The organism is Streptococcus sanguinis (assembly GCF_020729725.1).
Taxonomy (GTDB): Bacteria; Bacillota; Bacilli; order Lactobacillales; family Streptococcaceae; genus Streptococcus; species Streptococcus sanguinis_V.
In genome coordinates this window covers 57,672-166,370 of sequence record NZ_JAJEPA010000015.1, presented here as the reverse complement: position 1 = coordinate 166,370, position 108,699 = coordinate 57,672, and the positions used below count along the sequence as shown (strand labels likewise).

Here is a 108,699-nt window from a genome sequence, read left to right as displayed (position 1 = left end):
CGTCGCCTTGGTGAGCCGTTACCTCACCAACTAGCTAATACAACGCAGGTCCATCTGGTAGTGATGCAATTGCATCTTTCAATTAATTATCATGCAATAATCAATTTTATGCGGTATTAGCTATCGTTTCCAATAGTTATCCCCCGCTACCAGGCAGGTTACCTACGCGTTACTCACCCGTTCGCAACTCATCCAAGAAGAGCAAGCTCCTCTCTTCAGCGTTCTACTTGCATGTATTAGGCACGCCGCCAGCGTTCGTCCTGAGCCAGGATCAAACTCTCATTAAAAAGTTTGAGTTTGCACTCATTACTGTCCACTGACAGATTTATTTTCGTTTTTTTGACAGGTTACATATCTCTATGTCACCCTGCACTTGGTTCGTCTTGTTCAGTTTTCAAAGGGCTTTGTCTTTCGCGACAACTATATTAGTATATCACCTATACCACCCAACTGTCAATACCTTTTTTGAAAAAAATTAAAAGTTTTCTAGAATTTTTTATTCATCAGAGGCTAGCCTCTATTAAAGAGTGGGAAGATAAGCTTCCTCACCTAGTTGACGAGCTAATAAACCAGCTCTCGCCAGCTGAAGCAAACTCTTTGTGAATTCATAAATATGCTCTCTTTCACTTGCAGACAACTCTTTTTTAGAAAACTTTCTTCTTAAAGCTTTGTAATCCCGGCCTTCCTCCTGAAAGAAGGGAGCGTCTTGTAAATAGGCTTTCACATTTTCCAAGTTTTCTAAAATACCAAGATGAAAAGCAGCAGAAGAAAAGGTTTTATCAAAAGGTTGGGTACAGACACTCCGAAACTCTACTGTCCCCCGTGTCGTCAAATCTTGATACTGGTAACTTCTGTGATTCTTGAAGTCTGCTTCCCTTGGAGTCAAGTTTGCTTTTTCACCTGAAAGGCTATAAGCTTCAATAGTTTTCTGGCTCAAGTATTCATTAGCAGCTATCGGATAGAAATAGTAGGATTGACCATTTCGTTCAGCAGTGAAAAGTGCTGATTTACTAAGATAAGTAAAAAAATCATCTTCAGTTTGAAAATCTTTCGAATTCACACCCGCATTTTCCTGTAAAATGCCATGCATTGATTGTTCCCAGAAAATATCCCGAGCTATTTTTGTATCCCAAGAAGAATCAGAAAACTCTGAATTGGCAAAGAGGTATGCCTTGGCAGCTTCAATTTGATTGAAGACATTGATAACAGTTAAATAATTTTCTCTTGAAACATCTAACTGCACCTGACTCCCACAAATAAAAGCACCATATTCTGGATAATTGTGCAGACCATCCATGTTCTTTCCCATAGCTAAATACTGCATCAGCATTTCATATCTTGGATACTTAACTGGACTATTATTATTTTCTGCCCAGAAAGGATGAATTCCTTTACCTTGAATTTCATGGTTTTCTTTGCGTAGAATTGCCTGAATAATGCTCAGATAGTTCTTAAAACGCTCTTCAACTTCTTGGATTCTGGAAGCCTTGGCAAAAGCAAATTCCAAAGTATTGTAAGAGACCTCAAAAAGAATTCTGTCTTCATTTTTAGTAGATTTCAGTTGAATGGGATTCCCGTCTCTGTCAAATCGTTCCGACTCAAAATCATACTCTTCCAACAGACGTTTCAAGAGATTTTTTGCAACATTTGTATCAGTCGCTCCGCCCTGGCTATTGACAATAGGAAATTCTAACTCAATGCCAATGTAGACAGTTGGATTTTCTTTGATATTCTTTAAATAGCGTTCTTTTAAAATTTGGATTGAATCCATCATTTCCATTTCCTATAAATTTTTGATAGTGTTAAAGTATTATAACAAAATTTCAGGTATTTTCCTAGCCTCATGCAAAAACGCCTGCTTACGAAATTGTTTTTGCCTTAAAAGCAATTTCGTAAACAAGCGTCTACCTATTATCAACTATATGATGAGTGTTCCCGCTAGGAAAGAATCCTAGCGGTAGACCAGAGCTAGACTAAGAATAGAGATTCTATTCCATCATCATAACACTCAACAAAGATTGATGATCTTAAACTAATTCGATGATTGCCATTGGCGCAGCATCTCCACGGCGCGGTTCAGTTTTCAGGATACGAGTATATCCACCGTTGCGCTCTGCATAGCGTGGTGCAATCTCAGAGAACAATTTTTGAAGAGCAGTAGTTGTAGTATACTTTTCTGTTGCTTCATCATAGTTTTCTGATGCGATTTCATTGCGTACAAAAGCTGCAGCTTGACGACGAGCGTGCAAGTCTCCACGTTTGCCCAATGTAATCATTTTTTCTACTGTTTTACGGATTTCTTTAGCACGAGCTTCAGTTGTCACGATTGATTCGTTGATCAGCAAATCAGTAGTCAAATCGCGAAGCATCGCTTTACGTTGCGAGCTAGTGCGTCCTAGTTTACGGTAAGCCATGTATTCCTCCTTTATTTATCGTTTTTTAACCCCAGACCGAGATCAGCAAGTTTAACTTTTACTTCTTCCAGACTCTTGCGTCCCAAGTTACGAACTTTCATCATTTCAGGCTCAGATTTTTCTGTCAAATCAAATACAGTATTGATACCTGCACGTTTCAAACAGTTGTATGAGCGAACTGACAAATCTAATTCTTCGATGGTCCGTTCCAAAATGCGGTCATCAGAAGTCTTTTCTGCTTCCTTCATAACGTCTGCAGCGATAGCTACTTCTGTCAGATTAGTGAAGAGATTCAAATGTTCCGTAAGGATGCGAGCTGAAAGTCCCAAAGCATCTTCTGGAATAATTGTTCCATTCGTTAAAATTTCAAGGGTTAGTTTGTCAAAACCATCGTTGCTACCAACACGAGCTGGCTCAACCTGGTAATTAACTTTTGTCACAGGCGTATAGATAGAATCCACCGCAAGTGTTCCCACTGGTGCATCATCTTTCTTATTTTCATCTGCAGGCACATAACCACGACCGCTATTGACAGTCATCGTTGCCTTAAAGCTTGCACCTTCTCCGATTGTAAAGAGATAATGATCAGGGTTTATAATTTCAATATCACTGTCTGTTAAAATGTCCCCGGCAGTTACTTCTGCTGGTCCTTCAACATCCAGTTCAATAATCTTTTCGTCTTGGACGTAAGATTTTACAGCAATCCCTTTGACGTTCAGAATAATTTGCATCACGTCTTCGCGGACACCAGAAATTGTATCAAACTCGTGTAGCACACCTTCAATATTAATTGAAGTAACAGCAGCACCTGGAAGTGAAGCCAAAAGCACACGGCGAAGAGAATTTCCCAGTGTTGTACCATAACCACGCTCAAGTGGCTCTACTACAAACTTGCCATAATCTTTATTTTCATCAATTTTTGTTATATTTGGTTTTTCAAACTCAATCATTTGCTATACTCCCTCTTAAACGAAAAGCAGTGTAACGGTTGGTGATTATACACGGCGACGTTTTGGAGGACGAGCACCATTGTGTGGTACAGGAGTCACATCACGAATAGCTGTTACTTCAAGACCAGCGGCAGCAAGAGCACGAATAGCAGACTCACGACCAGAACCTGGACCTTTTACAGTAACTTCAACTGATTTCAGACCGTGTTCCTGTGCAGATTTAGCAGCTGCTTCAGATGCCATTTGGGCAGCAAATGGTGTAGATTTACGAGAACCTTTAAATCCAAGAGCTCCAGCAGATGACCAAGCAATCGCGTTACCATGCACATCAGTAATCATAACAATAGTGTTATTAAATGTAGCGTGAATATGAGCAATACCGGATTCGATATTTTTCTTCACACGACGTTTACGTGTTGGTTTAGCCAAGACTTTTTACCTCCTTATATTATTTTTTCTTACCTGCAATCGCAACAGCTTTACCTTTACGAGTGCGGGCGTTATTTTTAGTGTTTTGTCCACGGACAGGAAGTCCACGACGGTGACGGATTCCACGGTATGAACCGATTTCCATCAAACGTTTGATGTTCAAGTTTACTTCACGACGAAGGTCACCTTCAACTTTAATCGCATCTACTTCACGACGGATAGCGTCTTCTTGTTCGATTGTAAGATCTTTTACACGGATGTCTTCTGAAACTCCAGCAGCTGCCAAGATTTTCTTAGAAGTTGGAAGTCCGATACCGTACACATAAGTCAGTGAAACGACTACACGTTTGTCATTTGGAATGTCAACTCCAGCAATACGAGCCATTTTTTCTCCTTTCTATCTTATCCTTGACGTTGTTTGTGTTTTGGATTTGCTGGGCAAATTACCATAACACGACCATTACGACGAATAACTTTGCAGTATTCGCAAATTGGTTTGACCGATGGTCTTACTTTCATTTTTTCCCTCCAAGTTTTTCGATTATTTAAAGCGGTATGTGATCCGTCCACGTGTCAAATCATAAGGACTCATTTCTACAGTCACACGGTCTCCCGCTAAAATACGAATATAGTTTTTACGAATTTTACCAGAAACTGTTGCTAAAATCTGATGTCCATTTTCAAGTTCAACCGTAAACATTGCATTAGGCATTGTATCAACTACCTTGCCTTCAACCTCAATCACATCGTCTTTTGCCACGCAAAAGTACCTCCATAAATTTCGATTTGATCCCTCTGAGCACAGAGGTAACAATTATAAGTCAGACTAATTCATTGTATCACTACTTGTCAAATATTGCAAGCAGGAAAAACGCTTTTATTTCAAATTTGTCAAGACTTTTTCGATAGCTGAGAAGACATCATTAATATCCTGATTTCCTTGAATATCATGGACCAGACCTTTGCTGCGATAGTGATCAATAATCGGCTGACCCTGAGCAATATTGACATCCAAACGACGTTTAACCGTCTCAGGCTTATCATCTTCACGCTGGTAATAATCCTCTTCCTTGTAGTCTGCTGGCGGATTGAAGACCTTGTGGAAGGTTTCGCCTGTTTCACGATGGATAATCCGACCGCTCAAACGCTCCAGCAAGCTGTTAGGATCCACTTCGATATTGATAACGCCGTCCAAAGCTAAATCAAGCTCTGCCAGAGTTTGATCCAAGGCATTTGCTTGCTCAATCGTGCGCGGATAGCCATCCAAGAGGAAGCCTGTTTGCTTAATATCATCCTGGCTCAAGCGCTCTTTGACAATGCCGTTTGTCACTTGGTCTGGAACCAACTCGCCCTTGTCAATATAGGACTTGGCTAAAACGCCCATCTCTGTTTGGTTAGCAATCGCCGCACGGAACATATCTCCAGTCGAAATATGCGCAACATTGAAGTTCTCAACGATTTTAGCAGCTTGAGTTCCTTTACCAGCACCTGGTAAGCCCATAATCAAAAGATTCATGATTGGTCTCCTTTTTTGTTTTTAAAGCAATCTATTAAACCGATTAATAAACTCGTTTAAAAACAAAATAGAAGGGGGTGAGTCTACTCTGTCCCCTTTTATTTTGTTTATTTTCGGTTCAAGAAAGGTTATCTGAACGGGCTTCTCATTAGAAAAGCTATTCAAAAAGTCCCTTACTCTGAAGTATCCATAAAGCCGACATACTTTCTCTTCAGCAGGTAGCCTTCTAGCTGTTTCATTCCCTCAATACCGGTTGAGATGATGATCAAGAGACTGGTTCCTCCAAGAGCAACGGCATCTGTCAATCCAAATACATCTTTAGCCAAAATAGGCAGGATAGAAATGAAACCTAGGAAGAGAGATCCCACTGTTGCCAAACGACGAAGCAGCTTAGACATGTAGTCTTCTGTTCCTTTACCTGGACGAACACCTGGAATGTAGGCTCCGCTCTTTTGCAGATTTTCTGCTGTCTTCTCTGGATTAATCTGTACAAAAGTATAGAAGAAGGTAAAGAGGACAATCAGGAAGGCATACATGAACATACCACTAATGGTCGTTGTTGCCAAAAGTGACTGAGCTGTCTTAACCCAATCTGCGTCATAGCCCAAGGCACTGACAACTTGGAAAATCGCTGCCGGTGCAGCTGTAATCGAGCTGGCAAAGATTACTGGAATAACCCCAGCCGGATTGACTTTCAGTGGCAGATAGGAGCTAGAAGGTGCACCCTTAGCTACTTTCGTATACTGAACTGGAATTTTATATTCAGCCTGCTGTACAAAGGTTGTAAAGTAAATGATAAGCAGGACTGCCACAATCAGAATTCCTACAAAAATGAAAGATGAAGTCAAGCGTTCACTAGGGATATTGACAAAGTAATCTTCATAGATACCTTTAATCATATCAGGGATTGCAGAGACGATACCGGCAAAGATAATCATGGAAACGCCGTTACCGTAACCCTTATCCGTAATCTGCTCTCCCAGCCAAGTCACAATCATAGAACCAGTTGCTAGAAAAATGTAAATCAAAACATAGGTCTGTACATTCGGATTTGTAATAAGATTTGCTCTTGAGAGAGCGCCAAAACCAGCGGTAATCCCAATTGCCTGCAAAAAAGCCAACATGAGGGCGATATAACGAGTCGCTTGATTCAGCTTCCTACGTCCTACTTCCCCTTGCTTGCCCCACTCTACAAACTTCGGAAGCAAGTCCATTTGGAGCAACTGAACAACGATAGATGCTGAGATGTATGGACTGACCCCCAGAGCAAAGACTGAGAAGTTGCGCATGGCATTACCAGAAACCAAGCTCAGCATATTCAAGAATGGCAAATCATTCAAGTTGCTCAAAGCTTTGGCATTAATCCCCGGAACCGTTATGGTTGTACCGATACGGAAAACTAAGATGATAAAAATCGTGAACAGAATCTTAGACCGTACCTGTTTGATTTTAAATGCGTCTTTTAATAGTTTGAAAAACATAGGTCACCTCGCTTAGATGACTTCCACTGAACCACCTTTAGCAGTGATAGCTTCTTCAGCTGATTTAGAGAATTTAGCTGCCTTAACAGTCAATTTCTTTGTCAATTCTCCGTTACCAAGAATCTTGATACCTGATTTTTCAGCTTTTACAATACCTGCTTCGATGAGAACAACTGGTGTTACTTCAGCGCCATCTTCAAAGGCGTTCAGTTGGTCAAGGTTAACAATCGCATATTCTTTGCGGTTGATGTTCAAGAAACCACGTTTTGGAAGACGACGGAACAATGGAGTTTGTCCACCTTCAAAACCAAGGCGAACGCCGCCACCGCTACGAGCTTTTTGACCTTTTTGACCACGGCCAGATGTTTTACCGTTACCAGATGAAGTACCACGACCAACACGGTTGCGGACTTTACGAGAACCTGCAGCAGGTTGTAATTCATGAAGTTTCATTATATTATTTCTCCTCTTTTGTAAAATGCTAGCGCTCATATAGGAGAAAAGGTGTCTCCTATATAAACTCGCCTATACATATATTTAGTTTTAGGGGCTGAGAAAATCCCATCCCCTAACGTATTTTAATTTAAAGTTGTTAAACCAGCAAAGCTTATTTAACTTCTTCAACAGTTACCAAATGTGATACTGCAGTAATCATACCGCGTACTGCTGGGTTATCTTCTTTGATAACTGAGCTGTTCAATTTGCCAAGTCCAAGTGCTACAACAGTTTTACGTTGTGACGGGATGCGTCCGATTGGAGACTTAGTCAAAGTAATTTTAATTTGAGCCATATTATCCCCTTTCTTATGCCAAGTCAGAAACTGAAATACCACGAAGGGCAGCAACTTCTTCAGCGCGTTTTAATTGTTTCAAACCTTCAACAGTTGCGCGAACGATGTTGATTGGTGTGTTAGAGCCAAGAGATTTAGATGTAACATCTGCTACACCTGCCAATTCGATGACGGCACGAACTGCACCACCAGCAGCAACTCCAGAACCCTCAACAGCTGGCTTAAGCAATACTTTAGCTCCGCCAAATTCTGAAAGAACTTCGTGAGGAATGGTTGTCCCAACCATTGGTACTTCAATCAAATTCTTCTTCGCATCTTCAACTGCTTTGCGGATTGCTTCTGGTACTTCTTGAGCTTTACCAGTACCGAAGCCAACACGACCATTGCGATCACCAACAACTACAAGAGCTGCAAAGCGAAGACGACGTCCACCTTTAACAACTTTTGTAACACGGTTGATGGCAACTAAACGTTCTTCAAGTTCAACTGCGTTGTCTTTAAATGCCATTTTCTAGTGTCCTCCTCTTAGAATTTCAATCCGTTTTCACGAGCTGCATCAGCCAAAGCTTTTACACGTCCGTGATAGAGATATCCACCGCGGTCGAAGACGACTTCAGAAATACCTTTAGCAACTGCACGTTCAGCAACGAGCTTACCAACAACAACGGCTTGTTCTGTTTTAGTTCCTTTTGAAACTTCTTTGTCAAGAGTTGAAGCGCTTGCGAGCGTTACACCCGCTACGTCATCAATCACTTGAGCGTAGATGCCTGTATTAGAACGGAATACGTTCAAACGTGGGCGATCAGCAGTTCCAGAGAGTTTTCCGCGAACGCGACGGTGGCGTTTCTGGCGGATTTTATTTTTATCTGGTTTCGTAATCACAATTTTCACCTCTTAATTTTAATCTTGTGCTTATGCACAACCTTGGGAAACAGCTTGTTTGGCCGAGAAAATCAGCCAGACAAGATTATTTACCAGTTTTACCTTCTTTACGGCGAACGAATTCACCAACGTAGCGGATACCTTTACCTTTGTATGGCTCTGGAGCACGCAGGCTACGTACGTAAGCTGCAGTTTGTCCAACTACTTCTTTTGAAATTCCGCTGACAACGATAGTTGTTGGGTTTGGAAGTTCAAAAGTGATGCCTTCTGGTGCTTCTACTTCGTCTGGATGAGATTTACCAACTGAAAGTACAAGCTTTTTACCTTGAAGTTGTGCACGGTAACCAACCCCACGCATTTCAAGTTCTTTCTTGAATCCTTCTGATACACCAACAACCATGTTGTTCAAAAGGGCACGAGTTGTTCCGTGGATTGTTTTCATTTCTTTTGAATCGTTTGGACGGTGAAGAGTTACTTCAGTTCCTTCCACACGGATTTCAATATCTTTTGAGAACTCACGAGTCAGTTCTCCTTTAGGTCCTTTTACAGTTACAACGTTATCTTTGTTGCTGATTTCAACACCAGCAGGCAACACGATAACTTTATTACCAATACGTGACATGTATATATTCTCCTGTTAGATTGTCAGGCCGCAAGCGACCAGTTTTCACGGGGCTTAAATCGATTTCTCGATTTAAAGGAACATTTAGGTTTCAATTTCAAAGTGAATCTAGGCATCGTCTCGCAGACATAACTTTGGGTTAGGCAAGAGACGATAACGAAGAGTCACAAAGAAATTGGGAGCTAAATATTACCAAACGTAAGCGATAACCTCTCCACCAACATTCTTTTGGCGTGCTTCTTTATCAGTCAGCAAGCCTTCAGATGTTGAAAGGATAGCAATTCCAAGTCCGTTCAGAACTTTTGGAAGATCGTCGCGTTTCTTGTAAACACGCAGACCTGGTTTTGAAACACGTTTCAAACCAGTGATAACTTTTTCACCATTTTGTCCGTATTTAAGGAATACACGGATGATGCCTTGTTTGTCATCTTCAATGATTTCAACGTTTTTTACAAAACCTTCACGCTTCAGGATTTCAGCAATCCCTTTTTTGATGTTTGATGCAGGCACTTCAAGCACTTCGTGGTTTGCTTGGTTAGCATTACGGATACGTGTCAGAAAGTCTGCAATTGGGTCAGTCATAACCATTTTATATTTCTCCTCTTACTAGTAGTTTGCAAGCTGCACTTGCTAGTTAATGATTGAGCTAGGCTCAGAATATGTTTCTAGGTTTCAATTCCTAAGTGAGTCTAGGCATCGGCTTGCAGGCATAACTAAAGTTAGGCAAAAACCGATAACGCGGAATCATAACGGAATTGGAAGCTAGAATTACCAAGATGCTTTGGTAACGCCAGGGATTTGTCCTTTGTATGCTAATTCACGGAAGCAAACACGGCAAAGTTTAAACTTGCGGTAAACGGAATGTGGACGGCCACATTTTTCACAACGAGTATAAGCTTGCGTAGAGAACTTAGCTGGGCGTTTGTTCTTAGCAATCATTGATTTTTTAGCCATTTGTTTTACCTCCTATATTATTTTGCAAAAGGCATTCCAAGGCCTGTAAGCAATTCGCGTGACTCTTCGTCAGTGTTAGCAGTTGTTACGATAACGATGTCAAGACCGCGAGTCTTATCAACGTCATCAAAGTTGATTTCTGGGAAGATCAATTGTTCTTTCACACCAAGTGTGTAGTTTCCGCGTCCATCAAAAGATTTTGTTGGAACACCGTGGAAGTCACGAACACGTGGAAGAGAAACTGAAACCAATTTATCCAAGAATTCATACATACGTTCGCCACGAAGGGTTACTTTAGCACCGATCGCTACACCTTCACGAAGACGGAAGCCGGCGATTGATTTTTTAGCTTTAGTGATAAGTGGTTTTTGACCTGAGATAAGAGCCAATTCTTCAGCAGCTTTTTCAAGGTTTTTAGCGTTTGATACAGCGTCACCGACACCCATGTTCAAAACGATTTTATCCACTTTTGGCACAGCCATAACAGATGAGTAGTTGAACTTTTCAGTCAAAGCAGGAACTACTTCTTTAAGATATTTTTCTTTTAAACGATTTGCCATTATACTTCTCCTTTCCTTCGTGATTAGTCAAGCACTTCGCCTGATTTTTTATTGTAACGAACTTTTTTGCCGTCTACAAACTTGTAGCCAACACGTCCTGCAACACCATTCTTGTCAAGTACTTGAACGTTTGACACATGGATTGGTGCTTCTTTTTCCACGATAGCACCTTGAGGGTTTTCGTTATTTGGCTTTTGGTGTTTCTTAACGATGTTTACACCTTCAACAACAACTTTGTTTACTTTTGGAAGAGCTGTAACAACAAGCGCTTCTACACCCTTGTCTTTACCAGCAATTACGCGAACTTTGTCGCCTTTTTTTACAAACATTTATTTCTCCTCTTAATTCTTACGCCCATAGGGGCACCCTGACTTTTGTCAGGGGACTGTGTTTGTTAATTTTGATTAAAGTACTTCTGGAGCCAATGATACGATCTTCATGAAGCCGCCGTCACGCAATTCGCGAGCAACTGGACCGAAGATACGAGTTCCGCGAGGAGTTTTGTCTTCACGGATGATGACTGCAGCGTTTTCGTCAAATTTGATGTATGAACCATCTTTACGACGAGCACCTGATTTAGTACGAACGATAACAGCTTTTACAACGTCACCTTTCTTAACCGCACCACCAGGAGTAGCTTGTTTTACAGACGCAACGATTACATCACCGATGTTAGCGAACTTACGTCCTGAGCCACCAAGAACTTTGATTGTCAAGATTTCGCGAGCGCCGCTGTTGTCGGCAACTTTCAAACGAGTTTCTGTTTGAATCATTTAAGTTTTCTCCTTTCTGGTTTGATTAGATGATAACCGCTTCTTCAACGACTTCTACAAGACGGAAGCGTTTTGTAGCTGAAAGCGGACGAGTTTCCATGATACGAACGATATCGCCTTCTTTGGCAACATTGTTTTCGTCATGTGCTTTGTACTTCTTAGAGTAGTTAATACGTTTACCATAGACTGGGTGGTTACGTTTAGTTTCAACTACAACTGTGATTGTTTTGTCCATTTTGTCAGAAACAACGCGTCCGACAAGAACTTTACGATTATTGCGTTCCATTGAAATTCTCCTTCCCTAGTCTATTATTTAACTTCTGATTGAACAGTTTTGATACGAGCGATTTGTTTTTTCACTTCTTTCAGGCGAGCTGTCTGCTCCAATTGGCCAGCAGCTGCTTGGAAACGAAGATCAAACAATTCTTTCTTCAATTCATTTTCACGCTTCGCGAGTTCTTCTTGAGAAAGACCACGAAGTTCTTTAACAAATTCTTTTACTTCATTAAGTTTCATGCCTTCTCCTTATTCTGCTTCACGTTTTACGAATTTACATTTAACTGGAAGTTTGTGGCTTGCAAGGCGAAGCGCTTCGCGAGCGATTTCTTCTGAAACGCCAGCAACTTCAAACATTACTTTGCCACGCTTAACTGGCGCAACCCAACCTTCTGGAGCACCTTTACCAGATCCCATCCGTACACCGATAGCTTTTGCAGTGTATGATTTGTGTGGGAAGATTTTAATCCAAACTTTACCACCACGCTTCATGTAACGAGTCATAGCGATACGGGCAGCTTCGATTTGGCGGTTAGTGATCCAGTGGCTAGTAGTTGCTTGAAGACCGTATTCTCCAAATGCTACTTCTTTTCCGCCTTTAGCTTCACCGCGCATTTTTCCACGGAATTCGCGACGGTGTTTAACACGTTTAGGTACTAACATTGGTTATTTACCTCCTTTAGTGTTTTTACGAGCTGGAAGGACCTCTCCACGGTAGATCCAGACTTTAACACCCAGTTTACCGTAAGTAGTATCAGCTTCTTCCCAAGCGTAATCGATATCCGCACGAAGAGTGTGAAGCGGAACAGTTCCCTCAGAGTAACCTTCGCTACGGGCGATATCTGCACCGTTCAAACGACCTGATACTTGAGTTTTGATTCCTTTAGCTCCTGCACGCATTGTACGTTGGATAGCTTGTTTTTGAGCACGACGGAAAGCAACACGCTGCTCAAGCTGGCGAGCAATTCCTTCACCAACCAGATGCGCATCCAAGTCAGGACGCTTGATTTCGATGATGTTGATGTGGACTTGTTTTCCAGTCAATTTGTTGAGTTTTGCACGGAGTGCATCAACGTTTGCTCCACCTTTACCGATAACCATACCTGGCTTAGCAGTGTGAAGAGAAACGTTTACTTTGTTTACTGCGCGCTCAATTTCAATAGTTGAAATCGCTGCGTCAGCCAATTCTTTTTGAACGAATTTACGGATTGCAAGATCTTCATGAAGGTAATCCGCGTATTCTTTTTCAGCATACCATTTGGCATCCCAATCACGGATGATGCCGACACGCATACCAATTGGATGTACTTTTTGACCCACGATGTTACCTCCTTATTTTTCTGCAACAACCACAGTAATGTGGCTTGTGCGTTTGTTTATTGGTGAAGCTGAACCTTTAGCGCGCGGACGGAAACGTTTCATAGTTGGTCCTTCGTTTGCGAAAGCTTCAGATACTACCAAGTTTGCTTTTTCCAAACCAAAGTTGTTTTCAGCATTAGCGATTGCAGAGTTCAAAACTTTTTCGATAATGCCAGCAGCTTTGTTTGGAGTGAATTTCAAGATTGCGATTGCGTCAGCGACGTTTTTACCACGAATATTGTCAAGAACCAGACGAGATTTACGAGGTGAAACACGCACTGTACGAGCCATTGCTTTAGCTGAAGTAATTTCTGCCATTTATGTTCTCCTTATTTTCTACGTGTTTTCTTGTCGTCTGCAGCGTGACCCTTGTAAGTACGAGTTGGCGCAAATTCACCAAGCTTGTGACCTACCATGTCTTCCTGGATGTAAACAGGCACGTGTTTACGTCCGTCATAAACTGCGATTGTGTAACCAATGAAACTTGGGAAGATCGTTGAACGACGTGACCAAGTTTTGATGACTTTTTTCTTTTCGTCGTTAGCTTGAGCTTCAACTTTCTTCATCAGATGCTCATCGACGAAAGGTCCTTTTTTAAGACTGCGTCCCATTTTATATTTTCTCCTTTAAATAAGTACCACAGCGGCCTGCGCTGACTAAGCAGCGCTACCGAGCTGGCGGATAGATTGTTTTAAATTATTTCTCGTTGCGACGACGAACGATAAGTTTGTCAGATTTCGCTTTTTTGTTACGAGTTTTAAGTCCAAGAGCAGGTTTGCCCCATGGAGTAGATGGCGCTTTACGACCAACTGGTGCTTTACCTTCACCACCACCGTGTGGGTGATCGTTAGGGTTCATTACAGAACCGCGAACTGTTGGGCGGATACCTTTCCAACGGCTACGTCCTGCTTTACCAAGATTTACAAGTCCATGTTGTTCGTTTCCGACAACACCAACTGTAGCGCGGCAAGTACCAAGAATCATACGAACTTCGCCTGATTGAAGACGAACAAGTGTGTACTTGCCTTCTTGACCCAATACTTGAGCAGAAGCTCCAGCAGCACGAACCAATTCTCCACCGCGGCCTGGCTTCAACTCAATGTTGTGAACCAAAGTACCAACTGGGATGTTAGCAAGCGGAAGAGCGTTTCCGACTTTGATATCTGCTTCAGGACCTGAAACGATACGTTGACCAACTTCAAGACCTTTAGGAGCGATGATATAAGCCTTCACACCGTCAGTGTAGTGAACCAAAGCGATGTTTGCTGAACGATTTGGATCATACTCGATTGTTTTTACAACTGCTTCAACAGCGTCTTTGTTACGCTTGAAGTCAATCAAACGATAGTGACGCTTGTGGCCGCCACCTTGGTGACGAACAGTGATGCGACCGTTGTTATTACGACCAGCCTTGCTCTTCAAAGAAACAAGCAAAGATTTTTCTGGAGTGCTGGTAGTGATTTCAGCGAAATCCAAAGAAGTCATATTACGGCGACCGTTTGTTGTTGGTTTATAAACACGAATTCCCACGATATTTCCTCCTTAGATTATTCTTCTTCTGCACCGAACAACTCGATTGCTTTAGAATCAGCTGTCAGTGTTACGATAGCTTTTTTAGTTTTGTTTGTAAAACCAGTGTAGCGTCCAACACGTTTTGCTTTTGGTTTTACATTGATAGTGTTAACGTTAGCAACCTTAACTCCTTCAAAAGCAGCTTCAACAGCTTGCTTGATCAAGAGCTTGTGAGCGCGAGTGTCCACTTCAAATACGTATTTGCCTGCTTCGTACTGAGCCATTGAGCCTTCAGTGATAACAGGTTTTTTGATTACGTCGTACAAATTCATTATGCAAGAACCTCCTCAATTTTAGAGATAGCTGCCTGAGTAACCAGAAGTTTATCGCTGTTTACGATGTCCAGAACGCTTGCAGTTGTTGCAGTTGCAACTTTCACGTTTGGAAGGTTGCGAGCTGAAAGTGCAGCGAATTCGTTTCCTTCTTCAAGGATAACAAGAACTTTTGTATCGATGCTCAGTGCAGCAAGCACTTTTGCAAACTCAGCAGTTTTTGGAGCTGTAAATGAAAGGCTGTCTACAGCTACGAATTTGTTTTCAGCAACTTTTTCAGAGTAAACTGATTTCAATGCCAATCTACGAACTTTACGTGGAAGTTTGTAAGCATATGAACGAGGAGTTGGACCGAATACGATACCACCGCCACGCCATTGTGGAGAGCGGATAGAACCTTGACGAGCACGTCCAGTTCCTTTTTGACGCCATGGTTTGCGTCCGCCGCCTGATACTGCAGAACGGTTTTTAACAGCGTGAGTTCCTTGACGAAGGCTAGCGCGTTGGCTAATGATAACATCAAAGACAACTGATTCATTTGGCTCAACACCAAAGACCGCATCGTTCAGAACTACTTCACCAGCTTCTTTACCAGTTTGGTCAAATAATTTTACGTTTGCCATTGTGACTGATTTCCCCTTTCTTTATTATTTACCAGCTTTAACTGCTGACTTGATAGTGATAAGAGATTTCTTAGCACCTGGTACGTTACCTTTAATCAGGATAACGTTCTTTTCTGGAACAACTTGTACGATTTCAAGATTTTGAATCGTTACACGGTTGCCACCCATACGTCCAGCCAAGCGTTTGTTTTTGAACACGCGGTTTGGCGCAACTGGTCCCATTGAACCAGGACGACGGTGGTAACGTGAACCGTGAGCCATTGGACCACGAGATTGGCCGTGGCGTTTAATAACACCTTGGAAACCTTTACCTTTTGAAGTTCCTGTTACATCAACAACATCACCAGCTTCGAATGTATCGACAGTGATTTCTGCTCCTACTTCCAAGCCTTCAATGTTTTTGAATTCACGAATGAAGCGCTTAGGAGCTGTGTTAGCTTTCGCTACATGGCCTTTGGCAGGTTTGTTGCTCAATACGTCACGAAGGTCATCAAAACCAACTTGAACTGCGTTGTAACCATCTGTTTCAACTGTTTTAACTTGAAGAACAACGTTTGGAGCTGCTTCAACAACAGTTACAGGGATTAATTCGCCAGCTTCAGTGAAGATTTGAGTCATTCCCACTTTTTTCCCTAAGATTCCTTTTGTCATGAGAAAATGTTTCCTTTTCTATAATTTTTTTCAAAAAGTTTTTAACGAGCGTTTTTCATGCTCCGGTTTAGATCAAACTTTAGATTAAAGTTTAATCTCTACGTTCACACCACTTGGAAGATCCAATTTCATCAAAGCGTCAACTGTTTTTTGAGTTGGGTTGATGATATCGATCAAGCGTTTGTGAGTACGCATTTCAAATTGTTCGCGAGAGTCTTTGTATTTGTGAGTCGCACGAATGATTGTGTAGAGGCTGCGCTCAGTTGGAAGTGGGATTGGACCCGCAACTTCAGCACCAGTACGAGTAGCAGTTTCTACGATTTTTGCAGCCGCTGTATCAAGTGTACGATGTTCGTAAGCTTTCAAACGGATGCGGATTTTTTTGTTTGCCATCTTTTTCTCCTTTTCGTCTATTTAAGATAATAGGCTAGCTCCACAAGAAAACCGACAGGTGATTGCGTGGCAATGCAACCGAGCGTGTCGCAACCTCTTGCATCAAAGCTACACACTGTATTTTTACAGCACCATAATATCTTAACACAAAGAACCAGTCATTGCAAGGGATTTGAGTAATTTTTTAAAGATTTTTAGGATAATTTTTTATGAAAGTGTTTTCTTTATTAATAACTATACCTTGTTCTTCAATTCAACTCGAAAAGTTCAGCTTATAATGGATGTAATCAGGGTTAAAATATAGAAAAAAGCTGCTTTGAAAGCAACTTTATAGATTTTATTCCAGATTGATTTCTCTTAGAATTTCTTCCAAGTTAAACTATCCAAATCTAAACGGTCAGCTTGGCTAAGACCAAATTGGCTTTCGCCAGCATCTGCAGTCTTTGTGAAATCAATTTGCTGAAGGATTTCGGGCTCCTGATTCTGATTAGATAGCTGATAGAGGGTTGCTTGACCGTTTCCGCTTCCAGAATGCCAGTGAGAGCTTAAGACACGGCCGTCTCGGTAAACAAAGAGAGTTACCCTAGAACCTCCGACACTAGCTGCATGTGACTCTCCCAACAAGGCTGGCTCCTGACCTTTGAGGTAATAAAGAGATACTAAGTGGTAAGGGTTTTCTCCAAACTTAGCTCCAACCAAGAGCTCCTTTTGCCCATCACCATTGAGGTCGTGAAAGCTATAGGCAAGGGCATCTGGCTGTGCTAATATATTATCTACCGTCCAGTATTCTAGAGGGAAGTGCAGCTGATTTCGAAGATTTTCTGTCGCTTGAGTATCAGAGCTATTGCTCGACAAAAGCAAACGATAGTCTTCAAAAACCTTTTGGTAAGATTCCTCATCAGACTTCACCGGTTTCTCTTGGCTGCTGGAAGAGCTTGCTTCACTAGAAGAACTGGCTTGACTAGATGATACAGATTGGCTTTGGCTAGCAGAAGTTTTAGGCTTTTCTACCGCCTTTTGCTGACTGCAACCTTGCAGAATCAAAACTAGAGCTGTTGCCAAAATAGCCTTTGTAGTTATTCTTTTCATGATATACTCCTTGATTTATATATATATATTCAATGTAATTAACTCAGAAAACGGATGATTTCTTTCAAAATAACAAACACTCTATCTATTTTACCATATAGACCCGGCCTTGAATAGAAAGAAAAGAAAAGAAAAATCTCACTGACGCACATCAGTGAGATTAGAAACGAAAATTTATCCTTGGCTATTTTGTTTTATAGTAAGGGGCTGTCCTTTTCGATGCGAAAACTGTTGCCTGACTGGCAGATGACAAGGTCTGCAGCCGCTAGATAGGGCTGATAAAAGTGCCTATATTGCTCTCGTCGAGCCAGATGCGTCTGCTCTATCCACTCTGGCCTGCGCTCTCGCACAGCCACATCCCGTGCCAAGCGTCGTTCTAACTCAGTCTGATCGTCCGTGTAAAAGCAAAGCGACAAATCAAACAAACTTTCAGGCAAAAAGGCAGCCGACATACCTTCTACTATCAGAATAGGCTTTTGGGCTGATAATCGCAAGCTAGGCGACCAAGCTGTGCCAATGGTCAGAATATCCAGACCAGACTGCAAGGCACAAATATCTCGCTCCAGACTCCCGAGTTCATGAACAGCTGGGAGGCAGGCTGTGACTTTTTGATGAGGAAAATCTTTGGAACTGAGCAAATCTCGATACTCTCCAGTAATTACATAAGGATCTGTTTCCAGCAGATTGGCTCGGTCCTCACCCAAGGCTAGCTGGAGTTTTCGAGCAAAAGTTGACTTCCCCGAAGCACCATGACCGTAAATACGCAGGGTGTGTTTCTGGTCGTCTGACAGATAAGCTGTCAATCTTTTCAGCAATTTCTCTTCATCAGACATGGCTTCTCCTTTCAAATGGAGATTCTTAGAAATTTCGGCTGGATTTATTGTAGCCGTAGCGCTCAATAAAGTCTTCACGGAATTCAAGCAAGTTGTCATCCATGATGGCTTGGCGGACTTTCTTCATAAGGTTCACCAAGAAGTAGAGGTTGTGATAGCTGGTCAGGCGGATGCCAAAGGTTTCGTCCGCTTTGAGCAAGTGGCGGATATAGGCCCGCGTGTAGTTGCTACATGTGTAGCAGTCGCAGTCATGGTCCAGCGGCGTGAAATCTTCCTCAAACTGAGCATTTTTAACGACTAAGCGTCCTTCGCTGGTCATACAGGTACCGTTTCGGGCAATGCGCGTCGGCAGAACGCAGTCAAACATATCCACACCACGAATAACACCATCGATTAAGCTATCTGGCGCACCTACTCCCATAAGATAGCGAGGCTTGTTTTCAGGCAGCATAGGCGTTGTGAAGTCCAGCACAGCATTCATCTCTTCATGAGACTCACCAACAGCCAAACCTCCAATAGAGTAGCCCGGAAAATCCATGCTGACCAAGTCTTGAGCAGACTGACGACGCAAATCTTCAAATCCAGCACCCTGAACAATCCCAAAGAGTCCTTGGTCGTGTGGACGGCTGTGGGCCTTGAGTCCACGCTCTGCCCAACGGCTAGTCCGCTCAATGGACTTCTTGACATAGTCATACGGCTGGTAGAACTGCGGGCATTCATCAAAGGACATCATAATGTCACTGCCCAGATTGTTCTGGATGGAGATGGCCTTTTCTGGTGACAGGAACATTTTGGAACCATTGAGGTGGTTTTTAAAGGTTACTCCTTCTTCTGTGATATTGCGGCTGTCAGCTAGAGAATAGACCTGAAAACCACCGCTATCCGTCAGAATTGGCTGATCCCAGTTCATGAACTTGTGCAAGCCACCTGCACGAGCAATCAGCTCATCGCCCGGCCGCAGCCAAAGGTGATAAGTATTGGACAAGATGATACCTGAACCCATTTGCTTGAGCTCTTCTGGTGACTGGGTCTTGACCGTCGCCTGGGTCCCAACCGGCATAAACATAGGCGTCGGAAAAGTCCCGTGAGGCGTGATAATTTCCCCCAAACGAGCACCTGTATGCTTTTCTTTTTTAATCAAACGATACTGAATCGGTGATGTTGACATGTTTCCTCCTGCTGGGAAAAACAGTCCCAGCGATTTTTCTTCTATATAATGAGCAACAATAGCTCACAAGATACCGTATGATTTTACCAAAAAAACCTCTATCTGTCACGGGGTATGATATAATGTAACAGACAAATCCAAATGGAGGAATTATGAATCTAAGTAACATCAGAGCTCAGGCTCGTACCGTCCGCAGTCAAACGAGGGGGATTTTTCTTTTGTTTGCGGCCCCAACCCTTGTCAGCATCCTCAGCATCTTACTTTCCCTTAAAGACAATCTAAGAGATTCCATTCCCAGCCTAACTTTTAGCCAGTCCATCTATCTTCTCATTAGCAAAAATCTTTTCCCGACAACAATTCAGTTTATCTTGACTTTGCTACTGCTTTCTGCCAGCTATACCATGATGAAGGTCCTTCGTAAGACAAAGGATGACGTTGGTTTTTCAGATATTGGCCAGCTTTTTACGAGCAAGACTTTCACACCTGTCTTCAAGACGGTTTTGCTCAAGCATCTGCTGATTTTTCTTTGGAATATTCCTATGTTCTGCGGGAGTCTTCTAGCAATCTTTAATGCCTATAAAATCCTCTCTATTACGGAAAAAATCCCAGCCCATACAGTAGTGACGGCTCAAAGTGCTGCAGGCCAGCAGATTCTTCAATACACCCCTGGTATGTTACTGGGAAGCCTCTTGATATTCACTGGCTTAGGTATTGCCATCCCTCAGTACTATGCCTATGCTCAAGCAGAGTTCATCCTCTATGACCAGCTTGAGGCTGGGAGTTACCAGGGAGCTTTCTATGCTATCCGTCAAAGCCGGAAGCTAATGAAAGGCTATAAAGGAAAGCTTTTTATGCTTAATCTGAGCTTCATCGGCTGGAATTTATTGGCCAGATTAACTTACGGCTTGCTGAATTTTATAGTTCTCCCTTATACAGCGACTGCTTACATTCTCTTTTACGAAGAATTAAAAAAAGAAAAAACAATCTCAAAAGAAAACAACCCACAGGCACAGGACTCGAAAAAACACTGTAATTGTCGAAATTCAAAACTTATTGACAAAAGAAATATCTGATAGGACTAGTGATGGTTATAGATTGATTCAGTTTAAAGATATTCTACATATTGTCGATTATTTAGGGATAGATACAAAAAGCACCTGATACACAATAGAAGAGATAAAATTAAATGAATATAATAAAAGAATAGAAGCAGTCCCGACTACAGAATGAAAATTTAAATAGTCGTAGTGTGTATGAGAAGTAAGAAAATTGTAAATTTTTTTATCTAATTCCGTTACTCTGGAAAATTCATTGACTAATTGAAGAATATCATTATCAGACCTTTGATTTTTCTTATAAAAATCAGAATATAAAGATTCATTATTTTCAATTTCTTTCTTTACATCATGAAGTAAATTAAAGTGAAACAGAAATTCTAGATTCTGAAGTTCCATAAGAATATTAAATTCTATATCAGTCCAGTTATGATTTTTATGTTTATCATTTTTGTTAGTATAATCGAAAACCCTATACCAATAATTATTATTTTGAGACTCTTTTAAAAAAATATAATCAAAAAAATCTGAATAAGATGATTTCAAACCACAAGCAAGATCAAAGCCGTTACCAAGGATAATAAGTTGTTCGCTAAACTCACTTTTTCTTTTTTTTATATATTCTGAATTTAGTGGTTCAATACTAAAATGATTCATTTAAGTCACTTTCTGATATACTGTATATTGAACTTTTCTAAGTTCTTCTTTTGCTTCTATTATACTCTATTATAACTAAAAGTCTATATGTAACTCCAAAATAGTATTCAGTTAAAAATTAATTTAGTTCGTTAAATAGAAAAATATAAAAAAGAAGAGAGAGTCATTTTGCATTCAGTAATTACCAAATTAGTACCAAAAATGAGAAAATAGAGCCAATTCAAGTTTTATAAGAAAAAAATAAAGCTGATACAATAAGATTTAATTTATTAAAAATAGTCTTATTTGGACTCCTTGTCCTAACCTTGTGAGTTGTTTTTTATTTAGTCTTGTCGAGGGCAGAGCAGATTTTGTCAAAGGCTGCCTCTAGTGAATCCTCATCTGTGAAAAAGACTTCCTCTTCCCAGCCTAAGAAATCCCGTTCTTTCCACCAGCGCTTCATGTCGGCTGGGGTAAATTCTTCTTGTTTAGCTCTGGTCTGATGACGGCGGACCGTTTCTTCAAAAGTCAAATCATAGTAATACGCTAGAGTCTGAGAACCAAATAAATTCCGCAGTAGCTCTAGCATCTGTCCGTATATGTCTGTCTCATAAAACCCTTCTACCAGAACCAGCAGATCATGTTCATAACCGAAGCGAGCCAGCGTTTCCGTCAGGTCAATAGACAAATTTCCCGGCTCAACCTTTTCCTTGAGCATGTCCCGTCTAATCGTATCCTGCGCAATCAAGAGAGTACCTCGACCGTAGTGAGCCTGTAGTTTCTTGGTTAGGCTAGACTTGCCAGAGCCGGAATTGCCACGAATGATGACTAACTTAGCCATCTTATTCGCCCAGAATCAAGCGGGTATGCTCGCGCTTAATGCAACGATCCATGACAATATCATCCCGACCGGCTTTCCGTAAAATCTGCTCAGCTTCTTCATTCTCCAAGCCCAACTGAGCCCAGAAAATCTTGGCATCTGCTTCCAGAAAATCACGCGCTACATCTGGCAAAAACTCACTGCGACGGTATACATCGACAATATCAACTGGGAAAGGAATATCTTTGAGACTAGCATAAACAGTTTCACCAAAAATCTGACTGCCCGCTGCCCGCGGATTGACTGGGATAATGCGATAGCCTCGCTCCTGCATCTCCTTGGACACACGGTTACTGGTCGTTTCTTCACGGTCAGACAGGCCAACAACAGCAATCACCTTGCTGTTTTCCAGATAATGCTTGACAATGGCATCACTGGGATTTTGAAAATGATAAGTCATAGGCTTCCTCCTTATTCATAATAAAGTTGGATATTTTTGTAGTATTCATGTTTTAACAGAATCTAGGCTAAACACTGTGTGAAAAAGACAAGCTTCCTCGCATTCATCGAACGCTAAGTCAGCTTTCTATTTTCACTTTGTGTTTTACGCCCTTGATATCTTATTTTGCCTCGTACCAAGTTTGGCCGGCATTTTCATCAGCCACTAGTGGAACGGCTAGCTCAATCGCGGCTTCCATGGTTTCTTTGACTAGCTGGCGGACGGCTGTTAGCTCGTCATTGGGCACTTCCAGCACGATTTCATCGTGTACCTGCAAGAGCATGCGCGACTTGAAATTCTTCTCTGTCAGAGCTCGATCCAGATTAATCATGGCGACTTTGAGAATGTCTGCGGCCGATCCTTGGATGGGGCTGTTAATGGCTGTGCGCTCCGCAAAATTTCGGATGTTAAAGTTGCGGGAATTGATGTCCGGCAAAGAGCGACGACGATGGTAAATGGTCTCTACATAGCCCTTATCACGCGCTTCACGAACGATGGTTTCCATATAATTCTTGATACCAGGGAAACGCTCAAAATAGGTCTCAATGTAGTCCTTAGCAGCCTTGCGGGAAATACCCAGATTATTGGCTAGGCCAAAGTCGGAAATTCCATAGACTACTCCGAAGTTGACAGCCTTGGCATTGCGGCGGTCATTAGGTGTCACATCCTCTGCCTTTTCAATACCAAAGACCCGCATGGCGGTAGCCGTGTGAATATCTTCTCCATGCTGAAAGGCAGCAATCAGATGCTCGTCCTGAGAAATGTGAGCCAGCACCCGCAACTCAATCTGGGAATAATCCGAGCTGAGTAGTACGCTGTCTGCCCACTCTGGCACAAAGGCCTTACGAATGAGTCGCCCCTGCTCCAAACGAACGGGGATATTCTGCAGGTTCGGGTCAACCGAGGACAGGCGGCCCGTCTGAGTCAAATCCTGAACATAGCGAGTATGAATCTTGCCGTCAGACGCTATCGCCTCCTGAAGTCCGATGATATAAGTAGACTGGAGCTTGCTGATTTGACGGTATTCCAGAATCTTAGACACAATCGGTGCTATCGGTGCTAAACGCTCCAGTACATCCACCGCTGTCGAGTAGCCCGTCTTGGTCTTTTTGGTGTACTCCAGCGGCAACCCCATATCCTCAAAGAGAATGGTTCCCAGCTGTTTCGGTGAGTTAATATTAAACTCCTGACCAGCCAGATCATAAATCTCCTGGGTCAGACTTTCCAGCGTCTTTTCATTTTCTGCCTGCATGCCCTGCAGGGTTTCCCGCTCAACCTTGATTCCTGCAATCTCCATCTTGGCTAGGACAAAGGCCAGCGGCTGCTCCATTTCAAACAACAAATCCAGTTGATCGTGGGAACGAAGTTGCTCTTGCATCGGCTCTTCAGTTTCCAACAGTACCTGAACCTTACGAGCCAGATGCTCAAAGAGCTGCTCTTGCTCTGGCAGAGCACGCTTGGCCCCCTTGCCATAAACCTCATCATCAGTTGGCAGGATTGTTTGGCCGTAGAGGCGAGCAATAGTCGCCAGCTCATTATCCTCGACCGTCGAAAGCAGATACTTGGCTAGGCGCGCATCAAAGGTTGCTGCTGGCAGTTCAATGCCGTAATGACTGAGCAGTACCTTGGCCCGCTTGAGGTCGTAGGTTTTCAGAGCTGTTTTTGTCAAGAACTCCTGAAAGAGAGGCTGCTGCAGTAAATCGCTGGAACCGACATAAATCTGACGGCTATCGCCCCAGGCAAGACCAACAATCTCTTCCTTATGGTAGTTGTCACCCAAGATTTCAAAATAGAAAAATTGCTCCGGTCCCAACATATCTGCTGTCACCTCAGTCACTTTGGTAAATTCAATTGGTTTGACTTCTACTGGCTCCTGACCAGTTCCTAGCTGAGCTTTGAGTTGCTTGAAGCCCATCTCGTCGTAGAACTTGCTCAGTGCCTCTACCTGCGGACCCTTATAAACCAAATCATCTAGCCCGATTTCAATCGGAGCCTGAGTATTGATAGTGGCTAGGGTTTTTGATAAGAAGGCCTTGTCCTTGTCATTAATTAGGTTTTCCTTCATCTTGGAAGCCTTGAGCTGGTCAATGTTTTCATAGAGATTTTCCAAAGAGCCATACTCCAAGAGGAGCTTGAGGCCAGTCTTCTCACCGATCTTAGTCACACCGGGGATATTGTCCGATTGATCGCCCATCAGCGCCTTGAGGTCAATAAACTGCTCTGGCGTGATACCCATCTTTTCCATGAGGTAGGCTGGTGTAAACTCCTCAAACTCGGCCACGCCTTTCTTGGAAATTTCCACCACGGTATTATCATCCGTCAGCTGAATCAAGTCTTTATCGCCGCTGACAATGGTCACATCGTAAGGCACTGTTGTTTTTTCAGCCATCTTGTCCAAGGTCCCGATGATGTCATCTGCCTCGTATTGGGCTAAATCGTAGAAGTGAATGCCTAAGTGCTGCAGCATTTCTCGGATAAAGGGCAGCTGCTCACGAAATTCATCTGGTGTCTTGGCCCGACCAGCCTTATAGTCGGCGTACATCTCAGTCCGGAAGGTCGTCTTACCAGCATCAAAAGCTACCAGGACATGGGTCGGCTGCACGCGCTCCAAGAGATGATTGAGCATGAGGTGAAAGCCATAAATAGCATTAGTATGCAGACCAGATGGACTCTTGAAACGGTCGATTTGATTATAAAGCGCAAAAAAAGCGCGAAAAGCAACGGACGAACCGTCGATTAATAATAACTTATTCTTATTTTCCATAGGTTTATTATAACACACATCAATCAACACCCCAAAGCCATAAAGTTAGCATTCTTCATATAAAATCTTATACAAAAATTTAAAAAATGTTAAAATATAAATATAGGTAGTGTTTTTTTATATCTAGTATCGTTTGAAGAGGCAGTAGATGAAAAATTTAGAAATAGGGAAACGTATTCGTGCATTACGGACTGAAAAAGGATTGAGTCGAGAAGCATTTTGTGGAGATGAAAAACATCTTACGGTTCGCCAGTTAGGGCGAATTGAAACAGGGAACAACCTACCTAGCTTGGCTAAATTAGATTATATAGCTGAAGTGTTAGGAGTTCCGATATCTCAGTTAATTGATGAACGATTGCTAATTGTTCCTAAAGAATATTTAAAATTAAAAACAAAATTGATTCGTCAATCTATTCATGGAGATGAAGAAAAAATCCACCAACGTGAAGCTATCTTTGAAGACATTCAAGAACGTTTTTATGATCAACTCCCTGAGGATGAACAAATAGCAGTTGAGGTTCTACAAGCTATTGATGATGTATATGTTTCTGAAAATGCCGAATTTGGAGAAGGTTTAATTGAGGAATATTTTGAACAAACAATGTTACGAACAGAATATTCGACAAATGATTTACTACTGTTGTACTTGTATTTTTTGTCTCTAGCTGTTAATTCAGAACGAGATGAAATAACTTTAAAAAAAGTTTGTCTAAATATTGTATCTCAAACAAATTACGAAGATGCCAGTTATACTCATCTATTGCAAAGGGTACTTATAGGATTAGTTCTTTATCAAATCGATATTGATTATCATGAATTTATTCCTGAAATATTGAGTATGTTAAGAGAAATTATGATTGAAATAGGAGACACTAGTTTAAAACCCACAGTTGATTATTTAGAAGCAAAGTATTACCTCTATGGTAAAGGAAATGAAGAAAAAGCCCTACAGTATTACGACAAAGCTATTATGGGAGCAGAGTTTTTAAATGATAATTTATTTAAAAACCAAGTTTTAGAGGAAAAAAATCTAGACTTCCCAAACATTTGATTTGTACATAATAGATATTATTTTCAATAACTGAAACAACAGGACATAAATGTCAGTAGACAAAGATGTCCTGTTGTTTTTTATTGTAGAGGATTACAATAGACAATGTAAGGAATAACAATAATACAGAGAAGGAGATAGTATGTTTTTATCGGCATTAGCTACTATTACAGCCACTATTTGGTTTTGGAGATAACATGGAAAATATTAACTATTATTTAGAAGAAAAAGAAGTTAAGTCAGATTATTTAATAATAAAAAACTGTCTAGGCAGTCGAAGGTTATGTAAAGTGACAATAGATGACAAACTATTTAAATTACTTTTGTTACTTCCAAATGAGGTTAAAGAAGTTAAAATTTCATCCAAATTAAAAAACAAAATAAAAGTAATTGATATAACAGAATAGAAAGGAGAAACTATGATTTTTATGCCAGTACCAATGTTGTGGTGGATGTGGTTCAGAAAATAAATTAGAAAGAGGTAATAAAATGATTAAGGTAGAAAGAGTTACAAAGCGATTTGGAGATAATATTGCTTTAAATCAAATTAGTTTTTCAATAAACGAAGGAGAAATTTTTGGATTCCTAGGTCCATCTGGCTCAGGAAAAACAACAATGATCAATATTCTGACAGGACAGCTACAAGCTAACAGCGGAAAGACAGAATTATTAGGGAAAGATTCTCAAAAATTACTTCCGTCAGATTTTGAAGAGTTAGGCTTAGTAGGTGACACAAGTGGTTATTACGAAAAATTAAGTTTGTACAATAACTTGTTGCTATTTGCAAGACTATACGGAGTTTCAAAATCTCGAATTGAAGAAATTCTAAAACAAGTTGGTCTGTATGATAGTAAAGACACTCCAGCTGAGAAGCTTTCTACAGGAATGCGTCAACGAATGCTTTTAGCTCGTGCTTTAATCAACTATCCTAAGGTATTATTTTTAGATGAGCCTACGAGTGGATTAGATCCTACTACATCAAAGAAAATGCATAAACTATTACAGGAATTGAAAGAAAAAGGAACAACAATCTTTTTAACCACTCATGATATGAATGAGGCAACTCTTTTATGCGATGATTTGGCTCTTTTGAATAAAGGTCATCTTGTTGAGCAGGGAAGCCCTAAAAATATCATCCAAAAATATAACACGGAAAAGAAAGTTGAACTTACTTATAGCGATACAAGTAGAGAAATAATCAACTTCGAGGCCTTGAAAGAAGAGAACTACCAAAAAATTATGATGATTCACTCATGTGAACCAACACTTGAAGATATTTTTATTAAATTGACAGGAGAAAAATTAGATGCTTAAACGAATTTTAGCCCTTATTTGGTTGAGGACACAAGTATTATTGAATAACAAAAACACTTTAGTTCAGGTAATATTCCCGTTCTTTCTAGTTCTGCTTTTCCAAAATTTCATGAATACTGATGGAACTCAAGGGAAAACATTGCTATATAGTAGTTTAACAATGGCCTTCTCATTCTCTTCAGGTTCAATGATTTCAAGTTCGATTGCAGAAGAAAAAGAGAAAAGAATTTTTAAAACTCTTGTTTTAAGTGGGGTTCGCCGTGGAGAATATCTTGTTTCTGTTCTATTTTATCCTGTAATCTTTGCCTCAGCAGCAATTATTGCCTTCCCTATAATGGTTGAATTTGATTTTGGAACAGATTACTCTATATATCTTGCTGTAGTTTCGTTAGTAGCCTTATGTACTATACTTCTGAATTTAGTTATTGGCTCTATATCAGAAACACAAACACAGGCTCAAGTTTATGGTTTAATTCCCATGTTAGCTTTATCATTCTTACCAATGTTTTCACAAGTTAGTTCAGAAATTAAGAATTTTATGGATACAACTTTCTTAGATATTTATGTTGATTTCTTTAATAAAGCTGATTTTAAATTAAATTTTGATAGTTTAATCGTATCTCTTTTATGGATTGTTGGATTATTTGGACTAAGTTATTGGGCTCTCAAAAATACAAAAAGACCAAAACTTCGAAAACTAACCATCAATAAATTTCCAAAACTAACACTTCTAAAAAGATAGAGGGTAGCAAATGATTGAATGATATCATTAATCTTGTTGCATAGTGTACTACAATAATATTTACCAATTCAAAACTGCTCCAAATTACTTTCTTTTTCATTATCTATAAGTGTTGCTCCTTATAATGAAAGTTATGCCTTAATAATAAATATAAAAAGCCTAAACAATTGAGAATATCTTTAAATAAAGCCGAAAGAATCACTAGTCTTCCCTAAAAGAAAATTCGACGGCCCTTGCTTCACCTAGTTCAATCGCAACATTCTCTACATCTTACCAATCCTCTGTGTTATAATAATAAAAACTGGAGGTAAAAGATGTTTCCAATCCGTATTACAACTCTTCTGACTGAAGAAGTTTATAAAAGATTTTCATGGGCCATTCTCATACGACGAAAAGGATTTGTATTATACATAATCATACTGATAATCGGGCTGTTCGCCTACGTGATGTTCAGTCCGTTAGAGAAAAAGATAATATCTATCATATTGGCTCCCCCTATTTGCGCCTCTATGTACTATTTTGGCATGAATTATCAGATAAAGAGGGCCTATCAAAAAAATCCTTTATTTCAGAACATGGAGGTCACTCTGATATTTGACAGAGAGTCTTTTGTAGCTCAGAATAAGCGCAGAGAATTTCACTATACCTATGATGATATTGTCAAAGTCATTATGACAAAGCAAGATTTTTATATCTTGATAGGGGAGAACACTGGTTTTGCAATTGAAAAAAAGAACTGCACACCCGAGGCTCTTGAGTTCTTGTTAGAACTTCACATTGAAAATATGTAAAAGAAAAAGCAGGCTAGACTGACAGTAGATCAGCTCTGGTCTGCTTTTTATCTTGTAAATAATTGCTTGATCTCCACCAACTTCTCGATTTTCTGATTGATTTCTGGTCGGTAGTCACAGAAGTTAATGCTCTGGATGCCACTGTTGAATGCGACATCCACATCCAGGGTCCGGTCGCCGATATAGTAGGTTTTCTGCTTATCCAGGCCATATTTCTCGAGTAGATAGTCAACCCCTTCTGGGTGGGGCTTGCGCTCAAAGCCGTTGGCTGTTGTGATGATTTCTGTAAAATAGTCATGAATACCCAAGTCTTGTAAAATTTGATGGGCATTGAGTCCCTTGTGGGTATAGACAAACTGGGCAATGCCCTGCTCTTCAGCCCAGGCCAGAATCTCTGCCGCTCCTTCCATCAAATGAACCTGAGCATTCTTCTCCTTTAGGCTTGCTCCACGGAAGACATTCATCTCAGCAGCGTCCAGCCCCTTCTCAGATGCCACTTCCTCCAAGAGCTTCTGGACAGAGTGCTTTAGGATATAGCTGTGAATACTTTCTCTGTCAAAGTCCAGACCATAGTGAGCATAGGTTTCTTCAATCCCTGCCAAAATAGCATCGTAGGAGTCTAGCAATGTGCCGTCCAAATCCCAAATAAAAGCTGTTGTCATGTGATTTTCCTCATTTTTCTGTCAAATAAAACCTTTAAAAATAGCCAGCGGAAGCCATTGTCCAAGAGCGTCCCAGCCCAGACCCCCGGAAGGCCCAAGCCAAAGGTCACACCCAACAAATAGCCTGAGATGATGCGAATCAGCCACATACCAATTGTCGTGGCATAAAAGGGCAGTCTAGCATTGCCCAGTCCCTGCCAGACAGCTGTGTAAATCACGGTTCCCACTGCCATGGGAGTCCCCAGTAGGGAGAAGAGGATGACTAGAAGACTGGCTGTGATAGCTCCGCTATTATCCGTATAGAGCAAGGTCAGTGGCCGACCAAAAGCAAAAATCCCTAGAGCCACGGGTAGCATACAAGCAAAAGACAACCAGAAGGTCCGCTTGCGAATCAGACTGACCGCTTGCATATCTCCCTCACCAACCGCATGGGCGACCAGCATGACTGTTGCTGTTGCGACCCCAAAGGCAGGCATATAGTTAAACTGAGTCAGAACTTCACCGATGGCATTTCCCGCTACTGCTTCCGTGCCAAAGGCGACCACAATAGCGATAATCACCACGTCACCCGCCCGCATCATGAGACGCTCTCCTGCAGCTGGCAAAGACAGGCGCAAGAGCTCTCCATCTAAGCCCCAGCGCCAGCGAATTGTAGACAAATCCAGCTCCCGCCAGAGAATCAGCACACCGACCAAACGAGCCAGCACCGTTCCCAGCGCTACACCGACAATACCAAGCCCAAAGACATAAATCCCCAGACCGGAAAAGAGGGCATTGAGGACATTGGTCAGAAGACTGACATACATGGGGAATCTAGGATTGCGTGTGACACGCACTAAAGCTCCAAAAGAAGTCATCAAGCCTAGCAGAACAATTGTCCCACCAACCAGAGCCAGATAAAGACCACCTGCTTCAGCTACCGCTTTTTCCGTCCCCAGAAGATCCAGCATCTGCCTGCCAAAGAGCAGGGAAACGAGGCCTAGCAGAAGACTCATAAGCAGCGTCAGCTTGATAGCCTCGGCTGTATGATAGGCCAAACGCTCCTTGTCCCCCTGAGCCAGAGTCTTGGAGATGAGACTGGAAATAGCAGCCCCCAGCGCGATAAAGATCGCCTGATAAATCGTAATGATGTTGCCGGCCACCGAGACACCAGAGATTGCAATCAGCCCAAGACTAGCCACCAGATAGCTGTCGACCATCCCCATGAGCATCTGCAAAAAGTTCTCCGCCATAGCCGGCAAAGCGATATTCATGATTTTTTTATAAGTCGTCATAATCTGAAAATCTCCTGCATTTGTATATCCTTTCTTACTTGCAATCTCCACTCTCCACAATAGAGAATAGAAAGCGGTGGGACTATTGTCCTACCGCATATGAATCTCCTATCACAAAACCTCGTTTTAAGCACAAACTCCCACACTATACTACTTCGCATTCCCAAACTTAATGGATATCTTCACTCCTCCACAAAGAGTCCCAAGATATGGACATTATCTGCGACGGAAACGAAGGCAGCTGGATCTGTATGCTTCATGATTTGCTTAAATTCATTAAACTCAGCTCGGGTAATAACTGTCACCAGAACAGCTTTTTTCTCATGATTATAAGTTCCCTCAGCGCCATGGATTACTGTCGCCCCACGATGCAGCTTGTTATGAATCTTATCAATCACCCTATCCGGATGGCTAGTGATAATCATAGCCTGCATGCGCTTCTGCTTGGTAAAGACAGCATCCGTCACTCGGCTAGACACAAAAATAGTAATCATGGAGTACAGCGCATATTCCCAGCCAAAGGTCAGACCCGCAATTAGCATAATAATCCCATTGACAATCAGTGAAATATTCCCGACGTTCCGGCCTGTTTTTTTCCGAACAGTCAGACTGACAATATCAGTCCCACCGCTGGAAATGCTGGACTTAAGGGCAAAGCCAATCCCCGTGCCCATGACCACACCACCGAAAAGGGCGTTGATAATAGGATTGTCAGTCAAGGTTACTTCCGGCACAAACTGGATAAAAAGCGAGCTCATGGTAACCGTGATAAAGGTGAAAATGGTAAACTTATGCCCAATCTGGTACCAGGCCAGGATCATCAGCGGAATATTGATGGCGTAAAAAGTCACCGAAACCGGAATGGTGAAACCTAAGAAACGAGTACTGAGGGCAGTAATAACCTGCGCAAGACCAGTCGCCCCGCTGGAATAGACATGCCCCGGCTGAAAGAAGAAATTGACTGCGACAGCCGACAAAAAGGCATAGACAAGCGAGGCAGAAATCTTCTCATCGTACTTCTCACGCGAGATACTCTTTAAAGACCGCAAAATCTTAAAATTATAAGCAAACCTGCGGACATAATAGCGAAAGAGTTTGTAAAAATTAGTCTTCTTCATGTGCTTCCACTTGTAAACTTAATTCCTCTAGTTGAGCGACCGACACTGGGCTAGGTGCCTGTGTCATTGGATCAGAAGCCTTGTTATTTTTCGGAAAGGCGATGACTTCGCGGATATTTTCTTCACCAGCCAAGAGCATCACAAAGCGGTCCAAGCCCAGAGCTAAGCCGCCATGCGGTGGAAAACCATAGTCCATAGCCTCCAAAAGGAAGCCAAACTGCTCGGTAGCTTCTTGAGCTGAGAAACCAAGCGCCTTGAACATCAGCCCCTGCAAGTCTTTCTGGTTAATCCGAAGACTTCCGCCACCTAACTCATAGCCATTGAGGACGATATCATAGGCCACAGCCCGTACCTTGCTCAGGTCGCCTTCCAGCTCTTGCTCAGAATCTTTCTGAGGCAGGGTGAAAGGATGATGGGCACTCATGTAGCGGCCCTCTTCTTCTGACCATTCAAACATGGGCCAATCCACCACCCAAAGGTAGTTAAATGTATCAGGGTCAATCAAGCCCAACTCTTTGCCCAAGCGTACACGAAGAGCTCCCAAAGCAGCGTTTGCCACTTCCAAAGTATCAGCTACAAAGAGAATTAGGTCATTATTTTCAAGCTGTAAAGCATCTGTCAATTGACTTGTCAAGTCTGTCAAGAACTTAGCAACTGGGCCAGCCAGCTCACTATCAGCCACTTTCACCCAAGCAAGACCCTTAGCACCATGCTGTTTCGCTTGCTCTGTAAGCTTATCAATATCCTTGCGAGAGTATTTATCTGCAGCATTTTTCACCACGATTGCCTTGACAGCTGGAGCTTCTGAAAAGACCTTGAAGTCAACTCCCTTGACAAGATCTGTCAAGTCCTGCAACAACATTTCAAAACGAGTATCAGGCTTATCAACCCCATAAAGAGCCATAGCATCATCATACTTCATACGCGGGAAAGGCAGAGACACCTCAATACCCTTGGTCTCTTTCATAACACGAGCAATTAAGCCTTCTGTAATGTCCTGAATCTCCTGATCAGACAAGAAAGAAGTCTCCAAGTCTACCTGAGTAAACTCTGGCTGACGATCACCACGCAAGTCCTCATCCCGGAAGCATTTAACAATCTGGTAATAACGGTCAAAACCAGCGTTCATCAAGAGCTGCTTGGTAATCTGCGGACTTTGTGGCAGAGCGTAAAAATGCCCCTGATGAACCCGACTAGGCACCAAGTAATCACGCGCTCCTTCTGGCGTTGACTTGGACAAAAATGGTGTCTCTACATCAAGGAACTCCAGCTCATCTAGATAGTTGCGGATAGAGTGAGTCACCTTGGCACGGAGCTTGAAGTTCTCCAGCATCTCTGGCCGGCGCAAGTCCAGATAACGGTAACGCAAACGCGTATCGTCATTCACCTCAATGCCGTCTTTGATTTCAAAAGGCGTCGTCTTGGCTGTATTTAAGACAGTCAAGCTTTCCACATGTAGCTCCACGCTTCCTGTCGCCAGCTTGTCATTGACCTGCTCACGCGCAGCCACTTTACCTGTCACCTCTATCACATACTCACTGCGCAGACTTTCTGCTGTTGCCATGATCTCTGCAGCCACTGTCTCAGGATTGATGACCAGCTGCATAATGCCTTCGCGGTCGCGCAAATCAATGAAAATCAGACCGCCCAAATCCCGACGGCGGGCTACCCAGCCCTTCAAAGTGACTTCTTGACCAACATGCTCCTTGCGAACACGCCCAGCATACATAGAACGTTTCATCTTTACTCTCCAAATTTTTAATTCTGTTACTATTTTACCACAAAGCGCCTAAGAAAGCCCTTCTGTCCGTTCTTTTTCTGAAAAATATTAAAGCTCCGCATGACTATTGCTGACATTTATGACAAAAGGCCTGAGGCGATTGACCCCAGACCTACTGTCTACTCTATAGATTATTCCTTTTTCTTGCTATCTTCATAGAGACTAGGCGCAAACGCTTTTGTCACCATGGCCGTCAAGAAGCGAAAACCTCCCGCTGCCAGACCAAAAATCGGCGCCAAAGCACGGAAGAAAAAATCTCCCCGCATAAAATAACAAAGCAGACCAGTAATCACAAAAATAGCCAAGCCCTGCACCAGAACCACCAATAATATTTTCTTCATCATTCCCTCGACTTTCTATAGACTATTATAGCATAAGGGGGTGGTTGGGAGTGGAAAATTTTGTATTTTTAAAAATAACAGGATAAAAATGAGCGAAAAATAAAGACATTTTCAGATACAGAATAGCTTTCTTTTAGCAAATCAATAACTTGATAGAGACGGACTCATATAATTACTTGACGTGAGTCTGAAGGAAATCCTGTATACCTCCACTAAGTAGGTTCCCACACTCAAGATGACCTGACCGTAGAGATTGATGTTTGATGTAAAAACAAGAAATTGCTTCCAACCATCAGTGTATAAACAAGTTTCTCACAAGTCATTTTAATGGTGTCACATAATAATCAGGAAGTTTACTTATCCAGTCAATCCACATTTGCTCAGCAAGTGGACTTAATATTTCAAGCTCTTCTTGAGTAAATAAATCTCTAGTTTCAGGTAAATAAATTAATGATGTAAGGCTCTCTTCTATGAATTGTTTTTCACTAGCCTTCTTTTCTTCTTCCGTTGGTGGTCAACGGTCATTCTGTGCTTTAAAGTCAATTTCTCCTGCCGTCCTCCTGCCTAATTGATATTCATCAAAAGCAGAAGGACTAATTTCAAAGATACGACAAACTGAAGCTACTCCAAATTTTCCAAAAGTATAGTATTTCCCCTCATGTATTCGAAAATCGTAATCCTTTGGTGTCTCAATCTTCTTAAAGTCATCAAATTTTTCCTATGTTATTTTTGTCCAACTCATTTTAATTACATCGTAATTGTCTAATTATAAATTTTCCCCACGGAACTTCATCAATAACTTCTTCTAGCATATTGCCTGGGAAAGTTCATCCTCCGGGCTTCCAAAAATCATAAAAAGCAGAAGCTTCTTTTCCTCTTGGAATTCTTGTATGAGATTGAGGAAATGCTTCTAATTTTAAAATTTGATGCATTTACTATGATTCCAAGTTTTCTATTTGATTTAAAAGCTCCCATAATCTATTATTATATGCTTCAATTTCTTCATTAATTTTTAGTCGTTCCAAATAATCATTCTTCCAAACAAAAAAGTCTGATAGACCCCCTCTTGGAGGATAAAGGATATCTTTAATTTCTCTTATTGTAGGAAGTGAGTCACCATTTTCCAATGCACATTCTAATCCTTGTAAAAATGAAATTTGTACATGAATTGTTCCATCATTGTACTGATTTAATAGTGGTAATATTAATTTGATATTATCTAATAATTCTTTTCGTTTCATTTCTTTCCTCACTAATTTAATGGTTTTGAGCTAATAACCTCTACACCTTCTATTTTCCACGGAGTTTCAATAAAAATTTGTTCATATTCCAAACCACCTTGATAGATGCCTCCTTGACTCGCAACAGGTCCTCTGTATATTGTTGTGCCAGCTGGTATTTTTATTTCGTAAACTGTATTTAAAGGAGAGCTGCCAGTGTAGTTTCCTGAACGATCTGTCCAAATTGGTTTTACTGCCGTATTTATTCTAACTTCTATCTCAGAATGTGGGGCTGATTCTGTAAACCATTGCCCTAGCGCTTTGCTTTGGTCGCCAGCTCTATATAATATTTTAGGAGACTTCAAAACTTCAACATCATACCGTCCCCCATAAAAATTAACATTAGGCTGACCTCTTAAATCATTTAGTGGACCAGGATTTGTATATGAATTATATTCATAAGTTTGCAAATCGGGATATTTAGATTGAATATTATTTACTACTGGTCCATCAACATCTAAATTCTTAGGTGCACGCTGAGGCTTGACTACCGGCTGAATCCTCGTGCTTGGAATCTTAATCCTACCCGCAAAATCTGTATCCAATCCATAAATTGGCTTCCCATTGTAGACTTGATACCCCACATAAGATCCAACCATCATATCTGTCCAAGCAACCGTATCTGGAATAGCTTTGACCCATCCATAGTTTTTTGCTGTGATGATTTCAGCTTCTGTAGCCGGTTCATTAGTACTTGGATTTTTTCCTGTTTCAAGAATATATGCATTGCGCTTTGTTATATAATTTGGATCACGCCAATCAATAGGCTGTTCTTTCATCAACTGGTTAAAGCGATAGTAACTATAATCTTTCTTAGCCTTATCTGCATTAGACATCATTAGATAATCCAATTCTAACCCTATCCTGCTATTCATAAATTCTATATGTCTAGAACTCAACTCTCCAGCCGATAACTCATCTATCTCTTTCTTATCTGAGTCCCTCAAGTTCTCAAACATCTTATTGTTTCGCTGTTTTTCATCAAGAGGAGTATCCCCCAAGCTAGTCAAAAATTGATGGCGAAAATAAATATATTCAATTTGAATAGGGGTTAAACCTTTCCTTTGAGGGAAAAATTTACCAGTTTGCCGATAACTTGAATATTCATTTACTAAACCTTTATACTTTTCTTCAAGTTCAGCTAAATTATATCTATCAATTTGATCATAGAATTTCTTATCCTTTAATTTTTTGGAGATTGACTTTGGAATGGACAAGGAAGGATACTTTTTATAAAAAACTTCTAAAAAATTTAATTCTTCTCTTTTTAGTTCATCTCCTTTTTTATCCTTAACTATGAGTTTATCATATAGATTTTCTTCCTGAATTGCTTTCTCTAAACTTATATGTAACTGAACATCTGGATACTTCTTTTTAAAATCCTCAATGAAGTTTTTATCTTCATTATTTAACAAAGTTCCATTATCCACCTTATCAATCAAGCCTCGGATTTTCATCTCCTCTGCCTTGACCTGACGAGCTTGCTGTACGTACTCTAAAACAGAAGAATCCACTCGGTCTGGATAGGCCGCCGCATATCGCTCTATCGCTGTCAGCCCCGCTTCAGTCAGAGATTCACCGTTGTATACCTTATCCAGCGCTGATAGATAGTTGTTCTACATTGCTATCTCTCGATCAGCCCAGCCCTGCTCAACATCACTCACCCAAGTTAAGTCCTCCGGCAAAGCAAAGCCGCCACCGCCAAAGGAGACTGAAATACCTGACATAGCCTTAGAGACCAAGCCCTGATAACCATCTGCCGAGGCACAGGCACTTGGAGACTCCGCACTGAATGCCCTCAGATTAGCAAGTTTTTCCTGAGCAGCAGTCAGTTGATTTTGCGCTGCTGTAAGCTGATTTTGTAAACTGCTAATTCTTGCCGCATCTCCTGCTGCTGGTTTAGCTTTAGATTGAAGACCAGAAATCGAAGCGCTGAGACTCATACAACCTCTCGTTGCACTATCAATCTCCGCTTGCAGCTGTTCCTCATCTAAATTTTCTGCTCCACACTTGGCCGCATAACTATCCGCTAGTGTGTTCGCCGCATCCGCAACTGCTTCAGAGTAGAGAATGCACCCTTTATAATAAGGACTCATGACACTTGTCGCATATGCACGGGCTGCATCATAGCCTGTTCCTATCAGCTCGCCGCCGCTGCCGCCAAAGCTGTCAAAGGCACTAATCAACTGGTTGAACCCTGCTACACGTGACTGTGAGGCAGACGACATCGTAGAAGACTGTGTCTGCAGGCTAGCGTAATTTACCTTTACCATATACTTCCTTTCTGTTAGTGCATTTAGATTGCTGAAATCTTTAGCTAAAACTTTATCAACCTATTGCTTATCACGCTCCAGTTTTTTACGCTGATCATGCAGAGCAGTTAATTGCGTCTGATAAGCTTGGTAACGTTTCTTAATCGCTTTGTCTTCTTCCTCAAAGTCAACTTCCAGCGTCCGTGTAGTCGACTCAATATCATCTAAAAGATAATGGTAGAAAGCTGAATGAGACGAAGTCACCCCTAAGTCCAACAAGTTCTTAAAGTGAAATAGGGCGCTGCCTTGTGAGGACATCACATCCTCTCGCGTCACCTTAAACTGACGATATTCAACATCCAAATCCTCGATTTTATGTTCTAGTTCATACTGGCGACGATGTAACTCATCCAGCTGATCTTGTTTCGAGTTTCCTTTTTTCATTATAACCTCTTAAAATTAAATAATCAAAAACTATACTTTGTATAAACAGAAGTATAGTTTTTAAAATAATCATTAAATCATCTAACCGAACTTATAGCTCTGTAACTCCTTTTTTAAAACCAGCCTTTTTAACTAGCTGATAAAAATTAGATTCAAATTCTATTTCAGCATCATTCTTATATCCCATAAATACGACTTCACGGATATCACTGTGATTAAAGAAATAAAGCTGATCGGCTTGCTGATAACCAGTTGGTACAAGAACACTTGTATACTCAAAATATACAGGTTCTTGATTTTGCTCTACTAACGAACCCCTGCCGATAATAATTAATTCTGTTTGATCTTTTAATTTGACCACTGATCCCAATGGTAATAGTGTTTCACTCATGTTTCTTCTCCTTGTCTTCTGCAAATAGCACTTTCCCTTGTTCATACTTCCGCACGGCTAACAACCAGCGGATAGGGTTGTTTTGGAATAAGAAAAGGTACAACAAAGCAGGAAACAGGGCTGCCAAAAGCGAGAAAAAGATTTGTATATCAAATGGTTCCTGCTTATTGAATGAGTCAATAATGCCCGGGATGGCAGCAGCAAATATTACTATAGTAGTCATAAAAACTAATAACATGACAATCATAAAAATAAACATTTTCCCAAACGTCGCTTTTTTCTTGCTAAAATTTTCCCAAAACAGATTTGAATCAACGGCTTTCGCAAACTGTTGAGAACTTGCCCCCTGAACCTGCTTCACTTCTTTATACAAGGCCTCTTCCATCATCCATATAAATCCAAAAAAGACAAAGAACTGGGCAGCGATATAAGGCGGAACCATCCAGCTGCTGTATCTAAAACCGGAAAAAGCTGGTATAGCTACCATTCCCCCTATCAAACCTAAGAAAATGAAAACCAACATCAAAGGAATAATAGCCTTATTGGTCTTCCTAGCCCCTTCCGTATTTAATAAGGCACTCTTATCGGCTACCAGAGCCTCTTTTGTTCGCGTGTTATAGTAGACGGCTTCATCACCGCTCTGTCCAATAAAAATTATTTTTCTCATATTAAATCACCACGGTTTTAAAACATCTTTATAATCAGAAAGTTCAACTTTATCGTGTCTAGCTTCATCATAGGTTGTAGAAAGCGCATTCCCTATTACTGTTCCAGCATAAGCGCCGAGAAGCGTTCCAACAACCGGAATTGGTATGAATGAGCCAATCACAGAGCCGATAATAGTTGAAGTTGCAGTTATTCCAGTATGAGCAGCTGCATCCTGCAGAGCAACCTCATCACCATACTTATCTTTTCGCTCTAGATAAGTCGATACACCCGAAGCCAGCGAACCAATAACACCCATCTTCCCTAAATGATTGCTAACTTTCCCACCAAGCTTCGTCAATTTCCCAGCATCATCTGCAACGTCCACAAGCTCGTCTGCTTTATCTAATAATTTCATATTATCAGAATTTTGCGCAGCTTCTTTGAGACTTCGCAATTTTTCCAAAGTATTGTTACCAGTCCATGCTCCATTACTAATTGCGTTAACTGTTTCTGCACTTTCAACAAAACTACTAGTAAATAGAAGTTTATAATCCGCTGCACTAGATGCAACCGATACTCCCTTAGCTGCTCCTTGAGTATTAAAACCATTCAAAGATTCTGCTAAATAGTCCGGTACGTCTTCATCTGGATGGTTTTGGTAATATGCTCGGAGAGTATTGATTTCTTTATCTGTGTAATTAGCAGACACCCCCTCCTTCTTAGCCTTATTTAAAATTTCTTTGTAATCAATTGTAACTTGGGCTTCTTCGAATTTCTTACGTTGAGCATCACTCAAAGATACATCAGAATGAGATTTTAAATATTTCTCAATCGCTTTTACATCTGCAGCAGTTAATTCTTTATTATTATTTAATTTTTCTAGTGCAGCACTATATTTATTCTTCTCACCTATTTCCTTAGTCACTGAATCACTGTTCACTTGAACATCTGGATGGTTTTTCTTATATTCTTCAAAAAATTTAGTTTCCTCATCTGTCAAAGACTTCCCTGCATCCACCTTGTCAATGATAGAGCGATATTTCATTTCCTCTGCCTTGACCTGACGTGCTTGCTGTACGTACTCTAAAACAGAAGCATCCACGCGTTCTGGATAGGCCGCCGCATAGCGCTCTATCGCTGTCAGCTCTGCTTCAGTCAGAGATTCGCCACTATATACCTTATCCAGTGCTGATAAATAGTTGTTCTCCATTGCTATCTCTCGATCAGCCCATCCTTGCTCAACATCACTCACCCAAGTTAAGTCCTCCGGCAAAGCAAAGCCGCCACCGCCAAAGGAGACTGAAATACCTGACATAGCCTTAGAAACCAAACCCTGATAACCATCTGCCGAGGCACAGGCACTTGGAGACTCCGCACTGAATGCCCTCAGATTATCCAGTTTTTTCTGAGCAGCAGTCAGTTGGTTTTCCGCTGCTGTAAGCTGTTCTTGTAAGCGACCAATTCTTTCCGCATCTCCTGCAGCTGGTTTAGATTTAGATTGAAGACCAGAAATCGAAGCGCTTAGACTCATACAACCTCTCGTTGCACTATCAATCTCCGCTTGCAGCTGTTCCTCATCTAAATTCTCAGCTCCACACTTGGCCGCATAACTATCCGCCAGTGTGTTAGCCGCATCCGCAACTGCTTCAGAGTAGAGAATGCACCCTTTATAATAAGGACTCATGACACTTGTCGCATATGCACGGGCTGCATCATAGCCTGTTCCTATCAGCTCACCGCCGCTGCCGCCAAAGCTGTCAAAGGCACTAATCAACTGGTTGAACCCTGCTACACGTGACTGTGAGGCAGACGACATCGTAGAAGACTGTGTCTGCAGGCTAGCGTAATTTACCTTTACCATATATGTTCCTTTCTAGTTGAACAATTATTAATTAGTTCCCTCACTAAATAGCTGCTTATTTTTCTTCTTTCCAGAATTACTACCAGCAGTTCCTGACTCGACTGGCCCTGTATTTCTGTTAATATAATTGGCAATATTTGCATCCGTTGTCTGAAACTCTGCATGAATACCATGTAAAACCTGAATGAAGTCAATAGATTGCTGTGCTGCTTGTTCACTTGCACTAACTTCATTATCAATATGACTACTAATAGTTCCAGAAGCAGCATATTGGCTGATAGAATCCTTTGTAGCAGTTTCTTTTCCTACTGAATGATAAGCTGAAACAATTCCATTTGCATAGTTTTGAACAGCTGTCGGATCAGATTGAATACCTACTCCCTGAGTTGTTCCTACTGACATAGTGTTCTCCTTTATATTGTAATTTTAAGTTTAACGCTGGATGGACGTCCATATAAATAAACCTCATCCTTATTTAAATAAGGTTCCTTGCTATTATAAGGCTTTTCTAATATTGTTTGATCAGTTAAGCGCATTCCCAAAAGATAGTGTTGATTATATGCCTTAATCTGACGAGCAGGGCTGCCAATAGCATTATTGCTAATATAAGAATAAGAACTACCAACAACAAAATGCATATTATATTTCCATCCCTCTTGGTAGAGTGCTGATACTTGTTCGCCTGTCAGGCCACTTGCCTGAACAAATTTCTCTAAATTAGGGATAAAGATGATAAAGTCGTGTCCAGTTTCACCTTTTTTACGATCCTCTAACTCAAGCATAAGCTGATTTGCCATATCCTCAAGAGTTTCTGTTTCAGAAATACGAGCAAATAAGTCAAATTGCCCATCATACTCATCGTCTACATCCATCAACATGACTTTCTTACTTGGAATGAGGGTGGTGAATATTTCTAAAAGGTGACGTGTAATATTCTCCAAATGTTCACCTTCGTTAGCTATATATAGCAGGTGTTTGAAACCTTTCATCGGTATATCAACACTCTCAACATTAACAAAGTCTAAACCTAGAGGTAGAGTATTTTCCTTCAAAGCCTTTTGAACGCTTATTGTTTTCGCGAAAGTATCGAAGCTCAATTCTTCTGGAATGATCGGAATTGGTTTAGGTCGACTTCCTTCCCACTGTTCTGACATCATTCCTGCTTCAGAGCTAATTTGCTCAATCACTTCAAACGTGTCATCTCCTTTGGTTGGTAAAGCAACTTGGAAAATCTCTGGTTCATCCAACTTTATCATCGCACGTCCAGGCTTATCTTCAATTATTAACTGAGTACGACCAATTAATGTTCGAGTATCTATATCATCTGTTAATTTCAAAGAAATTCGAGTTTTGATACTAGCTAATAGAGCTGCTTTGACAACCCCTATACGACCAGCTGTAATAACTAGATACATTCCTAGACTCAGACCTTCACGAGAGATAATTTGGAAAGCATCTTCTAATTCCATAACCAGTGGAGATTCCTTGATAGCATCATAACCATCTAACATGAAGAATAACTTAGGTATTTGATGCCCACTGATTTCTTGATAAAGATTGACATTGGCTACCATGTGTTGACGCAAAAGAGCTTTTCTGTATCGAATTTCTCCTTTTATGCGATTTATTAACTTTGTAATTTTCTCCTGATCGTCAATCATAATTGTATCAGCCACATGTGGTAATTGACGAAGCGGCAAGAGACCGTTTGTTCCAAAATCTAATAAATAGAAATTCACCTGATTAGGTGTGAACTGACGAGCCAGATCCATCGTTAAAGTCTGAATAAAAGTAGACTTACCTGTTAAAGGACCACCAAAAAGAGCAATATTTCCATCTTCATTAAAATCATGTTCTAATGTGTATTGAGCTTGTTGGCTTGGTATATCTACATAACCAATCACTGCTTTTAAAGAGCGATTCGTATGTGACCAAAATTCTTTGAAATTTCCTTTTCGCAAATCTGTTGAATAGATTCTATCTTTAAGCGGTGGCAGCCATGGCTGTGGTACCGGTGGGATCTGCTGGCTCTCTGTCAATAGTTGGATCTGACTGACAATAGCCTCCAGTTCCGTCGGTACTTCCTTGATATCTTCTGCTAGGTCGAGACCTGACAAGTCTTGATTGAGCACTTCGTATTGGCCTAGGTCGTTGATCAGGTAGATGGTATGGTCTTCAATTCCCATCTCATCCTTATCCGGCTGATAGTCTGCCCCTGACCAGGCTGACTGGAAGAGTTCATAGACTTCATTATTGCCGACCTGCAGATAGGCCCGACCTGTCTGGGTGATCTCTGCCGCATCTGGCGTCTTAAGCATTTCCATCGAGTCCGTCCGATCTGCCACTTTGAGCGCTAGCTTAAAGCGGGAGTTGGACCAGATCTGGTCATCCACCACCCCAGAGGGCTTCTGAGTAGCCAGGATCAAGTGGACCCCAAGGGAACGTCCGACCCGAGCGATGGATACCAGCTCCTTGATAAAGTCAGGCTGGTTGACCTTGAGCTCTGCGAACTCATCCGAGATGAGGAAGAGATGGGGCAGGGGTTCAGTTGCTTCCCCGTTTTTAAATTTCTTTTGATATTGGTTGATATGATTGACTTCAAACTCTCTGAAGAGCCGCTCCCGACGGTGAATCTCCGCATTGATGGAAGCCAGTGCCCGCATGGATTGGGCTCCGTCCAAGTTGGTAATGGTTCCCAAGAGATGAGGCAGGTTCTTGAAGAGGTTGGCCATTCCCCCACCCTTGTAGTCGATGAGGAGAAAAGCTACATCGTGTGGATGGAAGTTGACGGCCAGACTCAGTATATAGGACTGGATGGTCTCCGACTTACCTGATCCCGTTGTCCCGGCAATCAGCCCGTGCGGTCCATGAGCCTTTTCATGCAGGTTGAGGTAGACCAGGTCTTCCTTACCCCGCAGGCCGATAGGCACTGCCAAGCTCTTATAAGGCGCATTCTGTTGCCACTTTTGCAAAACTTGCAGGTCCGAGAAGGTCTCTGCCCCATACATCTCCATAAAGGTCACGGTATCAGGGATCGAGCTCTTGAGATTCTGTAAGTGATTGAGCGGCGCCAAGGTCCGAGCGATTCGCTCCTTGTCATAGCCTTCTGGGAAATGATCCAAGCGGAAGTCAATTTCTCTGAGGATGCCTTCTTCCATGACTAACTGACCAGTGTTGCGGTCCTTGATATTGACAACCGTCTTGATATTCTCAGACAGAGAGCTCATCACATCCTGCACGAAGATGAGTGAGCAGCTAAGGTTAGTTATTTTATTTTTTTAAAATAGCAGAGCAGATAAAGGATTCAAAAAATATGGAGTTTTCAAAGCACTAAAAGGAAAATGTCCTTGTTTTATTATACCATACGAGAGATAGGACGGGGAATGGAAGGAAATGAACGAGACAAGAGAAAAGAATAGAAAAAGAAAACCACTTGAAAATGAATTCAAGTGGGAATCATATAGTTACGGAAAATCTTTATATTGGCTCTCTGCTAGATCCACCATTTTTTGACGATTATGGCGTTCAGCCGAATCTTTCCCTCCCTGAATATAACGTTCTCGACGTTCAGCTCGAGACACAGGTACTTTACTATACATATTTTCACCAATAGAGTTTGCCATGGATTCATCAACCCCTTTAAACTCCTCTCCAACTGCATTTAGAAACTTATCCAAAGAGCTAATTGTTGTGACCATCTCCGAAGATAGTTTTTTTAGTTCATCAGTTGCATTTTGAATTTGTTCTGTTGCTGTGGATTCTATTGAATCAGCCGCATTTTTTTCTAATTCGGCACTCATATCCTTAAAAGCCCCATTCACTCGGCTGAGATTATCTGCATCAATTTGTTTGATACTCATTGACTTTGACTCCTTTCTGTTTCATTCTTTCTTACTTAATTTTTCTGTAGCGCTGGATGCTGCTCCAACCACGCTTTTGCTTCTTGACTATTATGAATCTGAGTATCAGATACAGATGAATCATCATTGTAGCCATAAACTGGCAAAACATCTTCTCCCTTGGTCGCAAACCAATAAAGAAGAGTATCAAACCACTCATCTGGTGTAACCTTATCCGTCCTAACATTAAGCGCCCAATCCTCTTTAATCAGCTTAGACTCTAAATCTGGGTACAGGCTGTAAAGATTGATGTTCACATCTTGAACCCTCCCGTCAAGTGTGAATTTTGCTATTTGATTCGAAGGATTCATATAGCCCTTAGGATCTATAACTTCCGAAAAATTTGTTGCTTTTGCCGTATTATAGATATCAGAATCCATGGTAAACTTTGTATTTTCTGATGCATCTTCTATTTGTTCTGTCTCCAAATTTAAGTACACATCTTTTAAAGTTGGTCGTTCTTCTGAAAGGTTCTCTATAGTCAATCTAAAGTAATAGTCCCCATCAAAATAATAACATCCAATTAGTTCAAGCGGAACACTTTTCTTATTGTAACTTCGAACAGCTTGATAGAGATCAATCTTTCGTTCTGGCAAACCTTCTTCCTCTAAATTATAAAGAATAAGGTTCCAATACTCTCCTTTTTTCTGAAGATGCTCCTTCGAAAATGTTTGTTCTTTCTCTGGAAGAATCGCCCATCTTTTTTCTGAATCTATGGCGTACTTTTTTCCAACAATCAAAGAACTTGGTGCTAGGACATATTGCTTTTTATCTCCAAAAATTTGAATATCTGAACGTTTTACTTTTGAGTTCGAGTTACTCTTATATGCTATCTTCTGAGATTCATTCTCCGTTGATTTTCTATAAATTATAAAACAAAGACTCACACTACATAGAAGCAGGATAAAGAGTGCGAATGATGTCTGTTTCCAATGTATTTTTATCCATTTTTTCATAGAAATTCACCTTATTGTCCTATTTTCGTCTCTATACCAACTAAAGTATTAAAGTAATCATTTTCTCTTATATTATAAGCATTCCAATCAAATTCGTAGTTCTTATTATCTTCCGTTAATTCTTCAAATCTTTCTAGGCCTTTAACTATCTTCTCACCACCCAAATCTTCAATAGTTTGCTTAGCTTCACCCGTTATCATAGATTTCATTTCTTTCGTATAAGGATCTGATGGAGCTATCGCTTGGATAGTTTCGTCTACTTTTTTCAAGTCTCTAAGTGTTGCTTCTATATCATTATTATTTTTTTGTAAAAGCAGACGGAAATTATAGCCCCTTAAGCCGTTTTGTTGCAAGTCAGCCATCCGTAGATTAGCCTCAAAGTCATAACGCGGATCCGCGATTACTGTCTTATAAGAATTTTCTCCTTCCTTAATAGCAACTCCACCAACATCAAACTGTTTAGCTAAAATCTTCTTATCTAGTTTGGAAAGTTCTTCACTAATTTCTTGAGCTTTCCCGAAATGATCAATGACACCGCCAGCGATATTTCCGGCATATGTTTTTAGAGTATTGTATTTTTGCAACTCGACTTCATCCAATCCATTTAAACCGGTTTTAGTTACCTCCGTTAGCAATTCTTTCTCTTCTTTTGTAGTAGCTGCAGCCTCCATAATATCCCAAAAGAAGCCTGCAATAGGGTTGCTTGAAACAATGTTCTTGGTCGTATTATAGGCTGTTTCCATCCATAGATTTTCTTTTTGTTTCCTCAACTCTCCCATTTTATCTAAATCTTTGAGAATATCAAGAATATCGTTGCTACTAACCACCTTTGTCTGAGAAGCACTTTTGCGATCAATTCCCATATCCTGCACACCGAAAACGTATTCACCGTTCTCAAATTTTAAACTGCCTTTCTTAAAAGAGCGCTGTATAGTCGCTGTAAAATCACCAACTTCACCATTCCCAAGTGAAACGTCTTTAGCTGTAATATATTGCTTACCGAACTTTTCTGCATTCATATATTGGAGAATGCCATTAATCTGACCATATCTGACAGAGGATTCCTTAAGAGCCGTAAGACGACCTTTATTCTCAGCTTCAGCTTGCATAAATGCTTCAAACTGTTCTTTATTATACTCCTTCGGCAGAGTTTTACGCAAGGATTGACCTTGAGAATTAATTCCATCCACAATGACATCAATACCAGCTGATAATTTGGCAGTATAAAGCTGAAGATCTTTTGTATCACGATTAGAGAGTGTAGAGAAAAAAACATCTAAATAGTTTACATTCCCTTCATCTGAGGCCTTCTCCAAACGACGATCAATTAGCATCATAACAGGCAGACCTGCTTTTTTTACTTTGGCATTAGCCAAATCTTCAAAAAATTTCTCTTTCTCTTCATAAGTACTTTCTGAGATCATTACTTTAATAATCTCAACATCATCATTAGTATAAACCGCAGTCAAATAGCCCATCGTTTCCCGACTCAAATCACCGCGTTTAATTGCATCTAAAAGTTCTCTAGGAGAAAATGAAGCCACCGCCTTAGCATTCTGCGTGGTCGCTGTCAAGGATGCAAAAGTAGAAGACGAACCACTGACACTTGTCACTAAACTATCATGTGCTGACATGATGCCGCTATGTGTCTCCTTACGTGCACTGACTTCGTCTGATATATACGAATCTGCCTGAGCATCGAAATCACCTAGGTCAGAATCCCCCTCTCCCATAGCCTCAATTGCTTCATCAAACAAAGCTACTAAATCACTCTTGACAATACTAATCATATTTCTCTGAGATGTTCTAAGTGACTCTGTTAGTGTATTCATAGCATCATCGTCAGTATGAGCATGACTAGAAAATCCCAAACCTTTAATATCTCCCGTAAAAGTGAAGATATGCTGTCCGTAGGTCCGCATAGCCTCTGGTGCCTGAGAAAATACAGAATTTTGAATACTGTTAAGTCTTTCAAAGAAAGCATTAATGGCATCTGCTTTTTCCCCTTGCAAACTAGTGTTAAACTCACGCATTGTATCATGAGAAGCTTCTTCAAACTTCCCTGCAAATCGATGAATGCTAGTGCCGTAATCTTCTAAACCTGAAATGTTTTTTACTTTTACTGTCATCTATCTCTCTCCTCTATGATGCTAATGCCGTATTCAAAGCATCGCGAGCATTGCTTTCAACGTCTTTAGCAGTCTCCAAATCTTCCTCTAGATTCTGAATTTTAGTATTTAATAATGATAGAATTTCTCTTTTTTTCTTTAAAATAATCTGTCTTAAAGAATTCAAATCTTTTTTTTCCTGCTCTTTCTCATCATCATATTTTTCACCGGCAATATTCTCAGAAAGTGTGGCAACATAGTCAATTGCTGTTGATTTCTCTTTTAATTTTTTATGAATCGCTTTTAATTTTGAAATTTCTCCGCTTAATCGTATTACCTCTGCCGTTGCATTATATAAAGCTTCTGATAAAGCTCTTAATGTTCCATAACTAGCCATAGTTAGTCTTTCCCTTCTACATCATTAATACTTTCATTTTACTTGTTAATCCGTCTGCCACATAGTAGTGCTCTTGTTCTTCCAACTGTGGTTCGCGGACAGGCCTGTTTGTAACTGTCAGAACTGATTGGTCGCTTAATCTAAGCGCTACAATTGCTTGCTTATAGGTACGTGCAGTCTTAGAAACGACATCAATATGTTTAGTGAGAACTGGTGAACTCATCACAACGGAAGCATAGCCAGCTCGAAGTCCCTTTTCTAAGACATAAGCTAGAGTTTCAAGGACTTCTGAATTCAATTCTTCCACCAGTTCGGTTAGATTGTAAACAATTACCGTCGCGACATGTTCTCTCCGTTTCTTTTCTAAACGCTCTTGAAGCTTAACTTCCATCACATCTAAACCTTCTAGGTATTCCTCCGGACTAGCAAGAATTGTCACACCTTCCATCTCAGGCAGATTATGATACTTCGGCGCCAGCACAATCACCTTCTGCTTACCTCGTGCAATCTGTTCAGTCAAAGCACTCATCTGCTCTTCCTTGTCCGTTAAGTAGAGAAGATTACCCTTGGATAGATTCCAAGTAATTGGCTCAACCGTTTCCATATCCAGTCCTAGTGGAACTAATCCCTGATTATAAGCAGCTTGGACACTAGCCCGGCTGTAGAAGTCTGCCTCTGTCAACTCCTCTGGTACCATCGGAATGGCACTTGGTCGTTGTCCGGTCCAAGCTTCTTGAAGAGAAGCGACTTCTTGACGCAGGTTGTTAAGGACTTGCGCATCATTAGCACCCGCTACTGGCAAAGCCAGCTGGATGACATCAACTTCATCACGCTTCATGAGTGCCCGACCCTTGATGTCTTCCATAGTTTTAGCAAGAGGGGTAGAACCCACGATAGAGCGGACTTCTCCCACATCATTCTGTGGCAGACTCAGCTGGTGCTTAAAGTTAGCGTAGAACTGCGCCCGAAGGTTGGACTGACGGCCCGCTGTCACCAAGAGGTGAACACCGATGCTGAGACCTTCACGGGAGATCCGCACCAAAAGCTTGAAGAGCTCCGCTTCATAAGCTTCTTCCTTCATGGACTCATAGCTGTCCAGCAGGATAACGATGGCCGGCTCTTGCTGACCACTAGCCTGACGGTAAAGTTCCAAGGTCCCAACACCGTAGTCAGACAAAAGCTTCTTACGCCGGTTGAGCTCCCGCTCCATGATACGCACAAACTTGGCAATCTTCTCCGTCTGATCGAGAAGCAGGGTATCGGCCACCTGCGGTAATTGCCCCAGTGGTGCCAGACCATTGGTTCCGAAGTCCATCAGGTAGAGCGTGATATCTTTGGGACTGAACTTGCGAGCCAAGTCCATGGCCGCACTCTGCAGGAAGGTTGTCTTCCCTGTACCGGGACTTCCGTAGAGCAGGATATGTCCATCCTTAGACAGATTGACAGAGACAGGCTCTTGCTTCTGTGCCTGCGGAATATCTGCCATTCCCAAAAGGACGGAGACAGGCTTCTTTTGCTCCCAAGCTTCTTGCGGCTGGATCGGTTCCAACTCTTGCAGGGTCATCCGCTCTTTAAGCGGTGGCAGCCATGGTTGTGGTACTGGAGGAATCTGCTGGCTCTCTGTCAGTAGTTGAATCTGACTGACAATAGCCTCTAATTCCGTCGGTACTTCCTTGATATCCTCGGCTAGGTCAAGACCTGACAGGTCTTGATTGAGCACTTCGTATTGGCCTAGGTCATTGATCAGGTAGATGGTATGATCTTCAATTCCCAGCTCATCCTTATCCGGCTGGTAGTCTGCCCCTGACCAGGCTGACTGGAAGAGTTCATAGACTTCATTATTCCCGACCTGCAGATAGGCCCGGCCAGTCTGGGTGATCTCCGCCGCATCTGGCGTCTTAAGCATTTCCATCGAGTCCGTCCGGTCTGCCACCTTGAGCGCTAGCTTAAAGCGGGAGTTGGACCAGATCTGGTCATCCACCACCCCAGAGGGCTTCTGAGTAGCCAGGATCAAGTGGACCCCAAGGGAACGTCCGACCCGAGCGATGGATACCAGCTCCTTGATGAAGTCAGGCTGGTTGACCTTCAGCTCCGCGAACTCATCCGAGATGAGGAAGAGATGGGGCAGGGGTTCAGTTGCTTCCCCGTTTTTAAATTTCTTTTGATATTGGTTGATATGATTAACTTCAAACTCTCTGAAGAGCCGCTCCCGACGGTGAATCTCCGCATTGATGGAAGCCAACGCCCGCATAGATTGGGCCCCGTCCAAGTTGGTGATGGTTCCCAAGAGATGAGGCAGGTTCTTGAAGAGGTTGGCCATTCCCCCACCCTTATAGTCGATGAGCAGAAAGGCTACATCGTGCGGATGGAAGTTGACAGCCAAACTCAGGATATAGGACTGGATGGTCTCTGACTTACCTGATCCGGTTGTCCCGGCAATGAGCCCGTGCGGCCCGTGAGCCTTTTCATGCAGGTTGAGGTAGACCATGTCTTCCTTGCCCCGCAGGCCGATAGGCACTGCCAAACTCTTATACGGCGCATTCTGTTGCCACTTTTGCAAGACTTGCAGGTCCGAGAAGGTCTCTGCCCCATACATCTCCATAAAGGTCACGGTATCAGGGATCGAGCTCTTGAGATTCTGTAAGTGATTGAGCGGCGCCAAGGTACGAGCGATTTGCTCCTTGTCATAGCCTTCTGGGAAATGATCCAAGCGGAAGTCAATTTCTCTGAGGATTCCTTCTTCCATGACCAACTGCCCAGTGTTGCGGTCCTTGATATTGACAACCGTCTTGATATTCTCAGACAGCGAGCTCATCACATCCTGCACGAAAATTAGTGAGCAGCCCAGGTCAGTCGGATCCTCAGTAAAGAACTCCATGATGATATGGTCGAGAATCAGCTTTTCATCCGTGACCAATACCACATAGTGAGGACTGTAAAGTGTCGTCTCCTGCCGGGTCGCTTCTTCCTTCTGAGCCTTGCGTAGTTTCAGGATTTGATTGAGACTGTTCAGAACCTGATCGTGCGTCCGTTGGTTATAGACAAAGCCACGGACGTTCAGCTCTTGTAGAGTCGCATGCGGTAGCCAGCGCAGCCAATCCCATTGGTCGCGCTCCTCCTCTGGCATGATGGTAATTACCTGTACATCATGGTAAGAGTGAAAGACCGCTAACTGCATGACCAAGAGCTGGAGCTGTTCCAGGACTAGATTGCGCGGACCGATATAGCCGACCGGCCCATGGCTGAGATTAGCCACGATAGGAAGATCGGGAATTTTCTTATGCCGAGTGTAGAGAGCATAGCCCTCCTCTTCCAGCGCATCTTTCTTTCCGCTCCGCTCCTCTTGACCGTAGGTCAGCTTATAGGAGGTCGGCACTTGGCCAAGCCCCAAGCGGTAGTAGAGAAAGTCAAAGTGGAGCGGTGTCTTCTCGTAGATGCGGTGACTGTAGTCTGTCACCAGACCCGTTAATTCGTTAATGTTTGGGAAATGATAGAGCATGCCATCACGCTGCTCACGTTCTAGCTTGTTCAGCTCAATAGCCTTGTCTTTCAGATAGAGGTGATAAAGATCTATGCGCTCCTTCTTGTCTTCCTTGAACTTCTTGCGGTTTTTGAAGAAACCTCGAACCGAAAAGATAGCACTGGCGATTGACATAGTAACTGTAACGAGGATATAAATGCCCCGCGGCTGAACTAGTGTAATCAACACCGTCACCCCAACCATGAGAAGTGGCGGCACAATCAGTCTCAAGAGCTCATCATTAGGCTTTTGAGGCTCCTTGCTTGGCGGAGCAATCTGAATCTTGTCCTCTGAACTCCGATAGATAATCCGCGGTGAGCGGTGATAGTCTGGATAGTCTGGATAAAAACCATGGCGAGAAGCCCCCCGCAAGGTCAGACTAGAGCTGACCGTAGCCGGACCTGTCACCCAGATTTCTTCTGGATAGACCTTGAGGCAGATGCCTTCCAAGCTCAGCTCGTCGCCGGCTTCCAGCTGGATTTGGTCTCCCGTCCACTCAACGTGATTGAGGTAGACTTGACCTCGCATCTTGGTCAAAATCCAAGAATCATTCGTTCGCTTCAAGAGCAACTCCAAAGGCGCTTCCAGACTGATAGCTGCTCCCTTCTGGTCGCTGATGAGTAACTCTTTTCTGTCCAATAGGTCATAAACAGCCGGTTCTGAATCAGATTGATACAAGGTCAGATCGCCCAAGGTCAGACCGTCAGTTACGACTCCCGTTTCTTCCCCCATTTGATAAAAGACTTGCCCTTCAGCTAACTGAAGCTGGATAGGAGTCTCCTGATGAGGCAGGTAAAGCTGAGCCTTCTCACTCGCTGCTAGGAGAACTTTCTTGTCCTCTGTCAGCTGCAGCTCATAGCGCAGATGGTCTGTATAGATGATGATTGTCTTGCTCATACTTACTCCTTCGCGCTACTGCTAGACGACGCTTCACTGCTGGAGGAAGATCTTGCTCCTGAAGAACCTTCCTCGCCAGAAGCACTTGAGCTAGAATCACCAGTCAAAAGCTCCTTACGGCTATCCCAGTACTTCTTATACTCGCCTTCCAAGGACTCAAGCTTAGTCTCCCGATCCTTACCAGACAAACTATCGTCCTCACGTACCTTTTTCATCTCCTGCGTCAAGGCATAGATGATCAGATCTGAGTCATTAATTCGTTTGGCTGTGTCCAAAGCATCTTCAAAATCATTACGTCCAACTTGAATCCAGTAATTGAGATACAAATCATCTGATTTTAGTGTGACATTGTTCAGGATGACCTTACGTTGATCATCAGAAAATTCCAAGCCCTGGATATAAGAGTAGGCCAGTTCATATTTCTGTGTATTCGGCAGATTCTTAGGAGAGATTCCTTCCAGCTCATCGATGACTTTACTGTAGTCCACTTTGATGAAGGCAGTATCCGCCTGTAACAGCTTTTCCTTGAAAGGATTTTGTATGAAAATTAAATAAATCAAAGGAATGGTCAAAATCACAACAGCTGCTGTCAACCAGATGGTTGCCAGTTTGAAAATCTTATGCTGACGCTTAGAGACCAATGTCTGCTTCTCCGCTTCTTCTACAGCCTTTTCCTGATAGGATTTCTCCAAAACTGCAACCGCATCTTCTAGGCTGTCAGCCTCACGCAGCTCCACTAGGAAATCTGGCAGAGTTTCTAGCTCTAACGAGCCCTTGTAAAGCTCCATAAAGTCCAGATCTGCAAAGAGCGTCACCGCAAAGCACTTGGCCTGACGCAAAAAGTCCTCCCGAGAAATAGCCTGAGGTGTCATAATACCCGGAACTCCGCGGTAGGCAATCTTAGCCTGTGCATCTTTGGTAATAAAGAGATTGCTAGGATGCAGCAAAAAAGTAACCGGCAATTCCAGTGCCGCTTCTAGGGCAAACACATTGAGAGCCAGACGAATCCGCTCAGAAATCGTGCGCTTTTCAATCTCTTCCTTGGACAGCCCCAAAGGCTCAATCTGATAGGTGAAATAGACACTATCATGGTCAGCCTTAGTCTCCTGCTCCAAGAAAAGTGGATGATGCAGGTCCAAAAGCAAGAGCTCCCGCAAATCCTGCGTTGCCACATCCGAACGCTTCAGTGTTAGGCTCCAATTCTTATCATTTTTTTCATAGATAAACTCTTGTTCAGCAAATACAAATTTTTCCTCAGTCACCTTAAATCTCCTCAATCTCTACTAAATCTCCTGTTGTGACTGGATAATCAGCCAAAACCTTGCCCTCATCCAGTATCAGCCCCTTGTTAATAATCCGCAGCTGATACTTATGACGCTTTCCTTCGATATTGAAAATTTGATCAATCTCCCGAATGAAACGACGGACCTCAATCCGCTTAGGAATACGAATATCCACGTCCTTATCCCGCAAACGGAGGGTGATATTGATATGTCCTTCCATGTTATACTTCTCCCTTACTGATACGATAGCTGACAAAGACAGTCATACTGACCAAGAGTACGGCTGCTACAAAGTAGACTACTCCTGGCAGAAAATCATCCCAGCTGCTTTCATCATCACTTTTCAAACTCGTCTGCAACTTGGACAATTTTTCCGTTCCCGGCTGAAAAAGCTCCTTGGAATGGTAAATATCCGTTGGCCCCTGTATAGCAGAAAACAGTTGTCCCGCTTCTGTGGCCAACTGTTTATTTTGATACTGCTTCATTTCCTGAATTTTTTCCTGATTCTCAGCAACGAAAAGAGACTTGGTGCCTTCCGATTGTGCACCAAAGTTCAGTTCTTGCTCTTTTTCAATCCGCGAATTATCTATCTGCAGACGATTATCCTTAAGTTCATCTGCGACGACAGCCGTCACCGCAAACGAACTTAGGAGTAGGAATAAAAACAGAATTCTTTTCATACTCTTTTAAACTTCCTCAGTTTTTAATGTTCTAGTCTTGATAAAGATATTAGCTGCAACCAACAGAGCTAATACAATAACCATACTAAAGATAGCAAAGAAACCAGCGGTCTTACCGTCAAAGTAACCTGACAACATACCTTCCAAGAGTGACAGCACATTCAAGCTCTTGATAAAGGCAGGAAAACCTGTCAGACTGGCTGTCGTACCAATAGCATTGGATAGATATACAAAGCTGATAATCATGAAGAAAGCTAAGCCCATACCCAACACTCGCAAGTGTTTAAGAATCAAATATTGCCCTTGAATCAAGACAAAACTTGCAATCACAATCAGTAAAACCCAAGATGGCACATACTCTCTACTAATATGAAGCTGAACACTTGAGACAATACCGATAACTAAGCCTACTGTCAAAGAAAGGAAAGCTAGAATGCCTACAGCTGTAATATCTGTATCTTGTAATTTATTCAGTTTAAAACGGTCTTTAACCTTGCGTACAATGTTCTGTGTTGCAAAGAGATAGGCCGTAAAGAGACTGACAATCTCCAACAAGAGAATCCAAGTAAATGGACGGTAAACATTGACAGTCGCTTTGACAGATGAAGAAGACTGAGCAACTGGATTAGATAGGAAGTCCAACAATACTTCATTAGGAACACCATTCTCATAGGCATTGTTAAGAACCTTGACAAAGGACTCCACAAAGTTGCCATTATCTTCCAATTCCTTATTGAATTGCCCCATCAAGCTCTCAGCATTCGCAGACAGTTTCTCTGTTGTTCCTTGTGCATTTTCCAGTTCACGATTGAAGCTACTGAAGATCTGGTTGACACTATCAGCTGCCTGCACATTGGTCTGTGAAGAAGACTTAACACCAGAAGTTGAAGACAGCAAGGATGAGAATTCTGAATTCAGAGATGACAAATCGGTGTCTGTTTTAGCCAATGCATCTGTAGAAGAAGCCTGAGCTTTTGAAATATCTGACATTCTAGTTTGTAGATTTTCATAAAGTTTGAGCTGTTCTCCAATCTCTTCTGCGAGTTTAGCGTTCGTTCCTTTGACGTCTTCAATCTTGTTTTTCAAGTTACTAATCGTTTCATCTAAGGTTTCTTTAACCCCTTGACTCTTACCATCGTTACTTTTAGACAAGCTATTTTGATAACTATCTAGATTCGAATTAATAGCATTTATCAAAAGGGTAGATAAAGATTCAGACATATCTTTATTTTTTAACTCATCAAAAGAATTATAAGCTTGGATTAAAGACATAACGTGTTGGTAGGCAGAAGAAATCTCTTGTACTTTAGCTCCATACGCCGCTGCCGCTTTTTGTGCATCCTCTACATTCACCGGCGCACTTGCAACCTTAATACCATTCAGAGAAATATCAATTGAGCTGTCAACTGAAGTGGCTGCAGCATCATTAGCTACATTGAACTGCACATTAAAATTAGCGCCTTCAGCCAAATTAATTTCTTGCCCATTTGTTACTGTTTCGCCATTGTATGTAATAGTTTTAATTGTTACACCTGTTGGTGGAGTGACTGACAAAGTAGCCTTTCCAACCTGGCTATTAACTGGGCTGGCTGTAGAGCTAGCCGCTTTCTCTGCAGCTGCTGCCAGATTGTCTAACTCAGCACTTCCATTTCCTTGTGGTGTTCCAAATTGCGAAATGGTTGAATAGTCAAGAGCAGGAACAGGCAATCCGAATTTCACCTCTGTTGGTTGAGAAGCTGGCAAAGCTTTTACTGCTTCAGCTATTTGTGCCTTCAAAGAAGCATCGTAGCTTGTTGTAGCATCTCCTAACACTGCGCTAAGAGTAATAGGCTTGCCTTCTTCAACACCATAGTAGGTCCTTAATTTATTATCAACAAAGTCCTTAATCTGTTGTTTATGGACATCTAATTGCCCACGTTCAGTTTCCAAAGCAGTTTCCAAATCCGCTAATTGCTTACTGACATTATCAACATCCACATCTTTCACATCATCTGTTGGGCCAAGCTGTTTAGTGAAATTTTTTTGTGTTTCTTCTAACTTAGCGTAGAGTTTTTGAGTATCATCATGGACAACTTTTTCGTCCATTTCCATCAGTTGCTTCATAAATGCGGCATAGTTAACTTGGTCATCCGCTCGCTGTTTGAGAAGACTATCAAAATTCTTTCCATAAGTAGCCTGAGAGTTATCCAAGTCATCAAAAGCCTTAGCATAAGTTTCCAGAGTCGTCTTCAGAGAGTTATTGGCTTCAACAGATGAAGCAGACATACTAACCAACGTTGGGAAGATATTCTTAGACCCAATAGCAGACTCTAACAAGTTGGTTCGATAATTGCCAATATTGGTAATTTGCACCTCTGAACTAGCCTGCACATTTTGCTGAGCTGTGTACAGATTGCTCAAGATGCTTGCCATATACATATCAACCAACTGGCTATTTAGATCTGCGATAATATCCTTAGCCAGACTATTGGCCTCATTTTCAATCTGCTGATTTCCTGCAGCGTTAACTTTATAAGTGACGATTGTCCGATCTGCATTGATAGCATTGACATCTAGCACTTTTTCCGAAAAGTCACTTGGAATCGTCACGACCAGTTGGTATTTCCCATTTTCCAGGCCAGCATCTGCAGCTCCACGCGTCACGATATACCAGTTTTGAGAGTCATCCCGTTCTAGATTTTTGACATAGCTAGCTCCAAGATTATACTCTTTCTTGTCAACCCTAACAGCCCGATCTTCATTGACGACCGCGACATTCAGTTTAGTCTTTTGATCTGTTTTGATTTTGCTATCTCTAGCGCTGCTTGTATTCTTCTGCACTGCGACATTCAGCGTCACTACTGCAGCCAACAAGGCGATGACTAAAGCAACGTTTCCTATATACTTAAGTATTTTTTTATTTCCCATGGATGTAAATTTCTTTTTCTTTTTAAATTTTTTAGTTTACTGTTACATAAAAAAGCACACAGAAAGACACAAACAGCTCTAACAGTCTAATTCAGATGTTGATTCAGATTGTCAGAGCTTGCCTTTACATTGCAGTAATTTTCTTATCAAATATGAAAGAAACTGCCTTTTTTTCATTTTTAATCTTTACAAAAATAGGAAGGCTCTTGCCTTCCTAAAGCCGTTATAACAAAATTAGTGAATTTGTGAAGCAATATTTTCATCTGTTTCTTCAACAATGTCAGCAACTTTAAGTAACTGAGCATTAATATCTTGAAGCAAGTGTGCAAATTCTTCAATCTTTGGAGATAGTGCTTCAAATTGTGCATCAAAGCTACGAAAAGCAGAACCATCCCAGTTTCCTCTGATAACTTCTTGTTCATGTTTTAAGCTGCTAAGAACTTGACTAACATCTTCAGAACCACGAGTATATTTTTGCGCAGAAGTTCGAAGATCTTCTGGAGTTAATTTAATTTGTGACATAGTTGTTTCTCCTTTAGCAAATTTATATAACGGGTACATTATATCAATAATCACTTTATGTTTCAAACTTTTAAAGATATTTTTTAAGAAAATATATTGACACATTGTCAACTAAGTTCGTTCAAACGTCCGATACTATAGCGTTTCTGACTGTTAGGTTCAAGACTTTAAAAACCCAATTTCTCAAAAATAAGCTGATAGTTTTCTTGGATTTGGTCTAGGCTAACAGTAATCTCTTCACGATTATGGTTGTTCTTAACAGTCACCTGACCGCTCTCCACTTCGCTTTCACCCAAGGTGATAAGAGTTTTGGCTTTAAAGATATCCGCGGATTTGAACTGAGCCTTGAGCTTGCGGTCTAGATAATCCCTTTCTACCGCAAATCCTTGTGCGCGGAGAGCCTGCACTAACTCCAAAGCTCTGCCATTGGCACCAGTTCCTAAAACAGCTACATAAACATCCAGAGCAGTTTCAATCGGCAGCTCTACTCCCTGCTTGTCAAGTACGAGAAGTAGGCGTTCTAAGCCCATACCAAAGCCAACACCTGGCGTTTCAGGTCCGCCAAAGTAAGCAACCAGCCCATCATAACGGCCACCAGCACAAATGGTCAGCTGACTACCTGCCACCTCTGTCGTAAACTCGAAAATTGTGTGATTATAGTAGTCTAGGCCACGGACCATGTTGGTATTGATGACATAAGGAATCTGTAAGGTCTCTAGCATAGAACGAACAGCCGCAAAGTAGGTACTGCTCTCCGCATCCAGATAGTCCAGAATAGACGGAGCACCTTCTACAGCCGCCTTGTCCTCGGGCTCTTTAGAATCCAGCACGCGCAGCGGATTCTCCTCCAAGCGACGTTGGCTATCTGCTGATAGGCTAGCCTTTAATGGAGTCAGATAATCAATCAAGGCCTGGCGGTAAGCAGCTCTGCTCTCAGGATTCCCCAGCGAGTTAAGCTCCAAGCTGACATTGGTAATGCCAATATCCTTGAAAAATTGAGCCGCCATGGCAATCATTTCTACATCTGTAGCAGGATTGCTAGAGCCAAAACACTCTGCTCCAATCTGGTGAAACTCCCGCAGACGGCCAGCTTGAGGCCGCTCATAGCGGAACATAGAGCCCATATAATAGACTTTGACAGGCTTTTGCACTTCAGGAGCAAAAAGTTTATTCTCTACATAAGAACGCACCACGGGTGCTGTCCCCTCTGGACGCAGCGTGATATGGCGGTCGCCCTTGTCATAGAAGTCATACATTTCCTTGGTCACAATGTCTGTCGTATCCCCGACCGAGCGGCTGATGACCTCATAGTGCTCAAAAATTGGCGTGCGGATTTCACCGTAATTGTATTTTCTAAATGTCTTGCGGGCAAAGTCTTCTACATACTGCCACTTGGCTGATTCTTGAGGAAGAATATCCTGAGTTCCTTTAGGTTTTTGTAATTTCATCTTCTGACCTCCGCCTTCTTTAGTACTTATATTCTATCATAAGTCCGCCATTTTGAGGAGTCTGAAAGGGATTTTTCATTTGGAAGAACTAAATCCGTTTTCATGTTCCAAAATAGCTTGAAAAAAAGTCTGAATTGTGAGAAAATAAAAACAATTCAACTCAGATAGAAGGGGATAGCCATGAGAGACGATATCAAAATCAATGATCGAGCAGCTGCAATTCAGGATAAATTGGTGGAGAAGCTCGAGCGTATTTACGATCCGGATGTAGAGCTGGATGTCTATAACTTAGGGCTGATTTATGAAATTAACTTAGACGAAAACGGCCACTGCAAGGTTGTTATGACCTTTACCGATACAGCCTGCGACTGTGCTGAGAGTCTGCCCATCGCCATTATGGACTCTCTTAAGAAAATCGACGAGATTGAAAGTGCCTCTGTCGAGGTTACCTGGTCTCCTGCTTGGAAAATCACCCGCATCAGCCGTTTCGGCCGCATTGCCTTGGGGATCAGTCCTAGATAAGAAGGTGACTAGTTCATCTACATTTAAAAATATCAAACCCGCTAGAAAAACTAGCGGGTTCTTTTATCATATATAAGCTATTTTTTACCGGTTTCTTCTGGTTTCCAGAAGTCTGTAACAGCACCTTTAGCTGCAGAGGATACCATGTGAGCATATTTACCAAGTACCCCGCGACTATAAAGCGGTGGGATGGTCGTTTCTGCCTTGCGTTTCGCCAACTCTTCGTCAGAGACTGCCATGGAAATTTCCTTGGTATCTTGGTCAACCGTGACCATATCGCCTGTACGAAGATAGGCAATCGGGCCACCATCCTGAGCTTCCGGAGCAATGTGTCCGACAACCAGGCCGTAAGTACCACCTGAGAAGCGACCATCTGTTAGAAGAGCCACCTTGTCTCCTTGCCCCTTCCCTACGATAATAGACGAAAGTGACAGCATCTCTGGCATACCAGGGCCACCCTTTGGTCCAACATAGCGAACTACAACCACATCGCCATCGACCACTTCATCGGCCAGTACCGCATCAATAGCGGCTTCTTCTGAGTCAAAGACCTTAGCTGGTCCAACGTGACGGCGGACCTTCACTCCAGAAACCTTAGCAACGGCACCATCTGGAGCCAGATTACCATGCAAGATGATAAGCGGACCGTCTGCTCGTTTTGGATTTTCAAGCGGCATAATGACCTTTTGACCTGGTGTCAGATCAGCAAATTCTGCCAGATTCTCCGCTACCGTCTTACCTGTACAAGTGATGCGATCACCGTGCAGGAAGCCGTTTGCCAAGAGATATTTCATCACAGCCGGCACCCCACCAACCTCATAAAGGTCTTGGAAAACATACTGACCAGATGGTTTCAAGTCAGCCAAATGCGGTACCTTCTCTTGAATGACATTAAAGTCATCAAGCGTCAATTCAACATTGGCTGCATGAGCCATGGCCAGCAAGTGCAGGGTAGCATTTGTAGAACCACCCAGAGCCATGGTCACCGTGATTGCATCTTCAAAGGCTTCACGTGTCAAGATGTCAGACGGCTTCAGCCCCATTTTCAGCATTTTTACAACAGCACGGCCAGCTGCTTCGATATCCTCTTGCTTGTCTTTCGACTCAGCAGGGTGAGAAGAGGAGCCTGGCAGACTCATGCCCAGAACTTCAATAGCCGTCGCCATAGTATTGGCCGTGTACATACCGCCACAGCCACCAGGGCCAGGACAGGCATTACACTCAATGCGGCGCACTTCCTCAGCTGTCAAGTCACCATGGTTCCATTTCCCGATTCCTTCAAAGACAGAAACCAAGTCAATGTCCTTGCCGTCCAGATTCCCTGGCGCAATCGTTCCGCCGTAGGCAAAGACAGCAGGAATATCCATGTTAGCAATAGCAATCATAGAGCCCGGCATATTTTTATCACAGCCCCCGATAGCTACAAAGGCATCCACATTATGCCCGCCCATGGCAGCCTCGATGGAGTCTGCGATGATGTCGCGTGAGGTCAGAGAGAAGCGCATGCCTGGCGTTCCCATGGCAATCCCGTCCGCAACCGTAATAGTCCCGTACTGAACAGGCCAAGCGCCCTCTGCTTTGATACCTTCCTTGGCTAGCTTGCCCAAGTCATGCAAATGGATGTTACAGGGTGTATTTTCCGCCCAAGTAGAAATCACCCCAACAATAGGCGTTTCAAAATCTTTATCAGTCATCCCCGTCGCGCGAAGCATGGCACGGTTAGGAGATTTAACCATACTGTCATAAATCTTACTTCTGTGACGAATATCCTTATCTGTCATAGCTTTCCCTTTCATTGCAGTAATCTTTGTGCTTTATTATACCACACTTAGGCTGTATTTTACAGAGGAAAATTTTTAAATTTTCAGAAGATTGGGAAAATATTGAGGCGGATTTGAAACTTTTTCCTATCAAGCAAAAAGAAGACAACTAGAAGCTCAGGTTTTTTTTAAAAGAAGAAAAAAATCTGTCAAGTAACTTTACTTTACAAAAAAGTTTTGATATACTGTTAAAGTTGATGAAAATCATCAAATTGAATCGAATTCATAAACTAAAAGGAGAAACAAACAATGGCAGTACCTGCACGTCGCACTTCAAAAGCGAAAAAAAACAAACGCCGCACTCACTACAAAGTGACAGCTCCAACTGTAACTTTTGATGAAACTACTGGTGATTACTCACGCTCTCACCGTGTATCCCTTAAAGGATACTACAAGGGCCGTAAGATTGCCAAAGCTTCTGCTGCAGAATAATAGAAGGGAGCTACCATGCGCGTAAATATCACACTTGAACACAAAGAATCTGGTGAACGCTTGTACCTTACTTCTAAGAACAAACGTAACACACCAGACCGTCTTCAATTGAAGAAATACTCACCAAAACTTCGCAAGCACGTTGTGTTTACAGAAGTGAAATAAGAGAAATAAAGAAAAGCCTACGAAATCAACGTTTCAAAGGCTTTTTTCTTTTTGTTTTAGGAAAATAACTGAATTTTAACTGATGAAGATTTATTCACACTAGAATTTGATATAATAATCGTAAGAAAATTTTTGAAGGTAGATAATATGAAGAAGACAAATAGCATTAATTTCTCTGAAAAAATTCCTGGAATTTCTAAACAAATTGAAGAAATTAAAATCACTTGTTTTTATATGCTGAGCACTGACTTATACAAAATAGAAAATAATAAATTAACGGAAATAATAACTAAGAAATTTAAAAATCATCCTGCTACAATTATGGAATTAATAGGTACGGAAGATAACCAACTTTTTTCAAAAAAACACGAACCATGGAAAATCCCCAAAGAGTTACAACATTTAAAAAGCAAGGTAGACGAGAAAACAAATTACTATTTAGATTTATATTTTACAAAACTAGAAAACGCAAAACAAAATTGTCTATATAGTTCTAAATCTAATCCATTTGTTAAATTTGTTTTTGCGCCTCTGATAGAATTAAGTTTAGAAGATGAATTACATTTTTTCTTTGTTACGCTCACTATTTTTCAAAACGGATCAATAATAATAGAATTATTTGAGGACTTAAGGTCTTCATTCTATGCTGTAGACTTTTTCAGTTCCTATACAACAATGAAAGCCAAAATGTTTCCTGATTTTAAAAAGAAAAATAACTATTTTGATTTAGATTCTATCAACTACATAAACAAAGGAGCAAATTATATCATTTGGAATGATGACAATTCTAATGATTTTGAATCTAATTTTTTACAACAAGCCGGTCTCTTTTTAGCTTCTGCTACTCCGTTCTTTCAATTAGTGTGTTTAGATGAGACTATTATGGATGGACTCGAAAAATTTCAACTTTCAAATGATAAACAGCTAATTAAATTTAATGAGTGGATTCACAACTATAAAAGATCTTCTCTTTTTATCTATCGAATCAATCATCGAGCTGTTTTTGACTTGTTTACTCATTTACAAAAGAATTCTTACTTTAAGCATGATGAATATATAGAAAAAATTAAGCAAGAAGAATTCAATTTATTAAAAGAGCGAAACCAATTTAATGAGTTACAAAAGAATAGAATTATGGAAATTATGCTTTTCATTGTTAGTTCGGTTTCTGTTCTTCAGATTGTAGATATTTTTACTAATAATATTAAAATTTTATCAATAAGTGCTTTGATTACTATCCTTTTGGCTATTGGAATACTAATGCATAGAAATCATAAATGATATTTAAAACCTTTGAAATGTTGATTTCAAAGGTTTTTTTATTTTGGCTTCAATTCCTAATTAATCAACACACTTAATACCAGATCTCGAAAAGAATTATGCCTCCTCTTTCTGTCTGAGTTCAAAGAGGTCTTCTACTTTCAGATTAAAAACTTGAGCAATTTTGAGAGCCATTTCCAGCGAAGGATTGTAACGGTTATTTTCCAAGTGCAGAATTGTCTCGCGCCGCATGCCGATGCGGTCGGCTAGCTCCTGCTGGGTCATGCCCATGGATTCGCGAACGGATTTGAGATTAGTGATAATCTTGCTTTCTTTGGCCATGGTTATCCTCTCCGTTCTAAGATAAGATAGACAATTGCAAAGATGCAAATCAAGGCAGCTATGCTAATAAAAATCTGGCCCATGTAAAGAGTGAAAGAACCCATGTATCCGATGATAACTGCTAGGATCATCAGTGCGCCTAGTATAAAGACAAACATCAAGCTAGCTGCCTTAGCTAGATTAGCATAGAAGCGTTCGTCTGGAGTTTCCTTGACATTTTTCAAAGAGAAAAAACCAAATACAATCACTTCAATAACGAGGCCAACTCCCAAAATCCATTCTTTAACGCTGGATCCTTCACTTGGGGTCGCAACCCAAATCCCTACTGTATAAAAAATGGTTGCTGCAAACAAAAGCATCGTGTACAGCTTAGCAGACAAGTCAAAAATAGTCTTTTCCTTACCTTTCTGACTCTTAGGTGGCCATGGTTTCATATGCAGCCAGCCCCAAATAGCTACAATCTGACCTAACACTGAAATCCCAACAATAATCAACTTGGGCCCCCAACTAAGATTAGAACTAAATAAAACAGTAAAATCAATAAAGAGAGCTGCGGCAATCATCGCAATGAGGCCACCCGTTTTTTGACTTTTTTTCATGATAGACTCCTTTCGTTTTGTTAGAAATATTTAACACTCCTTATGTTATAAATATATCACACTTCAATTTGGAAAGCAAGTATTTATGTGCTGAGGTGGCAATTATTTGAAAAAATTCTATAATAAAAGCCCTTGCCAGATAAATAACCAGCAGGGGCTTGTGTTTCTTTTGATTATTCAAGAATAGCAAAGTCCCTTATTCCATCTCTCTGAGATAGTTCAAAGCTTCGTTGAAGGTTTTGACAGGGACGATTTTCATTTTACTCTTGATTTTGATAGAAGCACGAAGTGCCTCATGGTAGTTAGAGCGCAACTTGGGATTGTACTGGGCAATATCGGCGTCAATAGTATCATCAGGAACAAAGAAAATCTCAGCGCCTGCCTTATCTGCAGCCATGACCTTCATCTCTATCCCGCCAATCCGGCCAACATTTCCCTTGTGGTCAATCGTTCCAGTACCAGCAATAGTTTTTCCTTTGGTAATGTCTTCAGACACGAGCTGGTTGTAAAGCTCCAGACTGAACATGAGTCCACCAGAAGGACCTGCTACACCGTTGCTCTTAAACTCCGTCAGAGGATTCATGGCAACACTGGCTTTAGAACCCAATTCAATTCCCAAACCAGGCTTACCAGTTGTCTCATCCACAATCACAGGACCGCTAGCCAAACCGATTACACCATTACGGCTGTACTCAATTGATACCACATCGCCGACTGTCCGCTGTTCCATCTGATCAACGATGTCGTATGGGCTAGTGTAAGTCTGATTGTCAATCTTTAAAATCACATCGCCTTTCTGCAGCTCCTTTGACAGAGGCGTCTCGCTGCTGATACCACCTACGTAAATCTCTTTATGTCTAATCTCAACAGTACGACCAGCAGCCTGATAAGCCACCTGCAAGGCATTGAGATGGGAAGACCCCATAGTGCTGTTCTCTCGCTCTTCCCGTCCCTTTTCCTTATTGAAATAGTTTTCAGGAACAGAGACATACTCTGTTTCCAGCCTGTAATTAGGCAGCAGAGTCAAAAAGAGACTGAAGACTCGGGCCTTGGAAACACCAACAGCCATGACATAGATTTTACCTTTTCCTTTATCAGTTCCTCCTTGAACTTGGACAAAGTCTTTGGCATTCAAAGCCGGCCTCACGGTCTCTAATTCATAAGGGAGAGGAATAAAGCCTATCCCAGTTAGCACCAAAGCTGTTATTAAGATTCTTGTTACTGATTTCATATCCTTCCTCTTGTTTCTATCAAGTATTATCTGGTCTTGCTACTTCCTAAATTAATCACCAAAATCCACCACTTCTGCATCATTTTCCATCAGAGTATCAGCAAAAACTGTCCGAACAACCAGAACAAATACACAGTAAAAGCTACTGAAAACCAGGACAGGCATCATCTGGATCAGGCCAAGTAAATCATCCAGTTCCCCCAGCAAGGGACCAATATACTGCCTTATCAGATCCATCAGGAGATGAGTCCCCAGCCCAATCAGTCCACCAAAAGAAGCTAGAAAAAAGCTGAGCAGAACATAACGACCCCTGCGCTCCTTCATCAACAAGACTGACTTTCTCAAACAGCCATAAAAAGAAAGCGGCTTGGCCAGATTGTCCCTGGAGCTAGTATCCTGAATGATATAGGACAACAAAAAGAAGTGCGAATCAACCAGATAAGTGAAGAGCAGGTAAAAAACCATGAACAAGAAAGGAAAGAGAAACTGGAAAATCACAATGGCCTCTGGACTTACTGCTCTCCGATAAAAGGCAAATAGACTAGCCACCCCAAGATTGATGCCGATTGCCGACCAACCCATGTACAGAATCAGAACCTGGACTGCACTGACAATGAAGGAATAAAAGAGGCGAGTAAGCAAGCCATCTGAGATACTGTACCAAACCGCATAGCCAAAATAGAGCTTAACCATCTGCGGATTTCGTATCATTGTCAAGGCAAATTTATTGACGTAAGCAAAACCGAAGGCAATTATAAAAGCCAAACAGGTCAAGACTAAAATGGACCGGTAAGACCAACTCGAAACCAGCGGAAAAAGAAACCAGCCCAGCACTGCAAGCGGGATTCCGACCAGCAAAAGGCCTTTCAGCCAGACAAAATAATATTCTGTAACAAAAATCCAAGCTTCTCTGAAAACCCTTGTTACTTTTACATCATTCATCGTTCATTATCCTAAATCCTAAAACCCTTTCTAATTTTTTTCATAAATATTAATCCCCAAAATTAACTATTTCCCGATCATAAGACATCAGGATGTCAGCCATAACCGAGCGGGCAGCCAAGGCATAAATCAGCAAAAAGCCATTTATCATACTAACAATCATTCCCACAATATTAGACACACCAGCACTAAAAAGTAAACTCAAAACTTCTATCAGACCCAATACTACAGGAATAAGCTTTAAGACAAGCTCTACCAGTAAGTAACGCCCCCTCTGACCATTCATACGAGAAAAGGACTTGCCCAAGCTACCAAAGGCTGACAGAGGACGCAAGAGATTATCAGAGGAGTTGGTATCCTGAATAATATAGGGCAACAAGAAGAAGTGAGAGACTATAAAATAACTGTAAAACAAATGGAATACCAAGTTAAACATTGGTGCTATTAAAAAAAGCAGGAAGAGCATGCTAGCTATCTTCTCTTGGTTATTTGCAACCCAAATCATCCAAGTTCCCATAATCTCTTGAAAATTTGCATCTGACATCAAGACATTATAGAAGTATACAAAAAGAAGTAACATAGCCAAGAAAAACATGAAGACGTAAATAGACACAGAAAGTAAACGCCCAAGAAAGCCATCAGAAATACTGTAGCCAACAGCCCTCCAGAAGTTTCTTCGCACCATCTGCGGATTACGAACCATGGTCAAGGAAAACTTATGGATATAAGCAATCACAAAAGAACATAGAAATCCCAGCAGAATTATACTTGGAAGAAATGTAGAAGTCAATGGAGAAAAAAATAGAATTAACAGTCCCAGAATAAAAAACGGCAGTTGAATGATAGCAAGCCCTGCTGTCCATACAAAAAAGTAATCAACAGTCAGTCCCCAGGCTTCCTTTAAAACATCGCTTACGTCAAACTTTCTTTTCATAAATCCCCTAATTAAGTCCTTTTCGCCATAAAAGACGATGTAGATGTAGCAGAAGCAATTTTTTTGTTTCTAGTTCCGTGAGAATGATTAGGAATTTTTAGAGCCCAGAGAGCAAGAAAAACCCCGTCAGTCGCCTCACCAAAAGAAATTCTTTCTATAATAAAGCAAGCTGAGACATGATTGTCCCAGCCACCTTAACCTTTTTTCAAAAAATTTCGAATACGAATCATAATCTTGCTTGACCAAGTTTTGTCAGATGCGTATCTTACATTGATAGCAGCCATGCTCTTACCATTGTAGAACTGACCGCCAGGCTTGAGATAGTGCTCGCTAAGATAGCGGGCAACGGTATCTATACCATCGTCAAATGTTGCGAAATTTCCTGCACTGGAAAAAGGACTGGAGTCATAAGCCATGAAACCAAACAGGTTGTGCTTGGCCTGAGCAATCTGACTGCGGCCGTAATCCGATTCGTGAATAGCCAGCCCTACGAGAAAAATTGCATTAACTCCATGATCTTTCTCTGCTTTTTTGAAAGCTTTTCCCAATCCAGCCATCGGCGTGCCAGCCAGACGACTATCAATGAAATCGGCTGACACTGTGCTTGGCACTGTTACATCTTCTGAAAAGACGACTGCTCCTGTTTTCTTGGCCTGAAACTGATCTGATACCTGCACTAAAGAAGGATCCAGACTGGCCTTTTCATTTGCCGCTAGGTGGCTGACAGGCAGTACACTGCCTGAAAGAACAGTAGCTGTCGCTAATGCTATGATAACTTTTTTCTTCCTAAACATTTTTTCTATCCATTTCTATGTCGCTTTTGGTTTCCTAGATTCCTCCCCAGAAATATAGGATGACCGCCATGATACTCATAGCAGGACCAAAAGGGACTTCTTCTTTCAACTTAAATTTGAATTTCTTAAAGATGGTCGCGATTAAGAGAATAGCTCCAGCCACAAAGAAAGAACCATATCCCAAAATCAGCGTATTCAAGGGGTTAAACCAACTGCTCAGAGCAGCTAAGTAAAGAATGTCTCCCATCCCGAAAGCCTCTTTCTTGTAATAAGCCTTGGCCCCAAAATAAATGAGAGAGTAGAGACCAGCGCCGACTAGCAGCGAAAGGAGCAGTTCCCAATTGAACTCACTGGTAAAAAACGTAACAGCCATGCGTCCCAGCCAGAAAACCAGCAGAACCGAGTCCGAGATGTACTGAGTATCAAAATCAATATAACCGATAATGAGACAAAGCGACACCAAGAGACAGGCTGAAACAACCATCCATGGCCCCTGATCTTGAAAGATCAGATAAGAGGCCAGCCAGAGCAGACCCGTTAGGAGCTCCACAATGAGATAGCGTGGTGAAATCGGCTCCTTGCAGTGCTTACATTTAAAGCCCTGCATGATAATCGACACAACCGGAATCAGCTCCACCGAAGTCAAGACATGGCCGCAGGACGGGCACATAGACCGACCTTTGGCAATGCTCTTTTCCAGTGGCACACGGTAGATGACGACATTGAAAAAGCTCCCAAATACGACACCTAATATAAATACTAAACTTGCAATCATAATTTTTCCCTTTTTATGCTCTTTGAAAGTCTCAGGTGACAATGTCAAACTTAGACTTCCATTGAGTATCACTTAGATGCCAGAATGATGGATACTTGCCCCTCCTCCAAACTTAATGAAAATACCATATCTGTTTCTGTATTGTTTTGAATGGTCAATTCGGTCAAACCTTCAGCCGGCGTTCCGACGTTGAAATACTGTCCTCGATAGGAAATAACATTGGTCCGTGAAAAGGCGAGCTGCTGAATGGCATCTACAATCTGCTCAGCACCCTGACCGTAAACTTCTTTATTATCCTTGCCCTTGACTGGCAGATAGCCAGACTCTGCATTCAAAGCGCCCAGCAACTCTGAGATAGACTTGGTCTCACCAGGAGCCAAGTAAACATTCTGCAACTTGTAAAAGGCTGTCTTCATGTTTTGAGCTTGGGCAGCGTTGGTCGGCAGTGGTACTTCCTTACGCTCAATAAAGTGCGTATATTGGCTCAGAAGCTCACTCTGATCTTCTGCTTCGACAGGCGTACTCTCAACCTTGACATCATCAAATTTACCAGTCTTGGCAATCTCCTCAGATGCTTGGATAAAAGCAGCAGGGTCAATCTTATAGCCATTAGACTTGTCTCCCACCTTTACATTAGACTCGCCGTCCATGACCAGATGATTGGTCGTTGGAAGCTGACTGAGAACATCAGGATGGGCAGCTAAGACATCGTTTAAAGGTCTAAGCCAAAAAAGACGGTTAGGATAGATAGAAATCTGGAGGTTTTCCTTGGTATCGAAAAACGGTGTAAACTTATCCCAAACTGTCTTGGCTGAGATATTATCCAGCCGCTTGAGCTCTTCTTCTGTGAAATAGCTCAGTCCTAAAAAGCGCATATCTACAGAGAAGTGTTGCCCCGTAGTCAGCTGAAATGTAGCCTTATAGGGCAGTTCTCTGTAAACTTCAATCTCAGCTTCGCTTCGAGAGCGTACCTTCATAGAGGGACGGCCATTGATACTCAGGTCAATCGTTGGATTAAAGACAAAAATGACATAAAATAAACTACCCAGCAGAAAGGCAGCAAGTGTCGCTGCTGGAAGTAGTTTTTGATATTTTGATGAAACCTTTCTTTTTCTTCTTGACATGAATCTCATCCCAACCTTATACTACGCATTCAGCTAAGCGGATAAGGAATTTACGGTCGATACGGCGAAGAAAATCAATGATGTCATCTGAAACAGTATCTCCGGCATTCAGGATAACTCCTCCATCTGCATTAACAAGATCTTTTTGCAGTGTTTTGCCTACCAGAAGACGTTTTTGCTGATCGATAAAGTCGTTAACAGCTTTCTTTGCTGCAGAGTCTTCCTCAGCAACTGGCGCTGTGCTGATAGTTGTTTCTACTTCCTCAGCAGGGGCTGCCAATACTTCTTCCAAAGCAGCATCCAGACTCAGCGCTGCATCTGTTTCTTCAACTTCTTCTTCAGCTGGAGCTGTCATTTCTTGTACCAAGTCTTGAACTTCTGGCTCTTCTGCTGTCTCTACGACTGCTTCAGAAAACTCCAAGTCAGAAGCAGCATCTCCCAGACCTACAGCAGCCAAGGCCTCTGTCAAATCTGTCACAGCTTCTTCTTTTACATCTACTTTTTCATCTACAACTGGCTCGAATACAGGTGCTTCAGCAACTACTTCCTCAATTTTTTCGGCAGGTTTTGCAGCTTCAGTCTCATGGAGCAAATCTGCTGCAGCCAGACGACCCATCTCTACATCTGCTTCAAGATGAGGAGCTGTCTTTTTTTCATCATTGAGGATGATATACTCTTTACCAATCATCAAGATGCGTGATTTAGGAATCTGAATTTCCTCGCTGGCATCTTCAGAATTAACCACCAAGTAACCAATTTCATTCTTTTCGTCAATATGATAGTCAACAACAGTTCCCACCTTGTTTCCATCAATTGTGATGACAATTTCGTCAAAGACGCTACCCTGCTTGTCGTTCAAGACCTTCAGATCTGCCTCTTCCAGCTCTTGAAAGACTGAGCTGTTTTCTACCATGACCGCAAAGTCACCAATTCCTTGGATGTTCTTGCTAGACAGCAAGGCAAAAGGCTGTTCAGACTGCTTTGACTTAATGACAAAAGTCAGATTGACCCCCTCGTCAACAAAGACTTCATGGACTTCACCCAGTCCCATCCCTTTTTCAATCTCAATGACAACAGTCCCTGTGATTGTTTTACAACTTTTCATAATTTCCCCTAAAACCCTTCTAATTGATTACAATCAATTGTATGTTTATATAGTATTAATTTTTCACGATTTTGTCCAGCATGTTGAACGCTTCTTGACGAAGATTTTGATCTGAGCTGCCTTGGACAATTTCTTTCAGATAGCTCTCAGCTTCTTGAACTGCATTAGAAGCCAATAATTCCTGACTTTCCAGTAGAAGGAATTGGAAATAGACTTCTTTATCTCCCGCAGTTGCTGCTTGTCTTGCTTCTGCTGCTTCCTCAGCCTTGAGGATGTCAGTGATTTTCTGAAGCAAATCTTCTTCTGTCTCATCTGCAACCGGAACGACTGGAGCTGCTTTGGCTTGTGCTTCTTCAGCTTTGAGGATGTCAGCAATTCCCTTGAGCAAGTCTTCTTCTGTCTCATCTGCAACTGCTTCTTGAACAGGCTCAGCCTGTGTCCAAAGAGTGTCTTCAGAAACTGATTGAACAACCGCTGGTTCAGCAGCTTCTTCAAATTCAAACGTTTCTACAGCAGGTTCGAAGCTGCTTTCTTCCTCCCAAGTCTGTGCTACTTCAGCAGTCAAATCTTCCTCTTCAGATCCCAACAAATCATGCTGAATCTGTCTGAGAATATCTTGATAGCCCTGAATATCAGCGCGATCGCGACTAACCATAGACTCCTCAGAAGCAGAAAACTCTGGCTTTGCACTAGCTTGGCTGAAGACTGAGTCCATCTGAGCCTCTGGCTCAGCTTTCTCCTCATCAAAGAAGAGAGATTCTAAGCTGTTTGCTGCTCTCGACTCTTCTGCTCTAACTGGTTTGATATCTCCCGTAGCAGCAAAAACATCTTCAAGGCTGTTGCCTACTTCTTCTGCCACTGGCTGCTGAGCTTGTTCTTGGTCAGTGAAGAATTCTTCTTCATCTTGAGAAACAACACCTGTCACCTCAACCGCCTGCGGTCTGAAGTTGCCATAGCTAGACTCCGTATAGGACATCGGTCTAATCTTAGACAGAACAGCTGTCTCAAAGGCTGGATCATCAATATCTGTATAGCCTTGATTGCCGGCTGCATTTGCTTCAGTAGGCTGAATCAGAGAGTTGGCCACCTTAATCTTGGTTGCTCCCTTGCGGTGATGAAGCAGAGACTGCAAAAATTCATCATTGGCTTTTTGTGAGCTGTGTTCCATACCCACCATGCCGACCTCAGCTGCCGCTAGCTGACTGTTTGGCTCGTATTCTCCAAAGGCAGGAGCTGTAGCCAAGTTATCAACAGGGTAGAGAGGTTTGACTTTCTCATATCTTGTCATATCCTTTTTGATAGAACGGTCTGCTAGGGTGCGACCAGAAGCAGATACCCTCTGCCTTGCCGGACTTTCCTCAGCCTGAACCCTTTCTTTACTTTCCTTTCTCATCCTACCGGTTGAAGCATTGGATAAGTTCAAATCCCTAGCAGATGACAAGCCTGCGCTCGTCGCTTCCGCTTTCTTGCGTGTGCTCTTGGTATGCTTCTGGCTTCTGCTTCGCGCTGAAGCAGTTGCTCTCTTCTTGACAGGAGCTAGCTCCTGTGAAAAGAGCAGCACCATATAGACTGCCAAGGCCAAAGCACAGAGTCCAACAAAGGCTATGCCGGGAACTTGTTGAAAGAGGAATGGAGCACCAATCGCAAATAGCATGACCCATACTACGAGAAAAAGGCGCTTTATTAATGAAATCCTAGAAACAAATAAAATGCTAATCGTATGCAGCGCTATAAGCCCTGCTCCAAAAGGTAAAAAATATGCCATTTGAATATTTTCGACACCCCCCACTTTCTAAATGATATTAAACTTTTTCAATGCAAAACCAGTCTTGATTTTGTTTTTCCATAAACTCCATTAAAACCCAAAATAGACTCGGGCGTCTATTTTGAGTTTGCTTGTATTATAACTTCAAATATCTCTATGTTTTAGTTTACTATAAATGCACCGTGAATACTAGTCTAATAACTTGGTTTTTAGTATTTTTTTAAGAAAAATTTACTCATGCTCTTGAAATTTTAAACCATAGACTTATTTGGTATTTTTCAAAGTATTTTAACTAACTACCAAGTTGTTCACAGATAGGTTATCCAGCTTCATAGTTGTTTCAGGGCTTTCTCCGCTCGGAGTTTCGAAGTAGTAACCCACAATAGTCATTGGATAGCTGAATCCTGGAATGTTCTCAGGATCGAAGCTAACTTCGCGCCATCCAGTCCAGCTGTTAGGACGAATGACATGAAGATAAATCTTCTGACCGCTGGCATTCTTGACAATCAAGCCAATCTTACCTTGCCATTGATTAGACAGAGACAGGGAGAAGCTGATAGCATCCGGCTTATTGTTCAAGGATACATACGGTGCTGCAAATTCCATTTCATACATAGTAGATGATTTTGTTGCTGGAATCTTAACCACGTTGGAACCTGAACCCTCAAGGAAGTCCGTATTGTCAACCGTCACATCATACTGATTGCTGCCGCCTGACTGAATCAGCTTCAGTGGTGACTCGAAGCGGTAGATTGTTGATGAATTGTAATAAGCTGACAGACCGTTGTTCTGACTGGACAGGTTGCTGAGCTGCTCCAGATAAGATGGAGCTAGATTGGTATTGCTGTTAGCAGTCGCACTGCTAGTTGTATTAGTTGTTGCGGCCCCCAAGGTGCTGTTGTTACCAGCCGTATCTGTACTGCTACCTGACACTAAGGTCAAGAAAGGTGCTTGCCAAGTCGGAATCGCAAATGGTGACTCCCAGTTAGCAAACTGAATTGGTGTCTTATCAACATTGCTCTCTGGAGTCACATAGCGCTCAACATCTTTTACTTGATAGAAACGTAGTTTGATTTTACCGGTAGCTAACTCTGGATTCCTATTCTCCTCAACATTGGAGTGGCTTGTCTTTTCACCTAGTTCAAGCTCGCTGGAAACGATTTTTTGTTGATTTCCATCAATCAATTCTAAGAGTTTTAAAACTTGCGTATAAGTTCCTTCGAACTCAATGTCCGCTGTCATCTGAGTAATATTGGAATTGTTGTACTTACCGTTTCCTGAAGTCGCTGTACTAGCCGCGGTTGTTGTTGCGGTATTCGCATCTGATGAAGAACTGCTGCTAGATGAAGACGAGGATGATGTAGTAGACGAGCTAGAGGTCGTACTGGATGAAGATGATGTTTCACTGGAACTTGAGCTGCCAGTCGTACCAGAAGAGTTGGAGTTTTGACCATTAGATGAGGTCGCAGCTAATCCCTCCTGCTGGAGTTCCAACTCTTTGCTTTCAGTATAGTTGACTGACTTGAATTTAATGCCACTTTCTCTGACCAATTTGTCAATCAAGAAAATGAACTCCCCTTGATTGGTTGTACCATAGTATTTTTTAGCTTGATCCAGAGTCTTGGCATTCAGAGTTTTCAGCTGATTCCCGAGAGATCTCTTTTGACTAATCTTGGCATTCTTGCCATCCAGCTCTGTCATGATTGTTGCGTGTTCTTCATTCAGCTGAGCCATCCGAGTATATGAATTTGATACCAGATACCCCCCACCAGCAAGTACCGCTACTCCTCCGACACAGGCCAACAACTTCTTGTCACGCTCATTTAAATTACTCAGGATTTTTTTCTTTTCTTTCTCATTTTTGTTCTTCATTGAAATCTACATCCTTCGTCAAAATTTTAATGTTAAACACATATCTTGAATTATTCTCTTTTTCCTCGCGAGTAATGTTATCCACAAAAATGTGATTAAACTTCTCAGACTTACGAAGCTCTTCTTCAAACTTAGCGATGGAAAGTTGCTCTTGAGCCGAACCAACGATTTCTACATTGTCGTTATTAATCTTAATCTGATCAAAGACCAAGTCCCGTGTCACATTTTTATTAAGGAAGTCCATAAAGGCTTTGTTTACTCGGTGCAGTCGACGGAAGTCGCCTTCCAGACTGCCAAAGAGCACCTGATCATTCTTGACCGTTACAATCTTGTCTTCTGTCTCAGAGACTGCCTTCAGCTCTTGAGCCATTTCTGGACTCTTGAGCGTCTGCTCCGCTTGGTCAATCTCGCCTTGGAGGTGCATAGCGCTAAACTGGAAGAAGCCAATCAGCACAATCATAATCGCTGCAATCCCAGCAAAAGCGGAAATAGCAGCAAGTTTTAGTGGACTGGTTTTAGCCGGTGCCACATGATATTTTGAAAAGTAGTTTAAATCTCTCCGCATTAGTTTGCTCTCCTAATCAACATGGCTGTAGCCGGAATGAACTCCGCATTAAACTCAGCAGAACCTTCCCACAGTACATTCTCATAATCTACATTATCAATTGAGATGAATTCCCGATTCATGCTCTGCTTCAGAATAGCTGCCAACTGCCAGCAAATGTCCTGGTCACCAAAGACGTAGAAGCTGTCAATGTTGAGACCAGTTGACCCGCTAAAGAAGTTTTCAGTATTGAGAATGTGGTTCTTAGCATCAGCCACCCACTCATCCAAGGCCCTCTTCAAGAGACCCGTATCCAGATCATCTGAAGCCACTGCTGGAAGCTTCTGCAATAGACTAGCGTCGTCTGCATAGCTCAGGATGTCCTTGTAGCCACGGTTGAGATAGTTGCTGGTCACAAACTTGCCTTCTGAGTAGAGATAAACACCAATGAAGCTCTTGCTCAGATGTACCATGCCGACATTTTCCTTGGTCAGCTTCTTGGCACGATTGTTAACCGCCTGAACGCGTTCCAGCCATTTTTCAAAGGTATTAGACTGAAGGTCAAAGACATAAGGTGTCAGCTTCAAATTCTCAGCCAAGCCCAGATATTGCTCTACCACGCCTTTTGGCACAGCATAGACCATGAGTGAGCGAGTATCTTCATCAAGCGGAAAGGCTGAATTAGACTCCTGCTCTTGAAATTGAATAACATAAGAAGTCGGATCAATATCCAGATATTGCTGGAGCTCGTAAGATACCAAGCCCTCAATATCCTCATCATTCTGCACACTAGCTGCTACATCAACCGAACGGGCGATGATATTGGTATTGCCCAGAGCAAAGAAAGCGTACTTAGCAGTGATTGCATGCTGCTCCATCAGGTCGCTGATAATGTTTTTGAGAGTAATCGGGTCGATAATCTCACTATTCAGTACAACACCTTCTGGCAGATTGGCAGATGCCATCTTGATAATCTCCAGCTCATTGCGCTTCTGTCTAGCAACAACCAGATAGACTGATTCGTCAGTGAAGTCAATGGCCATCAGATTGCCCTTGATTGGCTTACCAAACATAGTGTAAGGTGCATGCATTCTAGTGACCGGTTGGCTCGCCGCACCACTGCCTTTCTTAGCAAAGAGCGAACGATTTCCAGACTTAGCAGGCATGTCATCACTGCCACTATTCTTAGAAAAGAGCGGTTTGTTGAGCTTGGTTAAGAAGCTCCCTTTTGCTGTTGACTTTTCCTCATCGTCAAAATCTTCTTGACGATCTGACTTGATCTGAACTCCTTGAATAGATAAGTGTTCCTTATGTTTCCCTTTTGATGAGAAGAGCGGTTTATTTAATTTTCCTAAAAATGAGCCTTTTTTCTCATTATCTTCTTCGTCCAGAGCTCTTCTGCGCCCCTTGGACGAAAACATATTTTTTGCCATAATCTCCTAATCTCCCTTATTTTTCCTAAAAACTATTTCCCTAATTATTTCGCTCTGTATTTGTCGCTGAAATACTCAGCAAGAATATTAATCTCGCTGTCTGTCAACTTCTTGTTATAGACAGCAAACTCATTTATAAAAGTTTTTCCGCCAAATATAATCTGACTTCTCCTAATATCATGAGTCACACCATTGCGCTCCATGAAGAGTTCGTGTGTGTGAGCTAAAGCACCATTGACGAAGACTTCAAGTTTTAAAATCTTGTTTGTCACAGAGGCGCGAACCTGAATGGAATTATCCTTTGTATAATCTAGTACAACATTTGCATATTGTCGACCACCATTATTAGCATTAGTGTTATCAACTGTCTCGATAGCAATTTTACCATTAGCTTCCAAGCTAACTGTCCAGTTCAAGGAATTATCTAGCTTATAAGTTAACAGCGAGCCTGTCTGCTGACGATTCCCAATTAAAATTGAGGTCGTATAACCCTTATTGAAATCGTGATTACTAAACTGAATTTTGGAGTCGTTAAGAGCGATTAGCTGTCTGGTCTGATTGATAGCTGGTTCCTTATAGTTGATAACAGGAATAACAACTCCATAGACTCCATTCTTTTTAGTTTCCGCATAGTTTGCCACAACAGTATTAGTGTGCGCTACCCCATCAGCTGGTATCGCTGAAATTGTGTTATCAGAGTTCCGCATCAGAGCTAAATCAGCATCTGTATGAAGCACTAGATTAGGTCTCATCCCACGATTAGGAAGACCCATAACCCAAATTCGCTGTGTAGCTTCTTGGTATTTTCCAACACGTCCAAATGAGTTAATTCCTCTTGCAGCAAAGGTGAGATAACGTCCGCGCATCTCATCTGTGATAGTAATCGGTTTCTCATTACTACTTATTTGTTGAAAATCATCTGGCATCTTAGGTAATACTATACCAAAACCAGTATTCTCTATATTAGGCCCCAACGTTCCTACCGGAACAATCTTACTATTATTATAATTAATACTGGACTCGCTGAGAAACCAAGCAGAACTGGTATGAATCTTAGCCTTTGTAGACTGTTTGTTATCTTTGAAGCCTGCTTGACCTGTCGGACTAGTCTCACCAGCATAATAATAGTAACGACTTGTGTCTTTTAATGAAACGACCAAATCCTCAGGAATATCCAAGGGGATTTCCTTTTTATTTGCGGCAAAGAGATGGATATTCTTGACTTTATTATCCTTATAAGACAGGGTCGTACCCTTGACGCTAACGCTGTTGCTCCGGCCGTTTTTACCTATACGATAGGTGAAAGTTTCAACATCGTTGCCACTTCCACCATCTTTTTTAATTTTTGCTAACCGGGTTTCAAAATCTTCCTGAATGTCAAAGTTCAAAGCATTTTGATTACGCTGGCCCAGAATATTCTGGTAACCAGTAGAAAAGAAAGTCAATAATCCTGCTGCAATGACACCTATCAAAATGAGGGCTATCAAAACCTCAACTAGAGTAAAACCTCTGGTTCTTCGCATTTTTTCCATCGCTCTTCCTTTCTACGGACCAGACACAAACCAAAGATCCTGTTGAATTTGCTTTTTAATGTCAGCAAACGTCTGTTCCAAAGCAGCTTCATTAGTCGCAATGACAAAGGTAGACTCTACCTTTCCGACTGTTTTGATTTGATCAGCTATTTTTTGTCCGTCTTTTATTTCTTTTACATTCCCTGAAAAGCCGATGACACTAATACGCTTAACACCAGAGCCGAAGGTCTTTGCCACTTGTCCCACATATTCCGTAGTCAATGAAACAGGTTGATCAGCTTTAATTTGCTTACCATTTGTTGGGAAATTTGCTGTCAGATCATACTTCCCAATCCCGTCAGGAGAGGCTGTATAGGCATTTGGAATACCGTCAGTCAGCAAGACAACATATTTTAGCTGGGCTGGATTTCTCTGAAGACTTACCAAGCCATAGCGAAGCCCATCTCCAGGGTTAGTAATCCAACTTGTAGGAAGGGCTTTAATCTTAGTTTTAATTGTATCTGTGTCCTTATCTAGCTCTACAAAATCTTCTTGAATATAACTTGCATCACCAGAAAACCGAACCAAATTAACACTAACGTTCCCTATTTCCTTGAGGTCATCAACCAAAAGATTTGCTTTGGTCTTCAAAATATTCATCCGGGTTCTACTATCTGTTGGTTCCAATTTCTGATTCCACAGGCCATAAGCCATAGAGCCTGATGTATCAAAAACGAAGGAAACAGCAGTATTTACCTGACCTTCAATAGGATCGTTCCGATAAGCAAGGGCAATTCCTTTCTTGCCCTTGGCTACTTTCGATATAACCTGCTTGGTATTAAGAGCTGAGATTGCTGTATCAATGGAGAGTTTATTCTTAGAGTTTTTATATTGACCAGTCAGATTGTAGTTAATCAAACGATTATCCTGATAAGATTCATCTGCCTTAAATTCTAGATCAAGTTGCATATCATAGAGGGAATTAGTTCCTAACACTGACTCGTCCCAGCTTTTAGTTGTCTTATTCCAAATATAATTTATAACTTTCTTCCCATCAGGGGATAAGCCGATATAATTCCAGCCCTCAGTTTTTCTGACATCCTTGCCATATTTGCTCTCGTCAAGAACGAAAACAGAGGTCGCCTTACCAATGGTACGATCCACATATTGCATAGAAGTTCGCATTTCTGATTGGATACTAGCTTCCCGCTCGATTATATTGCGGCCTGAAAACATTGTGTTAAATACAAGACCTATCAGAAGTCCCACCATACTTGTAAGGATGATGGCAATAATGATTTCAGTCAGTGTAAAACCTTTTTGTATTTTTTTCATCATTCTTTCCTATTTAAATTTTTTTATCCATCTATTTAGCCGAGATTAAGTGGCCCTCTTCGGAACGGATACCTTGCGTTTCCCAGTTAAAGATTACCACATGTTCATAATAATCTTTACTATTAGCCAAGGTTGACTTTGATTTAATGGTTATAACATAATTTCTAGGGCTACGGTCATCACCCTCAAAGGCTCCATTCATCTCAATCTCAGCTTTACCTCCATCTTTGAAGGTATGGGTCGAGATAATAGGATCTTTAGGGATTCTTCCTTCCTTATCTTGTGCCCGCCTGCTAAACTCTTCATAGAGAGGAGAAGACGCTCCCTCACCTAAAGCCCCCCAAGCAAGCTGGGAGCCAGAGGTTGCTATATATTTGGCTTTAAGGTAGCTATACATACGTTGGGTTTGCATCTGCCCCGTGTCCACAATAGATGCCATAATACCCAGCATAGCCACCAATAGTACAATGGTCACAATAACCATAGGCAGGGTTGACCCTTGTCTTTTTTTTCCTTTCATGGATAATATCTCCTAATTTTCTCTTTTGATATTGCCAAAATAGTTGTCATCATCTGACAACTACTTTGGTAATATCCGACTGCCATGGCAGTCGGAATAGAGATTTTCTCTAATTTTCTATTATTAGCTAGCGCTATTAGATCTCCAGTCAAATTCCCAAGTAATAGGCTTCCCGCCACTAGCAGGTGTATAAGTCGAAATCAGCTTATGACTCGTCTTATTAACCTCATGGGCAATCTTGCCATTATCTGCTGCGAGGGTCTTAGAAAGCTGTCCTGAACCCTGAGATTCTTTGGCTATATAAGGTTTGAGCGCATCAAGGTCTGGCACATCAGCTGCTTCTGGCTCGACTTGCGAGCCAATATAGGACTGTACAGCCTGAACAAGCTGACGGTGTTCCGACTGGATGCGTGCCTTGCGGGCCGTGTCCTGGAAAGAAACAAGAGAAGGAATAGCGACTGCTGCGAGAACTGCGATGATGATAATCACCACAATCAACTCAACCAAGGTAAAACCTTTACCTTTTTTCTTCAAGTCTTGACGGAACTTTTGCAGTTTCTTTAGCATTCGTTGATGTTCTCCCTGTTTTTACATCTAACTTTTTATTTTTGTGAACTACTGTTAGACTTCCAGTCGTAGGTCCATTTCTTAGGTGTACCGCCACTCTTTGGAGTGTAGGTAGAAACCAGCGTGTTGCCACTGATTTGGTGAGCTGGACCATTATTTGCTCCATCCTTAGCAAGAGTATCAGCAAGCTCACCAGATTGTTGTGAGTTCTTAGCGATATAAGGCTTCAGATCATTCAATGTTGGAGCTGTAGCATTCTCAGGATCTACTTGAGAACCAAGATAAGATTGAATAGCTGATACCAACTGACGGTGTTCTGTTTCGATACGGCTTTTACGTGCGCTGTCTTGGAATCCTGTGATAGCTGGGATAGCGACCGCTGCCAAAACAGCGATGATGATGATTACGACAATCAACTCAACCAAGGTAAAACCTTTACCTTTTTTCTTCAAGTCCTGACGGAACTTTTGCAATTTGTTTAACATTTGAATTATTCTCCTATTTTTCTTGATTAATGTATCTTACTTCTTTTTAAGTATCCCAAAGGTAGGGTTTTACTAGACTTTGAGATAACATCTTCAATTACAACGCTAGTTTTTAATTTCCCACCGTTAAGCGGAAAATTCGCTAGATAAATTAAGGCGTTGCGGTTGCAGCACTATTTTCTTTCCAGTCATAAGTCCAATTCTTAGCTGTTCCACCACTTGCTGGAGTATAAGTCGAAATCAACTTGTTACCAGTAATTACGTGAGCAGGATGCTTGTCTTTCCCGTCAGTAGCAAGAGTGTCGGCAAGAGTACCTTTACCTTGAGAGTTTTTCGCAATGTAAGGACGCAATTTCTCAAGTGTTGGTGCTTCAGCAGGATTTTCAGGATCTACTTGAGAACCTAGATAAGACTGAATAGCTGATACCAACTGGCGGTGTTCTGTTTCGATACGGCTTTTACGTGCGCTATCTTGGAATCCTGTGATAGCTGGAATCGCTACTGCTGCCAAAACAGCAATGATAATGATTACGACAATCAACTCAACCAAGGTAAAACCTTTACCTTTTTTCTTCAAGTCCTGACGGAACTTTTGCAATTTGTTTAACATTTGAATAGTTCTCCTATTTCTTTTTCATAAATTTTAATATATTCGCCCACAGGGGCATTCGTTTTGTTCCTAGCTGGGAGACCCCACAAACTCCCAGCATCAGAACGTTTTCCCTAACTTTTTGCGCAGAGCAATTACTCTGCGAATCCTAACTTTTTCTGTAAATAATCTTTATTGATTTGCTTCAGCTCCCTGTTGAACAGCATTAGCAATTTCAAACATTGGCAACATAACAGAGGCCACGATGCCTCCGATGATGACCCCCATGACGATGATCATGGCTGGCTCCAAGAGTGAGAGCAGCTGCTTGATGGCTGTTTCCAGCTCTTCTTCGTAAAAGTCCGATGTTTTATTGAGCATGGACTCCAGCGAGCCAGACTCCTCACCGATCTTGACCATGGACAGCATCATCGGCGGGAAGAGGCCGGTAGCGGCAATCATCCCTGTCAGACGCTCCCCTTTCTGCAGGCCTTCATTGGCCACTCTCAGCTTTTCGATAACGACGGCATTATTGGTCGTTGCGGCCGCAGACTCGATAGCCTCGACCAGAGGGATACCGGCACTGGTCAGCGTCGCCAGAGTACTAGCAAAGCGGGCAGTGACAATCTTCTGCATCGGGCCCTTGATGACCGGCAGCCAGAGCTTGAGCTGGTCCAGCTGGTAGCGGCCCGTCTCCGTGCTGCGGTAGCGCAGGAAGAGAAAGACCAGAAGCCCTACTACGCCGAAGAGGATATACCAGTAAGACTGGACAAAATTGCTGGCCGCAAGGACGATCCGCGTCGGCAGCGGCAAAGCGACACCGCTTTGCTCAAAGATCCCTGAGAAGTTAGGGATGACTACATAAAGCAAAACTAAGGTTGCTGCTATTGCCAGAAAGACTAGCACCGATGGATAAATCATAGCCCCGCGAATCTGCCGGCTGGTCTTGAGCTCTTTGTTATAGTGCTCCGACATCTTTTCCAGCACCTCGTCCAGCTTACCGGTCTTTTCACCAGCCTGAATCATGCGGATCAGGAGGTCGGGAAAGAGACCATTTTGCTCGATTAGAGCCTTGGACAGCTGATTCCCTTCTTTCAAGTCTTTACTGATAACCTTCAGGCTTGCCTTCAAGTTTTTGGCATCTGTCTGCTGCTCTAAGATATCTACTGCATTGTTGAGCGGGATACCCGAGTTTAGCATAACCGACATCTGCTTACAGAAGAGCGATATGTCCTTGAGCTTGATCTTCTTACTTTGGAAAAGGGTGATTTCCTTAGAGCCCATGACCTTTTCTTCGACACTGATTGGCTTCCCTTTGAGACGGATCCGATTGACGGCGTCCGTCCGGTTAGGCGCATCCACCTCTAGTGTGACGACCCCTTGCCGAGTGTCTAAGTATTTACAAACATATACTGTCATGCTCTAGTACCCCGCTATTCCTAGGGATTTTTCGACTTGAGCGCGGTCCACTGAGTAGGACAGCAGCGTTCTTTGATCGATAACATTGCGACGGTAGAGTCCCATGAGCGAAGTGTCCATGGTAATCATGCCTAGCTGAGCTCCCGTTTGGATTGGCGTCAGCAGCTGGTGGGTCTTCCCTTCGCGAATGAGGTTGCGAATAGCGGGTGTTCCCAGCATGATTTCAAAGGCAGCCACACGACCCTTGCCGGTCGCTGTACGCATGAGCTGCTGCGATACAACCCCTTCCATAACGGCTGAAAGCTGTACACGGATTTGCTCCTGCTGCTCAGCTGGAAATACGTCGATAATCCGATCCATGGTGTTTACGGCACCGACCGTGTGGAGGGTTGACAGGACTAAGTGACCTGTTTCCGCCGCACGCAGGGCGATTTCAATCGTTTCCTTATCCCGCATCTCACCGACTAGGATGACATCCGGGTCCTGACGAAGGGCACCGCGGAGAGCATTACCGAAGCTCTGCGTATCCGCTCCCAGCTCACGCTGGTTGACCAAGCACTTATTATGTGTGTGCATGTACTCGATCGGATCTTCAATCGTGATGATGTGCTCGTCCCGCAAGCTGTTCATGTAGTTGATCATGGTTGCCAGGGTCGTTGACTTTCCGCTTCCTGTTGGCCCGGTAACCAATATCAGCCCCCGGCGTTTCTCAGCTAGCTTTTTGATAACTGGTGGCAATCCCAGAGATTCCATAGATGGAATATCCTTGGGAATGACCCGCAAGGCAATCCCGCAGTTGTTTTTCTGCTTAAAGATATTGACCCGCAAGCGATAGCCATTGTCGACCTCGTAGGCACAGTCCACTTCACCGACTTCTAAAAGATGAGCAATTTGCTTCTCATTTAAAATGTGCTTGGTGAAGCGAACCGTGTCTTCGTTGGTCAAAATTGTATTGTTGAGTTGTGTTAACCTCCCGTGCAGACGCATGCTTGGCTCAGCGCCAACCGTGAAGTGGATATCTGATGCACCCGCTTCAATCGCCTGCTTAATTAACTCATCCAAATTCATCCTAAACTTCCCCTTCTAGACTGAAGGCAATCTTCATTGCTTCTTCAATCGTTGTAGTCCCCTGTTTTGCGATATCAATGGCCTCCTCCGCCAAGTCTCGCATACCATTTTTCTTAGCTTCTGCTCGAAGCTGTGACGTTGTTCCACCATCATTAATTAGTGACTTAATCTCCCGTGTCACCGCCATGATTTCGTGGATGGCGATACGTCCATAGTATCCCGTACCGCTGCAGTAGTTGCAGCCGCGTCCGCGATACAAGGTGTCTCCCTTGTGAATACCGATACCTGCATGTTCATTTGTTTCTACAGTGTACTCAGTCTTACACTTAGGACAGATACGCTTAATCAAGCGCTGTGCGATAATACCGACAGTCGCCGTTGAGACCAGATAAGGTTTGATGCCCATATCGACCAAACGGTTGACTGTACTAGCTGTGTCATTGGTGTGGATAGTCGAGAGAACGACGTGACCAGTGATAGCGGCACGAACCGCGATACTAGCTGTCTCTTCGTCCCGAATTTCCCCCAAGAGAACGATGTCCGGGTCCTGACGTAGGATACTTCTCAAACCACTCGCGAAGGTCAGTCCAGCTTTATTATTTACCTGAACTTGGTTGACCCCTTCCAATCGGTACTCAACCGGATCTTCAACGGTGATGATATTTTTTCCTACATCATTGAGCTCACGGAGCGCTGTGTAGAGAGTGGTTGTCTTTCCGCTTCCCGTAGGACCAGTCAGCAAGATAATGCCTTCTGGCGCCTTAAGAATATCTTCAAAGAGCTTCTGATTGGTTGGCGAGAATCCCAACTCCTCTTTACTGAGGAGAGTTGCATTCCGGCTCAAAATCCGAATAACGATTTTTTCACCGAATACAGTAGGCAAGACTGAAACCCGCATATCGACTTCTTTGCCGTCGATGGTTGTCTCAATCCGTCCATCCTGAGGAATCCGCCGCTCGGCGATGTCCAGACCACTCATGATCTTAATCCGTGTCGCAATGGCTGAGTGAGCATTGGCTTTCAACTGCATGTTTTCCACCAAGGTTCCGTCAACCCGGAAACGAACACGAACAACTTTTTCAAAGGGCTCAATATGGATATCGCTGGTCCGCGTCTTGATTGCCTGACTGATAATCGAGTCAATCAAACGTACAACCGGAGCGTTTTTAATTTCGAGATCTTCTTCGATGATCTCTTCGTCCACATTAAAACCTTCGATTTCGGTCGCTGCCTGTTGGGCTTCTTCTCCTTTAGAATAGTATTGATCAATATACTTCTCAATATCATCCCGAAAAGTTACATAAGGTTCTACCGCCATCTTAGAAACGATTTTAACGTCGTCTAGGGCGATATAGTTGCTTGGGTCTGCCATCGCAACTACTAACTTGGGTTCTTCTCCCTCTTCCCCATCTGTGAAAGAGATCGGAATCAATCCATGACGTTTAGCAACTTTTTCTGAAACCTTCTCGACAGCTTCCTTTTCTATCACAAACTGTGATAGATTGACATGAGGTACACGGTAATAGTAACTCATGACTTTCAGCATATCTTCTTCTGTCACATAGCCCTTGCTGATTAGATATCTCTCTAACTGCATGTTTGATTGTGGCATATCTTGAAGAATTTCTTCTTTTTGAGCTGCCGTTATCAGATTGAATTGAACCAATATAGCGATTAGTGCCATTTGTTTCTCCTGTCTGTGATTTTTTTGTAAAAATCCTTCAATTCTTTCTATGCGTTAATAGATAACAGCTTTCTTAAAAAATCTCCCTCGCTTAAAGTTTCCTTTAAGGTTTCTTTAAGCTTTTTAAGTTAGGCTAGTACATGGAAAATTTACCAATAGAACCAAACTTAATGTTTTAAGTTAGATGCTTTGAGCAGTATCTCCATTTGATAAACCTAGTAAACAGTCCTTAAACCAATCCTAGGATTGACAAGGGCGTTTTAGATTTGTCAAAAGGGGCGCAAAAAAGCAGATGCCAAAAACATTTGTTCTTGCGTTCTTAAATACTATACAAAGCAAGTTCTCTTGCAAAAATTTCTCATGCTTTTAGATGCAGGTTAAACCGTGTGTGTGTGAAGTTGGTTTAACCCGAATCATCAAGCAGCCAGTGCCATAAGATAAGAATTCTTGTCTTATGGCTTTTCTTTTTACCGATATGCATATTTTGGTAGGAAATGCTAGGAACAAAAGCTTTATTTGCTTTAAAAAACATTTACCTATCACAGTATATGATATAATTGACAACTTGTCAACAGGTTTGCCTCGAAAAAAATGACTGCATTTAAAAAAATGTTTAATTTTGACAAAACCTTGTTATATCAAGCTTTTTGACACTTTTTTAAAGCGTTTTTTTACTTCGAGGATAAAAAAAGCAAATTTTTTTGAGGAAACTTCCCCTTTACTGCTTCTTTTTCAACCTTCAGATGGACAGTGTGACAGCATCTGTCCTCTTCTGATCGGTAGTCGATATGCTTAGGAAAGGCGCTTCAGGACAAGGCTTAGCAAGCTTTGCCTGTTTCTTCCTACCCAATAGTATATGCTAAAGAAAAAGCATTGTCAATACATCTGCATTTTATTATATGTAAAACCTATCTAAAAATGCACAATGTACTCAGCTTGTCTATTTTTTATAGAAAAACTACAAAATCAAAAAGGCTAGAATTTTCAGACAAAGAAATAGAGAAATTAAATAAGAAGAAAATCATAAAAATAGAACCAGTTGAGTGATGGAAATTAGACTGCAAAACGAAAAAACAGCCCGATTATCGGACTGTAGAGATATGTTTACAGTAGTACTATTAAGTATGAGGTTTTAAATCACTCTCCCCGCCTAAACACCACTCTTCATGCTCTTCCAAGCTGCTATCCGTCTGGATAGTGATTTTGGTGATGCCATAGGCTTGCAGTTCTTGACGCAGAGTAGTCTGGGTCTCGGCCAGCAGATCTGGATTTTCAAGACAGATATGGATCATGGCAAATTTTTCCAAACCGTCTGTGGTCCAGACATTGAGCTGAGTAATAGCCTGAACGTTTTCAACTGCCAGAATTTCCTGATAAAGCTGGCTCAAATCAATATCGCTAGGGATATGATCCAGAAAAATCTTGATGTTTTCCCAGAACTTAGGCAGGGCCTTGCTGAGGATGAAGCCTGCAATGAGCAGGGAGAGCAACGGGTCCAGAAAATACCAGTCTGTAAAGCGCAAAACGATAGAGACCAGAATAACAGCCACCCAACCCAAAATGTCCTCTAAGAAATGGAGACTGAGAATAGACTCATTATGACTGTGTCCATGCCCATGGCCGACTACCTTGCTGGCTGCTAGATTGACTATAATGGCAAAGATACCCAGCACCAGCATGCCGTCATAATTAACCTTTTCAGGCGCAAAGACCTTGGGTACGTTTTCGATAATCACCAAGGTCGAGCCGACCAGCAAGATGACTGAGGTCAGCAAGGCTCCCAAAAGGCTGTAGCGCTTGTAGCCCAGAGTGTATTTCTTGTCTTCTTTTTTATTAGAAATTTTTTCAAAAAGGGTAGAAAGTCCGATGGCCATCGCGTCTCCTGTATCATGCACAGCATCGGCTAGTACAGCACTGGAATTGAACATGAAGCCAAAGATAAACTCAAGAATGGCAAAGGAAAAGTTTAACAGAAAAGCAATGGTCATATTTTTACTAGATTTCACAGCAGCCTCCTTTCAGTTTGGCTAAATTTATAGTATAATGTAATCAAAACGGAACACCTTGTTCAGTTTTCTTCATCTTTATTATCCCTTATTCTCAGAAAGGAAACAAGAAGCAATTGAGGGGCTTTGTCTGTTACTGAACAATCCTGCTCTTTTGTTCCGAAACGCTATGGACAGACGAGTCAAGAAATCACGCGCAGCTATTTACCAAGCTTTTATCAGCCTGCTGCATCAAAAAAGTTATGAAAGCATTACCGTGCAGGAAATCATCGACCTGGCAGACGTTGGCCGGTCGACTTTTTATGCCCATTTCGATACTAAGGAAGCTTTGCTAGAGGAGGTTTGCCAAGACCTCTTTCAGCATACCTTTCTTGAACGCGACGACGGCAAGGATCTCTTTGAAGCAACCGCCCATATTTTCAAACATTTTCAAAAGAATCAGGACAAGATTGCAACCTTGCTGCTTTCGAAAAATATCTATTTCACCAATCGCTTAAAGATTGAGCTGGAAAACTATCTCTTTCCGATGATTCAGGAACAGCTCCTGCGAAAAAAATCTCAGCTGCCAGAGCCCTTTCTGAGAAATTACGTGACTTCTACCTTTGTGGAGACGGTCAGCTGGTGGCTCCAGCAGAAGAAAACATTGCCAGAAACAGTTATCAGCCAGTATTTTCTGGATTTGATGGACTGATTTTATTTTGATATTTATTTATATAGGAGGAAACTTAACTTTATGAAAAAGCAACATTCGAAATTTTTACTTCCAGGTATTCTGATGGTGGGGGTTGTCCTGCGGGCACCTTTTGCAGTGCTGCCTGTTGTTCTGGGCGATATTGCTAAGGGGCTGCAAGTTCCTGTCAACTCTCTGGGACTGCTGACTAGCCTGCCCTTGATCATGTTTGCTCTCTGCTCAGCCTTTTCCCCACGCCTGGCTCAAAAGGTCGGCCTGGAAAAGCTCTTTACCATTGCCATGATTGTGCTGACTTTGGGCTCTTTTATTCGTATCTTTAACCTGCCTCTACTCTATGCAGGTACAATCATGCTAGGGGCTGCCATCGCTGTCTTAAATGTGCTCCTGCCTAATGTCATTCAGGCTAATCAGCCACAGAAAATTGGATTTCTAACCACGCTTTATATCACTTCTATGGGACTGGCTATCTCAATCATGTCTCCCTTGGCTGCGCCTATTGTCCGCTTAGCTAGCTGGAAAGGCTTGATCCTCGTCCTGACCCTCATCTGCTTACTAGCTTGCTTGATCTGGCTTCCCAACAGCCGTCACAATCACAAGCTGACTAGTAAAAATCGCGAGCAGCAAATGGGGAGTCTGCTAAAAAATCCTAGAGTATGGGCTCTGATTGTTTTCGGCGGCCTGCAGTCCTTGCTCTTTTATACAGCTATCACTTGGCTGCCGACTCTTGGCCAGTTGGCAGGACTTTCCGATGATGCTACTGGATTCTTAGCCTCTATCTTTTCGATTATCAGCCTTCCTTTGGCTATGACGATACCTAGTCTGACAACGCGTCTATCCGCTAAAAAACGCTTGGGGATGATTGCTCTCTTTTCTGCAACTGGTATGGTAGGTCTGGGTATGCTGCTGGTCAAGACAGATTCCTTTGTCTACTGGCTCATCCTCAATCTGCTAATCGGTATGTCCGTCAGCGCCCTCTTCCCCTACCTCATGGTTACTTTCTCGCTGAAAACCAGTACTCCTGAACAAACCGCTCAGCTATCTGGCTTGGCCCAGACTGGTGGTTATATTCTGGCCGCCTTTGGACCTAGCCTCTTTGGATACAGCTTTGATTTATTCCATTCCTGGACTCCAGCCATCCTCATTCTCATTGGCTTGGCTGCCATCGTGACACTAACACTCTTTTACATTGAGAAGTTTGACAAGATATAATAAAAACGAAAAACGCATAGAAATCCTAAGCGTTTTTGCAATAGTTGAGGCACTTTTCCAGGTCCACATCCCGCTCTAAGTGCTCTGGTGTCCAAGGAATCAGGATATCCGGTTCAACTCCCTTATCATTCATGCCTTTTCCTTGATCAATCCTAGTGTCACGTGAAGTGGGGAACAGGAGCTCATAGTCACCAAAATCCTTCACGCAGCAATTGGAATAATCTAAAATTCCCATAGTCGGCCGCCCTAGGACCGTAACCTTGGGCATCTTTTTCATGGTATCAACAAAATTGTCACCTGAAGACCCACAGGTAACATCTGCTAGCACAAAGACTTTTTCAGGACGAGCTAGGCCTAGGATATCTGGCAGAAAGTTTTGATTGCTGTCTTCATCGCCATAGAGGACATAACCTTTCCCCCGATTTTCTTCTAGCTCTTTTAGAAATTCTTTGAGAACCTGGTGAGTTTCTGCTGACAAGTTTGGATCATCTAGGATATTTTGCATCAGTTGCTGACGCAAATCAACATTTCTATCAGTATAGAGAATCTCCATCCCATCATCGTTTGGCAAATCTAAGTCTCTGAAGGCCTTTCCCTGAGGAAGAGTATATTTGAAAAGTGGATAATAAAGCGAGTCCGTCCCACCATAATTGACTCGAACATCAATGATTAAATACTTGGCCTGCTCAATAGCTGCTTGGCTGTCTGCATATAGCTGACTGATAGCAGCCTCATCCGTAAAATCTTCTAACTTGAGATAAACGATGTCCTCAGAAAGATTGCGCCATTCAAACTGCGGTGGCTTCTTTGGGTGAGCGGTTGGCTGAACATGCAGTTGCTCTTTCTTGTCATTACGTACTACTGTAACTTCTCCGGCATGCCCCACAAAGTAAGCCCACTCCTTGTGCTGTCGCTCTGGTGTGGAACTGACAAAATAATCCTTGTGCTCTTGATACACCTGAGGCAAGGCTTTTCCATCTAAGGCTAGAATCTGGTCTCCACGTTTCAGCCCCGTGTCACTATTTGCCTGTAGGACGTAGAGGCAGTCTTGGTAGTATCTCAGTTTAAAGCCGGGCGGTTGCGTTTCCTTAAGCCCAAACCAAACATGAGACAAAATCCTAAAACTGGCTATATAACAATGCATCTGGTAAAAAAAGTCCTCTTGGCTCATCTGGTCTGTGATACGCGCTCGATATTCTTCGGGATTTGCACCCATGATGTCTTTCTTTGTAGAAGAATCCTCTCGCATAATTTCTACGACTTGCTCAAAAATCTCTGTTTTCTTCATCTTTTACTCCTTCTTCCATGTGTACTCATCATCCAGCAGGCCTCGCTTAGGCATTTTTGAGACATGACGATTGCCGGCCACATAAAAGCCCAAGAGCTCTTCCCGCCAGGCATCTGTGCAGGTCACGCCAATCCGCGGACGGCTAGCAATCTGATTGGGAGTCAGGCCATGGGCTAATTGCAGACTGGAGGTCGCTAAACTCTGTCCATCAAAGCGCTTGTCAATCCCAGCATACTTGGTTAACTTGCCAGGGCCGTTAGCTAAAAGTCGGCCATCCGGCAGCTCCAAGGCTCGAATCAGTACGGCTTCGGCTACATTTTCAGCCTTGGTCACCAAATTCAGCATCTGATGACCATAAATCTGATAAACATACCAGTGACCAGCTGGCAGATACATGGATTCATTCTTAGGGGAGCGGCTCCCTCTAGCTGAATGACAGGCACTGTCCTGACTTCCTAGATAGGCTTCTGTTTCGACAATTCGGCCTAACTCCTGGCCATTTAGAATCAACTGCATACCTAGCAAAGCTCGCGCTGCTGCAACTGTGTCTGTCTCGATTAGTTTCTGAAAATCTCTTGATAACATAGGTTGATTATAGCATGATTTCTCCATTTACAGAGGAAAAAAATGTTGCAAAAATGTTATTTTTCTCCTTCTCACGGACAAGAATTTTGTTACAAAATAATTACACACTAAATAAGCAAAAAATCGTGGAAAAGCTTATAAAATCTATGTATTATCTAATAATCGTACATATAATTTGTAACATTTTTATTAACAGAGTATGTTATTTTTGTATCAATCCGGTTTTTCATTGCTTCAAATGAAATATTTGTTTAATATTATACTAGAAGGAGGGGTAAGATGAAAAAATTATCTAAAATTTCTTTATTTTTATTACCACTAATTGCACTTTTCTTTTTGGCAGCTTGCGGAAATTCTGCAGATAAGAAGACTGAAGAAAGCTCAAGTTCCAGCTCAAGCGTTTCTTCTTCATCTAAAGCTAAGACAAGTTCTAGCAGCTCATCTGAAGAAAGCGGCAGTGCCAAAGTCAATGTAAACGGCGGAGATGCCAGCGTTAATGTAAATGGCGGAGACGAAAGCGGCGATGCTTCTGTTGAAACTAACGGAGACGGTAGTGCTAACGTACAAACTGACAACGCTGGTGTTAACGTAAATGAAGATGGCGTTCATGTTCAAGGCGGCGGCGTTGATGTTAAGGTCGGCAGCGATGGATCTGTCAATATTCAAACACCTTAATTGAAAAACGTGTTTCGATTATTATAATTCATGAAAACCGAGATTTGCTCGGTTTTTTGATTTTCTACTGCGCATTTCAAAAAACTTGTAAAACATTAAAAAGACTTGCAAAAACTTATTTGCTATGTTATACTCTATTTAGAAAAGCAAGGAGGGACAAGCATGTATCAAGAACAACGCTTAGCTGAAATCTTAGAGCTCTTAGCTGAGAAAAAACAGCTGTCAGCCAAGGATATGATTGAACATTTTCAGGTCTCTAAAGATACTATTCGGCGAGATTTCTCGATTTTGAGCGAGCGTAGGCTTGTGCAACGCACCCACGGAGGTATTATCCCGCTAGACACTAGCCGGCAAATCCCCTCCTTTAACGACCGTATCAACCAACTAAGTCAAGAAAAAAAGGCTATTGCTCAGAAGGCCCATGACTTTCTCAAGCCGGGGCAGATTGCTTTCTTTGATGTCTCAACCATCGTTCTCCATCTGGCCCAGCGCATCAAGGAGCCTATGACAATCTACTCCCATTCTCTGGATAATGCAATCATGCTGAGCAGTCAGGACAAAGTGGACTTTCATCTCTTAGGTGGGAAATTTTATCCCAAAAACCGATTCTACCACGCGCTCAATGAAGCAGAGCTGCTGGAGCAAATTTCCTTTGACATTGCCTTTATAGGGGCAGCCAGTGTCTCTGACGGTCTGGTCAGTTTTGAAGACGAGGCTGATGCTCAACTGAAAAGACTGGCTTTAAAGCACGCCAAGACTAAGATTCTGCTGGCCGAGCAAGACAAGTGGCAGAAAGAGTCTAAGTACATCCTGGGCCCTGTCAGCGACTTTGACTACTGGATTACGGACCAAGAGCCCAACCCTGAAGTCCAAGAACTGATAGGAGACAAGGTTAAAATAATTTATTAAATCGATCTTTTAGACACAAAGGAGGAAGAGCTATGACAAACCAACCGATTCGCCTGATTATCAGCGACATTGACGGCACCATTTTGGACGACCAACACCAAGTAGATTCTGAGCTCAAGGACATGATTCCCCTGCTAAGCCGAGAAAAAATCCCTTTCGTTCTCGCTTCTGCCCGATCTCCTCTAGGCATGGAGCCGATTGCCCGTGAGCTGGGACTGGAAGATAATCCGTTAGCCTGCTACAATGGCGCTCTGGTCATCAAGGGCGACCCGCAAGCTTACGAAACTATTATCGAGCATCCTCTGGACAAGAAAGAAATCCGCACTTTTCTGGAATTTGTCAAGGCTGAATTTCCTAGTGTGTCCATCAATCTCTACTCTGGCAAGGATTGGATTGCTGATCGTCTGGATAAATGGGTGCAGATAGAGGCTGATATTACAGGTGAGCAGCCGATAATTCAGAATGTACTAATGCCGGTGCTGGATGTTCTAATGCCTGCTCACAAGTTACTCCTCATTGATGAAGCGCCTGTCATCCAGAAACTCCATGACTACCTGCAGACCTTAGACTTTCCCAAGACAGCCTTCTACCTTTCTAAGAACAACTACATGGAAGTCACGGCCAAGCATGTCTCCAAGGAGCAAGCCTTGTACGAAATTGCCCAGCACTACCAAGTGCCACTAGAAGAGGTCATGACAATCGGAGACAACTTCAATGACCTTCCTATGCTGCGACTGGCTGGACTTGGAGTCGCTATGGGCAATGCCCCTGAAGCAGTCAAAACCGAGGCAAAAGCCGTCACCAAAAGCAACAATGAGCACGGAGTTGCAGAAGCTGTAGAAAAGTATGTTTTGATATAAAGCAAAAAATCTGCCCAAGAGCAGATTTTTTTATTGATGATAGTCATAAGCCAGGCGAGGACTGCCGTCAGCCACATAAATAATGCCGCACTCCCTAAAGCCGTAGTTCAGCACAGCAGCCTGCATAGGCTGATTGTCCGCATGGGTATCGATTCGCAAGTAGGGAATCTGCTGGCAGCAAAAATCAAAGACCTGACGGGATAGGCCTCTGACTTGCCCGTTCGAGGCGATGCGGTGAATGGTGCCGTAAGGCTCCACAAAATGCCAGGCTCCCTTTTCGATGACCTGATAGGTCGGGTCTTCTCCAATGATAAAGGCAAAGGTGCCAACCGGCCGCCCTTCTTCCTCGACAACAAAGGAGTGGTCAGCCGCGATGTCTTCCTCAATCAAGCCCGCGCTGGGATAGTCTCCATCCCACTGAGTCGGATTGCCCTGGTCTTTCATGAACTGACGGGCCACATCATAAATCTCCATAATGGCTGGGATATCTTCTATTTGGGACAAACGAATCTTCATCTTTCCTCCTTTATAAAAATAAGGCTGGAAAGTCCCAACCTTATTTGAATTCTTCTGGTTTGCCAGTATACTGAGACCATTCCTTGCTGAAGAAGCGGTCATTGATCTGGTAGTTTGGCGCCGGCTGTGGATTGGCTACAAAAGGATCAACTGCCTTGTCAAAGGCCAGCCAGCCGTTCCAGCCCATGTGAATAGTGTCCTGCATGAAGTAAGGCTTGTCGCCGTCCTTAGAAAAATCAGCAATGTTGGTAAAACCCTGACTTTCCAGCTGGTAACGAATCTTGGCAACCGTCCGCTGGTACATTTCAAGACTGAGTCCTGTATACTCCATCCACTTAGAATTGACCGGTGGAATGATGAAGATGACATTAGTCTTTGACTTGGCGAACTGATCCAGAACCAGCTGCAAGTCGTTGTACTCAGGGGATTTTTCATAAGATTGCTTAGTTTGAAAACCTCTGAGCTTGGCAACCTTGCCGGCCAGACGGGTCTTGTAAAATTGATTGTCTATGCCGAATTGATTGTTATTGGTCTTCTTCTTGGCCTCTGCTGTAGCAATCTCTTCCAAAGCCTGATAGGAGAAGGTGTCTGGCAAATCAGCCATATAAGGCAAAATTCGCTGGTCATAATTTTCATTATTAAGGGCAGCAAAGTTGCTGAAAAAAGCATCTTGGCGCTCATTAAGATGAGCCATCATCTCAATATGACGCTCTTCAAAGCTGCTCAGTTTTTTACCTTCAGACAGCTTCTGCACACTCTCTGCCATAGCGACATCTGGATAGAGCTGAAGGAGGCGCTGGGCTGCATATTGCGCCGCCGCATCTCCTTGCTGCTGAGACAGATAAGCCGTCAGCTGATCGCTGTTGAAGTACTGCTGAAAGGCCGAAGCATCATAGCCTGTCTTGGTAAACCACTGGGGCGACACCACATAAACCGCCGTTTGTCCCTCCAGCTCAGAGGACATCTGCTGCATACCAAAGTACTGATTAAATGATGCCGCCCCGCGCTGGCCTAGAAAATAAGGCCGGTAGGAGCGATCGTATTTCTCAGCCAGCACTGCCGGATGCATGCTATCAAAGCGCAGCCATTCGCTAGATCCAAAGAAGGGCACAAAGCGCATCTTCTTATCGGTCAAGGCTGTCACTTTCTTACTGCGGCTTTTGAAGTTTTCTGCTGTCAGGGTCACTGCTGAGCGCTTCTCTGCTTCTATATCATGCTTTTTATCAAGCGGATAGAAGAAAAAGAGCAGGGCAACCATGGCCATAGCGCAGAAAACCGGCCCCAGAATCAGCCAGAGTCGCTTAAGCATTGCGAAGCTCCGTTACGCCTTCAACGATTTTATTGGCTGTGTTCCAGTCATCGCGGCCAAACTCTGACACTGGCACGCGAATGTCAAAACGGTTTTCCAACTCAACAATCAGCTCGACCGTTCCCATACTGTCTAGGACACCCGCATCAAACAAATCCTCGTCCATCATGTCTGACACATCTTCCATAAATAGTTCTTCAATAATTTCAATTACTTCTGCTTTTATATCCATTTTTCTTCCTCATTCATTTTTATTTTTTAAACCAAAGCTCATTTAAAAATCCAGAAAAGATTAAAAATGAGAACATGACTGCGTGAAAGGTCACCACAATCCCCAAAGCTTGGGTCCATTTATTGTCTGGCAGAGGCGGAAGCCCCTTAGCCTTGCGCTCTTTGTTTAGCGTTTTCTTCTTGCGCAGCCAGGCATCATTGACGACCAGACCAGCTCCATGAAAGAGACCGTAAGCGATATAGTACCAGGTCACTCCATGCCAGAATCCCATTATCAGCATGTTGATCAGATAGGCCACACTAGAGGTCGTGTTGCGGTTTTTAAAGACCTTGTTGCGCATGAGCACCATGACTAGCCGCATAAAGACAAAGTCACGGAACCAGAAGGACAGGCTCATGTGCCAGCGATTCCAGAATTCTTTCAAATCTCGAGAGAGAAAAGGCTTATCAAAGTTGATAGGGCTCTTGATTCCCATGAGATTAGAAATAGCTAGCGCAAACATCGAATAACCGGCAAAGTCAAAGAAGAGATCCAGACCAAAGACATACATGACGCCCAGAGTTCCCAGATTAAAGAAACCGCCGGTATAGAGAGCGTAGGTCTTGACATGCCCCAGCAAGAGATGTCCAAAGATATGTGCTAGGATAAACTTATAAAGGAAGCCTAGCATGATATACTTGACAGACTGCTCCAGCATATCCAGCAGCTCATCTCGCTCAGGAATGTTCAAATAGTCTTCATTGAAACGCTTAAAACGGTCAATGGGGCCACTCGAAAAGGTCGGCATGAAGAGCAGAAATCGCAGGAACTCCCAGAGCGTGAATTCTGTCAGAACTCCATCGCGCATTTCAATCATCATCCCTACCGAACGAAAGGTCAGATAGGAAATCCCCAAAAAGCCAAAGAGAGACTGATGACCGCTGATTGCGGGCTCTACCTTGACAAGCACAAGCGGCAGAACCGCTAGCAAGGTATGCAGATAAAAGATCCACTTGTTGTCCCGCGACCGGCGATAGAGCTTGTATGAATAAACCCAAACTATCTGCCAGATGACATAGCCCAGTAAAGCACAAAGCTGCGCCAGACTGGGACCTGTCAGCATCAGGACGATAAAGACCAAACTGACCAAGGCTTCATAAAGGGGGAAGCGTTTCTTAAAGAAAAGTCCGACAAAGATTGGCAGAACTGCCAGAACGATATAAACAAAGTAAACTGGATTGCCGTAGGGTTCCAAGTGAGGCAGCTGTTTCAAGAAATCCATCATCGCTTATTGACCTCGCTAATCAGCCCCTTGATGTCAATCTTGCCATTTGGAGTCAGAGGCAGGGTCTCTCGATAGAGGAACTTAGACGGCATCATGTAGGACATCATGATATCCTGCAGATCTTCCTTGATTGCCTTGGTAATATCGATTTCCCGCTCAAACTGCTCAGCCACACCGTCTTTGAGGATGACGTAGGCAAGCAGATTTTGGACCTTTTGGTCCTTATTGTAGCGGGGCACAGCCACTGCAGATTCAACGTATTTCGATTTGTTGAGGTTTTGAGACACATCCTCCAGCTCAATACGGAAACCATTAAACTTGATCTGGAAGTCCATCCGGCCGCCGTAGAGCAGCAAGCCTTCATCTGTCATCGATCCGACATCTCCTGTATGATAGGCTGGCAGACCTTCAAATTCAAAGAAGGCCTCCGCTGTCTTCTCAGGATTATTCAGATAGCCTTTGGATACGGCTGGCCCACAGACGATGATTTCTCCCTGCTGGCCATTCGGTACTTTCTGCCCTTCTTCGTCAATGACAAAGGTCGGAGAGTCCGCCTTGGTATACCCAATCGGTAGGCGCTTGTAATTTTGCAGCATCTCATCTGTCACTGCTACTGCAGACAGGGCCACTGTTGCCTCAGTCGGACCATAGGCATTGATAATGCGAGCTTGAGGGAAGCGATCGCGCAGCTTCTGAGCTGTCTTGACTGTCAACTCCTCGCCATCAAAATAGAAATGTGTCAGCTGAGGCAGCTTCTGGCTGTTAAAGTCATCCGACAGCAAGGCCATGTCCGCAAAGGAAGGTGTCGAAGTCCAGATAGCAATAGGCAGACTGAGAATCGTCTCAAACAGCTGCTTGAAATCCTGAGTCACAGCCGAAGGCAGGGCAAAAAGAGTTCCTCCCAAGGCCAAAGTCGGCGCCCAGTACATGACTGACAAGTCAAAAGAATAAGGCGGCTGAGCCAACATTTGAGGACGCTCCGGAGTCGCAAACTCCTTATCTGTAATCATCCAATTCGTAAAGCTGAGCAGATTATTGTGGGAAATCTGCACTCCCTTAGGTTTGCCAGTCGTTCCTGATGTGAAAATGATATAGTAGTTATGATCTCCCTGAACTGGATGGCTAAGCTCATAGGATGCTCCCTCTCTGAAGGCTGCCTGAACTTGCTCCGCACTGAAAATAGGCGCTGCTACATCTGCCAGCGAAAAATCATTGATGGCAATAATCAAGCTTGGCTCAGCAACTTCCACAATCGCTGCCACGCGCTCCAAGGCTGAGTGGCTGTCGATAGGAATATAGGCATGACCAGACTTGGTCAAGGCCACAAAAGTAGCCAGCATTTCGTATTCCTGACCGCCAAAGACCACAACCGGAGACTTGTCAGGAAGTCCCAAACGGTCAATCTGAGCCGCCAACGAATCGGAATCCTTCTTTAAATCACCATAAGTATGAACTTGACCTAAAATATCATAGACCGGAAAATCCGGCTGCACCTGAGCAAAATGCTCAATTGCTTCAATCATATCATGTATCACTTTATTTGACATTGTTTCCTACTCTCTCACATTAAAATTCATTATAGATAAAGCCACCCTGACCCTGACCCAGATAGCTAAAGAAATAAAGCAAGGCCAGAAAGATAACAAAATATAGTAGGGTTTGGCCCAAAAATTTATATAGGGTTTGATGTTTTTTCATTGATCTCTCTTATATTTTTAGTTAGACTTACACCATTTTACCATTTTATGGAAGATGTTTTCAACACAAAAGCTAAGGAAGATGTAAAGTTCTTGTAAGGAAGAAAGGTACTTTGATGTGCCTTATAAACAGCCATTAAAAGACTTTTTCAAAAAATATATAAAAATTTTATATATTTTGCTTGACTTTTTTCCTAAGAGGTTATAGACTATATATAGAAGGATTATATATAAATATTTTACACAAGGAGGTGGTCCTATGTCTTTCCCCACATCATCGGCTTTGATTGAGTTTCTCATCTTAGCCATCCTTGAAAAAGACGATTCCTACGGTTATGAAATCAGCCAGACAATCAAGCTGATTGCTAATATCAAAGAATCAACACTTTACCCTATTCTGAAGAAGCTGGAGCAAAATGACTGCCTCACGACTTATTCGCAGGAGTACCAAGGACGAAAACGAAAATACTATTCACTCACTGCCTACGGGCACGAACATCTACTCACTCTAAAAGAAGAGTGGCAAACTTATACCATGACCATCAGCGGCATCATAGAAGGGAGCATCCGCCATGACAAGAACCGAGTATCTAGCTGAGCTAGAAAAATATCTAAAAAAACTGCCACGCAAAGACTACCAAGAGACTATGGACTACTTCGTCGAGTACTTTGACGAGGTAGGACCAGAAGGGGAAGCAGCGGCTATGGCCGACCTAGGCAGCCCCAAGGAAGCAGCCCATGAGATTATGCTGAATCTTTTGGATAAAAAGGTAGAAGAAGACAATCAAGACAGCAATACCCCAAAAAGCACGAAAAGCATCGTCCAGATTGCCATCCTGTCCATTTTGGCGGCACCTTTGGCTATTCCGCTTTTTATAGTGGCCGCAATTTTGACCTTTGTATTCTTCCTCCTGATTTTCATCCTTGCTCTGGTCATGGCTGTAGCTTCCTTTGCCTGCTTTATTTTCGGCATCAGTCTGATCTGGGACGCTCTGACACTGGGACTGACAACCTCTGTCCCAGCCTTCCTGTTCATCCTGGGCTTCAGCGTCCTATCCCTGGGACTGTCCGGTATCTTCTACTCAGGCATTTCTCCGATTTCTCAGTTTGGCAGGAATGGATTTGTCAAACTAGCCCAACTGTTTGCAAAGAAAGGAGTTCGTCATGGCTAATATCAACTGGAAAAAATCTCTCTTATCTGCAGCTGTTCTAGCCTGTCTCTTTGGCGGAGCCTTGACAGCCATCGGCTCCGTTACAGGCGGTGTCAACGACTTGATTCATTCTGCCAATAGCGAGCTAAAGCTAACCAAGGAAGAAAAAAGCTTCTCTGACATTTCTTCCCTCAATATTGACCTGGCAGCCAGAAATCTCGTCATCAGTCAATCTCCTGATGACAAGGCCCATCTGACCTATTATCAAAGCGACAGCAATTATGAGATTGACGGCAAAGCGCTGGGAAAAATCACGGCAACTGATGAAAACGGCTCCTTAAACATCAAGGAAGACAGCAAAAAGTCTTTCTTTATAAGCACTGGCATCCGGATAAGCACTGGCATCCGCTCCTTACTCAGCTTATTTGACCAAGAATCTCAGGAGAAGCGTACCATTCAGCTGTCCCTGCCTAAGGGCACCAATCTGGAGACATTCACCGGCAATGCATCTCTGGGCGATGTGACCCTCTCCAATCTGTCGGTCAAAGACGCTGACTTCTCCCTGTCCAATGGCAGCCTGACTGTTAATGACAGCCAATTCACCTCTGGCAAAATCAGCAATTCACTAGGAGATATCACCCTTAATAACAGTCAAATTGGCTCTGGCAAGCTCAGCTTGTCTTCAGGCAGCATCAGCCTGAACAACAGTCAGTTCTCTTCCGGCGAGATTAGCACCGATTTGGGCGACATCCGTGCAAACACCAGCAAAATCTCCGACAGCAGCCTGTCAGTCTCAAGCGGGTCACTGAACTCCGAACAGCTGGAGCTGGCTGGAAAAATCACTATCACCGACCAACTGGGAGATGTCAACCTGAACCTAGTGTCCGGCAGCCTGTCTCAGCTATCCTTTGATCTGAAAACAGAGCTGGGCGACATCAGCCTCCCTGATGATATACAGGTGAATTACGGTAAGAATGATGATGCAATCGGCGGCTCAGCCACCCGTAAGATTGATAACGCCGCCATTGACCTAACCGTCAACAATCAATCCGGCAGCATCAAACTCAGCGAATAAATCATAGAAATGAATATATACAATCAGGGAGTCCTCAGCGGCTCCCTTTTTTGATAAAAATTCCCGCACTGCCCTAAGATTCCTTTACAGACCTTGGCCTTTGTGCTATGATATTCTATAAAAATTTATCATAAGGAGGTCCCTATGAAAAAACTCGTACCTGGTATGCACATTCGGGTTGTCAGCCCCTCAGCGTCAATTGAACACATCGGTGGCTTTGAGGCCAATCTAGCCGCCAAGGAGCGCTTGGAAAAGCTAGGATTTACCGTGTCTTTTTCGGAGCATTATCTGGAAAATGATATACTAGGCTCTGCCTCCATCGAAAGCCGAGTGGCAGACATCCATGCTGCCTTCGCAGATGAGTCCGTTGATGCCATTCTGGCTACCATCGGCGGTTTCAACTGCAATGAGCTCCTGCCCTATCTGGACTTTGAGTTGATTGCTAGAAATCCTAAGATTTTCTGCGGCTACTCAGACACGACAGCCTTGCTCAGCGCTATCTATAGAAAGACCGGCATGAAAACCTACATGGGACCGTCCTACTCCAGCTTTAAGATGGATGCCCTGCAGGACTATCAAACCGAGAGCTGGCTCAAGGCTGTCAGCCAGACTTCTTATGAATTGACTCCTAGTGAAAAATGGGGCGACAATGCTTGGTATCTGCCTGATGCGCCACTGACCTTCCATGAAACGGAGTGGAAAGTTTATCACCACGGGCAAGCCCAAGCCACTGCTATCGGCGGCAATCTTTCCACTTTCTCGCTTCTGCGTGGAACACCCTATGCCCCGACAGATGAGAACTATATCCTCTTTGTTGAAGAGGCCGAGGAAGATGATTATGTGGAGTTTGACCGCAATCTAGCTGCTCTCCTTCAGGCCTATCCTAACCCGCAGGCTCTTCTCATCGGCCGCTTTCCAAAAGAATGCCAGATGACAGAGGAGCTGCTCCTTTATATCTTGGATAAACATCCAATTCTAAAGACGATTCCCGTCCTCTATGACTTGGACTTTGCCCATACTCAGCCACTCTTTACCATTACCATCGGTGCTCAAGTGACCGTGGATACGGAAAAATTATCTATCAGAATTGATGAATAGCAAGAAATCCTCATTCCAGCTGGAATGAGGATTCTTCTTTTTCATTAGGCACTATTTCATTGTTATCTTGCTGGCTTTCTTATCGTCCACCAAAACCTCCTTGGCCGCCTGGGGCACCGCCGCCACCAGGTCCACCAGCGCCAGGTCCGTCTGCCGTGATTTCTGTTCGGCTTTCACCATTGACCGTGATGGTACCGCCAGTGTAGGTAGCCGTTCCATCAAAGTCAAAGGCAGATACCGTAGAAGTAATATCCAAGTTTCCTCCTGACATAATGACATCGCCGTTGGAGTCGATAGCGTCTGTATCGCCTTCACCGACCTCGACCTTGATATCGCCACCAGTAATCTTGATAAAGATATCAGCTCCAGTTACATCACTAGCTGCATTGATACCATCATCTGTCGCATAAAGGTCCAGCTTGCCTCCGTTAATGGTAACATTGGTTCCTTCCAGAGCTTCTACACTCTTGGAAACTGTAACCGTTCCACCATCAATCAAAGCGATATTGCTAGCGTGTAGACCATCATCACCAGCATTAATCGTGATGGTGCCGGACTGGATATAGAGATTTCCCAGAGAAGTATCATCATCATTGTCTGCATGGATGGCATCTTCTGTCGCTGTGATATCGATAGTAGCGTCCTTGATATTAATAGCTGAAGCAGCTGACAGACCATTCTTAGCTGCCTTGAGCGTATAAGTGCCACCTGTCACCCGCAAGGTCTGCTCAGACTTAATCGCTGTTTCATACTTGCCATCAACTGTCAGACTTCCAGAGCCATTGAGAGTCAGGTCAGAGTTACTATAGATAGCTGCATCTGCATCCGTATTACTGTGATTTGATGAGTCTGAGATTGTGTTTTGGCTGCCGTCAGCCAGAGTCAGGCTTGTTTTACCCGCATTTTCTACTAGAATAGCTGCGTCTGTCCCGCTCATGGTTACACCATTTAGGACGATTTGGACCTTGTCGCTATCACCTGCTTTGACAACAATCTGCACATTTTCACTCGTTCCAGAAACGACATAGGTTCCAGCCTTTGAGATTGTCACAGTCGAGCCGGAGACACTAGCCCCGTCACCAGAGGCCTTGGCACTGGATCCACTCAAGCTGATAGTCGTCGCCTTAGACTCATCATAAGAAGCGTCTGAGTCCTCTGAGGCAAAGTAATCAGAAGTATTGGTCTTGGTCTGACTGGTGCTTGTAGCGTTAGCAGCCTGGGTGCTACTTGAAGCTGTAGAGCTGCTGGCGTTTGCGCTGCATGCTCCTAGCACCGCTGTCATCAAGACCAGTGGAATCATCAATTTAATTTTTTTAAGAGTTGATTTTGATTGTTTCATTTTTCTTTTCCTATCTTTTTTATTTGCTGCTGATACAGTTTGCTTTTTTATAAGCAAAGCCGTATTTGGAGAAAGAGCTCGGAGACAGCTGGTAGCGATCCATGATCTCGCTCAGCCATAGCGGACAAGCTTCTGGAATCTTAACTTCCATAATGACATGATTGGCTGGCAAGAGATAATCTCCATGGCGACCAGCCAAGAGACTCAGATCATAAGGACGGTAGGTCAGGTCGTGATCAAAGGTAATCCGAATCCGCTCATCCTCAATCCCTTTCATAGAATAACGATTATAGCCGATATACATCATAGGCTGAATATGGCCAAAATGCTGGGTCAGCCAGTCCATTTCCTTATCTATCTGAAGGTCAGTCAGCTGACTATAATCACCGTCCAGATAGGCTTCCGCTGTCAGCAAATCTGCTGCAAGCCGGCGTTTGGTGACCAGATTCTCCGTCTTTTTCTTGATTTCCAAAAAGACTTGACTATCTTCGGTCGGATGCTCTTGATAAGTCCGCAAACGCACCTTCTCATCAAAGCAAGGATTTTCCAAGGACTCACGAATAAGCTGATAAGATGGCGTATCATAATAGAGATTGTTAATAGTCGAATAAGCTCGCTCATCCTCCACCAGATGTCCTTCAAACTCTAGCAATAAATCCAATAAGGTTTCCTTGGAAATGATGTATTTGGTTTCAAAGCGCTGAAAATGATGTTGAAAAAATTTTTCTGCCATGGGCTTCTCACCTCTCTATCTTTCTTGAATGTAATGCAATTTTAAAGATGAAAACTTAAAAGAAAGATAAAGAAAACTTAAAGAAAACAAAACATCTCCCTTTTCAGGAGATGTTGATTAGATAAAAACTAAAAGAATTACAGATAGACTTTTCATCTACATTTTTACAGATTCATAAAAGTACGAACCCTAAGCTAGCTGTTTTTTATCTGTTCGATAGACCAGAGTACCGAGTGCCATGAAAAGAACTAAAACAAAAGCAAGGAAGAGTACCTGACTACCTATTTGGCCGTTCATAGAAATCGTTTGGCGTAAGCCCGATACAGAATAGCTCATTGGCAGCCAAGGGTTGATAACTTGGAAAATCTTACTAGTCAGTTCCAGCGGATAGGTTCCTGCACTAGAAGCCAGCTGTAAGAGCAAGAGAATCAGGGAAGCAAAGGCGCCGAGCTTGCTATCCCAAGTAACCAAAGCCGTCACAAGAGCCATAAAGGTCATGCTGGCTAGGACAATCAAACCAAGGGTTGCCCACTCATGGTTAGCAGATAGGCCTATCAAGTGCACAGCACCATAGACCAAAACACCCGCCACGACAGAAATGACTCCATTTACCTCTATACGGGCCTTCAGCCAGTCTCGTTTCGTCTTAGGTTCTTGACCCGATGGAAGTGTGCTAAAGATGATATTGGTTGAAATAGCTGCCACAAATAAAGCTACTGAAATCATATATGGCGCCATCCCAATTCCGTTTTTTTCTACCCTATTCTCATCTGTCTTGCTCAACGTCAGAGGATCTGCTAGAGTTTTTGCATTGTCTTCCTTGGTAGAAACAGTTGACAATTTATCACCTGCATCCGCGAGTCCATTGGACAAATCGCTCGTTCCCACAGTAAGTTTAGAGAGATTATCTGTTAAAGCACTGCTGCCATCAGCCAGCTTCCCTGTTCCGCTCACTAATTGATTGGTCCCATCTGCTAATTTCCCGAAACTAGAGGTCAATTCTGGCGATTTATCTGTTAATTGGGCTGCCCCGTTTGCTAATTTTGTGGTATTTGCTAGTAAAGCAGGATTCTTACTTGCCAAAGCTGATGTCCCCTCAGATAGCTGACCTACTGCATTGGTATAACTTGTCACTCCTTGTTCCAATTGCGTCGCGCCAGTCGTTAGTTTTTCATTTAAGGTATCTACACCTGCGACTAGTTGATTGGCTCCTCCACTTGCTGAACCGAGGCTAGTACTCACTGTTGATAAGCCATTATAAAGGCCATTGATCATGCTAGCTGCCTGTGGCAGAACTTGATTTGATGCACCTTCTAACTGACTAAGTTTTGTTTGACTAGCGCCTTTTATCGTTTCAAGAGAAGCCCTCATCGTATCAACTTCTGATAAAATTGCCTGAGCAGATTGATCACTTCCTGCTTGACTAGCACCGACTGCTGCGTCAATCTCAGCCTTAGCCTCACTAGAAAGTCCTTGATAAGCGCTGGTCCCTTGGACACTTGCCAAAGCTGCGGCCTTGGCGTCTTGATTATTATTGATAATGGCTTGAGCGGATGCTGCTATGCTAGTCAGTGAAGCTTCAATGCTGTCTGTCGACACTGCTGAGTCACTTGCTGCAGCTTGAATACTAGCATTCAACTGTGTCAAACCATTTGCTAAATCACTCACATTTTGCTGGTTGTTAGCTAAGGTGGTATCTACCGATGACTTTAATGTAGCCAAGCCAGTATTCAGATTTGTCACACCTGTTGATAAGGCCTGAACTCCATCTCCTGACTGGGTGAGCTGTTGGACTCCTCCCAATAAGTCTGCTGATCGACCCGACAGCTGATTTGCACCTGCGGCCACAGTACTTACACCATTAGCATAAGTGTTTATCCCATTTGACAAACTACCCAGCCCAGACGATACTTGTGCAACACTCCCAGTATAAGTCTGTAGTCCTGTGTTAAATTGAGCTGCACCGGACGATAATTTGCTCGTGGCTTGATTCAGAGTTCTTAAGTTATCCACAATTGTCTGACTGCCTGAACCTAGCTGTTGGCTGCCAGATGCTAATTGCTGAGCACCATCAGATGCCTTAACCAATCCCGTTTTTAGATCTCCCATATTCTTAAATATGGCGCTTGTATAAGTATCCGTCACATTTTGCGCCACCGTCTGCTTCAAAGAAGCCATGGCTGAATCACTCATCTTACCAGCAATAAAACTGTGGCCGCTAGACGTTTGATAGTCAATCTTCATTTGCTGAGGATTATCGGTCAAAATACTGGCTGCACGTTCAGATAAATCACTTGGAAGCGTCACAACCATGTAGTAATCACCCTTTTCCAGACCAGCTTGAGCGTCTTCTTTGCTGACGAAGTGAAAATCCAGATTTTTATTTTCCTTGAGGCTGGAAACAACATCCTCGCCTATAGACAAAGTCTTACCACTAGTAGTTACAGCTTTATCCTGATTGACGACCGCCACTGGCAAGTCCGATACCTTTCCATACGGATCCCACATGGAGCTCAAGAAAATAACATTATACAAGGCAGGAATCAAAGATACTCCTAACATCACAATGATAAAAGTCGGCTTTTTTAAAATAGCTTTCCATTCTCTTAACATGTCTACCTCCTAAAATTATACACAGTGTCCAAATTTCGATAAAATTGATTATACACCAATCGAAAATTATTACAAGTTTATTCTTTAAAAATTGGACACCGTGTCTAATTTTGTTTAAAAAGATTGTAGAGAAGCGGAATAAGTTCGCCCTACTGTCTTTAATCCCTGAATAATCTGTAAACAAAAGGTATTTTCCCATAGGTAGGTACACAGAAAATCAGCATTATATTAGAATGATAAGATTTATGCGACTGGCAATGCCAAGGTTTATTACTAATCCTAGGAATCTGGCGGTTTTGAAGTTCAAATTCCTCAATTTAAAGGATATACCCAAGAAAAAGTCAAAAGTATTCTCGGCGAACCAGAAAAAATAAGCACCGACCTCGCATCTGAAAGCAAAGCACTTGAAGAAAAGAATTAGAAAATCTTAAAAGACTGATTCAGGAGCAAAAAATAAGCACTGAACAAGCGCGTGCCTTTTTAGCAGGTGCAGTTGATATTGCTCAAGCATCAAGGTTGCAAAACAAATACATTCTATACTCTTATAAAAATGAACAAATTTCTATTATCTTCTCACAGGAAGGCGAGCTACTTTATGTCACTCCTGACCCTGACTACCTCTACTTTAAATAATGTTCATAACAAAAGCCGAGACTTTACTTTAA

Annotated in this window: 115 protein-coding genes, 1 rRNA gene and 3 pseudogenes; 20 read left to right on the top strand and 99 right to left on the bottom strand. The window is 42.5% G+C overall.

Annotation, left to right across the window (positions count from 1 at the left end; all coding sequences use genetic code 11):
* The 34 genes from K4I03_RS09965 to tgt form a co-directional block, all read right to left on the bottom strand.
* A 16S ribosomal RNA gene (locus K4I03_RS09965) occupies positions 1-287 on the bottom strand; the annotation flags it as partial.
* A gap of 233 nt (positions 288-520) precedes the next feature.
* A complete protein-coding gene (locus K4I03_RS09960; RefSeq protein WP_227965091.1) occupies positions 521-1,780 on the bottom strand; it encodes a gamma-glutamylcysteine synthetase in 1,260 nt (419 codons plus the stop codon).
* Positions 1,781-2,027: 247 nt separating this feature from the next.
* Positions 2,028-2,414, bottom strand: a complete 387-nt coding sequence (rplQ, locus tag K4I03_RS09955) for a 50S ribosomal protein L17 (protein ID WP_002894521.1) — start codon at positions 2,412-2,414, stop codon at positions 2,028-2,030.
* 11 nt (positions 2,415-2,425) lie between these two features.
* The gene (locus K4I03_RS09950; RefSeq protein WP_002894519.1) at positions 2,426-3,364 is read right to left on the bottom strand and encodes a DNA-directed RNA polymerase subunit alpha; all 939 of its coding nucleotides are present in this window, start codon (positions 3,362-3,364) and stop codon (positions 2,426-2,428) included.
* Positions 3,365-3,409: 45 nt separating this feature from the next.
* Positions 3,410-3,793, bottom strand: coding sequence for a 30S ribosomal protein S11 (gene rpsK / locus K4I03_RS09945; RefSeq protein WP_001118385.1), 384 nt, complete (start codon positions 3,791-3,793; stop codon positions 3,410-3,412).
* A gap of 19 nt (positions 3,794-3,812) precedes the next feature.
* Positions 3,813-4,178, bottom strand: a complete 366-nt coding sequence (gene rpsM / locus K4I03_RS09940) for a 30S ribosomal protein S13 (RefSeq protein WP_002894516.1) — start codon at positions 4,176-4,178, stop codon at positions 3,813-3,815.
* 17 nt (positions 4,179-4,195) lie between these two features.
* The gene (rpmJ, locus tag K4I03_RS09935; RefSeq protein ID WP_001808836.1) at positions 4,196-4,312 is read right to left on the bottom strand and encodes a 50S ribosomal protein L36; all 117 of its coding nucleotides are present in this window, start codon (positions 4,310-4,312) and stop codon (positions 4,196-4,198) included.
* Between the two features lie 22 nt (positions 4,313-4,334).
* Entirely contained in the window at positions 4,335-4,553 is a 219-nt protein-coding gene (gene infA / locus K4I03_RS09930) for a translation initiation factor IF-1 (RefSeq protein WP_001029883.1), read from the bottom strand.
* A 117-nt stretch (positions 4,554-4,670) separates the two neighbouring features.
* A complete protein-coding gene (locus K4I03_RS09925; RefSeq protein WP_227965089.1) occupies positions 4,671-5,309 on the bottom strand; it encodes an adenylate kinase in 639 nt (212 codons plus the stop codon).
* Between the two features lie 173 nt (positions 5,310-5,482).
* A complete protein-coding gene (secY, locus tag K4I03_RS09920; protein ID WP_227965087.1) occupies positions 5,483-6,790 on the bottom strand; it encodes a preprotein translocase subunit SecY in 1,308 nt (435 codons plus the stop codon).
* 12 nt (positions 6,791-6,802) lie between these two features.
* Positions 6,803-7,243 carry a 50S ribosomal protein L15 gene (gene rplO / locus K4I03_RS09915; protein WP_002901833.1) on the bottom strand — a complete coding sequence of 147 codons (441 nt, stop codon included), beginning with the start codon at positions 7,241-7,243 and terminating at the stop codon, positions 6,803-6,805.
* Positions 7,244-7,397: 154 nt separating this feature from the next.
* A complete protein-coding gene (gene rpmD / locus K4I03_RS09910; RefSeq protein WP_002894509.1) occupies positions 7,398-7,580 on the bottom strand; it encodes a 50S ribosomal protein L30 in 183 nt (60 codons plus the stop codon).
* Between the two features lie 13 nt (positions 7,581-7,593).
* A complete protein-coding gene (rpsE, locus tag K4I03_RS09905) occupies positions 7,594-8,088 on the bottom strand; it encodes a 30S ribosomal protein S5 (protein WP_002894506.1) in 495 nt (164 codons plus the stop codon).
* Positions 8,089-8,105: 17 nt separating this feature from the next.
* Positions 8,106-8,462 (bottom strand): 50S ribosomal protein L18, encoded by a 357-nt coding sequence (gene rplR / locus K4I03_RS09900; RefSeq protein WP_009659213.1) that lies wholly within the window; start codon positions 8,460-8,462, stop codon positions 8,106-8,108.
* Between the two features lie 85 nt (positions 8,463-8,547).
* Positions 8,548-9,084, bottom strand: coding sequence for a 50S ribosomal protein L6 (gene rplF / locus K4I03_RS09895; RefSeq protein ID WP_002894503.1), 537 nt, complete (start codon positions 9,082-9,084; stop codon positions 8,548-8,550).
* Between the two features lie 189 nt (positions 9,085-9,273).
* Positions 9,274-9,672, bottom strand: a complete 399-nt coding sequence (gene rpsH, locus K4I03_RS09890) for a 30S ribosomal protein S8 (RefSeq protein WP_002898725.1) — start codon at positions 9,670-9,672, stop codon at positions 9,274-9,276.
* 180 nt (positions 9,673-9,852) lie between these two features.
* Entirely contained in the window at positions 9,853-10,038 is a 186-nt protein-coding gene (locus K4I03_RS09885) for a type Z 30S ribosomal protein S14 (protein WP_001085697.1), read from the bottom strand.
* 17 nt (positions 10,039-10,055) lie between these two features.
* On the bottom strand, positions 10,056-10,598 hold the full coding sequence (gene rplE / locus K4I03_RS09880; RefSeq protein WP_002894499.1) for a 50S ribosomal protein L5: 543 nt from the start codon (positions 10,596-10,598) through the stop codon (positions 10,056-10,058).
* 23 nt (positions 10,599-10,621) lie between these two features.
* The gene (gene rplX / locus K4I03_RS09875; RefSeq protein WP_002894497.1) at positions 10,622-10,927 is read right to left on the bottom strand and encodes a 50S ribosomal protein L24; all 306 of its coding nucleotides are present in this window, start codon (positions 10,925-10,927) and stop codon (positions 10,622-10,624) included.
* A gap of 75 nt (positions 10,928-11,002) precedes the next feature.
* The gene (gene rplN / locus K4I03_RS09870; protein WP_002894494.1) at positions 11,003-11,371 is read right to left on the bottom strand and encodes a 50S ribosomal protein L14; all 369 of its coding nucleotides are present in this window, start codon (positions 11,369-11,371) and stop codon (positions 11,003-11,005) included.
* 25 nt (positions 11,372-11,396) lie between these two features.
* The gene (gene rpsQ / locus K4I03_RS09865) at positions 11,397-11,657 is read right to left on the bottom strand and encodes a 30S ribosomal protein S17 (protein WP_000440801.1); all 261 of its coding nucleotides are present in this window, start codon (positions 11,655-11,657) and stop codon (positions 11,397-11,399) included.
* A 23-nt stretch (positions 11,658-11,680) separates the two neighbouring features.
* The gene (rpmC, locus tag K4I03_RS09860) at positions 11,681-11,887 is read right to left on the bottom strand and encodes a 50S ribosomal protein L29 (protein ID WP_002894488.1); all 207 of its coding nucleotides are present in this window, start codon (positions 11,885-11,887) and stop codon (positions 11,681-11,683) included.
* A gap of 9 nt (positions 11,888-11,896) precedes the next feature.
* Positions 11,897-12,310, bottom strand: a complete 414-nt coding sequence (gene rplP, locus K4I03_RS09855; protein WP_000960948.1) for a 50S ribosomal protein L16 — start codon at positions 12,308-12,310, stop codon at positions 11,897-11,899.
* A 3-nt stretch (positions 12,311-12,313) separates the two neighbouring features.
* Positions 12,314-12,967, bottom strand: coding sequence for a 30S ribosomal protein S3 (gene rpsC / locus K4I03_RS09850; RefSeq protein WP_002894486.1), 654 nt, complete (start codon positions 12,965-12,967; stop codon positions 12,314-12,316).
* A gap of 12 nt (positions 12,968-12,979) precedes the next feature.
* The gene (rplV, locus tag K4I03_RS09845; protein ID WP_002894484.1) at positions 12,980-13,324 is read right to left on the bottom strand and encodes a 50S ribosomal protein L22; all 345 of its coding nucleotides are present in this window, start codon (positions 13,322-13,324) and stop codon (positions 12,980-12,982) included.
* Positions 13,325-13,335: 11 nt separating this feature from the next.
* Positions 13,336-13,617, bottom strand: coding sequence for a 30S ribosomal protein S19 (gene rpsS, locus K4I03_RS09840; protein WP_000533766.1), 282 nt, complete (start codon positions 13,615-13,617; stop codon positions 13,336-13,338).
* An 85-nt stretch (positions 13,618-13,702) separates the two neighbouring features.
* Positions 13,703-14,536 carry a 50S ribosomal protein L2 gene (rplB, locus tag K4I03_RS09835; RefSeq protein ID WP_002894482.1) on the bottom strand — a complete coding sequence of 278 codons (834 nt, stop codon included), beginning with the start codon at positions 14,534-14,536 and terminating at the stop codon, positions 13,703-13,705.
* Between the two features lie 17 nt (positions 14,537-14,553).
* Entirely contained in the window at positions 14,554-14,850 is a 297-nt protein-coding gene (locus K4I03_RS09830; protein WP_002894481.1) for a 50S ribosomal protein L23, read from the bottom strand.
* Positions 14,850-15,473 carry a 50S ribosomal protein L4 gene (rplD, locus tag K4I03_RS09825; RefSeq protein WP_227965085.1) on the bottom strand — a complete coding sequence of 208 codons (624 nt, stop codon included), beginning with the start codon at positions 15,471-15,473 and terminating at the stop codon, positions 14,850-14,852. Before rplD ends, K4I03_RS09830 begins: the two co-directional genes overlap by 1 nt.
* 24 nt (positions 15,474-15,497) lie before the next feature.
* Positions 15,498-16,124 carry a 50S ribosomal protein L3 gene (gene rplC, locus K4I03_RS09820; protein ID WP_002894479.1) on the bottom strand — a complete coding sequence of 209 codons (627 nt, stop codon included), beginning with the start codon at positions 16,122-16,124 and terminating at the stop codon, positions 15,498-15,500.
* A gap of 84 nt (positions 16,125-16,208) precedes the next feature.
* Positions 16,209-16,517, bottom strand: a complete 309-nt coding sequence (gene rpsJ / locus K4I03_RS09815; RefSeq protein ID WP_002894478.1) for a 30S ribosomal protein S10 — start codon at positions 16,515-16,517, stop codon at positions 16,209-16,211.
* 357 nt (positions 16,518-16,874) lie between these two features.
* Positions 16,875-17,606 (bottom strand): hypothetical protein, encoded by a 732-nt coding sequence (locus K4I03_RS09810; protein ID WP_227965083.1) that lies wholly within the window; start codon positions 17,604-17,606, stop codon positions 16,875-16,877.
* A 194-nt stretch (positions 17,607-17,800) separates the two neighbouring features.
* A complete protein-coding gene (locus K4I03_RS09805; protein ID WP_227965081.1) occupies positions 17,801-18,439 on the bottom strand; it encodes a uridine kinase family protein in 639 nt (212 codons plus the stop codon).
* 25 nt (positions 18,440-18,464) lie between these two features.
* Positions 18,465-19,607: a tRNA guanosine(34) transglycosylase Tgt gene (gene tgt, locus K4I03_RS09800; RefSeq protein ID WP_002898736.1), complete on the bottom strand. Its 1,143-nt coding sequence runs from the start codon at positions 19,605-19,607 to the stop codon at positions 18,465-18,467.
* A gap of 152 nt (positions 19,608-19,759) precedes the next feature.
* Here tgt and K4I03_RS09795 point away from each other — a divergent pair, with 152 nt between their 5' ends.
* Positions 19,760-20,680: a DUF975 family protein gene (locus tag K4I03_RS09795; RefSeq protein ID WP_227965079.1), complete on the top strand. Its 921-nt coding sequence runs from the start codon at positions 19,760-19,762 to the stop codon at positions 20,678-20,680.
* Between the two features lie 57 nt (positions 20,681-20,737).
* Here the strand turns inward: K4I03_RS09795 and K4I03_RS09790 are convergent, their stop codons facing one another.
* From K4I03_RS09790 to polA, 4 genes are all read right to left on the bottom strand, one after another.
* Entirely contained in the window at positions 20,738-21,319 is a 582-nt protein-coding gene (locus tag K4I03_RS09790; RefSeq protein WP_227965078.1) for an AbiH family protein, read from the bottom strand.
* A gap of 319 nt (positions 21,320-21,638) precedes the next feature.
* Positions 21,639-22,139, bottom strand: coding sequence for a kinase (locus tag K4I03_RS09785; RefSeq protein WP_227965076.1), 501 nt, complete (start codon positions 22,137-22,139; stop codon positions 21,639-21,641).
* A gap of 1 nt (position 22,140) precedes the next feature.
* The gene (locus K4I03_RS09780) at positions 22,141-22,578 is read right to left on the bottom strand and encodes a CoA-binding protein (protein ID WP_111723147.1); all 438 of its coding nucleotides are present in this window, start codon (positions 22,576-22,578) and stop codon (positions 22,141-22,143) included.
* 160 nt (positions 22,579-22,738) lie between these two features.
* Complete coding sequence (gene polA / locus K4I03_RS09775) at positions 22,739-25,381, bottom strand: DNA polymerase I (RefSeq protein ID WP_227965074.1); 2,643 nt, start codon at positions 25,379-25,381, stop codon at positions 22,739-22,741.
* Positions 25,382-25,529: 148 nt separating this feature from the next.
* Between polA and K4I03_RS09770 the strand changes: the two genes are divergently transcribed.
* The 5 genes from K4I03_RS09770 to K4I03_RS09750 all read left to right on the top strand — a co-directional run bounded on the left by K4I03_RS09770 (position 25,530) and on the right by K4I03_RS09750 (position 29,279).
* A complete protein-coding gene (locus tag K4I03_RS09770; RefSeq protein WP_223344390.1) occupies positions 25,530-26,432 on the top strand; it encodes a helix-turn-helix domain-containing protein in 903 nt (300 codons plus the stop codon).
* Between the two features lie 197 nt (positions 26,433-26,629).
* Positions 26,630-26,839 (top strand): hypothetical protein, encoded by a 210-nt coding sequence (locus tag K4I03_RS09765; RefSeq protein ID WP_223344391.1) that lies wholly within the window; start codon positions 26,630-26,632, stop codon positions 26,837-26,839.
* 82 nt (positions 26,840-26,921) lie between these two features.
* The gene (locus K4I03_RS09760) at positions 26,922-27,746 is read left to right on the top strand and encodes an ABC transporter ATP-binding protein (RefSeq protein WP_223344392.1); all 825 of its coding nucleotides are present in this window, start codon (positions 26,922-26,924) and stop codon (positions 27,744-27,746) included.
* Positions 27,739-28,488 carry an ABC transporter permease gene (locus K4I03_RS09755; RefSeq protein WP_227965072.1) on the top strand — a complete coding sequence of 250 codons (750 nt, stop codon included), beginning with the start codon at positions 27,739-27,741 and terminating at the stop codon, positions 28,486-28,488. Before K4I03_RS09760 ends, K4I03_RS09755 begins: the two co-directional genes overlap by 8 nt.
* A 314-nt stretch (positions 28,489-28,802) precedes the next feature.
* On the top strand, positions 28,803-29,279 hold the full coding sequence (locus tag K4I03_RS09750; protein ID WP_223344394.1) for a YcxB family protein: 477 nt from the start codon (positions 28,803-28,805) through the stop codon (positions 29,277-29,279).
* A 47-nt stretch (positions 29,280-29,326) separates the two neighbouring features.
* Here K4I03_RS09750 and K4I03_RS09745 read toward each other — a convergent pair whose 3' ends face one another.
* The 26 genes and pseudogenes from K4I03_RS09745 to hisS all read right to left on the bottom strand — a co-directional run bounded on the left by K4I03_RS09745 (position 29,327) and on the right by hisS (position 59,947).
* On the bottom strand, positions 29,327-29,941 hold the full coding sequence (locus K4I03_RS09745; protein WP_046164859.1) for an HAD-IA family hydrolase: 615 nt from the start codon (positions 29,939-29,941) through the stop codon (positions 29,327-29,329).
* Complete coding sequence (locus K4I03_RS09740) at positions 29,938-31,215, bottom strand: MATE family efflux transporter (protein WP_227965070.1); 1,278 nt, start codon at positions 31,213-31,215, stop codon at positions 29,938-29,940. Before K4I03_RS09740 ends, K4I03_RS09745 begins: the two co-directional genes overlap by 4 nt.
* Positions 31,216-31,397: 182 nt before the next feature.
* Positions 31,398-32,333 carry a YitT family protein gene (locus K4I03_RS09735; protein ID WP_009659199.1) on the bottom strand — a complete coding sequence of 312 codons (936 nt, stop codon included), beginning with the start codon at positions 32,331-32,333 and terminating at the stop codon, positions 31,398-31,400.
* A complete protein-coding gene (gene aspS / locus K4I03_RS09730; RefSeq protein WP_227965068.1) occupies positions 32,320-34,074 on the bottom strand; it encodes an aspartate--tRNA ligase in 1,755 nt (584 codons plus the stop codon). Before aspS ends, K4I03_RS09735 begins: the two co-directional genes overlap by 14 nt.
* A gap of 170 nt (positions 34,075-34,244) precedes the next feature.
* On the bottom strand, positions 34,245-34,457 hold the full coding sequence (locus K4I03_RS09725) for a hypothetical protein (protein ID WP_227965066.1): 213 nt from the start codon (positions 34,455-34,457) through the stop codon (positions 34,245-34,247).
* 316 nt (positions 34,458-34,773) lie between these two features.
* A pseudogene (locus tag K4I03_RS09720) lies at positions 34,774-35,148 on the bottom strand (hypothetical protein).
* A 241-nt stretch (positions 35,149-35,389) separates the two neighbouring features.
* Positions 35,390-35,695, bottom strand: coding sequence for a hypothetical protein (locus K4I03_RS09715; protein ID WP_003007809.1), 306 nt, complete (start codon positions 35,693-35,695; stop codon positions 35,390-35,392).
* Between the two features lie 11 nt (positions 35,696-35,706).
* A complete protein-coding gene (locus tag K4I03_RS09710) occupies positions 35,707-37,191 on the bottom strand; it encodes a hypothetical protein (protein WP_227965064.1) in 1,485 nt (494 codons plus the stop codon).
* 159 nt (positions 37,192-37,350) lie between these two features.
* Positions 37,351-38,007 (bottom strand): hypothetical protein, encoded by a 657-nt coding sequence (locus K4I03_RS09705; protein WP_227965062.1) that lies wholly within the window; start codon positions 38,005-38,007, stop codon positions 37,351-37,353.
* Positions 38,008-38,067: 60 nt separating this feature from the next.
* Positions 38,068-38,430 (bottom strand): hypothetical protein, encoded by a 363-nt coding sequence (locus K4I03_RS09700; RefSeq protein WP_227965061.1) that lies wholly within the window; start codon positions 38,428-38,430, stop codon positions 38,068-38,070.
* 91 nt (positions 38,431-38,521) lie between these two features.
* A complete protein-coding gene (locus K4I03_RS09695; protein ID WP_227965059.1) occupies positions 38,522-38,821 on the bottom strand; it encodes a DUF4176 domain-containing protein in 300 nt (99 codons plus the stop codon).
* Positions 38,814-39,488 (bottom strand): hypothetical protein, encoded by a 675-nt coding sequence (locus tag K4I03_RS09690; RefSeq protein WP_227965057.1) that lies wholly within the window; start codon positions 39,486-39,488, stop codon positions 38,814-38,816. Before K4I03_RS09690 ends, K4I03_RS09695 begins: the two co-directional genes overlap by 8 nt.
* A 6-nt stretch (positions 39,489-39,494) precedes the next feature.
* A complete protein-coding gene (locus tag K4I03_RS09685) occupies positions 39,495-41,330 on the bottom strand; it encodes a DUF456 domain-containing protein (RefSeq protein ID WP_227965054.1) in 1,836 nt (611 codons plus the stop codon).
* A 27-nt stretch (positions 41,331-41,357) separates the two neighbouring features.
* Positions 41,358-41,732: a TIGR04197 family type VII secretion effector gene (locus K4I03_RS09680; RefSeq protein ID WP_125402609.1), complete on the bottom strand. Its 375-nt coding sequence runs from the start codon at positions 41,730-41,732 to the stop codon at positions 41,358-41,360.
* Between the two features lie 11 nt (positions 41,733-41,743).
* Positions 41,744-44,596, bottom strand: a pseudogene (gene essC / locus K4I03_RS09675) (type VII secretion protein EssC); the annotation flags it as partial.
* Between the two features lie 198 nt (positions 44,597-44,794).
* On the bottom strand, positions 44,795-45,190 hold the full coding sequence (locus K4I03_RS09670; protein WP_125341759.1) for a hypothetical protein: 396 nt from the start codon (positions 45,188-45,190) through the stop codon (positions 44,795-44,797).
* A 35-nt stretch (positions 45,191-45,225) separates the two neighbouring features.
* Positions 45,226-46,185, bottom strand: coding sequence for a hypothetical protein (locus tag K4I03_RS09665; RefSeq protein WP_223311204.1), 960 nt, complete (start codon positions 46,183-46,185; stop codon positions 45,226-45,228).
* Between the two features lie 11 nt (positions 46,186-46,196).
* Entirely contained in the window at positions 46,197-48,314 is a 2,118-nt protein-coding gene (locus K4I03_RS09660) for a hypothetical protein (protein ID WP_223311205.1), read from the bottom strand.
* Between the two features lie 13 nt (positions 48,315-48,327).
* Positions 48,328-48,690 (bottom strand): hypothetical protein, encoded by a 363-nt coding sequence (locus K4I03_RS09655; RefSeq protein ID WP_223311206.1) that lies wholly within the window; start codon positions 48,688-48,690, stop codon positions 48,328-48,330.
* Positions 48,691-48,706: 16 nt separating this feature from the next.
* Positions 48,707-53,107 (bottom strand): type VII secretion protein EssC, encoded by a 4,401-nt coding sequence (gene essC, locus K4I03_RS09650; protein WP_227965052.1) that lies wholly within the window; start codon positions 53,105-53,107, stop codon positions 48,707-48,709.
* A gap of 2 nt (positions 53,108-53,109) precedes the next feature.
* Positions 53,110-54,369 carry a type VII secretion protein EssB gene (gene essB, locus K4I03_RS09645; RefSeq protein ID WP_314448036.1) on the bottom strand — a complete coding sequence of 420 codons (1,260 nt, stop codon included), beginning with the start codon at positions 54,367-54,369 and terminating at the stop codon, positions 53,110-53,112.
* Position 54,370: 1 nt separating this feature from the next.
* Positions 54,371-54,610 carry an EsaB/YukD family protein gene (locus tag K4I03_RS09640; RefSeq protein WP_002894139.1) on the bottom strand — a complete coding sequence of 80 codons (240 nt, stop codon included), beginning with the start codon at positions 54,608-54,610 and terminating at the stop codon, positions 54,371-54,373.
* A gap of 1 nt (position 54,611) precedes the next feature.
* The gene (gene essA, locus K4I03_RS09635) at positions 54,612-55,070 is read right to left on the bottom strand and encodes a type VII secretion protein EssA (RefSeq protein WP_223310485.1); all 459 of its coding nucleotides are present in this window, start codon (positions 55,068-55,070) and stop codon (positions 54,612-54,614) included.
* 6 nt (positions 55,071-55,076) lie between these two features.
* Positions 55,077-57,977, bottom strand: a complete 2,901-nt coding sequence (esaA, locus tag K4I03_RS09630) for a type VII secretion protein EsaA (protein ID WP_227965050.1) — start codon at positions 57,975-57,977, stop codon at positions 55,077-55,079.
* 234 nt (positions 57,978-58,211) lie between these two features.
* Complete coding sequence (locus tag K4I03_RS09625; protein WP_227965047.1) at positions 58,212-58,499, bottom strand: WXG100 family type VII secretion target; 288 nt, start codon at positions 58,497-58,499, stop codon at positions 58,212-58,214.
* 167 nt (positions 58,500-58,666) lie between these two features.
* Complete coding sequence (gene hisS, locus K4I03_RS09620) at positions 58,667-59,947, bottom strand: histidine--tRNA ligase (RefSeq protein WP_227965045.1); 1,281 nt, start codon at positions 59,945-59,947, stop codon at positions 58,667-58,669.
* Positions 59,948-60,127: 180 nt separating this feature from the next.
* Between hisS and K4I03_RS09615 the strand changes: the two genes are divergently transcribed.
* Entirely contained in the window at positions 60,128-60,469 is a 342-nt protein-coding gene (locus K4I03_RS09615; protein ID WP_002899327.1) for a metal-sulfur cluster assembly factor, read from the top strand.
* Positions 60,470-60,546: 77 nt separating this feature from the next.
* Here K4I03_RS09615 and ilvD read toward each other — a convergent pair whose 3' ends face one another.
* Positions 60,547-62,250 carry a dihydroxy-acid dehydratase gene (ilvD, locus tag K4I03_RS09610; protein WP_023917059.1) on the bottom strand — a complete coding sequence of 568 codons (1,704 nt, stop codon included), beginning with the start codon at positions 62,248-62,250 and terminating at the stop codon, positions 60,547-60,549.
* Between the two features lie 288 nt (positions 62,251-62,538).
* Between ilvD and rpmF the strand changes: the two genes are divergently transcribed.
* The 3 genes from rpmF to K4I03_RS09595 all read left to right on the top strand — a co-directional run bounded on the left by rpmF (position 62,539) and on the right by K4I03_RS09595 (position 64,167).
* Positions 62,539-62,721, top strand: coding sequence for a 50S ribosomal protein L32 (gene rpmF, locus K4I03_RS09605; RefSeq protein ID WP_227965043.1), 183 nt, complete (start codon positions 62,539-62,541; stop codon positions 62,719-62,721).
* Positions 62,722-62,736: 15 nt separating this feature from the next.
* Positions 62,737-62,886: a 50S ribosomal protein L33 gene (gene rpmG / locus K4I03_RS09600; RefSeq protein ID WP_001265622.1), complete on the top strand. Its 150-nt coding sequence runs from the start codon at positions 62,737-62,739 to the stop codon at positions 62,884-62,886.
* Between the two features lie 147 nt (positions 62,887-63,033).
* Positions 63,034-64,167 (top strand): hypothetical protein, encoded by a 1,134-nt coding sequence (locus K4I03_RS09595; RefSeq protein WP_227965041.1) that lies wholly within the window; start codon positions 63,034-63,036, stop codon positions 64,165-64,167.
* A gap of 96 nt (positions 64,168-64,263) precedes the next feature.
* Here K4I03_RS09595 and K4I03_RS09590 read toward each other — a convergent pair whose 3' ends face one another.
* The 23 genes from K4I03_RS09590 to K4I03_RS09480 form a co-directional block, all read right to left on the bottom strand.
* Positions 64,264-64,488 (bottom strand): helix-turn-helix transcriptional regulator, encoded by a 225-nt coding sequence (locus tag K4I03_RS09590; RefSeq protein WP_002894155.1) that lies wholly within the window; start codon positions 64,486-64,488, stop codon positions 64,264-64,266.
* 2 nt (positions 64,489-64,490) lie between these two features.
* On the bottom strand, positions 64,491-65,087 hold the full coding sequence (locus tag K4I03_RS09585; protein WP_227965039.1) for a DUF3796 domain-containing protein: 597 nt from the start codon (positions 65,085-65,087) through the stop codon (positions 64,491-64,493).
* 196 nt (positions 65,088-65,283) lie between these two features.
* Positions 65,284-66,318 carry a SepM family pheromone-processing serine protease gene (locus tag K4I03_RS09580; protein WP_227965037.1) on the bottom strand — a complete coding sequence of 345 codons (1,035 nt, stop codon included), beginning with the start codon at positions 66,316-66,318 and terminating at the stop codon, positions 65,284-65,286.
* A gap of 51 nt (positions 66,319-66,369) precedes the next feature.
* Positions 66,370-67,260 carry a hypothetical protein gene (locus tag K4I03_RS09575; RefSeq protein WP_227965035.1) on the bottom strand — a complete coding sequence of 297 codons (891 nt, stop codon included), beginning with the start codon at positions 67,258-67,260 and terminating at the stop codon, positions 66,370-66,372.
* 49 nt (positions 67,261-67,309) lie between these two features.
* A complete protein-coding gene (locus tag K4I03_RS09570) occupies positions 67,310-68,194 on the bottom strand; it encodes a hypothetical protein (protein WP_227965033.1) in 885 nt (294 codons plus the stop codon).
* A 194-nt stretch (positions 68,195-68,388) separates the two neighbouring features.
* Positions 68,389-68,988, bottom strand: a complete 600-nt coding sequence (locus tag K4I03_RS09565; RefSeq protein WP_125338610.1) for a glucosaminidase domain-containing protein — start codon at positions 68,986-68,988, stop codon at positions 68,389-68,391.
* A gap of 34 nt (positions 68,989-69,022) precedes the next feature.
* Positions 69,023-69,835 carry a prepilin peptidase gene (locus K4I03_RS09560; protein WP_227965031.1) on the bottom strand — a complete coding sequence of 271 codons (813 nt, stop codon included), beginning with the start codon at positions 69,833-69,835 and terminating at the stop codon, positions 69,023-69,025.
* On the bottom strand, positions 69,832-70,896 hold the full coding sequence (locus K4I03_RS09555; protein WP_227965030.1) for a VanW family protein: 1,065 nt from the start codon (positions 70,894-70,896) through the stop codon (positions 69,832-69,834). Before K4I03_RS09555 ends, K4I03_RS09560 begins: the two co-directional genes overlap by 4 nt.
* A gap of 7 nt (positions 70,897-70,903) precedes the next feature.
* The gene (locus K4I03_RS09550; RefSeq protein ID WP_227965029.1) at positions 70,904-71,992 is read right to left on the bottom strand and encodes a PRC-barrel domain-containing protein; all 1,089 of its coding nucleotides are present in this window, start codon (positions 71,990-71,992) and stop codon (positions 70,904-70,906) included.
* A gap of 55 nt (positions 71,993-72,047) precedes the next feature.
* On the bottom strand, positions 72,048-73,757 hold the full coding sequence (locus tag K4I03_RS09545; RefSeq protein ID WP_265333631.1) for an SSA_2305 family type IV pilus system protein: 1,710 nt from the start codon (positions 73,755-73,757) through the stop codon (positions 72,048-72,050).
* A 288-nt stretch (positions 73,758-74,045) separates the two neighbouring features.
* Positions 74,046-75,629, bottom strand: a complete 1,584-nt coding sequence (locus K4I03_RS09540; protein WP_227965027.1) for a hypothetical protein — start codon at positions 75,627-75,629, stop codon at positions 74,046-74,048.
* A complete protein-coding gene (locus K4I03_RS09535) occupies positions 75,613-76,194 on the bottom strand; it encodes a PilN domain-containing protein (protein WP_227965026.1) in 582 nt (193 codons plus the stop codon). The genes K4I03_RS09540 and K4I03_RS09535 overlap by 17 nt, the downstream gene beginning before the upstream one ends.
* Positions 76,194-77,606 carry a pilus assembly protein PilM gene (gene pilM / locus K4I03_RS09530; protein WP_002899353.1) on the bottom strand — a complete coding sequence of 471 codons (1,413 nt, stop codon included), beginning with the start codon at positions 77,604-77,606 and terminating at the stop codon, positions 76,194-76,196. The genes K4I03_RS09535 and pilM overlap by 1 nt, the downstream gene beginning before the upstream one ends.
* Positions 77,607-77,650: 44 nt before the next feature.
* Complete coding sequence (locus tag K4I03_RS09525) at positions 77,651-79,138, bottom strand: type II secretion system protein (RefSeq protein WP_125407916.1); 1,488 nt, start codon at positions 79,136-79,138, stop codon at positions 77,651-77,653.
* Positions 79,139-79,150: 12 nt separating this feature from the next.
* Positions 79,151-80,455 carry a VWA domain-containing protein gene (locus K4I03_RS09520; protein WP_227965024.1) on the bottom strand — a complete coding sequence of 435 codons (1,305 nt, stop codon included), beginning with the start codon at positions 80,453-80,455 and terminating at the stop codon, positions 79,151-79,153.
* A gap of 28 nt (positions 80,456-80,483) precedes the next feature.
* A complete protein-coding gene (locus K4I03_RS09515; RefSeq protein WP_227965022.1) occupies positions 80,484-80,972 on the bottom strand; it encodes a hypothetical protein in 489 nt (162 codons plus the stop codon).
* A gap of 123 nt (positions 80,973-81,095) precedes the next feature.
* Positions 81,096-81,539 carry a prepilin-type N-terminal cleavage/methylation domain-containing protein gene (locus K4I03_RS09510; protein ID WP_227965020.1) on the bottom strand — a complete coding sequence of 148 codons (444 nt, stop codon included), beginning with the start codon at positions 81,537-81,539 and terminating at the stop codon, positions 81,096-81,098.
* A gap of 35 nt (positions 81,540-81,574) precedes the next feature.
* On the bottom strand, positions 81,575-82,024 hold the full coding sequence (locus K4I03_RS09505) for a prepilin-type N-terminal cleavage/methylation domain-containing protein (RefSeq protein ID WP_227965018.1): 450 nt from the start codon (positions 82,022-82,024) through the stop codon (positions 81,575-81,577).
* A gap of 151 nt (positions 82,025-82,175) precedes the next feature.
* Complete coding sequence (locus tag K4I03_RS09500) at positions 82,176-82,634, bottom strand: prepilin-type N-terminal cleavage/methylation domain-containing protein (protein WP_227965016.1); 459 nt, start codon at positions 82,632-82,634, stop codon at positions 82,176-82,178.
* A 171-nt stretch (positions 82,635-82,805) separates the two neighbouring features.
* The gene (locus K4I03_RS09495) at positions 82,806-84,032 is read right to left on the bottom strand and encodes a type II secretion system F family protein (protein WP_227965014.1); all 1,227 of its coding nucleotides are present in this window, start codon (positions 84,030-84,032) and stop codon (positions 82,806-82,808) included.
* 3 nt (positions 84,033-84,035) lie between these two features.
* A complete protein-coding gene (locus tag K4I03_RS09490; RefSeq protein ID WP_227965013.1) occupies positions 84,036-85,100 on the bottom strand; it encodes a type IV pilus twitching motility protein PilT in 1,065 nt (354 codons plus the stop codon).
* A gap of 1 nt (position 85,101) precedes the next feature.
* Positions 85,102-86,784, bottom strand: a complete 1,683-nt coding sequence (locus K4I03_RS09485) for a GspE/PulE family protein (RefSeq protein WP_111676831.1) — start codon at positions 86,782-86,784, stop codon at positions 85,102-85,104.
* Between the two features lie 1,118 nt (positions 86,785-87,902).
* Positions 87,903-88,790, bottom strand: a complete 888-nt coding sequence (locus K4I03_RS09480; RefSeq protein WP_002927348.1) for a cation diffusion facilitator family transporter — start codon at positions 88,788-88,790, stop codon at positions 87,903-87,905.
* A 169-nt stretch (positions 88,791-88,959) separates the two neighbouring features.
* Between K4I03_RS09480 and K4I03_RS09475 the strand changes: the two genes are divergently transcribed.
* Entirely contained in the window at positions 88,960-89,481 is a 522-nt protein-coding gene (locus K4I03_RS09475; RefSeq protein WP_002894195.1) for a TetR/AcrR family transcriptional regulator, read from the top strand.
* Positions 89,482-89,523: 42 nt separating this feature from the next.
* Positions 89,524-90,690 (top strand): CynX/NimT family MFS transporter, encoded by a 1,167-nt coding sequence (locus tag K4I03_RS09470; RefSeq protein ID WP_227965012.1) that lies wholly within the window; start codon positions 89,524-89,526, stop codon positions 90,688-90,690.
* 25 nt (positions 90,691-90,715) lie between these two features.
* On the opposite strand, the gene K4I03_RS09465 is transcribed toward K4I03_RS09470, so the two are convergent.
* Complete coding sequence (locus tag K4I03_RS09465) at positions 90,716-91,978, bottom strand: S41 family peptidase (RefSeq protein ID WP_227965011.1); 1,263 nt, start codon at positions 91,976-91,978, stop codon at positions 90,716-90,718.
* Positions 91,979-91,981: 3 nt separating this feature from the next.
* Positions 91,982-92,563, bottom strand: coding sequence for a DNA-3-methyladenine glycosylase (locus K4I03_RS09460; RefSeq protein ID WP_227965010.1), 582 nt, complete (start codon positions 92,561-92,563; stop codon positions 91,982-91,984).
* Positions 92,564-92,842: 279 nt separating this feature from the next.
* Here K4I03_RS09460 and K4I03_RS09455 point away from each other — a divergent pair, with 279 nt between their 5' ends.
* The 3 genes from K4I03_RS09455 to K4I03_RS09445 all read left to right on the top strand — a co-directional run bounded on the left by K4I03_RS09455 (position 92,843) and on the right by K4I03_RS09445 (position 95,007).
* Positions 92,843-93,238 carry a hypothetical protein gene (locus tag K4I03_RS09455; protein ID WP_227965009.1) on the top strand — a complete coding sequence of 132 codons (396 nt, stop codon included), beginning with the start codon at positions 92,843-92,845 and terminating at the stop codon, positions 93,236-93,238.
* A 162-nt stretch (positions 93,239-93,400) separates the two neighbouring features.
* The gene (locus K4I03_RS09450; protein WP_227965008.1) at positions 93,401-94,147 is read left to right on the top strand and encodes a DeoR/GlpR family DNA-binding transcription regulator; all 747 of its coding nucleotides are present in this window, start codon (positions 93,401-93,403) and stop codon (positions 94,145-94,147) included.
* Between the two features lie 32 nt (positions 94,148-94,179).
* Positions 94,180-95,007: a Cof-type HAD-IIB family hydrolase gene (locus K4I03_RS09445; RefSeq protein ID WP_227965007.1), complete on the top strand. Its 828-nt coding sequence runs from the start codon at positions 94,180-94,182 to the stop codon at positions 95,005-95,007.
* A gap of 30 nt (positions 95,008-95,037) precedes the next feature.
* Here K4I03_RS09445 and K4I03_RS09440 read toward each other — a convergent pair whose 3' ends face one another.
* Genes K4I03_RS09440 through K4I03_RS09415 form a run of 6 tightly spaced genes read right to left on the bottom strand, consistent with a single transcriptional unit; the run spans position 95,038 to position 100,026 of the window.
* Entirely contained in the window at positions 95,038-95,523 is a 486-nt protein-coding gene (locus tag K4I03_RS09440) for a GNAT family N-acetyltransferase (RefSeq protein ID WP_227965006.1), read from the bottom strand.
* 40 nt (positions 95,524-95,563) lie between these two features.
* On the bottom strand, positions 95,564-96,832 hold the full coding sequence (gene dltD, locus K4I03_RS09435; RefSeq protein ID WP_227965005.1) for a D-alanyl-lipoteichoic acid biosynthesis protein DltD: 1,269 nt from the start codon (positions 96,830-96,832) through the stop codon (positions 95,564-95,566).
* A complete protein-coding gene (gene dltC, locus K4I03_RS09430) occupies positions 96,825-97,064 on the bottom strand; it encodes a D-alanine--poly(phosphoribitol) ligase subunit DltC (RefSeq protein WP_002894204.1) in 240 nt (79 codons plus the stop codon). The genes dltD and dltC overlap by 8 nt, the downstream gene beginning before the upstream one ends.
* Before the next feature lie 19 nt (positions 97,065-97,083).
* Entirely contained in the window at positions 97,084-98,328 is a 1,245-nt protein-coding gene (gene dltB / locus K4I03_RS09425) for a D-alanyl-lipoteichoic acid biosynthesis protein DltB (protein WP_002907573.1), read from the bottom strand.
* Complete coding sequence (gene dltA, locus K4I03_RS09420; RefSeq protein WP_227965004.1) at positions 98,325-99,875, bottom strand: D-alanine--poly(phosphoribitol) ligase subunit DltA; 1,551 nt, start codon at positions 99,873-99,875, stop codon at positions 98,325-98,327. Before dltA ends, dltB begins: the two co-directional genes overlap by 4 nt.
* A gap of 19 nt (positions 99,876-99,894) precedes the next feature.
* Positions 99,895-100,026 carry a teichoic acid D-Ala incorporation-associated protein DltX gene (locus K4I03_RS09415; RefSeq protein ID WP_002894209.1) on the bottom strand — a complete coding sequence of 44 codons (132 nt, stop codon included), beginning with the start codon at positions 100,024-100,026 and terminating at the stop codon, positions 99,895-99,897.
* Between the two features lie 258 nt (positions 100,027-100,284).
* Here K4I03_RS09415 and K4I03_RS09410 point away from each other — a divergent pair, with 258 nt between their 5' ends.
* The 4 genes from K4I03_RS09410 to K4I03_RS09395 all read left to right on the top strand — a co-directional run bounded on the left by K4I03_RS09410 (position 100,285) and on the right by K4I03_RS09395 (position 103,349).
* The gene (locus K4I03_RS09410) at positions 100,285-100,623 is read left to right on the top strand and encodes a PadR family transcriptional regulator (protein WP_002899377.1); all 339 of its coding nucleotides are present in this window, start codon (positions 100,285-100,287) and stop codon (positions 100,621-100,623) included.
* The gene (locus tag K4I03_RS09405) at positions 100,598-101,197 is read left to right on the top strand and encodes a DUF1700 domain-containing protein (protein ID WP_128835164.1); all 600 of its coding nucleotides are present in this window, start codon (positions 100,598-100,600) and stop codon (positions 101,195-101,197) included. The genes K4I03_RS09410 and K4I03_RS09405 overlap by 26 nt, the downstream gene beginning before the upstream one ends.
* A complete protein-coding gene (locus K4I03_RS09400) occupies positions 101,190-102,251 on the top strand; it encodes a DUF4097 family beta strand repeat-containing protein (RefSeq protein WP_227965002.1) in 1,062 nt (353 codons plus the stop codon). Before K4I03_RS09405 ends, K4I03_RS09400 begins: the two co-directional genes overlap by 8 nt.
* Positions 102,252-102,395: 144 nt before the next feature.
* On the top strand, positions 102,396-103,349 hold the full coding sequence (locus K4I03_RS09395; RefSeq protein WP_227965000.1) for a S66 family peptidase: 954 nt from the start codon (positions 102,396-102,398) through the stop codon (positions 103,347-103,349).
* A 79-nt stretch (positions 103,350-103,428) separates the two neighbouring features.
* Here the strand turns inward: K4I03_RS09395 and K4I03_RS09390 are convergent, their stop codons facing one another.
* From K4I03_RS09390 to K4I03_RS09380, 3 genes are all read right to left on the bottom strand, one after another.
* Entirely contained in the window at positions 103,429-104,688 is a 1,260-nt protein-coding gene (locus tag K4I03_RS09390; RefSeq protein ID WP_227964998.1) for a carbohydrate-binding domain-containing protein, read from the bottom strand.
* A gap of 19 nt (positions 104,689-104,707) precedes the next feature.
* A complete protein-coding gene (locus tag K4I03_RS09385; RefSeq protein ID WP_227964996.1) occupies positions 104,708-105,421 on the bottom strand; it encodes a polyphosphate polymerase domain-containing protein in 714 nt (237 codons plus the stop codon).
* Positions 105,422-105,610: 189 nt separating this feature from the next.
* Complete coding sequence (locus K4I03_RS09380) at positions 105,611-108,034, bottom strand: YhgE/Pip domain-containing protein (RefSeq protein WP_227964994.1); 2,424 nt, start codon at positions 108,032-108,034, stop codon at positions 105,611-105,613.
* Between the two features lie 307 nt (positions 108,035-108,341).
* Between K4I03_RS09380 and K4I03_RS12650 the strand changes: the two are divergent.
* A pseudogene (locus K4I03_RS12650) lies at positions 108,342-108,667 on the top strand (DUF4947 domain-containing protein).
* The last annotated feature ends 32 nt before the right edge of the window (positions 108,668-108,699 follow it).

Coding starts and splice junctions, on each gene's coding strand:
- K4I03_RS09960 (WP_227965091.1), bottom strand. CDS start 1,780: ATGGAAATGATGGATTCAATCCAAATTTTAAAAGAACGCTATTTAAAG.
- rplQ (WP_002894521.1), bottom strand. CDS start 2,414: ATGGCTTACCGTAAACTAGGACGCACTAGCTCGCAACGTAAAGCGATG.
- K4I03_RS09950 (WP_002894519.1), bottom strand. CDS start 3,364: ATGATTGAGTTTGAAAAACCAAATATAACAAAAATTGATGAAAATAAA.
- rpsM (WP_002894516.1), bottom strand. CDS start 4,178: ATGGCTCGTATTGCTGGAGTTGACATTCCAAATGACAAACGTGTAGTC.
- rpmJ (WP_001808836.1), bottom strand. CDS start 4,312: ATGAAAGTAAGACCATCGGTCAAACCAATTTGCGAATACTGCAAAGTT.
- K4I03_RS09925 (WP_227965089.1), bottom strand. CDS start 5,309: ATGAATCTTTTGATTATGGGCTTACCAGGTGCTGGTAAAGGAACTCAA.
- secY (WP_227965087.1), bottom strand. CDS start 6,790: ATGTTTTTCAAACTATTAAAAGACGCATTTAAAATCAAACAGGTACGG.
- rplO (WP_002901833.1), bottom strand. CDS start 7,243: ATGAAACTTCATGAATTACAACCTGCTGCAGGTTCTCGTAAAGTCCGC.
- rpmD (WP_002894509.1), bottom strand. CDS start 7,580: ATGGCTCAAATTAAAATTACTTTGACTAAGTCTCCAATCGGACGCATC.
- rpsE (WP_002894506.1), bottom strand. CDS start 8,088: ATGGCATTTAAAGACAACGCAGTTGAACTTGAAGAACGTTTAGTTGCC.
- rplF (WP_002894503.1), bottom strand. CDS start 9,084: ATGTCACGTATTGGTAATAAAGTTATCGTGTTGCCTGCTGGTGTTGAA.
- rpsH (WP_002898725.1), bottom strand. CDS start 9,672: ATGGTTATGACTGACCCAATTGCAGACTTTCTGACACGTATCCGTAAT.
- K4I03_RS09885 (WP_001085697.1), bottom strand. CDS start 10,038: ATGGCTAAAAAATCAATGATTGCTAAGAACAAACGCCCAGCTAAGTTC.
- rplE (WP_002894499.1), bottom strand. CDS start 10,598: ATGGCAAATCGTTTAAAAGAAAAATATCTTAAAGAAGTAGTTCCTGCT.
- rplX (WP_002894497.1), bottom strand. CDS start 10,927: ATGTTTGTAAAAAAAGGCGACAAAGTTCGCGTAATTGCTGGTAAAGAC.
- rplN (WP_002894494.1), bottom strand. CDS start 11,371: ATGATTCAAACAGAAACTCGTTTGAAAGTTGCCGACAACAGCGGCGCT.
- rpsQ (WP_000440801.1), bottom strand. CDS start 11,657: ATGGAACGCAATAATCGTAAAGTTCTTGTCGGACGCGTTGTTTCTGAC.
- rpmC (WP_002894488.1), bottom strand. CDS start 11,887: ATGAAACTTAATGAAGTAAAAGAATTTGTTAAAGAACTTCGTGGTCTT.
- rplP (WP_000960948.1), bottom strand. CDS start 12,310: ATGTTAGTACCTAAACGTGTTAAACACCGTCGCGAATTCCGTGGAAAA.
- rplV (WP_002894484.1), bottom strand. CDS start 13,324: ATGGCAGAAATTACTTCAGCTAAAGCAATGGCTCGTACAGTGCGTGTT.
- rpsS (WP_000533766.1), bottom strand. CDS start 13,617: ATGGGACGCAGTCTTAAAAAAGGACCTTTCGTCGATGAGCATCTGATG.
- K4I03_RS09830 (WP_002894481.1), bottom strand. CDS start 14,850: ATGAATTTGTACGACGTAATCAAAAAACCTGTTATCACTGAAGGCTCA.
- rplD (WP_227965085.1), bottom strand. CDS start 15,473: ATGGCAAACGTAAAATTATTTGACCAAACTGGTAAAGAAGCTGGTGAA.
- rplC (WP_002894479.1), bottom strand. CDS start 16,124: ATGACAAAAGGAATCTTAGGGAAAAAAGTGGGAATGACTCAAATCTTC.
- rpsJ (WP_002894478.1), bottom strand. CDS start 16,517: ATGGCAAACAAAAAAATCCGCATCCGTTTGAAAGCTTACGAACATCGT.
- K4I03_RS09810 (WP_227965083.1), bottom strand. CDS start 17,606: ATGAAAAGAATAACTACAAAGGCTATTTTGGCAACAGCTCTAGTTTTG.
- K4I03_RS09805 (WP_227965081.1), bottom strand. CDS start 18,439: ATGTCTGATGAAGAGAAATTGCTGAAAAGATTGACAGCTTATCTGTCA.
- tgt (WP_002898736.1), bottom strand. CDS start 19,607: ATGTCAACATCACCGATTCAGTATCGTTTGATTAAAAAAGAAAAGCAT.
- K4I03_RS09795 (WP_227965079.1), top strand. CDS start 19,760: ATGAATCTAAGTAACATCAGAGCTCAGGCTCGTACCGTCCGCAGTCAA.
- K4I03_RS09790 (WP_227965078.1), bottom strand. CDS start 21,319: ATGAATCATTTTAGTATTGAACCACTAAATTCAGAATATATAAAAAAA.
- K4I03_RS09785 (WP_227965076.1), bottom strand. CDS start 22,139: ATGGCTAAGTTAGTCATCATTCGTGGCAATTCCGGCTCTGGCAAGTCT.
- K4I03_RS09780 (WP_111723147.1), bottom strand. CDS start 22,578: ATGACTTATCATTTTCAAAATCCCAGTGATGCCATTGTCAAGCATTAT.
- polA (WP_227965074.1), bottom strand. CDS start 25,381: ATGGAAAATAAGAATAAGTTATTATTAATCGACGGTTCGTCCGTTGCT.
- K4I03_RS09770 (WP_223344390.1), top strand. CDS start 25,530: ATGAAAAATTTAGAAATAGGGAAACGTATTCGTGCATTACGGACTGAA.
- K4I03_RS09765 (WP_223344391.1), top strand. CDS start 26,630: ATGGAAAATATTAACTATTATTTAGAAGAAAAAGAAGTTAAGTCAGAT.
- K4I03_RS09760 (WP_223344392.1), top strand. CDS start 26,922: ATGATTAAGGTAGAAAGAGTTACAAAGCGATTTGGAGATAATATTGCT.
- K4I03_RS09755 (WP_227965072.1), top strand. CDS start 27,739: ATGCTTAAACGAATTTTAGCCCTTATTTGGTTGAGGACACAAGTATTA.
- K4I03_RS09750 (WP_223344394.1), top strand. CDS start 28,803: ATGTTTCCAATCCGTATTACAACTCTTCTGACTGAAGAAGTTTATAAA.
- K4I03_RS09745 (WP_046164859.1), bottom strand. CDS start 29,941: ATGACAACAGCTTTTATTTGGGATTTGGACGGCACATTGCTAGACTCC.
- K4I03_RS09740 (WP_227965070.1), bottom strand. CDS start 31,215: ATGACGACTTATAAAAAAATCATGAATATCGCTTTGCCGGCTATGGCG.
- K4I03_RS09735 (WP_009659199.1), bottom strand. CDS start 32,333: ATGAAGAAGACTAATTTTTACAAACTCTTTCGCTATTATGTCCGCAGG.
- aspS (WP_227965068.1), bottom strand. CDS start 34,074: ATGAAACGTTCTATGTATGCTGGGCGTGTTCGCAAGGAGCATGTTGGT.
- K4I03_RS09725 (WP_227965066.1), bottom strand. CDS start 34,457: ATGATGAAGAAAATATTATTGGTGGTTCTGGTGCAGGGCTTGGCTATT.
- K4I03_RS09715 (WP_003007809.1), bottom strand. CDS start 35,695: ATGAAACGAAAAGAATTATTAGATAATATCAAATTAATATTACCACTA.
- K4I03_RS09710 (WP_227965064.1), bottom strand. CDS start 37,191: ATGAAAATCCGAGGCTTGATTGATAAGGTGGATAATGGAACTTTGTTA.
- K4I03_RS09705 (WP_227965062.1), bottom strand. CDS start 38,007: ATGGTAAAGGTAAATTACGCTAGCCTGCAGACACAGTCTTCTACGATG.
- K4I03_RS09700 (WP_227965061.1), bottom strand. CDS start 38,430: ATGAAAAAAGGAAACTCGAAACAAGATCAGCTGGATGAGTTACATCGT.
- K4I03_RS09695 (WP_227965059.1), bottom strand. CDS start 38,821: ATGAGTGAAACACTATTACCATTGGGATCAGTGGTCAAATTAAAAGAT.
- K4I03_RS09690 (WP_227965057.1), bottom strand. CDS start 39,488: ATGAGAAAAATAATTTTTATTGGACAGAGCGGTGATGAAGCCGTCTAC.
- K4I03_RS09685 (WP_227965054.1), bottom strand. CDS start 41,330: ATGGTAAAGGTAAATTACGCTAGCCTGCAGACACAGTCTTCTACGATG.
- K4I03_RS09680 (WP_125402609.1), bottom strand. CDS start 41,732: ATGTCAGTAGGAACAACTCAGGGAGTAGGTATTCAATCTGATCCGACA.
- K4I03_RS09670 (WP_125341759.1), bottom strand. CDS start 45,190: ATGAGTATCAAACAAATTGATGCAGATAATCTCAGCCGAGTGAATGGG.
- K4I03_RS09665 (WP_223311204.1), bottom strand. CDS start 46,185: ATGAAAAAATGGATAAAAATACATTGGAAACAGACATCATTCGCACTC.
- K4I03_RS09660 (WP_223311205.1), bottom strand. CDS start 48,314: ATGACAGTAAAAGTAAAAAACATTTCAGGTTTAGAAGATTACGGCACT.
- K4I03_RS09655 (WP_223311206.1), bottom strand. CDS start 48,690: ATGGCTAGTTATGGAACATTAAGAGCTTTATCAGAAGCTTTATATAAT.
- essC (WP_227965052.1), bottom strand. CDS start 53,107: ATGAGCAAGACAATCATCATCTATACAGACCATCTGCGCTATGAGCTG.
- K4I03_RS09640 (WP_002894139.1), bottom strand. CDS start 54,610: ATGGAAGGACATATCAATATCACCCTCCGTTTGCGGGATAAGGACGTG.
- essA (WP_223310485.1), bottom strand. CDS start 55,070: ATGAAAAGAATTCTGTTTTTATTCCTACTCCTAAGTTCGTTTGCGGTG.
- esaA (WP_227965050.1), bottom strand. CDS start 57,977: ATGGGAAATAAAAAAATACTTAAGTATATAGGAAACGTTGCTTTAGTC.
- K4I03_RS09625 (WP_227965047.1), bottom strand. CDS start 58,499: ATGTCACAAATTAAATTAACTCCAGAAGATCTTCGAACTTCTGCGCAA.
- hisS (WP_227965045.1), bottom strand. CDS start 59,947: ATGAAATTACAAAAACCTAAAGGAACTCAGGATATTCTTCCTCAAGAA.
- K4I03_RS09615 (WP_002899327.1), top strand. CDS start 60,128: ATGAGAGACGATATCAAAATCAATGATCGAGCAGCTGCAATTCAGGAT.
- ilvD (WP_023917059.1), bottom strand. CDS start 62,250: ATGACAGATAAGGATATTCGTCACAGAAGTAAGATTTATGACAGTATG.
- rpmF (WP_227965043.1), top strand. CDS start 62,539: ATGGCAGTACCTGCACGTCGCACTTCAAAAGCGAAAAAAAACAAACGC.
- rpmG (WP_001265622.1), top strand. CDS start 62,737: ATGCGCGTAAATATCACACTTGAACACAAAGAATCTGGTGAACGCTTG.
- K4I03_RS09595 (WP_227965041.1), top strand. CDS start 63,034: ATGAAGAAGACAAATAGCATTAATTTCTCTGAAAAAATTCCTGGAATT.
- K4I03_RS09590 (WP_002894155.1), bottom strand. CDS start 64,488: ATGGCCAAAGAAAGCAAGATTATCACTAATCTCAAATCCGTTCGCGAA.
- K4I03_RS09585 (WP_227965039.1), bottom strand. CDS start 65,087: ATGAAAAAAAGTCAAAAAACGGGTGGCCTCATTGCGATGATTGCCGCA.
- K4I03_RS09580 (WP_227965037.1), bottom strand. CDS start 66,318: ATGAAATCAGTAACAAGAATCTTAATAACAGCTTTGGTGCTAACTGGG.
- K4I03_RS09575 (WP_227965035.1), bottom strand. CDS start 67,260: ATGAATGATGTAAAAGTAACAAGGGTTTTCAGAGAAGCTTGGATTTTT.
- K4I03_RS09570 (WP_227965033.1), bottom strand. CDS start 68,194: ATGAAAAGAAAGTTTGACGTAAGCGATGTTTTAAAGGAAGCCTGGGGA.
- K4I03_RS09565 (WP_125338610.1), bottom strand. CDS start 68,988: ATGTTTAGGAAGAAAAAAGTTATCATAGCATTAGCGACAGCTACTGTT.
- K4I03_RS09555 (WP_227965030.1), bottom strand. CDS start 70,896: ATGAGATTCATGTCAAGAAGAAAAAGAAAGGTTTCATCAAAATATCAA.
- K4I03_RS09550 (WP_227965029.1), bottom strand. CDS start 71,992: ATGAAAAGTTGTAAAACAATCACAGGGACTGTTGTCATTGAGATTGAA.
- K4I03_RS09545 (WP_265333631.1), bottom strand. CDS start 73,757: ATGGCATATTTTTTACCTTTTGGAGCAGGGCTTATAGCGCTGCATACG.
- K4I03_RS09540 (WP_227965027.1), bottom strand. CDS start 75,629: ATGAAGAACAAAAATGAGAAAGAAAAGAAAAAAATCCTGAGTAATTTA.
- K4I03_RS09535 (WP_227965026.1), bottom strand. CDS start 76,194: ATGCGGAGAGATTTAAACTACTTTTCAAAATATCATGTGGCACCGGCT.
- pilM (WP_002899353.1), bottom strand. CDS start 77,606: ATGGCAAAAAATATGTTTTCGTCCAAGGGGCGCAGAAGAGCTCTGGAC.
- K4I03_RS09525 (WP_125407916.1), bottom strand. CDS start 79,138: ATGGAAAAAATGCGAAGAACCAGAGGTTTTACTCTAGTTGAGGTTTTG.
- K4I03_RS09520 (WP_227965024.1), bottom strand. CDS start 80,455: ATGATGAAAAAAATACAAAAAGGTTTTACACTGACTGAAATCATTATT.
- K4I03_RS09515 (WP_227965022.1), bottom strand. CDS start 80,972: ATGAAAGGAAAAAAAAGACAAGGGTCAACCCTGCCTATGGTTATTGTG.
- K4I03_RS09510 (WP_227965020.1), bottom strand. CDS start 81,539: ATGCTAAAGAAACTGCAAAAGTTCCGTCAAGACTTGAAGAAAAAAGGT.
- K4I03_RS09505 (WP_227965018.1), bottom strand. CDS start 82,024: ATGTTAAACAAATTGCAAAAGTTCCGTCAGGACTTGAAGAAAAAAGGT.
- K4I03_RS09500 (WP_227965016.1), bottom strand. CDS start 82,634: ATGTTAAACAAATTGCAAAAGTTCCGTCAGGACTTGAAGAAAAAAGGT.
- K4I03_RS09495 (WP_227965014.1), bottom strand. CDS start 84,032: ATGACAGTATATGTTTGTAAATACTTAGACACTCGGCAAGGGGTCGTC.
- K4I03_RS09490 (WP_227965013.1), bottom strand. CDS start 85,100: ATGAATTTGGATGAGTTAATTAAGCAGGCGATTGAAGCGGGTGCATCA.
- K4I03_RS09485 (WP_111676831.1), bottom strand. CDS start 86,784: ATGGCACTAATCGCTATATTGGTTCAATTCAATCTGATAACGGCAGCT.
- K4I03_RS09475 (WP_002894195.1), top strand. CDS start 88,960: ATGGACAGACGAGTCAAGAAATCACGCGCAGCTATTTACCAAGCTTTT.
- K4I03_RS09470 (WP_227965012.1), top strand. CDS start 89,524: ATGAAAAAGCAACATTCGAAATTTTTACTTCCAGGTATTCTGATGGTG.
- K4I03_RS09465 (WP_227965011.1), bottom strand. CDS start 91,978: ATGAAGAAAACAGAGATTTTTGAGCAAGTCGTAGAAATTATGCGAGAG.
- K4I03_RS09460 (WP_227965010.1), bottom strand. CDS start 92,563: ATGTTATCAAGAGATTTTCAGAAACTAATCGAGACAGACACAGTTGCA.
- K4I03_RS09455 (WP_227965009.1), top strand. CDS start 92,843: ATGAAAAAATTATCTAAAATTTCTTTATTTTTATTACCACTAATTGCA.
- K4I03_RS09450 (WP_227965008.1), top strand. CDS start 93,401: ATGTATCAAGAACAACGCTTAGCTGAAATCTTAGAGCTCTTAGCTGAG.
- K4I03_RS09445 (WP_227965007.1), top strand. CDS start 94,180: ATGACAAACCAACCGATTCGCCTGATTATCAGCGACATTGACGGCACC.
- K4I03_RS09440 (WP_227965006.1), bottom strand. CDS start 95,523: ATGAAGATTCGTTTGTCCCAAATAGAAGATATCCCAGCCATTATGGAG.
- dltD (WP_227965005.1), bottom strand. CDS start 96,832: ATGCTTAAGCGACTCTGGCTGATTCTGGGGCCGGTTTTCTGCGCTATG.
- dltC (WP_002894204.1), bottom strand. CDS start 97,064: ATGGATATAAAAGCAGAAGTAATTGAAATTATTGAAGAACTATTTATG.
- dltB (WP_002907573.1), bottom strand. CDS start 98,328: ATGATGGATTTCTTGAAACAGCTGCCTCACTTGGAACCCTACGGCAAT.
- dltA (WP_227965004.1), bottom strand. CDS start 99,875: ATGTCAAATAAAGTGATACATGATATGATTGAAGCAATTGAGCATTTT.
- K4I03_RS09415 (WP_002894209.1), bottom strand. CDS start 100,026: ATGAAAAAACATCAAACCCTATATAAATTTTTGGGCCAAACCCTACTA.
- K4I03_RS09410 (WP_002899377.1), top strand. CDS start 100,285: ATGTCTTTCCCCACATCATCGGCTTTGATTGAGTTTCTCATCTTAGCC.
- K4I03_RS09405 (WP_128835164.1), top strand. CDS start 100,598: ATGACAAGAACCGAGTATCTAGCTGAGCTAGAAAAATATCTAAAAAAA.
- K4I03_RS09400 (WP_227965002.1), top strand. CDS start 101,190: ATGGCTAATATCAACTGGAAAAAATCTCTCTTATCTGCAGCTGTTCTA.
- K4I03_RS09395 (WP_227965000.1), top strand. CDS start 102,396: ATGAAAAAACTCGTACCTGGTATGCACATTCGGGTTGTCAGCCCCTCA.
- K4I03_RS09390 (WP_227964998.1), bottom strand. CDS start 104,688: ATGAAACAATCAAAATCAACTCTTAAAAAAATTAAATTGATGATTCCA.
- K4I03_RS09385 (WP_227964996.1), bottom strand. CDS start 105,421: ATGGCAGAAAAATTTTTTCAACATCATTTTCAGCGCTTTGAAACCAAA.
- K4I03_RS09380 (WP_227964994.1), bottom strand. CDS start 108,034: ATGTTAAGAGAATGGAAAGCTATTTTAAAAAAGCCGACTTTTATCATT.